Raw genomic sequence first — 88,797 nt, 5'->3', positions numbered from 1 at the left:
GTTCAGTGCTTATGAGATATTACCTAAACAAAAACACGTAGCAAGTAAGTTTTATACCCAACGAATAGAAAGAGAGAATTTGAATTTAAGAAATCGCTTAAAGCGTCTTAACCGTAAGACGTTAGGTTATTCGAAGTCGCCTGAAATGCATGATAAAATCATCGGCACATTCATAGAGCGGGAGTATTACCTATTGTGATGATCTCTATATTGAATACACGACCGAATATTGTCAGGAGTACTTAATCAAACACAGGCAGATACTGCAAATTTAAATTTAAAACTAACAATTATTACGCCACCCCAGTGCACCATCAGTAATGGTGATGAAATAACGGTTTCATTTGGGCAAGTTCAACAGGGGTTAATAGATGGCGTCAGCTATAAACGTACTCCAATTGACTATAGGTTAGCGTGTACTAGTGTTGCAACAAATGCTTTGAAAATGTCACTTTCTTGGAGTGCGGTGACTTTCAATGGGTTATCAGCTATTCAAACCAATCGCACTAATTTAGGAATAGCAATATACCAAGATGCAACTCGATTAAGTAATGGAGACAGCCTAAATTTCAACCTACTTGGCGCTCATCCCGCATTGTATGCCGTACCAGTCAAACCGACAGGCACTATGTTATCAGACGCGGGGGCATTTTCTGGTGCCATGACCATGACCTTAAATTATCAATAGGATGAAAAAATGAGGGCAAAAATCCACAGCTGGTTCTACATGTTTATCACATTCAATATAGTGTCATTTCCAGCATCAGCCGCGTTTACGGTGAATTTTAATGGTACGTTAGTTGTCACACCGCCAGAATGTACAGTTAATGGAGGCTCAACAACCGATGTACAATTTGGCGATGTACATGAAACATTGATTAATAATAGCAGTTATAAACGCACGCCAATTATGTATGCATTAAATTGCACACAGGTATACAACAACGCGCTAAAAATGACCTTAACGTGGAATGCCATCACGTTAAATGGCCAAAATGTAGTGCGCACTAATCGAAGTAATTTAGGAATAGCTATTTATCAAGATAATACTCGCTTGAATAATGGAACATCATTGAACTTCACCTATGGTGGGAGCATGCCCGCATTGTATGCCGTCCCAGTAAAACCAACAGGAACAGTACTCACTGACGGTGGTGAATTTAATGGTGTATTAACGATGGTTGTTGATTACCGCTGAGGAAATCTTTATGAAATTAAATCGGTGCTTAAAGTCAATTTTAACTTTCGTTATTCTGATTAATTCTGGTATGGCATTCGGTATCGGAGCTAATTTATCCGGAAACCTAATAGTAACACCTCCAGAATGTATTTTAAATAATGGACAACAGCAGGCTGTGCATTTTAACGATATTTTATTAACGCGTATCGATGGAATTAACTACCAGCAGACATTGGTATTTAAATTGACATGCACACAGCTGGCGAAGAATGCAATTAAACTTACGATTCAAGGTGATGTAACTAGTTTTAATAGCAATGGAGCGCTCAAAACTAGTCACTCTAAACTGGGTATAGCATTTTATCTAAATGATGTACGCCAAGCAATTAATGAGACTATAAACGTGAATTATACTGCATTACCTACAATTAAAGTGGCCCCCATAAAAAATCTAACTGCGAGCTACAGTAATACGGATGGAGGTGCATTTACTGCGTTAGCAACCCTGAAAGTAGATTATCAATGAGGGACATAATGGGAACATTATTACAAAAAATTTGCTTCTTACGTAACGGGCTAGGAGTAATACTCCTCACTATTGTCTCATGGAACTCACAAGCTAATTGGCTATTTGATGGGACATTGATTATTCCGCCAGTCTGTCAGCTAGGACATGAAGACCCGATCAGAGTTTCTTTTGGGAAGGTGGGAGTGCGAAAAGTTGATGGGCATTTATTTAAGCAAAATATTCCTTATCAACTTAATTGCCAAGGAGATTTAAATCAACCTTGGGATATCACTTTATCTTTTAATGCAACTTTAGCAGGTTCAGGATTTGATAATGCAACATTGCGTACTTCTAGCTTACTGAATGTAAACAAGCTAGGCATCCAAATACAAAAAGATGGTGTACCGCTGGAGTTAAATAAGGCATTTGCTATTGATACAGGGCATTTACCAGTACTATCTGCAGTTCCGATTAAGCGAACTGGCGTTGATTTAGTGGGAGATGATTTTACAGCACAAGGTACATTAGCGATTGCATTTCAATAAATACACCATGGACTAAGAGATGAAAATACAACTAGGCCGCTGGCTTCCTTGGGTAATATTAAGTATATCATTCCCAATATTTGCAGATGACGTACTTTTTGATGGCACGCTGGTAGAGGATGCCTGCGAAGTATACCCAGGGGATGAAAATATTGAACTCGATTTTGGGACTGTAATTGATGAATATCTATATCTCAATACACGTACGCATAGTCAGCCTTTTACTATTCGCTTAATTAATTGTGATTTGGTATTAGGAAAAGAAGTTCAAGTTACCTTTACAGGTAATGAAAGCACAACTTTACCTGGATTATTAGCTTTAAATAATGTAAGTCACGCAAAAGGTATTGCTGTGGGATTAGAATCAGCTAATGGTACGCCAATAAAACTGAACAAAATGAAAGGTCACATTCAAGGATTGCATTCTGGTAATGGTAATAATTTGAATTTTAAAGCATATATTCAAGGTGAGCCTAAAGCACTACAAGAAAAAAATATTATTCTGGGTGATTTCGTAGCTACAACTACTTTTACACTAGAATATGAATAAAATTTTTTTATAAAGATAAATATGGAAAGCAATAATGAATAGACTATTATTTCTGTTTTTTTTATTTTCAGGGCAATGCTTATCGGAAGAACTTACCGAATTGCCTGCAGGCAGTTCATTTATTTACCCTAAACAAATATCAACAAAATGGCTTCATTACACACTTTCAAATTGTATTGGCCCAAGCAATCCACATGCAAACTGTAGAGATAATAATGATATTGTTTTAGATGGTGAAATTGAAATAACGATACGCCTTACCCAGGGTACTTTAAACCAAGCGATTAATAATAGAATTAATGCGACAAATAATTCAACCACTATTTCTCGTCAAGGTAAATTTGACTGGGTAGGAGGTGGATATGGTCTGAGGATTGAATGGACTGAAACAGTACCGGGTTTAATCTGTACACCAAATGATAATGCTAGTTATCAAAAATGTCTAAGTCGATATTTGGGAAATACGTATACTGTGAAACATAACTTTATGACTTCACAAGGTGCAGCTGTGTGGAAACATTTAAGTAAATATCCGCTATGCAATAGAGGCATTCTCTTTCAAAACCAGTTATCTACAACAGGTGTTTCTGATATTTATTCGACAGATTTTGAATCAACATGCACAAAAGGAGGGCCAAATGATATAACTCCTCCAGAATTAGAAGATTCTGCAGTGTGTAGCTTAAATAGTCAAAACTTAAATTTAAATTACTCATCAACAAACTTTAATGTTACTGGCCTCACTCAAAATGTAAATTTAATGATTTCGTGTACCTCGGGTAGTGCAAAAAATTACAAACTTAAGTTGACGGGAAGTAATGTAACAAACGGTCGTCTTAATTTTGGTAATGGAGTTTCTGCCCAAGTATCATTGAATGGTACACAAGTTCAAGCTAATGGAATGGGGATCCAATTAGATAACTTAACGAGTAAATCGATTCCAGTAAGTGCGACTCTAATGGGATCTGCTTCGTCTGCTGGAGTCAGCAATGCAACGGGGGTTTTAATATTGGAGGCTCTATAAATAAAAAGTTTTTGAATTCATGTAACTTTAAAAAATAACAGTTAGTCTTAATCTTTTTTCAATAATAGGTGAGCATAAAACATTAATTAATGTGTAAACACCCCAATCACCTTAGACTAAATGATTTTTATTAATAATCTCATGAGCTATTGTGCTAATAAGATTAGCTTATTAGCATACACTACTGATTCATCAATAGTTTTTTAGTATATCAAAAATTTAAATCAGTATTTGTCTATAAAGGAGCCATCAAAAATGGACTTTTAAATTATTATAATTTCATTAAGATAATTTTAAATCAAGAAACGACAAATATAAATAGCATTAACATGTTAATATGTAAATAGAATGAAATAAACTAGCTCGATAAAGGAATATAAATATGGTCATTAATTCGAAAAAAGAAGTTCAACAGCACGAATTGGATATTCAATTTATGACGAGAACTTTAGCTGTTGCAACTGATGCTGCTAAAAAAGGCAATGAACCTTTTGGGGCAATATTAGTGAAAGCTAACCAAATTGTGATGATAGGAGAAAACCATATTCATACCGAGAGCGACCCCACCTATCATGCAGAAATAGGTCTTATACGAAAGTTTTGTTCAGAGCATAAAATTACAGACTTGTCAGAGTATACTCTTTATACTAGCTGTGAACCTTGCTGCATGTGTTCGGGAGCAATGGTTTGGAGCCAATTAGGACGAATGGTTTATAGCCTTTCACATGATGAATTAGCTGAAATTGCGGGCTTTAATATCATGCTCGGCAGTGATGAAATATTCGCAAAAAGCCCATTTAAGCCCACTGTAGTTAAAGGTATTTTAAAAGAACACGCGACTACGATTTATAAACAATATTTTAAACGAAGCTAATAATATTAGGCCTACTGCTGACTTATAATAATAACCTTAGCTCCTAAATACTGTGCTTTTGTGAGCCCTCATTGTAATGCAGTGAGGGCTTTTTATTCTCTACAAAATGGCGCAATCTCACCTTACTATGCGGATAAATTAAACTGTTGCACAGACTGCTGTAGCTCTTGGGTTTGCTGGCTTAATGAATTAGCTGCCGTAGCAACTTGTTCAACTAAAGACGCATTTTGCTGGGTAACGCTATCCATCTGCGTAATAGCGACACCGACTTGTGCAATCCCTTTACTTTGCTCCTCTGAAGCTACCGTAATTTGCTTCATAATAGCAGTGACCTCGTTAATACCTCGCAGGATACTTTCCATCGTTTTTCCCATCTCATTAACTAGCCCCGTTCCTTTTTCCACACAAGCACCTGAACTAGCAATTAACTTTTCAATCTCCATAGCGGCATCTGCACTGTGACTTGCCAATTTACGAACTTCAGCCGCAACCACCATAAAACCTCGACCATGCACACCAGCACGAGCCGCTTCAATAGATGCATTCAAAGCTAAGATATTTGTTTGAAAACTAATGTCATTCATCATGCTGATGATATCTGAGATTTTTTGTGAACTTTGTGAAATTTCACTCATCGTTGTAACGACAGAGTAAACAATTTCATTGCCTTTATTCGCAACCACAGAAGCTTCGCTAGCTAAATGGTTTGCGTGAAGTGTATTTTCCATATTCAACTGAACTGCGGCGGTGATTTGTTCCATACTCGCAGCGGTTTCTTCTAAGGCAGCCGCTTGTTCTTCAGTACGCGATGAAAGGTCATTATTACCATTAGAAATCTCACTCGCCCCCAGATAAATATTCTCACTTCCTTGCCTGATCGAGCCTACTGATTCATGCAGATCTTTTCTCATTTCTTCAAGGATCGGAAATAATCTCCCCACACAGTTGTTACCAAACGGTAGCACTGGCTGGCTTAAATTCCCTTTTGCAATTTCAATAAAGTGCTGTCTCAACACCCCTAATGGCTTTTGCATCATAGTCGCCATATAGCGATCCGTAAAAATGAGCATCAATATTCCTAGTATTGCCGTAATAATCATGACGATACGCGTAATATCCATCACATTATCAACATGTTGCCGAGTATGACTAATCAATGCATCAGCCGTCTGATTAAACTTTTGAATTGAAGCACCAAAAGCGCGGCTCAAAGCAGGAGTAATGTTGTGAGCATGGGCTAAATATTTATTCGGATCATTGTCCATGCTTAGCATAAGTTGAGGTGTTACCCCATCATCGAATAGCGCCTGCCAACTATAAATTACCTGCTCTGATATTTCAGGGTCCATTGGTCCTGGAGAGATAGACTTCATCTGTTCTAAATATTTTTCCATATTCGACAGAGCCTCTTTTACAGGGGCATAATCTACTGTTTTTCCTTCACTTTTACTTTCCATTACCCGAGTCAGTCGTGTGACAAATCGAAAATATTGATCGTTTCCCTGACTAAGTACTGTCATTTGCTGGACTAATTGTCTATCGATATCATTTCCATCTGCAATACGTGATAGTGACCAACCACTGTAAACATTTGTCCCCCCCAAAATCAGGCATAAAATACTTAATAATACGAAGACCGCAGTACGAATTGAGTAATCGCGAAGTTTCTGCATGGAATTTCTCTTTCGGTGAGATAAAATGACGATATTTAACTTTATCGGCGATAAAGAGAATAATTTTAGGGTTAACTGAAGTAGATAATCACAGAATCAGGCTGATAATAAGTAAAAACACTTATAATTCAAAGGGGTTACTATTTGGTTATGAGAATTATCGAATATCGATATTGGAATTTAATTCCAGAAACTTGATACAAGTCTCAAAATAATACAATCATTGAAAAAACAAACTGATATAAGAAATTATTTATTTTTGCATAAAAAGAGTTAGTGAATAATATTAAAATTACATACAGTTATAAAAAAGGCACAGCAAACCCTCACTGTACCTTTGCAGTTATTCTACAACTTGTATTTTGAAAAATTAACGGTATATCGGTAACAAATTAAACTGCGCTAACAATTGGCAAATAATGCCAACGACTCCAAAGGCGATAACGGCATAGATTAGCCCTTTTCCGCCCCATACTTTGAATCTAGAATCAGGGAAACGCTCTCTTACTTTTAATGCCATAACTGCCGGGCAAATAATCGCCCAGATACATGCGGCCATACCTGCATATGCAATTGCAATGAGAAAACCATTTGGGAATAACATGCAAAGAACAAGTGGTGGCAAGAAGCATAATAAGGCGGATTTCATTCTACCTGATGGGTTATCTTTAAAGTTTAATGAAGCAAGAATATAATCAAACAACCCAATAGCAACACCTAAAAATGAACAAAATACTGCACTTATTGAAAACCATAGTAAGAATGTCGCAATATTCTTACTATTGAGGACCGCATAAAGCGACTCAATAAACGCATCTAAATTACCACCTTTATTAATAATTGTTAAAAATTCTGTTCTTGGTAAATTCCCCATTGTTCCTAATATCCATAAGAAATAAAGAACAAGGGCTAATACACACCCAATCACACAGCTTTTAACCACTTTCCTTTCATTTTCATGATACAATTTATATAAGCTGCATACATTGCCATGATAACCAAAAGAAGTAATTGCATATGGAATAATAATAAAGATAAAGGGCAATAGTGATGTGTTTCCACCTTCAACTGGTGATGTTAATAACAAATCTGTTTTTACAATGAAAAATAACCCTGAGAAAGCCAAAATAAATAAAACTATTTTAATAAATAAAAATAAAGATGTTAACCGGCTTGCTCCTACCCCACTCCACCAAATACTTGCTCCTAATATCAATGTAAATACAATAAATATTAATCTTAAATTAACATTATAGCCATAAATAGCCGCAGCCTCTTTTATGACTGACCCTGCTGCTGATATATAGGCGTAAATTAATATATAAAGAACAAATATTAGTGCTATATTAGCAATATAGCATGCCCACTTTGGTAATAATTCTTTAGAAATAAAAAAATAATTCGTTCCCGCCCCATACTTAGATATACATTCTAAAATATAAATTCCTGAATGAAACATGAAGAAACAAACGATTAATAAAACAACTACAGAGTTAATAAACCAAGCTCCTGCCATAATAGTTGGCAAGCTAAACATCCCTGCCCCTATCATTGCACCGCCTAGCACAAAACCCCCTACCAATATGGAGGGTTCTTTTTTGGCTGCCAAATTATTCATGGTGTTCACCTTAAGAATAAGGATAAGGTTCCCGCATTGCACGGGAACCATAAGAGCGACCTATTATTTGATTGGTTTTAATCTTGCAGTAAAGTGCCTTAATACTGGAGGTTCATATTCAAAATCAAGCCCTTTCAAAGTAGCAAATTTGTCTTTTAACCCAATCAGAGCATCTGCAATGTAATCCATGTGGTCGTTGGTATAAACGCGTCTTGCAATAGTTAACCGCATAAACTCCATATCTGCATGTTTTTGTTTGCCTGTTTCGGGATCGCGCCCTAATAAGAATGAGCCTATTTCAACCGCACGAACACCAGATTCTAAATATAATGCATTAATAACCGCTTGTGCTGGGAACTGGTCGCCAGGAATATGCGGTACTAGTTTCTTACAATCCACAAATACCGCATGACCACCAGTAGGGTATTGAATTGAAATCCCTCCCTCACGTAAACGGTCTCCTAAATATTTAACTTGACCGATACGATAGTGTAAATATTCTTCCCCAGCCCCTTCTTCAAGGCCTTGAACCATGGCAGCCATATCACGACCAGCAAGACCGCCATAAGTAACAAACCCTTCCATTGGTACACAGCGCTGTCTAGCTAACGTAAATATCTTTTCATCATTCTTAATACAAACTAATCCACCAATATTCAATAATGGGTCTTTCTTAGCTGACATAGTTAATGCATCAGCATATTTGTACATATCCAGAATAATTTCTTTAATTGTTGAATTTTTATATTTAGGATCACGTTCTTTTATAAAATACGCATTTTCACAGAAACGCGCTGAATCCATAACAACAAAGATATTATGTTGTTTTGCTATTTCATAGACTTCTTTTAAGTTAGCCATTGATACTGGCTGGCCGCCGGCACTATTACAAGTAATAGTAGATACAATCGCCACAACATTTTCAGCGCCATGTTGTGCAATGTTATCCTTTAATTTTTGAATATCAAAGTTACCTTTCCAGTCATCATAGGTATCTGAGTCATAAGCTTTTTCTGTAACAATATTAACTGCTTTACAGCCATTTAATTCAACATGAGCAGCGGTAGTATCAAAGTGGAAATTAGAAATAAAGACAGGTTTTTTAGCACCACCTTGTTCCTGTTTTACTTTCAATAATACAGGAAATAACATGTTTTCAGCACCACGACCTTGGTGAGCAGGGATCACATAGTCATAATCGAACATCTCTTTAACTTTATCTTTTAAATCATAATAGTTACGAGATCCTGCATAGGCTTCATCACCAGTGATCATTGCTGCCCATTGATGATCACTCATGGCATTAGTACCTGAGTCGGTCAATAAATCAATATACACAGCACTGCTTGGTAGCAAGAATGGATTGTATCCAGCTTCTTTTAACGCAGCTTCACGCTCTTCTCTACTTGGAATACGGATATTTTCTACCATTTTAATACGGAATGGTTCTACAATTCTTTTAGCCATGATAATACCTTTAATTTTTCATTAAATAATAAATACAAAGGATCGTACTTATAAAAAATAAGCTATAACGAAACTTTTAGTTTAGAAAAACAAAAAAGGTTATTTATTTGGGAAAAAGAAGGCTAAAGAAATATCAATATTGAACCATTTCTTCATATAGAAGAAATGCCTTGATATGAGAGACTTGCTTAACGAAAACATACTATGACTCCTATCAAAAAGGAATTAGTACAACCAACAGCATCATATATATAACAGTTAAAAATATAAAGTAATAGAGATTGTCATATAATTATACCTATATCACATAATCATTAGATAATACTAAGACAAATTGACTCAAGTCACACATTTAATTTTATTCGTTATTTTTTATAAGATTGTAAATATTAAAACATAAAAAAAACAAAAAATAATTATTATTCATATCTGTAATTTAATAATTATAAAGAGTAATTTGGCTTTATTTAAATAACGCTTAACAAAAATAAAATGGGTAAAGTATGATTAGAATACTTTACCCATGATTCAAATAATTAACAATTACTGAGCATCTTTCCCATATTTAGGAGATCTAGGCCCATATAATATACCATTAGGCGTACCTGCAGATAATAACCTTGCACTTGTTATACCTGCAATTGTGTAACTTTTATCTGTCATGGTATCAACAATTTGATTAACAACCGCCGAAACTAAAACACCAATAATGCCATTGGAAGAAGAGTTATTTTCAGCACTCGATGCAGATGCCGAACCGCTCCATAATAATGCCCCTGTCCTCGCATCAACAAGTTTTGCATCCGCTGTGACACGTGTATCACTGGAAATAACCTGATAGCTAGTACCGTACTCTGTTATATTAAGATATAACACAGCATCATTACCGAAAATTTCTCGGGTTTTGGCGGGCGGAACAGATTGGATATCCCCTGCATTTATTAAACCATTTTGCTTAAATGTTTCTTCCACTACCGCTACAGGAAAAACATAGTAGCCAGCCTCCGCTAAAGGCAGGGCTGTTTGTGATAATAAACCATGACTAGCCTGTACTTCTGGAGAGCTATTCTGAGGTAATAACACTAAAATGCTTTTTGGCTTACTTTGATTAAACGCAGTATAATCAACTTTTGTTGGCTGTGCACAACCAGTTAATAACCAAGCCATCACCAGCCCGCTGAGTATGAATAAACGCCTCATTTTGCTTTCCCTTTATTTTTCATTAGAAAATCCATATACGCCGCAGATTCTGGATATAATTCTTTTTCAGCGTTGAACTCTTGCATTGCAAGGTCGATGGCTCCGGTTGTGGAATACAATAACCCTAAATGGGCGTGTAACCCCGGAGGGGTAGCAAGACCGTTTGCCTTACTCATTTCAAGGTTTTTTTTCAATGCTTGAATTTGTTCTTGAGGGCCAGTATCTGTTTGCTGGTAATATTGATAAATTGTAGTTTGATAACCATCCCAGTTATATAATGGTTTTGGCTCGTTAGCACAACCATTTAATAAAATGGCTCCAGCAAAAATAAGAAGTAATTTAAATTTCATCATATTCCCTTATTTAGCTGGCTGCCATGCACCACTTTCAATACCAACTACGAGATCATTCACAGCTTCCCTTATTGCTAAATCTAGCACCTTACCGTTTAGCGTAGAGTCATAACTTGCAGTTCCACCAAAACCGACAATTTCCCTATTTGATAATTCATACTCGCCTGCTCCCTGAGCTGAGAATACCACCTCGGAAGTTTGGACATTCACAACATTTAAATTAACTTTTGCATATGCGACTTGTGATTTACCACGGCCTAAAATACCAAATAGCTGTCTATCACCGACTTCTTTTCGACCAAATTCAGTGACATCACCGGTAATAACATATGTTGCGCCTTTTAATTGCTGGGACTGGCCTTTAATTCCAGCTTCTTCTTTTAACTCTTGCATATTAGCCCGGTCTAATACATTAAAGCGCCCAGTTTGCTGAAGATGCGTCATTAAAATTGTTTTTGACTGATTACCTAAGCGGTCAACGCCATCTGAAAAAATGCCATTCATATAACTCGAACGGTTATCAAATTTGCCAATTGATATTGGGCTTTTAGGACCCGAGTAATTAGTATTATAAGTCGCAACTTTCTCTACTGCTAAAGAACGGGAAGATTCCTTTGCACAACCACTTAATAATGCACTAGCAATAAAAATAGATGCGATGCTGATTTTAGATATATTCATTTAGCTGTCTCAATTAAAATTTAATTAGAATTAATTATTGCAGCTTTATTTTGCATCAAATATAAAACAGGGTCTAGTCAATATCACCTATTCAGTGATTTTATCTTTATTTCTATTTCATCCAATTGATAATATTCATAAAGTAACTCAGGTTTATTAGATGAAATCAACTGTTTGATTAAAAAATGGAGGTAACATAAATTATTTAATCAGTAATCTTTAATGATGTAATATTTCATATCATCACTATTATTCTATCCCAATAAAAACATCCAACTGAATTATCTACCATTTATATAGCCAAATGGTAGGTAATAATATAACCAATCACTGTTGTTTATTTTTCACTCAAATAGTAGATTATTATAAACATGCAGCTAACCAAAGTATAAAAAACAATCACATTCTATATATCGTTAGCTTATTTCCTTGTCGTACATCATAGCTCTTTTAATTTAACCCAATATATTACTTTATTGGTAGGTTTTGTATGAATTTGCAATAGATCATGACCAAAAAAGGATAAGAGGAATCTTATCCTTTTTTATTAACTATATTATTAATAATCAATAATATATTACAATAGCATTAATGTACTGATTGATAAGAAACAGATGCACCTTTTTCTATGGTGCTTTCATCTGAATAAATACTGCCTATATCAATAAAAGACTGGTCGCTATCATTATAGACTTTGTTATACAGTGATAATTCCGGACGATGACGCAGCGTTTTTGTCGTTAAATCCATCATTAGATATTGCTGAGAACCCCTAACCCACTCTGAAACAATGACACCTTTATGACCAACTTTTAGCTCATGCATATTATTATAACCATTTTCGGCGATCAGTTCGAAAGTCCCATTGGTATGAAATTGCATTAAAGAAAATAACCGGCGAGAAGGCTCTTGAGCAATAACAAAAATATCACCATTAAGGTTTTGTGCTGCTTCATTGATGCGAACAGGTAACCATTTACTACTAACCACCTGTTTCGTTGGTATATCCATAATAACCTCAAGTGACCCCATCTGATTACCGTAGCTGTACCACATCACCACTTTATCTCGATACGTTGCATAGGAAAAATTTGAATTACCTTCAATTTCCTCAGGAAATAACGACTTGGCTAAATTTCTCACATTCATAAATGTGTTCCCAAGTTATACCTTTATCTTGGCTGATAAAGATATTCTCATTACTCGCAACAATATATGCAGGTAGGCCTTTAGATTGGTAGATTTTCCCCGTGATCAACGCAGAGAATAACTCTCCAGATTTATCTTGCCAAGGTATTAACTCACTGATTGAGAAATCAATTAAATTAATTTTTCGGTAGCCATCTCTTAAAATAATTAAACACTCTTTTCTTTCACAGACTGCATTGTAAAAACTATCATCAGCACGAGTAATAAAACGCACACCTTGGTTATCTGCAAACAAAACTTGATAGCTATACTCACTAAAATTTGTATAGTTGTTATACAACGAATAATAGTAACTTTGGTTATTACTTTTTTGAGCAATAATCAACATGCCATTCTCAGCAGGAAAAGTAGTCGCCCAGTCATAATTTGCGATAACAGGCCCATTTTCATTATGTTTTTCCCACTGCCAATCAACTGTACCATCACGCACAAATACGAATACAATAAAAATAAAACTTAGCGCAAAAGCCAACGTTAATAAGATAAAATGCCTACTGAGAAATGGATTCATGACCGAACCTCCGTGACATAATCAGTTTTGCCTTGCTGTCGACGTAAATGCTTCAATAAATACTGAGCTTGATAATACGCATTACCGCGCTTAGATATTTTAAAATAGACCGCCACACACAAACCGATAAGAAAACTAATTCCCAACACAATTGAAACTGCAAAACTGATATATAACCCACCCGTATCAACAAGATTTATCCAATCCCAGTAGTCCCAGTACCCTCCTTTTTCCATAGTTTCAGCAATAGATAGTCCGAGAGCCATTAATACTAAGAAAATAAGAATCAAACCAGTGAATCCCCATAAGCCGTAATAAAACCCTCGTTCTTGGGGCGCACCTTTACCAATAAGGCTATATGCTAAACCATCTTGATGATTGTAGATGCCAAAGACGACTTGCTCTTTTGAGTTCTCTTGGAGATTTTTATGATAAATCTCAAGCTCATCCCCTTGAGCGATAAACAAACTATGGTTATTAAAGAGTGGCTCATTCGCCGACACTAAGACATCCAGATGTTCTTTATTTATTTGTAAGCTGATTTGATTAAGCTTTTGTTCTGTATCTCCTGCTGCAATGGTGACACTGAGGTTAGCAGTAATATTGGTTTTACCACGCGTAGAAGATAAAGAGGTTTGCTCTATGCCAATATTAGTGGCTTTATGTAATTTGGCAGGCTTAGTTTTCGTTTTTTTTATACCTAAAATATCAATTTGCTGGTCTTGGCCATTAGTTTTATATTGTTCATCAATGACTAAATCCAGTGCCTTCAAAATTAATTTACGCTTCGAACTTAAAATATGTTTTATTTCTGCAAGCACTAACACAAATAATACAATACCAGTAAAAGCTGCGCAGCCTAACACTGCCACAAGTATTATCATTAAAAAATTATCATCAGCTTCAATAAAACAGTAATACACTGCAGGTATTAGTGCCATTAAAAACAATGAAATTAAAAATTGTATTCCAAGCTTACGAGTAAAACCGACCGTTCTATCTGGCTCTAAGCGTCCTTTGGTTTCATGGTATACCCAGTTTACCCAATAACTGCCATCATTCATCTGTTCTGCACAAATAATCAGTACATCACCCTTTTTCAACCTATCCAAAAATATTTGGCTGTTTTTAAAGTCATCTTGATTGAAAAAAAACACTTTATCTGATGCTAACAACCTCACCATACCTATCGGGGTGACATTTTTATAATCACACTGTGTTAAAGTCGTTTGAAAATACTGAACGCCCATAAATGATGCCTATTTGTTATAGTAAATTTAACATTATGATATTAAATAAAGGTATATTGCCCTAGAAAAACTTACACTATAATAAAATAATTCAGACAATGACGAGCATCTGTAAATAACAATTACTCGGGGCCTTCCCCTATAAATAGGCGACTCCTACTAGTAAAGCCAATAATTACTGATAAACTTGCATTCAATACAAAATTGGTGGGTAAAATGTAGCAAGAGCGCCATTTTCTCCCTTCTTCTAACAATAATTTTGAATAAAAGCGATGACATCACAACCTGCATACAAGCAAATTCAGTCTTACATTTTACGCAGTATTGATTTAGGGGTTTTTAAGCCAGAAACTCAAATCCCTACCGAACTTGAACTCTGTGCACAGTTCAATGTAAGCCGTATGACGGTAAATAAAGCTATTTCAGAATTAAGTCAGAAAGGTATCCTAAATCGTATTGCAGGAAAGGGCACTTTTGTTGCAACTCAAAAACATGAGCTTCCTGTTACCAAGGCGTTTGATATTTTTGATGAAATATCTGTAAGTGGTAATAAATATAGTGGTCACCAATTGCAACTGAAAGTCATCCTTGCTTCCGCAGAAATTGCATTACAACTTGGTATTACAGAAGGAAGTGAAGTCGGATATTGTAAAGTGCTCCACTTTGAAAATGATATCCCTTTAATGTTAGAAGAACGCTACGTGAACCATGCTATTGCACCTGAATTTGTAAAACAAAAATACGGCGATACGGAAACACCAAGCGGCTATTTACAACGCCATTTTCCTGTCAGTGAAATGGAACATACCATTGAAGCGGCACTTGCGACAAAATCAATTGCACAATCGTTATCAGTAAAAGAAAATTCCCCTTGTTTACAGCTCAGTCGACGCACTTGGACTGGCAATACATTAATTAGCTACGTCAACATGACCTCTGCAGGCTCTCGTTATAAATTAAAATTACATACCCGTATTGATAATAATCTATAAAAAAATGGGGCAATAATGCCCCAAAACGACTGATAAAAATAGAAAAACATCAAGCACATCTACATCACAAACAATAATTTCCCCCTTACATTCCTTGGTAAATTGGCCCCTCTCCCCCTTGTGGTGCAGTCCAAGTTATATTTTGTAATGGGTCTTTAATATCGCAAGCCTTACAATGTAGGCAGTTTTGCGCATTAATTTGCAGTTTTTCTTGGTTAATTTCCCCCAAGACTTCATATACACCTGCGGGGCAATAACGCGTTTCTGGAGCCGCATATTTAGCTAAATTAATTTGGATTGGCACTGTGATATCCGCCAATTTTAAATGGCAAGGCTGGTCTTCTTCATGATTAGTATTTGATAAAAATACAGATGAAGCCTTATCAAAAGTCAGCACACCATCCGGTTTTGGATATATTATTGGTTGAAATTTACTCGCTTCTTTTATATTTTCATGATCAGCTTGCTTGAGCTTCAGTGTCCAAGGGCTTTTCCCCTTCAACAGTAGCTGTTCAGCCCCAAATAACATTGAGCCAATAACTAACCCTTTTTTCATATATGGCTTAAAATTGCGTGTTTGATAAAGTTCTTGATATAGCCAACTATCCTCAAATAGCTGGCGAAATAATGATTTAAATCGCGAATAATCTACCGTTTCATGATGTAAAGAACCAAACAATGCCTCAGCTGCTAATGACCCACTTTTAACTGCACAATGAGTTCCTTTTATGCGTGCAGCATTTAAAAAGCCTGCATCATCACCAATTAATGCACCACCAGGAAAACTTAGCTCAGGTAATGCAGCAAGGCCTCCTGCTACCATGCTTCTTGCTCCGTAGCTAATCCGTTTACCACCAGACAAAAAACCACTAAAAGTAGGATGCGTTTTTAAACGCTGAAACTCTTCAAAGGGAGATAAATATGGGTTTTCATAATTCAGACCAACAACTAACCCAACAGCCACGAGGTCTTCACCGTAATGGTAAGCAAAACCACCTCCATAAGTGTGATTATCTAATGGCCACCCTACTGAATGGATCACAACCCCTGGCTGATGCTGTTCTTTTGGGATCTGCCAAATTTCTTTGATCCCTAACCCATAAGTTTGCTTACCGCTGTTTGCAGCTAAATCAAAACGTTCAATTAATTGTTTACCTAGTTGCCCCCGACACCCTTCGGCAAAAAAGGTCATTTTAGCAACTAAATTCATCCCAGCTTGGTACATCGCGGTGGGCGAGCCAGCTTTATCTAATCCCATATCCCCTGTCGTCACGCCAATCACGCTTCCTGCGTCATCAAATAGCACCTCAGTAGCCGCAAACCCAGCGAAAACATCTACACCTAACGCCTCTGCTTCAACCGCCAAAGCCGCGCTAATTAGACCTAGACTCCCAATTAAATTGCCATTATTTTTTAAACTACTTGGTAATAAAGATAACGGTAACTGATTGAATTTATTTTCTTTTAGCCATAAAAAACGGTCTTGGGTTACTGCAGTTAAAGGGGCTGTTACCTTTTGCTGCCAATCTGGTAGTAATTCATCTAAAGCGCGAGGGTCAATTACGGCTCCTGATAAAATATGCGCCCCTATTTCTACCCCTTTATCAATTAAACAAACGGAGAGCTCAGCCCCTTTTTCTGCGGCTAGCTGTTTTAAACGAATTGCTGCCGATAACCCTGCAGGCCCACCACCGACAATCAGGACATCGAACTCCATCGATTCCCGCTCGGGAGCCTCGTTTATATTCTCAATGTTGTCGATAGCCATATGCCCTCTCTTACGCCAATGCTTTATCAAATTCAGGTAAGATCTCAAATAGATCGCCAACAATGCCATAATCCGCCACTTGGAAAATAGGCGCGTCAGGATCGCTATTAATGGCGACGATCACTTTACTTTCTTTCATACCTGCAACATGTTGAATTGCGCCAGAAATTCCAACTGCGATATACAAATCGGGCGCCACAATTTTCCCTGTTTGCCCAACCTGATAATCGTTAGGAACATAACCGGCATCGACTGCCGCGCGCGAAGCCCCTACAGCGGCACCCAGTTTGTCAGCAATGGTTTCTAATAAAGCAAAATTCTCACCAGAACTTAAACCGCGACCACCAGAAATCACGACTTTAGCGGAACTCAATTCTGCACGGCTTACTTGCGTTAACGATTGGCTCTTTAATAGTGCTCGCTGGGGGAGTTGTGCAAGGGTAACATTTTCAATTTGAGCGCTATTTTGCGTTTCTTTTGCGCCAGAAAATGCAGAGCTTCGCACGGTGATCACGACTTGTTGACCATTATTCTGCACTGTTGCCAATGCATTCCCCGCATAAATAGGACGAATGAATGTTTGTGAGTCAATGACTTGAGTAATATCTGAAATTTGAGCAACACCTAGTGTTGCGGCGACACGCGGAGCAATATTTTTCCCAAATGTTGTCGCAGGAAACAACAAATGTGTATAGCCTTTAGCAACCGCAACAATCGCACTGGTGATTGGCTCAGCTAATTGCCCTTCAAGCTCATCAGATTGAATTTCTAGAACTTTATTAACACCTTTGATGCTCGCAGCTAATTGAGCAACTGAAGCTGTCTGGCTCCCAGCAACGAATAAGTGTAGTTCACCACCAGCAGCAAGAATTTCATGAGCAGCGGTAATATTATGATAAGTTGATGATTTTATTGTTTGATTATCATGTTCGACAATCACTAACACTGATGTTTGGCTCATATTCATTTCCCTCTGTTAAATCACTTCTTTCGCTTGCAGTTCACTGACTAATGCGATTGCACTACTTAGTAATGTACATTGCCCAACACGCTTTTTCGGCTCACTGACCTTGAGCGTTTTAACTTGCCCCAATGGTGAAAAATTCATATCAGCAATATCAATGATATCTAGAGGTTTTTTCTTTGCTTTCATAATATTAGGTAAAGTTGCATAGCGAGGTTCATTTAACCGTAAGTCTGTTGTCACGACTGCTGGCAATGGCATTTCTAACGTTTCTAACCCCCCATCAATTTCCCGTGTCACTTGCAGTGTTCCACCGTCGATTTTAATTTGTGAAGCAAATGTCGCTTGTGGGTAATCTAATAATGCCGATAACATTTGACCTGTTTGGTTACAGTCATCATCAATTGCCTGTTTACCTAACAAAATCAGGTCAGCTTGTTCTTTATCGACAATTTGTTGTAGTAAGCGAGCAATATCCAACGGCTCTAACGCTAACTCAGCGGGTCGCTGAATTAAAATGGCGCGGTCGGCACCAATTGCCATCGCACTACGCAGCGTTTCTTGGTAACTAATATCCCCCACAGAAACAGCGATCACTTCAGTCGCTTTGCCGGATTCTTTTAAACGTACTGCTTCTTCTACAGCAATTTCATCAAATGGGTTAATTGCCATTTTGACATTAGCCAATTCCACCCCAGAGCCATCAGCTTTAACTCTCACTTTAACGTTATGGTCAATCACTCGCTTCACTGCGACTAAAATTTTCATCGTAACTCCTATCCAATTCTTCAACGATTGGCTTATATAAAGAGGATTCAAAATCGTTTTTAGGTTGAGAGAAGCCCTAGCAGTGAAAAATTCACTACTATTGGCTTGCTCAATTATCTTTTAAATAAATCTGTTAATAATTAAATAAGGGGTATTTCACATTATTTTGTTGTAGGTAATATCAATTTATCAGCAACAGACATTGGCCATTTTTTTATCGCGATATAATAAATAATACTGGTTGCAACTAAACCGACAATCCATGAAATATCAACACCACCCAGTTTTTCAACTAAAGGACCGGTATAGAAACCTGTTGAAATAAAAGGTAATTGGATCAATACCCCAACAACATAGGTCACGATCCCTACTTTATTCCAGCGACCATAACGGCCATCAGGGTTTGCAAGTTCAGGTACATCGTAGCGACCTTTTGTCACCCAATAATAATCCACTAGGTTTATCGCACTCCAAGGAGTGAAAAATGCCAGTAAAAATAATAAGAAAGAAGAGAACAGTTTTAGAAAAGAATGTTGCCCTGCCAACCCTAAAGCTGTCGAAAAACTCACCATCAGAATAATGAAAAATAACCGCTGCCCACGAGAAATTTGGCTTTTACCACGGAAGCCACACCAAATCGCAGCCATCGACATAAAACTACCGTAAGCATTTAGAGCCGTTATTGTGACCTTACCAAAGAAAATACTGATATATAACAACGCCGCAATTAACCCTGTACTACCTAAGCCCACAATATAAGCAACTTCATTACCCGCAAATTTATTCCCCGCAAGGGCCGCCGCAAATACACCTAAAATCATAGAGGCTTGCGTACCAATAACAGTCCCTGCACCTACTGCCATAAATGCTTTAATTGTTGGCGTTTTTGTCGGTAAATAACGCGAGTAGTCCGCAACATAAGGGCCAAATGCAATTTGCCAAGATGCTGATAATGACATGGCTAATAAAAAGTGCGTCCAATCAAAATGACGATTTTCCAGTAATACCGAAACATCATTCATATAAAACAGACGGAAAAATAGATAAAAGAACGTAATCACTCCAATCACGCTCGCTGCTTTTCCGAGAATATGAATAATTCGGTAGCCACAAATGGTGATCCCAATAATCACGGCACCAAATATTAAAATCCCCATCCAGTCACTTACATGCATAAGCTGACCAACCGCTTGCCCCGCTAATACCGTGCCACTGGCAGAGAACCCAACATACATCATGCATACTAATAAAATAGGGATAACGGCACCGTATACCCCAAACTGCACACGGCTAGAAATCATTTGTGGTAACCCCAGCTTTGGCCCTTGCACTGCATGCAAAGCCATTACTGAACCACCTAGCAATTGGCCAATAAATAAGCCGATTAATGACCAGAACACGTCCCCACCAAGTACTACAGCTAATGCACCGGTTACAATTGCTGTTATCTGCAAATTAGAACCGAACCAAAGTGTAAATTGACTCGATAAGGTGCCATGGCGTTCAGACTCAGGAATGTAATCGATGGAACGAGCTTCGATTAGTGGTACATTCTCCTGCCGACTTTTTTGCCCTGTCGCGATGTCGTTTGATACTGTCATGGTAACTCCTCTTTAAGCAAGGCTGGCCTAAAGAATGAACCAATTAATCGTAATGAACCCGCAATAACTACAATCGTAAGGTACAGTTATTAACCATTACGCTGGATGATGTTTTATCTATTATTCACCCACAGTAACTAATTGAAATACATTCTTAAACCTGATTGTTGTTGTGTTTTAATTCCATGATCCTGTTGTCAGGTAGTGCTCCTATGCTGCCTTATGAACGAGTAGCCGCCTGTCCCGCCTGCTCGCTCATTATTTTTAAAATAAATTAAATCGCATCTAAAACCGCACGAGAAATAATGATCTTTTGGATCTCCGAAGTACCTTCAAAAATCCGTAAAATTCGTGCATCACGTACATAACGTTCTAATGGAAGGTCACGAATATAACCATACCCACCATGAAGCTGTAATGCAGCATCAGTCACGAAACCAGCACATTCAGCAGCAAATAATTTTGCTGTGGCTGACTGCAAGCTAAAGCGCTCTCCTGAATCACGTAACTCAGCGGCGCGCCATGTCAGCATACGTGCAGCTTCAAGTTGCGTGTGCATATCGGCGATACGCCATTGTGTCCCTTGGTATGCAGCTAATGGTTTTTTACCAATTTGACGTTCTTTGACCCAACCTAAAGCACTTTCCATCGCTGCCCGAGCAATACCGAGCGAGGTTGCTGCCACTTCGACACGGCCTTTATCTAGTACTTCCATTGCCGTATGGAACCCTTTATTTTCCTCACCTAATAAGGCAGATTCAGGTAGCCAACAATTTAAAGCTAATTCATAAATCGTACTGCCACGTAGCCCCATGGTTTTCTCTGGCTGTGAAAAGGCCACGCCTTCTGTGCCTTTTGGGATCATAAAAGCGCTGATCCCGCGGGCTCCTGCCTCAACATCTGTTTTGGCATACAACACGATAAAATCGGCTTCTTTAGCATTGGTAATATAGTGTTTGTTACCTCGGATACGCCAGCCGCTGTTTTCACGTGTAGCGACTGTTCGCATATCGGCTGGGTTAGAGCCAGCAGCTGGTTCTGTTAAACCGAATGCTCCTAACATTTCACCTGTTGCCGCTTTCGGTAGCCAATATGCTTTTTGTTCTTCCGTTCCCCCCACTAAAATTGAATCTGTTGCTAGGAAATGGGCTGTTAATGCAGATGAGGTAGATGCACAAGCTGCCGCCACAGCCTCAACAACCCTACTCATCGCAATACTACCAATACCAAAACCACCATACTGTTCAGGTAAATTGATCCCCCAGCACCCCATTTCTCCCAACGCTTGTAGACTTTCAGCACAGAACGTTTCGGTTTCATCATAGCGTTGTGCATTAGGTTGCAAAATGTCGTGACATACTTTTTCTACTGCATCAACAATTGCCTGTTCAGTTTCATTAATTTCAAAGCTCATAACATTGTCTCCGCATTTTTAGTTGTTGTTTTCGCTGGCTTATAAATAGCATTTGCCTCACCTAATACAGGGGCTCGTAATGTTGAATGTGGCTTATTACCATTGAAAAAAACGGGCTGAGAAATCAACGGGGTACCACCATCATTTAAATAAGTGAGTACTTGACGTACTTGTGCATGCTCGCTCTGTGTTGCTTGCTGTAAATCATGGATTGGTGAAGCCGGTACCCCTGCGTTTAACAATAAATCACACACTTCTTCAACGGTTTTTTGGCAAGTCCAGCTTTCGATCTCTTTTCTTAAATCCGCTTGGTGTTGCGTTCTGGTGGGGTCATCAAAATAGCGGGGGTCCTGACAAAGCTCAGTTTTCCCCATGCACTCGCAAAAACGTTGAAATAGTTTTTCACTGGCAATCGCTATTACCACTAAACCATCTTTTGCATGGTAAGTATCAAATGGCGTAGAAACAGGATGGCGATTCCCAACTAAACTTGGTGCTTTATTATGAGCAAATAAGTTTGAAAGCCCGGTTAATTGCATACTCAGTAACACATCAACCATAGCAACATCAATGTATTGTGCCGCCTCATTGTGTCGTTCTCGGGCAAATAACGCGCTGCTGATCGCCCATGAAGCAAACATACCAGCACAGACATCTCCGATAGATTCGCCACTACGCGTTGGCCCCGTTTCAGGGAACCCTGTGACACTCATTAAACCTGACATCGCTTGTGCCACAATGTCATACGCAGGGTAACTTGCTAATGGGCTGTTTTGACCAAACCCTGAAATACTGGCATAGATTAATTTAGGGTTATGATTTTTTAAGCTATCAAAATCAATACCGAGCCTTTTAGTTACACCGGGGCGGAAGTTTTCAACAACAACATCGCTTTCTTTAACTAATCGAAAAAGAATAGCGCGGTCTTCATCCGCTTTAAGATCCAGCTCAATGCTACGTTTCCCACGATTAATTAAGCCGTAATAAACGCTTTCACCATCAATAAAAGGCCCTAAATGGCGGCTATCATCACCATGATTAGGCACTTCAATTTTAATGACTTCAGCACCAAGATCAGCCATCATACCGGTGCAATAAGGACCCGCTAATACACGGCTTAAATCGATCACTTTGATCCCTGCCAGTGGCCCTTGTTTTTTCTGAATTGACGCAGCATTCATACTGAATTCCTTATTATTCCAGAATGTTGCCGGCTCAACAGTCGCCGGCAAACAACATTACTTAACCATTGGCAAATTAAGCCCTTGCTGTTTGGCGCAGTTAATTGCAATGTCATAACCTGCATCCGCATGGCGCATAACCCCCGTTGCTGGGTCATTATGTAAGACACGAGCTAAACGCTTATCGGCAGCATCTGTTCCATCACAGACAATGACTACGCCTGAATGCTGAGAAAAGCCCATACCCACACCACCACCATGGTGTAAGCTAACCCATGTAGCGCCTCCCGCAGTATTTAATAATGCATTCAATAGCGGCCAGTCAGAAACGGCATCAGAACCATCTTTCATTGATTCTGTTTCACGGTGCGGGCTTGCCACTGAACCTGAATCTAAATGATCACGCCCAATCACAATAGGTCCTTTTAATTCGCCACTTTTCACCATTTCATTAAAAGCTCGGCCTAACCTTTCTCTATCTTTTAACCCTACCCAACAGATGCGTGCTGGCAGGCCTTGAAAAGCAATGCGCTCACGGGCCATGTCTAGCCAATTATGTAAGTGCTTGTCGTCAGGCAATAACTCTTTGACTTTTTGATCGGTTTTATAAATATCTTCGGGGTCTCCCGATAAAGCGACCCAACGGAATGGACCGATCCCTTCACAAAATAATGGTCGAATATAAGCAGGAACAAACCCAGGGAAATCAAAGGCATTACTGATACCTTCATCCTTAGCCATTTGTCGAATATTGTTACCATAGTCAAAAGCGGCAGAGCCACGTTTTTGCATTGTCAACATGGCATCCACTTGAACCGCCATACTTTTCTTAGCAGCTTTCGTGACCTCAGTTGGAGCGGTTTCTTGTTTTTCTCGCCATTGATTTAATGACCAGCCTTGAGGTAAATAGCCATGAACAGGGTCATGAGCACTCGTTTGGTCAGTCACAGAATCAGGGGTTATATTGCGCTTGACTAACTCACTGTAAATATCTGCGGCGTTACCTAATAGCCCCACAGATACCGGCTTACCTGTCGCTTTTGCTTCTTCAATGTATTGCAATGCTTCATCGAGTGAAGTGGCTTTTTTATCCACATAACGGGTTCTTAAACGGAAGTCGATACGGCTTTCATCACATTCAACCGCAATCATGCTAAAACCAGCCATCGTCGCGGCTAAAGGTTGCGCTCCTCCCATTCCACCGAGCCCTCCCGTTAAAATCCAACGACCCGCAGCATTGCCATCAAAATGTTGTTTTGCAAGTGAAACAAAAGTCTCATAGGTACCTTGAACTATCCCCTGAGAACCAATATAGATCCATGAACCCGCGGTCATCTGCCCATACATCATCAAACCTTTGCGATCTAACTCATTAAAGTGCTCCCAATTCGCCCAATGTGGAACAATATTTGAGTTGGCAATTAGTACACGTGGAGCATCTGGATGAGTAGGAAATACTCCGACAGGTTTACCTGACTGAACTAACAAGGTTTGGTCGTCTTCCAATGTTTTTAATACTTCTAAAATTTTGTCATAACATTCCCAATCACGGGCTGCACGACCGATACCACCATAAACCACTAAGCTTTGAGGGTGCTCAGCAACATCGGGGTCTAAATTATTTTGGATCATCCGGTACGCGGCTTCAGTCAGCCAGCTTTTACAGGCTTTTTCACTGCCTCGTGGAGCGCGGATCACTCGAGTTAAGTCTGTACGGTTTTGCATGGTTGTATCCCCTATCATCCATTTTCAATTAACTTTAAATTAACAATTTTCTACGGTGATAATCTACGAGATACCTTGTTAGCGACAATTCACCTTTATTTTCAGGTCAGTTAACTGATTTAAAATCAATACATTAAATCAATATCAACGTGCTCGAGACTATCTATTCATTGAAATCATTTATCTTGCATTCAAATATATATACATTTAATTCACAAAGTATATACATTTAAATTTGAATTTTTATACGAACAGTGGAAAAAGGGGAGTCAGAAAAGTTATACAACAACAAGTAGCTCTCTGTTTCTATGGAAAAAGTTGTATATACATTTAATTTTATACATAGAAACAAGCAAATAGCTGAAATGGGAGATACTTCACATTCCGTAAAAATAGAAAAATGAACAGATAACACGGCTAGAACTCACTCTAATGAGATAAGCTCTTCACAAAACAGGTCACTTATAAAAGATAAATACCAAATTAATAGTTATCTATTTTTGCAATACATTAAATTTAGGGTGGGATAATCTACCCTAAATTTAAATATATTACTAAGTGACCCTTTATGACTAAAATTACTAAGAATATTGTCTATTCCCCCGAAAATACTCACTGTATAAAAAATAACAGCTCGAATAAAAAATCACTCCCAAGTTCTATTCACAGAATTAAAATAGCGTTAGGATCAATTTTAGAATCATTCAGGTTATCAATAATAAATAAAAGAAAACAGACATTAAATAATAAAAGTAAAATGATTTCCCTTAAGCAATACTTTAAGAATCTTAGTAAATATAAAAAAGAAATTATTCATGATAAAAATTCAACTTCAATTATATTAAAAACTAAAATAGAAAGATTTACTCCAAATAGTGATGATAAAACGACATCTACCGCTCTGGGTCACATTCTTGAATCTGATGGATTTACTTTTGATAGGGAACTATCTGATAAATTCAACAAAGATTTCAATAGAATGAATGTTTATTTACACACCCCATATCGCCAAGAAAACACAGTAAATATTAAAGATGCAAGAGTTCTTACTGCAAAATTCGGTTCAGAAAACGCACAAATAATATCACAAATCACTCATCAAGGCTTTCTTGCCGACCCGCTCACTCGTTTACATAAAATAAACAAAGATGATAATTATATTATAGGAAATAACGCTATAGATACAATCCAAAATGATGAATCAATTGATGATATGAGAACTAGTTTTACGATTAAAGAAACAGAAAATGGCGATTGTATCATTACGGCTAATAAAAAATTTAAATATATAAATGTAACTACTAGTTTTGGTCGTGAATTGCCAAACTTATTAATCTCAGTCGAAAGAAAAACCTATTTAACTAAACGTGACGACGGCACTCTTGAATTAATGAATAATAATAATGGTGTTTTAAAACATATTAATGATAATAAAGATAAGCTTAAAATTACTATTATAAAAAAATAATACAGAAAGCATTGGTATTAAATACTTCGAGCTATTACACTCCCACAGCCCGAAGTATTTAATATATTCTCACTAACCGCCTAAATAAGCATTTCTGACAGCCTCATTGGCTAACAAGGCTTTTCCACTGTCTTCCAGGACAATACGCCCATTTTCCAGTACATACCCGCGATCAGCGAGTTTCAAAGCTTGATTAGCATTTTGCTCAACAAGGAAAATGGTCATTCCTTCTTCCCGTAGCTGTTGAATCGTATCAAAAATTTGCATAATAATAATCGGAGCCAACCCTAGTGACGGCTCATCGAGTAACAACAATTCAGGCTGACTCATTAAAGCACGCCCTATGGCAAGCATTTGTTGTTCCCCACCTGACATCGTCCCCGAGCGTTGGTTTCGACGTTCATAGAGCCTTGGAAATAGCGTATATACTCGTTCAATACGTTCTTGATACTCTTGGCGATTAGCGAAAAATCCCCCCATGGCGAGGTTTTCTTCTACCGTCATACGAGAAAATACACGCCGCCCTTCTGGCACTAATGCAATATCTTCACGCATAATTTTCGATGTAGGTAATTGAGTAATATCCACACCTCGGTAGATAACTTGGCCTTCAGATGCTCGAGGGTCGCCACACAAGGTGCTTAATAAGGTTGTTTTCCCTGCACCATTAGCACCAATTAGGGTCACAATTTCACCCTTTTGAATATTTAAGCTGATCCCATGCAGTGCTTGTATCTTCCCATAGTGAGTAGAAACTTTTTTAAACTCTAACATCAGTAAGCTTCCCCCAAATAGGCCTTAACCACATCTGGATGTTGGCGAATTTCATTTGGTGTACCATTGGCTAATGGCGTACCTTGATTCACAACATAAATACGGTCTGAAATCCCCATCACTAATTTCATATCATGTTCAATTAATAAAATAGAAACATTATGATGGCTGCGTAATTCAGCAATTAATTCATCTAAGTCATTAGTTTCTTTAGGGTTAAGTCCTGCTGCGGGTTCGTCTAACATCAAAATTTCAGGGCGAGTCACCATACAGCGTGCGATCTCTAAACGTCGTTGTTGCCCATACGCTAAATTACCTGCTTGCCGATTAGCAAACGGTAATAGGTCAACTCGCTCCAACCATTTTACCGCATTATCAAGAGCTTCTGACTCTGCACGGCGAAAACCTGGAGTCTTTAAAAGACCAGAAAAAATACCACTTTTCAAATGTTGGTGTTGCGCAACAAGTAGGTTCTCAATGACAGTCATTTCTTTGAACAACCGCACGTGTTGAAAAGTTCGGATAACCCCTAAACGCGCGATAGCTTGCCCTGATAGGCCTTCAAGGTGTTTATCATGGTATAAGATAGTGCCACTAGTCGGCTTATAAAAGCCAGTTAAGCAGTTAAAAATGGTTGTTTTCCCTGCGCCGTTAGGCCCAATTAAGGACACTATTTCACCCTGATTAATCCCTAGTTCGACATCATTAACCGCAAGTAAGCCACCAAAACGCATGGTTAAGCCACTGACCTGTAATAAAGGGGAAGTTAATTGACTCATGCGCCCTCCCCTTCAGGTACTTTTTTAACCTGCATTTGTCGACGTTTCATTGGTAATAAGCCTTGTGGCCGCCAAATCATCATCAATACCATCAATGCCCCCAATAACAACATGCTGTATTGGTTAAGGTCACGCATCATTTCCCTTGATACAACTAAGATAATAGCGGCTAAAATCACCGATGTTTGCGAGCCCATTCCCCCAAGTACAACAATAGCCAGTACAAATGCAGACTCAACAAAGGTAAATGACTCTGGGCTAATAAACCCTTGTCTTGCGGCAAATAATGTCCCCGCAAACCCCGCAAAAGCGGCACTAATAGTAAAAGCGGTTAATTTAATTCGCGTTGGACTCAAGCCTAGTGAGCGACATGCAATTTCATCTTCACGCAACGCTTCCCACGCACGGCCTAACGGCATTCGAAGCAGCCGATTAATGATAAACAGCGTCAATACAACTAGCAGTAGCGCGACAAAATAGAGAAAAATAATCCGATCACCAGGGCTATAATCTAACCCAAAAAAGTTATGGAATGTGTCCCATCCCTCTTTTGCTGTACGGCTAAACTCAAGACCAAACAATGTAGGTTTAGGTAACTGGCTAATCCCATTCGGCCCACCTGTGATCTCAGTATTATTGAGTAATAAAATACGTACAATTTCCCCAAAACCGAGCGTCACAATCGCAAGATAGTCACCTCTTAATCTCAGAACAGGGAAGCCTAGTAAAAAACCGGCTAATGCCGCGGTTAACCCTGCAATCGGTAAACTTTCCCAGAAACCAAAACCATAGTAATGATTTAATAACCCGAAAGTATAAGCGCCGATCGCATAGAAGCCTGCATAACCTAAAACCAGTAAACCAGAAAGGCCAACAACAACGTTTAACCCCAACCCTAACATCACATAAATTAGTGTTAAAGTCGCAATATCAACACTTCCACGTGAAACTAGAAATGGCCAAATAATTGCAGCAATAATGATTATGACCGCTAAGATTTTCTGTTTTGTTGTGGAACCATCAAAATCAGGAATAGACCAAGCTTTCTTAGGAACGCCTTTCCATACTTTACTTAACGTTGGGCGGACAAGCTGGTACACAAAAATGACGACAATCCCTGCAAGAATCCAATTCCAACGAACAGAATCCCCCATTGTGACAACCAGTTTTGTTCCATCAAGTGTAAGTTGCATCCCCATCATAAATAACGCCAGCACAAAAAAAGTGGCTGAGGCTACAATAGCGTTAATCCAATTTTCTTTTCTCATACTTTTTCGACCTCCGGGCGTCCCAGAATGCCGGTAGGCATGATTAATAACACACCGATTAATAAACCAAATGACACGACATCTTTGTATTCAGTGCTCAAATATGCAGAAGTCATCGCTTCAGCCACACCAAGAATTAAACCACCTAGCATGGCGCCAGGAATACTGCCTATTCCACCTAATACTGCTGCCGTAAAGGCTTTCATCCCAGCCATAAAGCCAATATATGGGTTAATAACACCATAAAATTGCCCCAACAAAACACCGGCTACTGCGGCCATTGCGGCGCCAATAACAAAAGTTAACGAAATGACTCGGTCGGTATTAATGCCAAGTAAACTCGCCATTTTTAAGTCTTCAGCACAAGCACGACAGGCTCTTCCCATCTTTGAATAACGAATAAATACGGTTAACGCCAGCATCGCTAGCAGTGTTACCACCCATATTGTTAACTGCATTTTCGTAACTGTTGCTGCAAAACCATCACTTTCACCGAGCACCCATTGCCCTGTAATTAGGCTTGGTAACGCTAAGTCCCGTGAACCTTGTGACAAACTGACATAGTTTTGTAGAAAAATAGACATCCCGATCGCCGAGATCAATGCAATTAAACGTTTAGAATGACGTACAGGCCGATAAGCAACACGCTCAATACTCCAACCATAAGCACTGGAAACAACGATCGCGGCAACAAATGCCGCAGCGACTAAGATCCAGCCAACGTCAATCCCAAGCATCATTAAGCCTGCGATCACAATAAAAGAAACATAGCTGCCTATCATATACACTTCGCCATGGGCAAAGTTAATCATACCAATGATGCCGTACACCATGGTATAACCTATAGCGATGAGTGCGTAGGTGCTGCCAAGAGTCAATCCATTAAGGAATTGCTGAATAAAATAAAGAATTTGATCTGACATAAGACTATCCTTTCGAACTGCTTGTCCTATATAGAGAACAGAAGCCGGAAGAAAGTGACTCTCTTCCGGTTCTTATTCACTACTTTGGAACACGACTCGCGACTATTTTACAGAGGTGGAAGTCCCATCTTTGTGCCATTCAAATACACCAAACTCGAAACCTTTCAAGTCCCCGTTTGGCTGCCAGCTTAGCGTTCCCATTACAGTTTCAACTGGATTTGCTTTCAAATCTTTGACTAAATCTTCAGGCTCAACACTACCTGTACGCTCCATTGCCGTAGTTAAACCTTGGATAGCAGCATAAGTTGTCCACACAAATGGCCCTGTTGGATCTTCTTTTTTCGCTTTAATTGCATCAACAATAGGTTGGTTAGTGGCAACTTGGTCATAGCGCTTTGGTAATGTGACTAGCATCCCTTCCGAAGCATCACCAGCGATATTCGATAATGACGAGTTACCAACACCTTCAGGCCCCATAAAACGGATGTTTAGACCAGATTGCTTCGCTTGGCGTAAAATTTGCCCCATTTCTGGGTAATAACCACCGAAGTATACAAAATCTACGTTTTCTTTTTTCAGCTTCGCCACTAATGCTGAAAAATCTTTGTCACCAGCGGTAACCCCTTCAAACATCACTTCTTTTACACCAGCTTTATTGAGGTTTTCACGAACAGAGCGCGCTAAACCTTCACCATACTGCTGTTTATCGTGTACCACAGCGATACGAGTTGGCTTAACCTCATCTAAAATATATTTAACTGCGGTAGGCCCTTGGTCAGAGTCTAAACCCGTCGTACGCAATACCATTTGGTAACCACGGGTAGTGAGGTCGGCGTTCGTTGCCGCAGGGGTGATCATAATCACGCCTTCATCTTCATAGATATCCGATGCAGGCTGAGTAGAAGAAGAGCACAGATGACCAATAACATGGCGAATACCATCATTGATTACTTTATTGGCAACTGCAACTGCTTGCTTCGGGTCACAAGCGTCATCGTATTCAACTGCAACTAGTGTATTACCATTAATGCCACCTTTTGCATTAATATCTGCAATAGCTTGACGCGCTCCTGTAAATTCCATATCACCATATTGAGCCACTGGCCCTGACATTGCGCCAACAACCGCAATTTTAATTTCCTTTGCCCATCCCGCAGAGCTGAATGCCATCGCGATACAGCCCGCTAATAATGCTTTATTCATATTCTTCATTTTATCGTCCCCGTCTTCATGGTTCTGAGTGTTTGTATTTGATTTGTAGTAGATTATTATGGTTGACAGGTACAATGCCTGATATTTCAAAATACAGCGAATAAGGCTATATATTTCATAACATTAAACAAGATAATTATGCTAAATAGCAAATGGATATGGTAGGTAATTACATTAGATGCAGAATAAAAAACTAATGTGTTTAAGTGGTTTTTATGTAAATACCAGTGTTATATTCTAGTTAAATTTAAATTAATCCGAGCTAAACTCGGAAAATTAAGTCGTACCAAATTTTTCTCTCTAAAACCCAAAAATCAGTTGTAGATCACTCTGGCAGGATCAGTGACTGCAACCCTTACAGGGAAACGGACAAAACATCATGAGACTCACTATTATCCCTTTGGTCATTCCTACTGAACAGCAATACCTAGACTTACATAAAATCTGGCCTGACCAGAGCCAACATGAACTTACTGAAATACTTAAAACTGGGGAACAGTTTTATGCTGCTCGCTTTAATGAAAGGTTACTTGCAGCCGCTAAAGTGAGCGTTGACCATCATCATGCCATTATTCGTGATTTTTGTGTTCGTGAGGCGACTCGTCGCAGAGGTGTTGGCTTATATTTAATGCAAGAAATTTTCCGAGCTCATCCTGATGTAGAACACTGGCAGTTCAATTTCAGTCATGTTTTGCCACAAGAAAAACAACACATGCAATTATTTTTAACCGCCTGCGGGTTTAATGCGACAATACAACCAGACGTATGGGAAAAACAGATAGGCTACCTACATGAAGTTAAATAAAATCCATCATGTTGCGATCATCGCCTCAAATTTTGAAGTCAGTAAAGATTTTTACTGCCGTATTTTAGGTTTAAACTTACTAGCACAATACTACCGTGCTGAAAGCCATTCATGGAAAGCAGACTTAGCTTTTGGGGAACATTATCAAATTGAATTATTCAGTTTTATTGATCCACCAGTAAGGTTGAGCTACCCCGAAGCAGCAGGGCTTCGCCACCTTGCTTTTAGTGTTGATAACTTAGATAAATGGGTCGCTTATTTAGCAAAACAAGGGGTGACTTGTGAAGAAATACGGATTGACCCTTACACTCAAAAAAGATTCACGTTTTTTGCTGACCCTGATGGCCTTCCATTAGAGTTGTATAGCGACTAAGAGTAGGTTGTTTGCCTATTTATAAGGCCAGAAATAAAAACAGAATATAAGATGTGATTATCTGCATTTATACTCCATTTTATTGAAGACAAATGCAGATAATTATTTACCGCAGTTTATTTAACAACAAATTACATCTCGTCGTCATCTTCTTCCATGGCTAAACGCAGTTTTTTCATGGCATTTTTTTCTAACTGACGAACACGCTCAGCTGATACACCGTACTTATCAGCCAGTTCTTGCAACGTCGTTTTGTTGTCATCATCAAGCCAGCGTGCCCGAATAATGTCTTGGCTGCGCTCATCTAAGGAATCTAATGCATCAGATAGCCGATCAGTCGCGTGACTTTCCCAGTTATCATCTTCAATGGAACCTGCAAAATCCGATGATTTATCCTGCAAAAATAAGACTGGCGCAATTGGACCGCCGAAATCACCGCTATCGTCGTCATCTGACATATCAAATGCCATATCCTGTGCGGCCATGCGAGATTCCATTTCGCGGACATCTTTCGTGCTTACTCCAAGTTCTTCAGCAACCATATCCACTTCTTCTTGATTAAACCAACCAAGACGCTTTTTATTTTTTCTTAGATTAAAGAATAGCTTACGCTGAGATTTAGTTGTTGCAACTTTTACGATACGCCAATTGCGTAACACATATTCATGAATTTCTGCTTTGATCCAGTGAACCGCAAAGGAAACTAAGCGAACACCAACCTCAGGATTAAAACGACGCACCGCTTTCATCAAGCCGATATTTCCTTCCTGAATTAAATCCGCTTGCGGCAAACCATACCCCGCATAACTACGAGCAACATGAATAACAAAGCGCAAATGCGACAAAATAAGTTGCTTGGCAGCATCCAGATCACCGTGGTAATGCAGCCGTTCAGCAAGTTCCTTTTCTTCCTCAGCGGTAAGCATCGGGTAAGCATTAGCCGCCCTAACATAGGCTTCAATACTTCCTTGTGGAACAAGAGCTAAGGATTGCATATCTTTGGTCATTCAGATCCTCTATAAACAAAATGGAAAACAGATTGGTTTGATGTCGATAACCGTATTGGTTAATCATGAAGTAAACATAGAGTTTAGCAGTTTAACGGCATTAAATAAATTATATACAGGAATTGTTAACAGTAGGTCAATATAAGACAAAACAATCCAGACTAAGTTCACTTTTAAAATAAAGACCTAATAAAATCAAGGGCTAATAAGCATTCATTACCCATAACCCTCGATAAAAGCCACTAAAAACAATCTATTACTCTGGTGTAAAATGACGTAAATGTTGAAGTGTCGCCAACCATGCTGCAACCCAACCTACCATTGCAGATAATAAGAGGATCAATAATGACTCTTCCCACAATAGCCCTTCAATATTAAATTGAGTCCCAAACACACTTGCGACTTGCGCAACACCAGCCGATAACTGCCAAACCAGTAAGAAGGTCATAATTAAGGAGATTATGGCGCCTAAAGCCCCTAAAAAAAGCCCCCCATTTAAAAATGGCCTCATGATAAAACCATCAGTTGCGCCGATCAACTTCATCACATTGATCGTATCTCGTCGAGCAAAAATATTTAGCCGCACACTGTTACCAATTACAAGGAACAATGACACAATCATTAAAATACCAATCACGGAAGCAATGCTCCCCACCAAATTGGTTAATGATGCTAAACGCGCAAACCAGCTATCATCCATGCGAACTTCTTCAATACCATTCACTTGACTAACCCGGTCTCGAAGTGTGGTCAGTACCGTTGACCCTTCAAAGTCAATTTTTGGCGTTATGATCGCCACCGCAGGCAATGGGTTTTCTTCAAGCATATCAAGTGCGGTACTAAAACCAGACCAGCTACGAAATTCGCTCATTGCTTGGTCCCTTGAAAGGTAATTAACGTTTTCCACACCTTCAAGAGCCTGTAATTGAGTCACCACATTTTGACCACCTTGTTCATCAAGAGATTTATCCAGATAAACTGTGAGTTGTGGTGTTGGATACCACTGTGCTGCTGCTTGTGAGACGTTTTTCCACACAATATAACAAAGGCTTGGTAAAGCGAGTGAAATCGCTATCACCATCACCGTTAAAAAGGTGGCTAAAGGTTGCCTAAGCATATCGGCAAGTGCATTAAGCCACGAATAACGCCATTGCTCACGCCACCCGCCCTTTAGTGCTTTACTTTTCGATTGCATGGTGCGTTCTGGCCTGCCTTTACGGACATTCTTAGCCATGTTGACCTCCAAGCATGCGGCCTTCACTAAGTGTAAGAACACGATAGTTACGACGTTTAATCAATGCAATATCGTGTGTTGCCATTAATACCGTCACGCCAACGCGGTTAAACTCTTCAAATAAACGCATAATACCTTCCGATAGCTCGCCATCAAGGTTACCGGTTGGTTCATCCGCGAGTAACATCGTTGGTTTATTCACCACGGCTCGTGCAATACCCACTCGCTGCTGTTCCCCACCAGATAATTGGATAGGGAAATTTTTCGCTTTATCCAATAACCCAACTTTATCCAATGCAGCAGAAACGCGCCTACGAATATCTTCTGTACTCGCCCCAGAGATAATCAATGGCATCGCTACGTTATCATAAACAGTTCGATCAAATAGCAGGTGGTGATCCTGAAAAATCATGCCGATCTGCCTGCGCAGAAATGGGATCTCCCGATTCTTCAAGCGGCTAATATCGTGACCATTAAACAAAATGTGGCCCGCACTTGGGCGCTCAATGCCACATATTAGTTTAAGTAACGTACTTTTACCTGCGCCTGAGTGGCCTGTTAAAAATGCCATTTCCCCAGGTTGAATATGAAAATCAACCCCTTGGAGAGCTTGGCGGCCACCGCGATAAGCTTTACTAACGTGTTCAAAGCGGATCATCGAAAATTATTCCTCTCGGGCAAATAGAGCCTCGATAAAGTCATCTGCTTTAAATGGACGTAAATCTTCAATACCTTCACCAATACCAATGTAACGAATTGGAATACCAAATTGGTCTGCAATAGAGAAAATTACCCCACCTTTTGCTGTGCCATCGAGCTTAGTCAATGTGATACCAGTCAAACCAACAGCTTCATCAAAAAGTTTGGCCTGACTTACCGCGTTTTGTCCAGTACTCGCATCTAGCGTTAACATAATTTCATGCGGTGCGTTTTCATCCAATTTTTTCATCACGCGAACAATTTTCTTCAGTTCTTCCATTAAGTGTGATTTATTTTGTAAACGCCCTGCAGTATCAGCAATTAAGACATCAGCACCTTTAGCTTGCGCTGATTGAATTGCATCAAAAATAACTGAGGCTGGGTCTGCACCGGTGTGTTGAGCAACCACAGGGATTTTATTACGTTCACCCCACACTTGGAGTTGTTCAACCGCTGCGGCACGGAAAGTATCCCCCGCAGCTAACATGACGCTTTTCCCTTCCGACTGGTATTGACGTGCTAATTTACCAATCGTGGTTGTTTTACCCACTCCATTAACCCCAACCATTAGAATAACATAGGGTTTTTTATCTTCGATCACGAGTGGTTTATCCACTTTCGCTAAAATATCAGACATTTCCTCACGCAATTTGCCATATAAAGCCTCAGCATCTTTCAGGTCTTTACGGCTAGCATGCGCGGTGAGGTTATTAATAATTTTACGAGTGGTATCTACACCAACATCTGCAATTAATAATTGTTCTTCAAGTTCATCAAATAGGTCATCATCAATTTTCTTACCAGAAAATAACCCCAAAAAGCCTGAACCTAAATTTTGACGGGTCTTCAATAACCCTTTCTTTAGCCTAGCAAAGAAACCCTCTTTTTTGGGTTTTTCTTGTTCCGTTGGCGAATTATTTTTTTCTTCTTCTAAACGTAAGCGCTCGGCTTCGGCTTCTTGGCGTTCACGTTCTGCTTGTTCTTCTGCTAACCGTGCCGCTTCGGCTTCTTGACGTTCACGCTCTGCTTGTTCTTCGCTAACCGTGCCGCTTCGGCTTCTTGGCGCTCACGCTCTGCTTGTTCTTCCGCTAACCGTGCCGCTTCGGCTTCTTGACGTTCACGCTCTGCTTGTTCTTCCGCTAACCGTGCTGCTTCGGCTTCTTGACGTTCACGCTCTGCTTGCTCTTCCGCTAACCGTGCTGCTTCGGCTTCTTGGCGTTCACGTTCTGCTTGTTCTTCCGCTGCTTTAATCGTCGCTAAATCAGCTTGACGCTGTTGTTCTAAAGCCTCTTCTGCAGCCTGAATAGCGGCTAATTCTGCTTGGCGCTGGCGCTCCATTTCGACTTCAGCCACACGCATTGCCTCAGCTTCCAAACGCTCACGCTCCGCCTGCTCTGCTATGAGCCGTGCTTCTTCTGCCTTTTGGCGTTCAAGTTCTGCTTGTTCTTGGGCTGCCTGAATCGCCGCTATTTGTGCTTCACGCTCTTTTTCTGCTTGCTCAGTTGCTGTTTCAATTGCAGCTTGCTGTTCCTCATACTGACGCTGAGCTTCATCTTCAGCCGCTTTAATGGCGGCCTGCTCGGCTTGATGTTGTCGTTCTGCTTCTGCGGTTGCGATATCTATTGCAACTTCTTGCTCTTGCTGCTGTTTTTCAGCTTCGTCAGCCGTATTTGTTTGTTGATGGTCTGTTTTCTGAGTATCTTCTTCATTTTTACGACCAAACCCCAACCATGAAAAGAACCCTTTTTTCTTGTCTTTAGCCATTTGCCACTACACTCCTCGCGGTAAAAATATGGCACTCGATAATTAAATCGCGATAAAATTACATCCAGTCTACCATTTCATCGCTCAGCAACACATATCTGAAAGAAAAATCCTGAAAATTTAATCTAAATTTGGGTGTTAAAACTGTGAAAATAAAACGCTATAATTGAAATCCAACCAATAAGGAATAACAACACTGCAACTTATCGTCTGACAGGTATACAATAGTAACAATCAATTTTAAGTACATAAACCAGCTAAGTAGCAATAAATATTATGGCAAAAAAACCACAATCAGCCCCTTTAGGGCAAATTCGAATTATTGGTGGAAAATGGCGAGGCAGAAAACTACCTGTTCGCGATAGTGAAGGCTTACGCCCAACAACAGATAGAATAAAAGAAACCTTATTTAACTGGTTAATGCCTGTTATTCGTGATGCTCGCTGCTTAGATTGCTTTGCAGGAAGCGGGGCTTTAGGCTTTGAGGCTCTTTCTCGCTTTGCCCAGACTGTAACCTTTATTGAGCTTGATAAACAAAACGCACAGCTATTAGCCGAAAATAAAACCCGCTTGCAAGCCGATAATGCCTCTGTTGTCAATAATAATACCCTTAATATACTAAACCAATCAGGGGCCCCTTTTGATGTGGTTTTTATTGACCCACCATTTCGAAAAGGGTTACTTAATGAAACCATTCAATTATTAGAAAAAAACCAATGGTTAGCAGAAGAAAGCTGGGTATACATTGAGTCAGAAGCGGAGTCACCACTTACTGACATTCCAGCGAATTGGCAACTTCACCGCGAAAAAATAGCTGGGCAAGTTGCTTATCGTCTTTTCATCCGAACTTTACTTTAGGGAAAAAAACATGTTTATTAACATTGGACGCCTGCTGATGATTTGTGTTTGGGGCTTTATGGTATTTAACCTTATTCACCCATTCCCTAAGCCACTGAAATACTTTATGGATATTGCAATGGTGTTTATGGTTTTCATGCATGCACTGCAAACTATCTTTCTTAAAGCGACCCTCCCTAAAGGGGAGAAAATCTCAGGTTTAGTTCAACTACGAATTTTCTTTTTTGGGGTTTTTGAAATGCTAGCTATGCAGAAAAAAACCAAAGCCGCGTTGGAAGAAGCAAAGAAAAAACAGTCCGGCCAATAAGGCCCTAGGCTGGCTCAAAACGAACAAACCGCGTACCTTGCATAATAAGTTTACCTTCGCGGCCTAACTCAACGTCTTGGTATTGTTCTTCCGTTACAATAGTTTTGATTATTTCACCACTTGATAGCGTTTTGAAATAAATTTCATAACGAAAAGTTTCTGGAGAGACAACATCTCGCTCTCTAGAACGCATGTTAGGGTAAGGGTAATCTTTTTTATTATCGACTTTAACTAAATAAGTCACAGGCAAAGAGTTATCATTAATTTCATTTTGCTTGCGTTGGTCAAAAAAGCGCTTTGTTGCTAAAACAGCAATGATCGCAAGAACGATAATCAGTAATATTGGCTTATTCATAATGTGAATTTTGTTTAAAAAGTCAGTAACTGTAGTTTATCTTATTTATATAAATAGGACACGTTATCTAAGTAACCTAATCACTGTAGTTTCACTCATTGAACTTATAAGGATATGTGTATGATTAGTTGGCCATTCCTCGCTGTACTCTTTTCCGGTTGGTTGTATGTCGATGCAGCCTATCGAGGACCAGGGTGGCAACGTTGGTTATTTCGCCCTATTACACTGCTACTCTTACTACTCTGGGGGTGGAGTTCTGAGGATTTAAATATTCAAAACTACCTGATTTTAGCAGGCCTATTAGTTTCTCTAGTAGCGGATCTTTCTCGCATGTTATCTAGTGAACGCTTACTAACTTCAGTCGCATTGATGTTCTTGAGTTACCTGATTTATACCATTAGCTTTGGGATGCAATTAAATTTTGGCCTATTCTTACCTTGGCTAGCTGTCCCTCTGATTATTGCAGCCGTTACTCTTGTTTTCATTTGGGGAAAGCTCGAAAATCTACAGGCTATTGTTTTTGCGTCGTTAATCATGTGTATGATTATGGCATGGGTCGCAGGTGACCAGTACTTTGGGCTAGCTCGTAAATATAATTTTTCCATTATGATAGGGGCATCACTACTGTTCTTATCTAACTGTGTTTGGCTAATAGCACATTTCCGTATTCCATTTAAAGCCTCAAAAGCCGTTGTTGCCGCGCTCTATTTTATTGGACAATTCTTCATTGTTCGTGCCATTTATCTGTAACAACAACTCATTCAAGTCTCACGCCAATTGATAAAAAATGCTATTTGAGAATTTTATCAATTGGCACCTCTCTTTTAGTTTGACTCTGGAGTAGACTCCAAAGTGTAAGCTTATCTGCAATGATAGAATATCTTGTTTGATAAGGGGCACTTATGCACACACATACACATAAAGATACCCATGCGCATACGAGCAGTTGCTGCTCAAGCAATAGCAGCTGTTCATCCTCTATTGCGAATAACAGCAAAAAAGTTAGTAATGACTCACATACTCATGAACATAATAATGTGAAGGAATATCCTGACGATGACGAAGAATCTCATCAGCATTCTTCACATCAACACACAAGTCATGGCCACCAACACGGCACCAGCTGTGGGCTTAACACACAAACAATTAACGACGTTGAACCAACTCTAGAAGCGAAACAACGCTTTAGTTGGATCATCCGTGGTATGGATTGCCCAAGTTGTGCAAATAAAATTGAAACCGCAGTAAGACAAATTAATGAAGTTAAACAAGCTAAGGTGTTGTTTGCCACAGAAAAATTAGTTGTTGATGCAAATACTGACATCAGCACGGCAGTACGTTCTACTGTTGAAGCTGCGGGTTATGAATTACTTGAAGTTGGTAATAACAGTGCTGCGTCCCTTGCTCCTCAACAGAGTTTATTAAGTGAAGCTAAACCCGTCATTATCTTAGCCATTTTAATGGCCATTAGTTGGGGGATTGAGTCTTTCAATCCGCAAATTGGTAACATTGCTTTTATTTTAACTACCCTTTTTGGGCTATACCCTATTGCCCGTAAATCGTTACGTTTAATTCGTACAGGCTCCCCCTTTGCTATTGAAACATTAATGACCGTTGCAGCTGTCGGTGCAATATTCATTCAAGCAACTGAAGAAGCCGCGATGGTTATCTTGCTCTTCATGTTAGGTGAAATGCTGGAATCATATTCTGCAGGTAGAGCACGACGAGGTGTTAGCGCATTAATGGCTTTAGTGCCAGAAGATGCGGTCTTAATCAAAGATGGGGAAAAATCCACTATCCCTGTTGCGCAATTACGACCAGGCGACATTATTGAAATAGCCCCAGGTGGTCGTCTACCAACAGATGCTGTTTTGGTTTCGGGTTTTGCTAGCTTCGATGAAAGTGCACTAACAGGGGAGTCCGTTCCGGTTGAACGCAATGTTGGTGAGAAAGTTGCGGCGGGTTGTTTGTCTGTTGATAGAGCTGTTCAAATGGAAGTGGTGTCAGAACAGGGGCAAAATGCTATCGACCGCATTTTACAACTGATCGAGGAAGCAGAAGAACGCCGAGCACCTATAGAACGTTTTATTGACCGCTTTAGTCGTATATACACGCCAATCATTATGTTGATTTCAGCGTTAGTGATTGTCATTCCACCTATTTTCTTTGGTGCATTGTGGGAAACGTGGATATATCGAGGCTTAACATTGCTGTTGATCGGTTGTCCATGTGCTTTAGTCATCTCAACCCCAGCAGCTATAACCTCGGCACTCGCCACTGCAACTCGTCGTGGAGCATTAATTAAAGGTGGTGCAGCACTTGAGCAACTAGGTACTATAACAACAATTGCTTTGGACAAAACAGGTACACTGACAGAAGGTAAGCCTCATGTCACTAACTTAGTGCCAGCAGAAGGCATGACTGAAGGTGAATTAGTGCAAATTACCGCTTCTGTAGAAGTTGGCTCTCACCATCCTCTCGCCAAAGCTGTAGTTAATAAAGCAGAAGAATTATCTTTAACAGTTCTAGAAGCTCAAGAGCGCAAAGCATTAGCAGGGAAAGGGGTTGAAGGTTTCCTTAACAACAAGCATATTCTTGTTAGCGCACCGAATCGCCTTGATATCCCGTTAAATAGTGAGTGGCAAGGTAAAGTTGAAGCCCTAGAGGCCGAAGGGAAAACTGTCGTTGTCACGCTTGAAGATAGCCGTGTCATCGGTTTAACCGCTTTGCAAGATACGCTGCGTAATGATGCAACTGATGCAATGCATATGCTTAAAGCGCTTAATGTGAACGCCGTGATGCTAACCGGTGATAACCCACGCGCTGCTAGTGCAATTGCAAATCAGTTAGGTATGGAATACCGAGCAGGGCTATTGCCAGAAGATAAAGTCACTGCAGTCATGGAGCTTAACCGTAACCATAGTACCATGATGGTCGGCGATGGCATCAATGATGCGCCAGCAATGAAAGCGTCAAGCATTGGGGTGGCTATGGGAAGCGGAACTGATGTGGCTCTTGAAACCGCGGATGCGGCGTTAACCCACAACCGCTTAACCGGATTAGCTGAAATCATTGCGTTATCCCGTGCGACACGAAAAATCATTCGTGAAAACATCGCTATCGCACTTGGGTTAAAAGGTGTTTTCTTAGTAACCAGTTTATTAGGGATCACTGGGCTTTGGGTTGCAGTACTGGCCGACTCAGGTGCAACTGCACTGGTCACTGCAAATGCTGTACGGTTACTTCGAGTAAAATTACCTCAAGTGAAAAAATAGTGTTTCATCAGCTAATCAAAGCGCCCTTAGGGGCGTGTTTGTTTTTTAGAAGAAAAAATAACTCTAACCATTACAATATGTTAATTGCCATCTTGACTAAATATTTAGGACTAACTTCACCCCCATTCCATCCCAAACCCCGCTAGAATATCCCCTGAAAATAAGTCATGGTCATCACATTTTGGAAAGGCTAATTATGGGAAGGTTAATATGGTAAAAAGTCACAGCTCAACACCTCATGACTCTGCATTTAAAGGCTTTATGTCTAAAATTGAGAACGCTCGTGATTTTTTTGATATTCACCTACCAATGCATATTAAACAGTTATGTAATTTTGATACCTTGGCCATCACCAATTCTTCATTTATTGATAAGCAACTTCGCTCTCGGTTATCAGATGTTTTATACACTGTGGAAACACTACAGGGCGAAGGCTATCTTTATATGCTAGTTGAGCATCAATCAACACCTGATAAATTTATGGGATGGAGGATGATGTATTATGCATTTTCAGCAATGAATCAGCACTTACAACAAGGGCATCGTCATTTACCCTTAGTCGTCCCTATCTTGTTCTACCATGGGAAAGTCACTCCCTACCCGTATTCACAGCCATGGACCCATTGCTTTCCTTGGCCTGACATAGCCAATGATTTATATAGCCAACCATTTCCTGTCGTTGATATTACCGTTATTGATGACAATGAACTGGTGAATCACCGCAAGGTTGCCGTGATGGAATTAGCAATGAAGCATAAAGATTTACGAGAAAATGTTGAGAAAGTGACTACACTATTAGCTCAAGCGATGAACAATAATTATCATAACAATGATGACATTATTACAATTTTCAATTACTTATTTCTTACAATGGATTCACCTCATTTTAAAATTGTTGTCAGTCAACTTATCAATCAAATTGAAAATAACCAAGAGGCAATTATGAACATTGCACAACGCTTAAAAAATCAAGGAATGCAAGAAGGAATTGATATTGGTGTAAACCGAGGAATTGACATCGGTACAAATAGAAAACAACATGAAGTTGCCCTTAAAGGCTTAGAACTCGGGGCCAGTATTGAACTAATTAGCCAACTTACTGGGTTAAGCTACCAAGAAATATTGGACTTACAGCATACTTCATAAGTTAAATTTCAGTGATATTCTCAATCCCTGCCTTATGGCAGGAATTGGCATACTTAATATTACAACCCGCCCGCCTTTTTACGCAATAAATAACGGTAAGGTGTCGTTTCAGCTTCAACAGCCAATAATTCATGTTCCATAAAGCGGCAAAAACCTGGGATATCGCGGGTTGTTGCAGGGTCGTCAGCAATAATTAACAATGTTTCACCCTCAGCCATATTACGGACTGTTTTACGCACTAACATAACAGGCTCAGGGCAACGTAAGCCAAGTGTGTCAAGGGTTTTGCTCGCATTTGCAAATAAGTCAGACATAAAAACGCTTCTACTCAAAGTAATCAATGAGCCAATTATATAATAAAATTGCTCGCGATGAGTGAACAGTTTTGCTTTTGTTGCGCAACAAGCGTATGATGCGCAATTCCCGATTTAGGGATGTATTTCATGGGTTCCCTCACCCCATTGCGACTAAAAAGGTACAATATGTTTGATTTTACTGTGCGGCAAAAAGCCACCGCCTTAATCTGGCTATCTTTATTTCATGTACTAATTATCACTTCAAGTAATTACCTAGTGCAGTTGCCAATTAATATTTTGGGCTTCCATACCACTTGGGGTGCATTTACTTTTCCATTTATTTTTCTTGCTACAGACCTAACCGTTCGTATTTATGGCGCACCACTTGCCCGTAGAATTATTACTGCTGTAATGTTACCTGCATTACTGATTTCATACGTTATTTCAGCGTTATTTTTCCAAGGTGAATGGCAAGGTTTTGCATCTTTATTTGAATTTAACTTATTCGTTGCGCGTATTGCTGCAGCAAGCTTTATGGCTTATGTCCTTGGGCAAATATTAGATGTTGGTGTATTCAACCGGTTACGGCAAAATGCACGCTGGTATGTAGCGCCTGCTTGTGCCATGTTTTTTGGTAACCTGATTGATACTATTGCATTCTTCTTTATTGCATTTTTCCGCAGTAGCGACCCATTTATGGCCGCAAATTGGGTTGAAATTGCTTTGGTTGATTATGTCTTTAAACTACTTATTTGTATGCTGTTTTTCTTACCTGCTTATGGGGTTCTGTTAAACCTAATCTTAAAGTACTTCTTTAATAATGCAGATAAAAAGCAATTAATTCGTCAACATTGAAAATAAAAAAGGAGATAGCTAAATGCTATCTCCAAAAGGGTTAAACTGAGCTAAAACAAAGAATAACACCCCTACAATTCAATAAATTCCGTGAATATTCCGTATAATTTTTAATTATTGAATATTCTCAATATTTCAATTCACAGTTAAATCACCAACGAAGCCAACACCACACAAGCCTCATTCCTCTTAATTCTCTAAATAATTCGTGTTGTGGCTAGGCGGCAAATGAGCGAAACCCTAGGGGCATACACAAGTATATGACTAGGGGTCGCGAATGAAGCTAACAACGCCACAGCGCGAAGTATGACGAGAATTTTATAATGCGCGTGCTAAGAGCGAAATAGGATGCTCACACTTTTTGCTTGTCGACATTTCAATCTGCCATTTACATGTTTCACAGTCAGTGATCACCATATCGACACCACTGTCTTCAATTTGGCGGAACAGGCCTGCCCCAATACCTTGAGAAACTTCATAGTTTTCTTTTTTAAAACCATAAGTCCCAGCAATACCGCAACACTGTGAATCCAGTACAATCAACTCAACACCGGGTACTCGTTTAATCAGCTCTAATGTGTAGGAAGTCCAGCCCATTTTTTCCATATGACAAGGTGTATGATAGGCTACTTTTAATGGGGTATGTTTCAACTTAAGTTCACGCCCCTCTTCCAGTAGGCGATAAATATAGCGTGTTGCCAGCTCAATATTGTCACGCATCTTAGAAGTATCAACATCAAGAACATGGGTATATTCATCGCGAATAGTAAACGTACAGGTGGAGGATGTTGCAACGACTGGAATATGCTTTTCAAGGATAGTTTCTTGCAATGATTCCAAATTCACATTAGCTTGGCGTTTCGCTTGTTTCATAAAGCCATTAGCAATCAATGCGACACCGCAGCATTTTTCACGTTTAAGAAGCTGTACCCCAATGTTCATACCATTAAACACTTTAATCAGGTCTTTACCTAATTGAGGATGGTTGTAATTTACATAGCAACCATGAAAAAATGCCACCTGTTCTTCAAATTTTGCTTGCTCCGCAGCCTGTTTGGAATACCAACGACGGAAAGTCCCAAAAGAGTATTTTGGTAACTCGCGACGATGGTCGATTTTCAATGCCTTATCTAATATTTGGCGTACAGGTTTCAGGCCAGTGATCGTATTCACAACAGGTGCAAATGGCGTTGATAACGACCCCATTAAATCAGTATGGCTGAGGATAGCATCCCGGATTTTCGGTTTTTGCTGGCTATAAGTGTTGCGCGCACGTGCAATAATGTCACCAATTTTAACATCTGAAGGGCAAGCAACCTCACAACGCTTACAGTTAGTACAATATTTCAGCGCTTCATCATAAAGCATTGGGTCTTTTAAGCGTAAACGCTCGCCATCTGGACCTGCTTGTTTTGGCCCTGGGTACAATGGATTAACTTTTGCAACAGGGCAATAAGTAGTACACACCGTGCATTTAATACAGCTTTCAAAGCTCGTATCGAGAATACTCATTGTGCCACCTCCGCCTGCATGGCTTCATTTTTACTTATTTCTCCAATAATTTCATTTGCAGCAAATAATGCGCTAATCATTGAAACCCCAGCGCCACATCCTTGGGTTAGTGGATCAAAACCACCTAATACAGCACCAGCAACATAAAGGTTGTTAATGGTTATGCCCCCTTTTTGAGCGCGCAATTTACCATCTGTTTTTACACCAAAGGCCATATATGGCTGAGAGGCAAAAAACTGTTTATTTGTCCATTTGGCACGTTCAGAAATATCACACAAATCTAATTCCATAAGTGGCTCATAAACGCGGTCAAACTCAGCTACCAAGCCATTATTAAAAAAGCTGCCGGTGGCTAAAACAAAGTGTTTTGCCTTTAAAGATATATCGCCGTGATTGCGTGTTTGAATAGATTCAACTCTTCCATTAATACAATTCACTGACGTTACCTTGTCCCCAGGCATAACGATACCGCCTTGACGACGAAATTGACGTAATAAGCATTCATGCAAGCGAATCCCCAACAAGGATGGTGGCAATGTTGGCAATAAATACAGGGGCTTACCTAACCTTCTTTGTAGCTCTAATACTGGTTCCTCACTATCAAGACCTATGCAAGCGGGCAAAAATACGGCTTCCGCATCAACAACTAAAGGCGAAATCTCCTCAATAATTTGCGTCATATTTTCGGTTCTATCTAACCAACGAGCAACATTGACAGCTCGAAATTCGCTTGGGTTTTCTCTTAAACGATCCAATAGTGGCAAGTGCACATAATGAGCGTTTGCTGATAGCCCTTCACGCTGCAATTCATCAGCCACCATCTGTGGTTGAAAATCCAAAAAACCTTCAATCCCCACAACCGCAATTTTGCCTATATCCATTTTTTGATGTAAAGAAGCTGTAGGAACAACCTCAGGGCTTAACCACGTCATACGCTTATGACCCAATGGTGTGATGCGATAATGATTTTCTTCACAAGAGCCTTTTAAACGAATACCAGTTTGTTGCAGGATAGACTCTGCCATTTGCGCTAATACAGCAACTTGCGCCTCCCCTATCAGACTATAAGGGTGTGTTGGCGCTTGTGCTTTCAGTGCGCTTAACATCGATAAGGGTTTTTCAGCGACTTGTCCATCAGGTAAATGGGTTAATAAATCGAGTGAACCGGAGGAAAAATGTAAGGCATTTTGCCCTGCGCTCACAATGGCGCATGACAAACCTGATTGAGTGAGGCGAATACCACAAAGTAACCCAGCAAGGCCTCCCCCCATAACAACAGCATCATATTTCATTATCCGCCTCCTCCTTCTGAGGTGCTTTAGCCAGCGTTGCCTCATTCATACCGCACAAACCGTGATAAACCCAACTGGTAAACTCGCTTTCACGTAATGCATCACCCCACGCAATTGGACGAATGCCTTTCCAACGTTCATTTAAGAAATGACCTAACTGTTGCTCAGTTTCATGGGGCGTTGTGACATTAAAGCGATTTAACAGCCCTGCGGCACGACAGGCGCATAATTCTCCTTGGCAAGTTCCCATTCCCACACGAGTACGGCGTCGTAAATCAAGTAGATTATTTACTGTTAGTGAATTAACAGCATAACGAACTTCGCCAGCAGTCACCGCCTCACATTCACAAACTAAACTTTTATCTAACCTATCAGTGCTTAAAATCGCAGAAGCACGATCTCCATGACGATAAACTGCAGAGCCGCGAATAGGAGCTGGAATTGAAACAACATTGCGTAATGCTTCTTCCGCGCTATGTTGTGAGCCTGGAAGCGCCGCTTCAGCAGTCGTACACTTCTCATTATGACCTAACTTTTCACAAACCTTATCGGTAGCCCATTCAGCCATCAACCGATAAGTCATTAATTTACCGCCAGTAATAGTGATAAACCCTTCCAAGCCATCACGTTTTGCATGGTCTAACAATACGATCCCTCGGCTTACATTACGCCCTGAAGGGTCATCATCACTAGCAACTAATGGGCGAACGCCTGCATAAGCACGCAAAATGCGCGTTTTCGCCAGTGCGGGGGATAACATAGAGCCTTCGCGGATCAAAATATCCACTTCTTCAGGCGTGACATACATGTTATCAATTTGGTCATATTCAATATGAGTTGAGGTGGTGCCGATCAAGGAAATAGTATCACCAGGCACAAGAATATCGGCGTCCGCAGGCTTGCGGCAACGGTTTATTACCATATTGTTTAATCGATGACCTAAAATCAATAAAGCCCCTTTTGCGGGGAACATTTTAATTTTTAGATCGCCATATTCTGCAATTTTTTGCCCCCAAATTCCCCCCGCATTAACAACAATTTCCGCATAAATATCGTATTGTTTTTTTGCTTGATGGTCATAAACGGTAACACCGCGCACAGTATCCCCGTTACGAATGAGGCCAATAACCTCATGATAAGTTAATACCTTAGCGCCATGCTCTCTAGCATCAAGCATATTCGCTGCGGTTAAACGAAATGGGTCAACAGTTCCATCTGGTACACGAACTGCCCCAATAAGCTGAGGGTTAACTGAAGGTTCAAGACGGATGGCTTGAGCAGGGTCAATTGCTGTTGCATCGATTCCGGCTGCTTGGCAGGCTGTAATAAACTTTTGCTGATAGTCTAAACTATCCTCAGGTAACGTAATGAACAAACCATCTGTGCGCTCAATACAATGATGCGCAATGCGTTTCAATATTTTGTTTTCTTCAATACATTCTTTAGCTGATTCACTGTCCGTTACTGCATAACGTGCACCGCTATGTAGTAAACCGTGGTTACGTCCTGTCGCCCCCGTTGCAATATCATGCCGCTCAAGTAAAACCGTTCTTAGACCTCGGCGAGCGCAGTCACGAGCGACTCCTGCACCTGTTGCGCCACCACCAATTATGATGACATCCGTTTCAGTCACAGATGAGCCATTCATGTCGCATTCCTCACATTAATAAACATTTCTATAATCAGTACAAGTATAGATTCTATTTTTATAATCTATTACTAAATATAGACCAGAAATGCGACCAATGTTTGATAAGGAACAAAAACGAAAGTGATTGGTACATTTTTAGCGTTGAAAACAACAAATACGTGATGTAAATCACAAAATAATTAACAATTATGGTTCCATTCTATTCACAAATGTCATTTACTATGCAACCTCATAAACAAAATCAATAATTGTGCGTTGGATTACAGATAAATTGTTTTCTAACGACTACAATTTAGAGCAATTAAGAAAATAAAAACTCTTAAATTACTCGATTATTTTCGTTTTTGTTACTTCACCAATAATAAACACTCAATGATTTTCTTAAAAAGAGAAGGAATGAGTGAATAAATAATTTAGCATGCCATCGGAGGCGTATATGTTAAGCATTTTTAAACCAGCACCTCACATACAGAGGCTGCCAGCTGACAAGATAGACCCTGTCTATCGTAAGCTTCGCTGGCAGATCTTCATGGGTATTTTCTTTGGTTACGCAGCGTATTATCTAGTCCGAAAGAACTTTGCGTTAGCGATGCCATATCTTGTTGAACAGGGTTTTTCAAAAGGTGACCTTGGTTTCGCATTATCCGGTATTTCAATTGCCTACGGCTTTTCTAAATTTATCATGGGGTCATTCTCTGACCGTGCGAACCCGCGCTACTTCTTACCCGCAGGTCTGATCCTAGCCTCTTTAGTCATGTTAGTTATGGGCTTTGTACCATGGGCGACTTCTAGCATCATGGTCATGTTCGTTCTATTGTTCCTTTGTGGTTGGTTCCAAGGTATGGGTTGGCCTCCATGTGGGCGTACAATGGTTCACTGGTGGTCACAAAAAGAACGCGGTGGTATCGTTTCTGTTTGGAACTGTGCCCACAACGTTGGTGGTGGTATCCCGCCATTGCTATTCATGTTAGGTATGGCATGGTTTAACGACTGGAAAGCTGCTCTGTATATGCCTGCATTGGCTGCTATCCTTGTTGCGATTATCGCATTTGCATTAATGCGCGATACACCACAATCTTGTGGTCTTCCACCTATCGAAGAATACAAAAACGACTATCCAACAGACTATAAAGAGTCTGATGAACAAGAGCTAACCGCAAAAGAAATCTTCATGAAGTATGTCTTCCCTAACAAACTGTTATGGATGATTGCGATTGCCAACGTATTTGTTTACTTATTACGTTACGGTGTTTTGGACTGGTCTCCGACTTATCTGCGTGAAGTAAAACACTTCGCTATGGATAAATCTTCATGGGCCTACTTCTTATATGAATACGCAGGTATCCCAGGAACACTTCTGTGTGGTTGGATGTCGGATAAAGTTTTCCGCGGTAACCGTGGTGCAACAGGTGTGTTCTTTATGACCTTAGTAACCATCGCAACTATCGTATTCTGGATGAACCCAGCGGGTAACCCAAATATTGATATGGCCTGTATGTTGGTCATCGGTTTCTTAATTTATGGCCCGGTGATGTTAATTGGTTTACACGCACTTGAACTGGCTCCGAAAAAGGCGGCAGGTACAGCAGCAGGCTTTACTGGCTTGTTCGGTTACCTCGGGGGTTCAGTTGCGGCAAGTGCTATCGTCGGTTACACCGTTGACTTCTTCGGTTGGGACGGTGGCTTCGCTGTCATGATTGGTGGTTCAGCATTAGCGGTTGTTCTACTGTTTATCGTGATGTTAAGCGAAAGCAAACATAAACGTGAATTAGCAAACTCACAATAAGCATTCATCAAATGTTCATTGTTAATCGCTAGACTCGTGGGCTATATCAAAAAATGATGTAGCCCATTTTTTTTATCCAATTAAAGTGCCAAGGAGATATAATCATGAACTTTCCATTAAAAACATTGGTGGCAAGTATGGTTTTAGTGATGTCAGTGTCTGCCGTAGCTCAAGCTTCAGGTAAAGTCGTCATTGCACATCGTGGTGCAAGTGGTTATTTACCCGAACATACTCTACCCGCTAAAGCAATGGCTTACGCACAAGGTGCAGACTTTCTTGAACAAGATTTAGTCATGACAAAGGATAACGAGCTTGTGGTGTTACACGACCACTATCTTGATCGGGTTACAGATGTTGCCGAACGTTTTCCAGATCGTGCTCGCAAAGATGGCCGTTACTATGCGATAGACTTTACGCTGGATGAAATTAAATCTCTTAAATTCACTGAAGGGTTTGATATTGTTGATGGCAAGAAAGTCCAGAGTTACCCGAATCGTTTCCCAATGGGTAAATCAGACTTTCGTGTTCATACATTTCAAGAAGAAATTGAGTTTGTTCAGGGCTTAAACAAATCCACAGGTAAAAATATTGGTATTTACCCAGAAATTAAAGCACCTTGGTTCCATCAACAAGAAGGGAAAGATATCACTAAAAAAACACTAGAGGTGCTAAAAGCATATGGCTATACCAACAAAGACTCTAATGTTTACCTACAATCGTTTGACCCAAATGATCTAAAACGGATTAAAAACACATTGATGCCTGAAATGGGGATGGATCTTAAGTTAATTCAGTTGATCGCTTACACGGACTGGAATGAAACTCAAGAACAAAAACCAGATGGTACTTGGGTTAACTATAATTACGACTGGATGATGAAACCTGGTGCAATGAAAGAAATTGCCACATACGCTGATGGTATTGGCCCTGATTACCATATGCTAATCGATGAAGAGTCTACCCCAACTAATATCAAAGTGAATGATATGGTAAAAGAAGCCCATGAAAACAAAATGGCAGTTCACCCATTCACCATTCGTGTCGACAAGCTACCTAAATATGCAAAAGATGGGCAGCAGCTTTATGACATCATCTATAACCAAGCAAATGTTGATGGTGCCTTTACCGACTTCCCTGATTTAGGCGTTAAATTTCTAGAACAACAAAAATAGCTTTTATTGGTTGTAAAACAATAATGCAGCCATCTGGCTGCATTATTAGAAACGGTTTATTTCGCTGTTACGCAATAGTAACGGGAAACGCGATGACATCGCTAATCTTTTCTGCATTTAATGCCATCATGATTAACCTATCAACCCCAACAGCAACGCCTGAGCAATCAGGTAAGCCGTGCTCAAGCGCTGACAATAAATGCTCATCAATAGGCTGAATAGCTAACCCCATTGCCGCACGCTTACGGTTATCTTGCTCAAAGCGTTGGCGCTGTTCACTGGCATCGGTTAATTCATGGAAGCCATTCGCTAATTCCATCCCTTTGTAATACACCTCAAAACGCTCTGCTACCCGGTGATCTTCTGTGCTAATCACAGCTAACGAAGCTTGAGTCGCCGGAAAATGATAAACCACTGCCGGCCTTTCTTTACCAATATGAGGTTCAACCCCCATGGTAAATAACAACTGCAATAAGGTATCTTTATCTTCTTCGTTATCAGCGATATTGCTTAAATCTAAGCGTGCAGCGACTTCTCGTAACTCACTTTTCTCTGCTGAAAGTGGGTCAATATCCAGATAACGTAAAAATGCTTGCTGATAAGAAAGCAGCTCGGCACTTTCGCATTCTAAAACCTGTTGTAATAAGTCATCAACTTCATTGATTAAACGGTACATATCGAAATGTGGGCGATACCATTCAAGCATGGTAAATTCAGGGTTATGGTGCCTCCCCGCCTCTTCATTTCTAAAGCTTCGACCTAATTGGTAGATAGGCCCACTACCCGCAGCGAGTAAGCGTTTCATATGATATTCAGGGCTTGTCATCAAATATAAATTCAGCCCCTGTGCGGCTCCAGGGCCAACAAAACGCGTTTCAAATGGAACAAGATGAATGTCAGTTACAGTTGCCTGACTCATTGCAGGTGTTTCGACCTCAAGTACACAGCGATCAGTAAAAAAACGCCTGATTTCCGCAATAATTTTTGCGCGCTGTAGCAGGTTAGCGATGGGGGCGGTTGGCTGCCAGTTCGCTATATCACTCATGAAGATGACTCCAAAATAAACTTAGTCGTGCAGTGTACCCACCTCACCTGCAACACTCAATGAATTTACACTGATAAAGCATAATTATCTGGGTAAAAAAACATGATTGCTTACGGGCCGTGTTAGACACTAAAGATGAGTAAAGAGATGCTGATTATCACCTGCTTTACACGATTAGGCAAAGTCTTTACTTTTTAGTAGAAATGGTACCGCTTGTACTAGAATGAACAAAAGAATAAAAAGAACACAAAACATGATTATTTCTTATGTTATGTGACACAACTGTTAATAAAAAAACGAAACGATTCGCTTTCTCAACTTATTTTAGAAATTAAACAATAAAATAAAATTTATCTGCAAAATAAATAGTGAAGCCGCTCGCAAATAAATATTCAATATGAATTAAAATATTCAGCGATAATAACAATATTATTCACTTAAAGTTGATAAAACCCGAGTATTCCACTTGGTTTTATATACTATAATAGTATGTAAATTTAATGATAATTATTTGAAATTCCTTTTTATTCACTGTTAACAAACTAAAAAAACATAAAATGTAAAAACAATTTATAAAAAGAAGATCAAGATCACACTTTATTGCTAATTTTGGCTAAAACCCCCCTCTATATCAAATTTATCTTGGGGACTATTCGTTATAATTCACAGCATGATAAGTCATTATTAGCTATTATATTATTTACTATTAAAAAACAGATATTTTGTCGTTTAGCCCAAAGTTAAATGACAAATGACATAGCTAATTATCAAAAGTATTTAAAAGAATTTATCAATTTACACTTGAACAATGGAGAAGCGCAGTGCAAACCTTCAATGCCGATTTAGCGATTATCGGGGCCGGGGGCGCAGGCTTACGTGCAGCAATTGCTGCCGCTGAAGCAAATCCCAATATCAAGATTGCTCTGGTCTCAAAAGTATACCCAATGCGTAGCCACACAGTGGCCGCAGAGGGGGGATCAGCTGCAGTTACTCAGGCTCATGACTCCTATGACTATCATTTTAATGATACTGTTGCTGGTGGGGACTGGCTGTGTGAGCAAGATGTCGTCGATTATTTCGTCGAACATTGCCCTACAGAAATGACCCAACTAGAACTATGGGGTTGCCCGTGGAGCCGTAAACCAGATGGTTCAGTTAACGTCCGCCGCTTTGGTGGGATGAAAATTGAACGTACATGGTTTGCTGCCGATAAAACCGGCTTCCACATGCTCCATACGTTATTCCAGACATCATTAAAATATCCGCAAATTCAACGTTTTGACGAGCATTTTGTTCTAGATATCATTGTCGATGAAGGTCAAGCTCGTGGCCTTGTTGCACTTAACATGATGGAAGGCACCAAAGTTCAAATCCGTGCGAACTCTATCGTTATGGCAACAGGTGGGGCTGGTCGTGTTTATCGTTACAATACCAACGGTGGTATCGTAACAGGCGATGGTATGGGGATGGCATTTCGCCATGGGGTTCCACTACGAGACATGGAATTCGTGCAATATCACCCAACGGGTCTGCCAGGTTCAGGTATCTTAATGACCGAAGGTTGCCGTGGTGAAGGTGGTATCCTTGTTAATAAAGATGGCTACCGTTACTTGCAAGATTATGGAATGGGGCCAGAAACACCGCTCGGCAAGCCTGAAAATAAATATATGGAACTGGGTCCTCGTGACAAAGTTTCTCAAGCCTTCTGGCACGAATGGCGTGCAGGTCGCACCATTAGCACACACCGTGGTGATGTTGTGTATCTGGATCTTCGCCACCTTGGTGCAGAAAAACTGCATGAACGTTTACCATTTATTTGTGAATTGGCGAAAGCCTACGTGGGTGTTGACCCAGTCACAGACCCTATTCCTGTTCGCCCAACGGCTCACTACACCATGGGTGGTATCGAAACAGATCACAATACTGAAACCCGTATTAAAGGCCTGTTTGCAGTGGGTGAATGTTCGTCTGTCGGCTTACACGGCGCAAACCGTTTAGGCTCTAACTCACTCGCTGAGCTAGTAGTATTTGGTCGCTTAGCCGGTGAACAAGCTGCCCGCCATGCTGCTGAGGCAACGCCAGCCAATGCAAATGCTATCGAAGCCCGTACTCGTGATATCGAAGCTGACCTCAGCAAACTCATGAACCAAAAAGGGAAAGAGAGCTGGTCGAAAATCCGTGATGAAATGGGTATTTCAATGGAAGAAGGCTGCGGTATCTACCGTACTCCTGAATTAATGCAAAAAACGGTTGATAAGATTGCTGAACTGAAAGAACGCTTCAAAAATGTCGAAATTACCGACCATAGCAGCGTCTTTAATACTGACCTACTGTACACCATTGAATTAGGCTTTGGCCTTGATGTGGCGGAATGTATGGCTCACTCTGCAATCAACCGTAAAGAATCACGTGGTGCACACCAACGTTTAGATGAAGGCTGTACTGAGCGTGATGATGTGAATTTCCTTAAACATACTTTGGCATTCTATAACCCTGAGGGCTCCCCTCGTTTAGAATACAGTGATGTGAAAATCACGAAATCTCAGCCAGCTAAACGTGTTTACGGTGCCGAAGCTGAAGCTCAAGATAAGGCGAAGAAGGAGCAAGCTAATGGATGATATGAAACACCTAAAAATGGAGATCATGCGTTACAATCCGGAAACGGATAGTGAACCCCATTTGGTGACGTATGATGTCCCTTACGATGAGCAAACTTCTTTGTTAGATGCGTTAGGCTATATCAAAGATAACCTTGCTCCAGACCTGTCTTATCGTTGGTCTTGTCGTATGGCTATCTGTGGTTCTTGTGGCATGATGGTAGATAAAGTCCCTAAACTGGCTTGTAAAACCTTCCTGCGTGAATACCCACAAGGTATGAAAGTTGAGCCGTTAGGTAACTTCCCAATCGAGCGTGACCTTGTTGTTGATATGACTCACTTTATTGAGCGTTTAGAAGCAATCAAACCCTATATTATTGGGAATGATCGCAAACCATCTGAAGGCCCAAATAAACAAACGCCTGCACAGATGGCTAAATACCATCAGTTCTCAGGTTGTATCAACTGTGGTCTGTGCTATGCAGCTTGCCCACAATTTGGACTGAACCCAGAGTTCATCGGACCAGCCGCGATCACATTGGCAGAGCGCTACAATTTAGATAACCGAGACCATGGTGCGAAAGAGCGCATGACCTTGTTAAATGGTGACAACGGTGTCTGGAGCTGTACGTTTGTAGGCTACTGCTCTGAAGTCTGTCCTAAGCATGTCGACCCTGCAGGCGCTATCCAGCAAGGTAAAGTTGCCAGTGCGCAAGACTTTGTTATCGCCATGCTGAAGCCACGATAAGGAGAATTGAAGTCATGACTACGAAACGTAAACCCTATGTCAGAGAAATGAAGGGCGACTGGTGGCAAAAGCTCGGTTTTTACCGCTTTTACATCATGCGTGAAAGCACCTCCGTTCTTCAGGTCTGGTTCAGTATTTTAGTCCTGTATGGGGTGTTTGCGCTTAAAAGCGGTCCTGAGTCTTGGGCTGGCTTTGTTGGTTTTTTAAGTAACCCAATTATTCTTATTATTAACATCATTACGTTAGCTGCAACGCTGCTACATACCACAACGTGGTTCAACCTTGCACCTAAAGCTGTCAGTATTATTGTTAAAGATAAGAAAATGTCTGATGAGCCTATCGTTAAAGGCTTTTGGGCTGTCACGATTGTCGTCACTGCGGCAATTTTAGCTATCGCATTGTTATTTTAATCGAAGGAGAATCTGATGAATCTAACGCCTAAACGTTCCGATGAGCCGATTTTCTGGGGGTTATTTGGTGCTGGTGGTATGTGGAGTGCTGTAATTGGCCCCGCAATTATCATCCTGTTAGGGATTTTAATTCCACTAGGTGTCGCACCAGAAATGCTTAGCTATGAACGCATTATGGCATTTTGCCAAAGCTTTATCGGCCGCGTTTTCTTATTACTGATGATTATTCTGCCGGTATGGTGTGGTATGCACCGTATTCACCATACACTGCATGATTTTAAAATCCATGTCCCTGCAACTAAATGGGTTTTCTATGGCGGCTCAGCGATCATTAGTGTGATCGCAGTTATCGGTGTTTTCACTCTGTAATTGCGAACCTAACAAAATATACATACCCCATTAGCTATTGAGTAATGGGGTATTTTTTATTTAAATAGTGGTATTTTTAAATCATAGATGAATATATTTATCCATCGCTTATAAACAAGAAAACCTTCTATTTTTACGCCTATACACCCTTTTAGCCACCTTAAACTGCATAATTCCAAAGCTAAAAAACATTCAGAATAACCTGAAGTTAAATCAAAACCTTACTTGCTATGATCAATACTACCTTTTAGAAAAGTCATTAATTATCAAATATCAATGTATTAATCATACCCCTCTAAGAATAAAGGGTAGCATTCACACATTCTTTATTTTTATCAATATTCTTATGTTAGGAGAAATTTAAATGGAATTTAAAACTCTATTTGTTGCACTATTAATTTCGAGTGCATTCGTATTACCCGCACAGGCTGATTCCTTTTCCGTTAAAAAAGAATCTTCCAACCAAATGCCAACCGAAACAGAGTTGTATAATGATTGCATAAAGTCTAATACTTACAGTTATTTACCAACACCTGGTGAACCCCAGTCTTCCGTAAATAAAAAACGTGCAAAAAGAAAAGCAGCCGTAGAAAAAAAATGTAAATGTGTGGCTCCACGCGAATATAAGCTGTTAAAAGATATAGTAGGAAATGACCTCAATTCTTTTACGGCAAAAATGCAAGCCGATGAACAACTCGCGATGGCAACAGCTAAAAAATTGGTAGAACAAAAACGCCAAATTGAAAAACAATGTTCTAAATAAATCCATCACTCGCACAAATCCCCCCTATTGTGCGAGCCTAAAAACACAGACACCTTATCACTGCTTTTCGAAACCATTAATCAATGCTTCTAAACCAAATAAAAAAGCCTCTGTGCCATCATCTTGATCCATAATTTGCAAAGCATCTTTTAATAGTCGAGGTATCGTATCATCTGCTATTTGTTGCCTATCATTAAGTGCTGCGATATGTTCTTGCTGCTCTAACACAGAACCTAACGTAAAATGACCAACCGCGCTTATGGCATATAACCCACATTTTAATGAAAAACCATTGTCCACCATAAACTGCAACTGCATTTCTACGGTGTCATATTGGTCTGAACTCGGGCGAGTCCCTAAATGCACTTTTGCGCCATCACGGTAACTTAATAATGCATCACGAAAGCTCAATGCATTATTACGTAAAAATTGTTGCCACGTTTCCCCAACTGTGGGTAATGAATGACGATGATTACGCTTTAGCATTTCAACAGATAATGCATCCAACAATGTGCGCTTGTTCTTCACATGCCAATATAGTGTAGGCTGCTCTACGCCCAGTTTTTGAGCTAATTTTCGCGTTGTCAGCCCTTCCATTCCCACTTCATTTAGCAACTCTAATGCCACTGTGATGATGGTTTCTTTATCTAATCGCGCCATACTGCCCTCTCTTTTTTTCTATTGACACTCTATCACTGATAGGGATATATTCCAACTCTATCAATGATAGAGAGAAAACGATGAATAAATTTGCGATCACCGCTTTAACGATCACCGCCCTAGATGCTATGGGGATCGGCTTGATCATGCCTGTATTGCCTACATTGTTACGTGAATACGTGTTGGCTGAAAATTTAGCAAATCATTACGGTATCCTGCTGGCACTATATGCCATCATGCAGGTTTTTTTTGCTCCTCTACTTGGCAAATGGTCTGATAAATTCGGGCGCCGACCAATATTACTACTATCCCTTGCAGGCGCTGCTGTGGATTACACTTTGCTTGCATTATCTAGCTCACTTTGGATGCTATACGTTGGGCGATTAATTTCTGGATTTACTGGCGCAACAGGTGCGGTCGCCGCTTCTGTTATTGCTGACAATACTGCTTCACAAGAGCGTACTAAGTGGTTTGGACGCTTAGGGGCGGCTTTTGGTGTCGGGTTAATCTCTGGCCCTGCAATTGGCGGCTTTACAGGGCAATTCTCAACTCATCTTCCTTTTATTATTGCTGCCATTTTAAATGCGCTCTCTTTTTTAGTTATTATGTTGATATTTAAAGATAATAAAATCAAAAATACTGAAAAAAACACCACAGAAACAGCAGAGAATTCGCGACCTTTCCTGCAAGTGATCAAGCCAGTCATACTATTGTTATTTATCTTTTTTATGACTCAAATGATAGGGCAAATTCCAGCAACGACATGGGTGTTATTTACGGAACATCGTTTTCAATGGGGCAGTATGGAGGTCGGCCTATCTTTAGCGGGGTTAGGCATCATGCATGCCTTGTTCCAAGCATTTGTAGCGGGCGCAATCGCCAAGAAATTCAATGAAAAAGTGACGATTATTGTGGGCTTTGTTGTTGATGGAGCAGCATTCATTATTTTGTCATTATTGACAAAGGGTTGGATGATTTACCCTACATTAATCTTACTCGCCGGCGGCAGTATTGCGCTACCAGCCTTACAGGGGTTAATGTCAGCTCAAGTCAATCAAACTAACCAAGGTAAGCTACAAGGCGTTCTAGTCAGCTTAACCAATACGACGGGGGTGATCGGCCCATTATTATTTAGCTTTATTTTTGGTCAAACACTGGCAAGTTGGGATGGCTGGATATGGATGATTGGTGCGATAATGTATGTTTTATTGATTGTATTTATTTTATCTTTTTATAGAAGCACCAAAAAGATAGTTAAAATAGCGAAGCTACCAGCGAGCTAAGTTTTAGCATATCAATATTAAGTGCTATGATACCCCTATCAGATTTGCTTTTAGCACAAGATATTAAGAGACAAACCCTATGACATTACCCCCTAAAAAACCAAGAACAAAACCTGCGGAAGAAAGGCTAGATGACCTAATGAATGCAGCGGAAAAACTGTTTCTTTCTAAAGGGTTTGTGAGTACCACCGTCAGCGAAATTGTTTTATCAGCTGATGTAGCAAAAGGGACCTTTTATCATTATTTTCAATCTAAAAATGATATCATGGAAGCCCTGCGCACACGCTATATGGACTGGTATTTAGGCCATATTCAAACGGCTTTAGATAGCCAAACAAGCGCCTGTGAAAAATTAAAAGCATGGTGCGAAAATAGCGTCAAATACTATGTCGAAAAACAAAATATTCACGACATGTTATTTCATGACGAATACCACGGCCGCAGCAATGATCATGAAACCCGTGCCGTTGAGCAGATTAAAACTATTTTAGCTTTCGGTGAACAAAACAAAGCGTGGCCAGAGTTGCCTAATGAATTGATGTCGACAATGATTTACCATTCGATGCATGCTGCGGTTGATAATTTATCGACTAGCACCGAATACAATCAACATAATTTAGGCCAAATCCTCTACCAGCGCTTTAGCCAACTTCTAAAATAATTTAGCCATCCATGCAGTGATACCTCGCTGCATTTCTCATATTTTTCCTTCTCTTACATTATCTATTTTTATTTAGATATCAAACTATTACTTAACTCCCTTTTTTATAGGCTCATTACACCTCATCATTTAAATGCAAATGATTATTAATTATATTGACCGACGGTCGGTTTACGATCTATGCTAACGAAATTAAAATTTCACATTAACCCATTGGCTTGGATTGTATGAACAACTTTGTCTCCAAAAACAGTACCCTATCAACGGTTAGCATGCTCGTTTGTACGCTACTTTACTCAAACACTGCGTGTATGGCCGCTAAAACCGATGTATTGGTCGTCACTTCCAGTGAAAATAATAATGATTCTCCCAGAGGATATGCCAACAAAACACAATTCACGGCAACTAAAGGTTCTGCATCCTTATTGGAAACTCCACAATTTGTTTCAGTTATCAAACGTGAACAAATGGATACATTACCTTCAGAATCAATCAGCCAAGCCCTACGCTATAGCGCCGGAGTGACTAGTGAGAAGTTTGGTGCGTTTGGTAACGGTATCGATTTTTCAAAAATTCGAGGGTTCGATGCTGACTATTATTTAGATGGGCTACGTGTCATAGGTAACAGCGGAATTTGGGGGCCACAAATCGATTCATGGACCTTAAATAGTATTGAAGCCGTTCATGGGCCTTCATCTGCACTGTATGGTCAAGGGGGAGCAGGTGGAGTCATCAATATGCAATCTCGCCGACCAAGTGCCAACGAATCACATCAAATTCAGTTCCAAAAAGGTAATTTTGATAACGATTCAATAAAATTTGATACAACAGGCGCATTAAATGATAGCGAAACTTTGCTTTATAGAATGGATGGGTTAGCGCTATCCACTGATTCGCAAATCAATTCTTCCAAGCAATCTCGCTATTTGCTCGCGCCATCCCTCACGTGGCAACCCAATGAAAAACTCAGTTTGACTGTCTTAAGCCAATACCAACGCGACCCCCATATTGGCCACTATAATACACTACCCGCTCAAGCGATTGGTTTATTACCGAATCGAAACGGAAAACTGGATTTTACACAAAACTACAGCGACCCTAGACATGAGCAATCTGAGCGAACTCAATGGTCTATCACTTCTTTGATCGACTATCAAATCACGCCATTTATTACTTTTAAACAAAATATACGCTATTCCGATGTTGATACGCATATTAAACGTGACTTCACTCGTGGTTTTTTAGCCGGCGATCAGCGACTCACAGCGGTTTATCAAGACTCGCCAAGCCATTCAAAAACTTGGGTTGCTGATAACCAACTCATTTATCAACTTGATACTGGCCCTATTCGTCATCAACTGCTCTTTGGTTTTGATTACCAAACTGGAAAGCTCGATAAAGACTGGTGGGGATCACAAACTGTGAGCTTTGACCCATGGGTAAAACCTCATCACCCTGAGTTTAGGCCTTATCCGGTATCTCGCACATCAACAACTCAACGCTTTGATCGCTATGGTGTTTATCTACAAGATCAACTCAGTTGGCAACAATGGGATCTGCTACTTAACGGTCGCTATGATTGGTCGTATCTCAATACCGATAATAACCTGACAAACACCACGCAAAAAAATGATACCTCCGCATGGAGCCAACGCGTTGGGCTAACATATTCCTTTGAAAGTGGGTTTTCACCGTGGGTTAGTGTATCTGACAGCTTTGACCCTGTTTTAGGTACCGACGCAGAGGGGAAACCCTTTATTCCAACTGAATCAAAACAAACAGAATTAGGGATAAAATACCAAAACCAATCTGGTGATTTGATGGTAAGCCTTGCCGCCTATGAGCTTGAGCAAAAAAATGTCACCACTCATAACCCACTAAACCCTGATTACTATAATCAAACGGGTAAAATTCGTTCTCGAGGCATCGATTTTGAAAGCCGGTTTGCTATTACTACTTCGCTAAATATGATGCTCAATTATGCCTATACGGATAACAAAATTACACAAAGCCAAGACCTTTCGGTGCTAAATAAGCACCCTGTTCAAGTCCCTAAACACAGCGGTTCTGCATGGGTAGATTACCGCTTTCATTCCCCTTATTTAGAAGGTGCGTTAGTCGGAGTAGGAGTACGTTATTTAGGTGCAACATGGGGTGACAATACCAACACCTTTAAAGTCCCTGCAGTCTGGCTAGGAGATGTTAGCGCTAGGTACCAAATGGATGCGCTTATCCCTGAATTAACAGGAATGGAACTCGGGGTCACCGTAAGTAACATTACCAATAACCCCTATGTTGCTAGCTGCACCAGTTCTACCTATTGCAGCATAGGTACCAATAGAACGTTATTTGCCACGCTCAATTACTATTTTTAATAGGTTAGTTAAACAGTTATGACCGTTTCCAAAAGGGACTTCATCAAAGCAGGGTTGGCGACCATGGCACTTACCTTAGTGTCATCCCCTTCCTTGGCAGAAAAAAAACGCAGCATCACAGATATCCTTGGGCGCTCCGTCGATTTTTCCAAAAAACCTGAACGCATCTATTTGGCTGATCCTTCACTAATTTTTCTTTACGCTGTGCTAAATAAGAAAAATTTTGTCGAAAAATTAGTCGCCATCCCAAGCAACTTCCGTTCCGCTGATTTGCGTAGTTATCAGCAGTATTGTAAGGCTTTCCCAGCTCTGCAAACTCTCCCTCACCTTCCCCCAATTGGCGGAGCTCAAGCCAATTTAGAAATAATTTTAACGCTAAAACCAGAGATGATTTTCACAACGACAGGGACATTTGCAGGGTTACAAGCGAATGGATTACTGGCGATATTACAATGTGCAAATATACCCGTGATTGCCCTCGATATGAGTATTGATCCTATCGGTAATACACCCAAAAGTGTTGCCATTATGGCAGAGGTTTTTCAACAGCAAGATAGCGCCAAACGTATTAATCAATTTATTAAAACGCAGTTGGAAATGGTCGAAAACCGTTTACGAGACGCAAAACCTAACATGCCTAGCGTCCTTCTGGAGCGAGCAGCGGGTTTTACTGACGAGTGTTGTTTCGCTTATGGAAATGGGAATTTTGCCCAATTTCTCACGTTCGCAGGCGGCGTAAATATTTCTGAACAATATATTCATGGGACTTATGGCATTCTTAATCAAGAAACCATTATCCATACCGAAGCGCAAATGGTGATTGTGACAGGAACGGATTGGAGTGGCTATAACCCAAAAGGTGGCTGGGTTGGATTAGGCCCGGGGGCTGATTTAGCCATTGCGAAGCAAAAGCTAAAACAACTAATGGTACGTAATGCATTTAAGACACTAAGTGCCGTGAAACGGCAACAGGTTCATGCCATTTGGCATACCTTTTATGACAGTCCTTTTGGCTTTATCGCAGTGTTAAAGTTCGCCAGTTGGCTCCACCCAACGTTATTCGCTGACCTTGATGCCGATAAGGTTTTTAAATCCTTCACTGAACAATTCTTACCCATCAAATGGGAAGAAGGCTATTGGGTTTCACTTTAATGAAAAAGGCTAATATGACCATGATTTATTCTCCTGATCCATTACGTCAACAAGTTGAAAAACAAAGTAATGGCCAACGCACCATTATTTATAGCCCCAAGGGGCAACCTAATTATGTTTTTATCGTTCCTCGTTTTAACTTAGAAGATATCGATAAACGTCTGGGCAATGGCCCCCACCCTGCATTTATTATCAATAACCATCTTATTGATGCCTTTTTCTATTCTTGCTACGCCGCCAGCTTACATGATGGCGAATTAGTGAGTCAGCCGAATCAAATACCTGCATGTAATTTTGATTTACTACAATTTCAATTATTAGCTAAACAAAGTGGCAAAGGCTGTCATGTCAGTAGCAATGCAGAATGGTGCGCCATTTCAGCATTAACCAATCAACATAATAGCATTGTTCAAGGCAATACCGATTATGGTCGTAATTATTATTCCCATAATGAATTCACTCCGCGAATAGATGGCCTTGCCACGGGTGATTTACATGGAACGCCAACAACCCGAACCAATGCACAGTGGGAAAACTGGCACCACAATAACCAACTAACAGGGATCAGCGATTTAGTCGGTAACCTTTGGGAATGGCAAACTGGTGTTCGGTTACATGCAGGGGAAATCCAAGTGATCCCAAATAATGATGCCGCCATCAACTTAGAGTGTTCATCAACAAATTGGCGTGCTATCAACATGACTACAGGTGAGTATATCCCGATAAACCATTCAACAAGTGCCAAATATGATTCACCTAACTCTAAAACTGATGGTAATGCAGGAACCCCGATCATTTCACAGAATATTTTGAATTTTAACGGCGAGCCAAGTGATTCCAGTTATCCCGCGGGTCTACTCGATAGCCCTTTTCGTTTACTTGATAGAACAAGCCAAGAGCAAATCCCTACTTTACTGAAAGTACTAGGCCTTGCTCCTTATAAAGCGAAACTAACAGATGACCAAATTTATCTACGCAACTACGGTAAGCGTGCCCTAATGCGTGGAGGTGCATGGTATTCACGAACTAGTGCAGGTATTGATTCCCTGTGCCTTAGCCACACTGAACACCATAAAAGTACGACGGTAGGAGCTAGAACAGCTTGGATACTCTAGTCTGTAAATTAATATTGCTAGCCCCCATAGGGGAACTAGCAATATATAACAATAATAAAGCAGGTAAGATGAAAACCACCCACTTGTTTTAAATAGTTAACTCGACACTTTTAAGCCAATTAAACCCGTAATAATCAAAGCTAGGCTTAATAAACGGAACATATTCGCTGATTCACCCAGGAAAATAATCCCAACAATTGCAGTACCAACAGCACCTATACCCGTCCAAATTGCATAGGCAGTTCCTACTGGTAGGTCACGCATGGCGTAAGCTAATAACCCCATACTGGCGATAATCGCAATAATGGTAATAATACTGGGTGTTAGACGCGTGAAACCATGAGTGTATTTTAACCCTACAGCCCATACTACTTCTAATAAGCCTGCAAATAAAAGAACGATCCAAGCCATGATTGCTTGCTCCCGTTAATTACTCGGGGCCGTCCCCATATTTGAATGACGTTTATTCAGGTCGTCCTGAATACGTGTGATGTGTGAATACATTATAAACCTTCGTTAGCGCTGACTCAAGCCACGAAAAATAACAAATAAGCGCAAATCAACCATAAAATTCAACATTTTTATACCATTTTTTATTATTAAGCATCATAACCATCGCACTCAAAATTATACACATGTAAAGTAGATGTTTAATCTGGCAAGTTAATCGAGAAAATAGCATGAGTCTCAGAGACATCTTACTCGCCCTTTGTGTGGTGGTTATTTGGGGTGTTAACTTCGTTATCATTAAACTCGGCGTTACCGCACTTCCGCCGTTATTATTAGGTGCATTACGCTTCATGTTTGTGGCCTTCCCTGCTATTTTTATTTTTAAGCGCCCCAAAATTCCGCTCAAATTATTACTTCTCTATGGACTTACCATCAGCTTCGGTCAATTTGCCTTCTTATTTTGCGCGATTAGAGTGGGTATGCCTGCGGGTATAACCTCTGTCATATTGCAATCCCAAGCTTTCTTTACCCTATTACTTGGCGCAATAATTTTAAAAGAATCATTGCAACCGACTCACTTCATCGGCATGTTTATTGCCATAATAGGGTTAACCATATTAGCCAATGGGGCAACCGCTGGTGGATTAGATGATATACCGCTACTTGGGCTAGCCTTTACACTGATCGCGGGGCTTTCTTGGGCTTGCGGTAACATTACTAATAGGATCATTATGCAACATAAAGGGGCTGAAAAATGCAGTGCCTTGTCCTTAGTAAGTTGGAGCGCGCTAATCCCTATTATTCCATTCTTAATAAGTTCTTGGGTTTTAGAAGGGGAAGATGCCATCGTAGACGGACTTACTGGTTTTAATTGGTCCATATTTGGCGTTATTTTATATCTTGCTTATTTATCTACTTTTGTTGGCTATGGGCTATGGGGGATCTTACTTGGCCGCTATGAAGCGTGGCGAGTTGCGCCATTCTCTTTGCTCGTTCCTGTATTTGGTTTAAGCAGTAGTGCTTTATTCCTTGATGAACATATTAATGGCATACAAATCGCCGGGCTTATTTTAATTATGTTTGGCTTAATTATAACGCTTTTTGGTAAAAAAATTATTCTCAGCCTAAGGCATGCTTAAAGTAGCCGATTTAATTACCGAGAGTTTTATCTTTCGGTAATTAAATCCCCCCTCATAAAGCATTTTATTTCTGACTATTATTTAGTTCAAAAATCCACACTAAATAAAACTTATGGTTTAATTAAAAAAAATAGCAAGCCTTTAGCTTAAAATCCGATAAAATCCAGTCGCTAATGATAAATTAGTGAAGCTCACTGCAATTATAGAATTGTTCTCACAATTTCCAATAGGTGTCTCGTTTTAGCTACTTTTCCTTTAACTTAAATTAGCTATATCTTCCTTGTTCTACTTAAATAAATAGTAATTAAGTAACATTTAAATAGATAACAAAGCGCTGTTAACTGAATAAATGGGGATGGCTATGGGTAAACAATTAATTTGGATTGTACTCGCTTTACTTGGTGCATTTTCACTAGGTTATATTGCCTTAAATCGTGGTGAACAGATCAATGCTCTGTGGATTGTTGTTGCTGCAGTATGTATTTATCTCATTGCATACCGCTACTACGGGCTATTTATTGCGAAAAAAGTATTACAAGTCGATTCAACACGTATGACGCCTGCAATTCGTCATAATGATGGGCTTGACTACGTACCAACAGATAAAAAAGTATTATTTGGTCACCATTTTGCCGCTATTGCTGGAGCAGGCCCTCTTGTTGGTCCGGTTCTTGCTGCCCAAATGGGGTACTTACCGGGTATGCTCTGGTTGTTAGCAGGAGTAGTACTGGCAGGGGCTGTACAAGACTTTATGGTGTTATTTGTTTCGACGCGACGAGATGGGCGCTCTCTTGGAGAGTTAGTTAAGGAAGAAATGGGTAATACAGCAGGTGTGCTGGCATTAATTGCATGCTTTATGATCATGGTGATTATCTTAGCGGTACTGGCCATGATTGTCGTTAAAGCGCTAACCCATAGCCCATGGGGAACTTACACTGTTGCTTTCACTATCCCATTAGCCATTTTCATGGGGATTTATACTCGTTATATCCGTCCTGGTCGTATTGGCGAAGTATCGATTATTGGGTTAATTTTCCTTGTCTTTGCCATTATTTCTGGAGGATGGGTTGCTGAAAGTGAAACGTGGGCACCTTATTTTGATTATACTGGTGTCCAATTAACGTGGATGTTAGTGGGGTATGGCTTTGTTGCTGCGGTACTTCCTGTTTGGTTACTCCTTGCTCCACGAGACTACCTTTCTACCTTCTTAAAAATCGGTACTATTATTGGCCTTGCTATTGGTATTTTGATTTTAAATCCTAATCTACAAATGCCATCACTAACGAAATATATTGATGGTACAGGCCCCGTTTGGGCAGGGGATTTGTTCCCATTCTTATTTATCACTATTGCCTGTGGTGCTGTTTCTGGCTTCCATGCGCTGATTTCTTCAGGCACAACGCCGAAAATGTTAGCAAATGAAAACCAAGCCTGCTTTATCGGTTACGGCGGTATGTTAATGGAATCATTTGTTGCCATCATGGCGCTAGTCGCAGCTTGTGTGATTGACCCAGGTGTGTATTTTGCCATGAATAGTCCAATGGCAATGTTAGCCCCCGCCGGTACACAAGATGTTGTTGCCTCTGCGGCTCAAGTTGTAAGTAGTTGGGGTTTCCAAATTACGCCTGAGCAGTTAAATACAATAGCTCATGAAGTCGGTGAGAGCAGTATTATCTCACGGGCAGGAGGAGCACCGACGCTTGCTGTCGGAATGGCCTATATTTTACACGGTGCACTTGGTGGGTTGATGAATGTCGCCTTCTGGTACCACTTTGCTATTTTATTTGAGGCGTTATTTATTTTAACTGCAGTTGATGCAGGAACACGTGCCGCACGTTTTATGCTGCAAGACTTGCTTGGGGTGGTGTCACCGTCACTAAAACGAACGGACTCACTGCCTGCAAACTTAATAGCAACCGCACTATGCGTACTGGCATGGGGATATTTCCTGCATCAAGGTGTTGTCGACCCTCTGGGCGGGATTAACACACTATGGCCACTATTCGGTATCGCAAACCAAATGCTAGCAGGTATGGCATTAATGCTCTGTGCTGTGGTACTGTTCAAAATGAAGCGTCAACGATACGCATGGGTTGCATTGATACCAACAGCTTGGTTATTGATTTGTACTATGACAGCTGGTTGGGAAAAAACCTTTAGTGAAGATGCCCGTGTTGGCTTCTTAGCTGTTGCAAATAAATTCCAAGCAATGATTGATAGTGGAAATATTCCAGTTCAGTACACCGAATCTCAACTCACGCAGTTGATTTTCAATAACCGTTTAGACGCTGGCTTAACTATTTTCTTTATGATTGTTGTGGTATTACTAGCTCTTTTCTCCATCCGCACTGCGTTGAAGGCCTTAAAATCTGACCAACCAACTGCGAATGAAGTACCCTACGAGCCAATGCCAGCCAACTATGAAGAAATCGTGGCAAATACACGACATCATTAATACACCGGAGATTGAGAGTTGAGCAGTTTTGTTTTAAATATTTAGTTTTTAAGTATTTATCAAGATTCACTCTCTTTCTCCAAAATAATTGAAGCTACAACACAAAATATGACGAGGATTTATGTTTGGAGAACTGGGAAAAGCAGCCCGCTACCTCGGCCAAGCGGCAAAAATGATGGTTGGCGTCCCTGACTATGACAACTATGTTGCTCACATGCAAAAAACGCATCCTGATCAAACGCCAATGACCTATGAAGAGTTTTTCAAAGAACGTCAAGACGCACGCTATGGTGGTAAAGGTGGGTTTAAGTGCTGTTAGCGACTTAAAATAGACAAAAAAGCCGAGGTCAGTTCACATCGACCACGGCTTTTTATTTTTAGCGATTCCGTATAGGATACGCTATTATTTTACGCGTGAAACGTATTCGCCTGAGCGAGTATCGACACGGATAACTTCACCGATCTGAACAAACAGCGGAACCTTAACAACTGCGCCAGTGCTCAGTGTCGCTGGTTTACCACCTGTACCAGCAGTATCACCTTTCAAGCCTGGGTCAGTATCGGTAATTTCTAACTCAACAAAGTTAGGCGGAGTTACCGCGATAGGACGACCGTCCCACAAAGTTAAAATACACTCTGCTTGGTCAACTAACCATTTGGCGTTATCGCCAACGGTTTTTTCGTCTGCTGCTAATTGTTCGAAAGTTTCGTTGTTCATGAAATGCCAGAACTCACCATCGGTATATAGGTAAGTTAAGTTCATATCCATGACATCAGCACCTTCAACGGAGTCAGTAGACTTAAATGTTTTTTCCAACAGCTTGTTAGAAATCAGTTTACGGATACGCACACGTGCAAATGCTTGACCTTTACCTGGTTTTACGAATTCACTTTCTAAAACGACACAAGGCTCGCCATCTAACATGATTTTAAGACCTGAGCGGAATTCATTGGTACTATAAGTAGCCATGGTGATCCTCTAATTTATAAACTAAAAATGGCATAGCCAAAAAATGGTCGATATTGTAACTCAAAATACCTCATCCAGAGAAGTCTGGATACAACAACTTGCTGAAGCAATCACTAATCCAGATGAATTGCTGCAAATGCTTAACTTAGAAAACCACCTTTTTTCGAAAGAAGGCAATGAAGCGCGTAAATTATTTCCTTTGCGTGTGCCAATGCCGTTTATCTCACGGATGAAAAAAGGCGATCCACTAGACCCTCTGTTATTGCAAGTATTAACGGCAAAAGCAGAGTTTGATATACATCCAGGTTTTTCTACAGACCCGCTAGAAGAGCAAGATAACGCAATTCCCAGTTTGCTGCATAAATACCACAACCGCGCATTACTGCTGGTAAAAGGTGGTTGCGCAGTCAACTGTCGCTACTGTTTTCGCCGGCATTTTCCTTATGAAGATAACAAAGGAAATAAAAATAACTGGTTGATGGCTGTGGATTATATAAAAAACCACACCGAACTCAATGAAATCATCTTCTCAGGTGGTGACCCACTAATGGCAAAAGACCATGAACTCGACTGGTTAATTAGCCAACTAGAGGCAATCCCACATATAAAACGCCTTAGAATTCATACTCGTTTACCCGTTGTTATTCCAGAACGTATTACCGACACACTATGCAACAGACTTGCGCGTGCGCGGCTTCAAGTGATTATGGTTACACATATTAACCATGCAAATGAAATTGATAAACCATTAACTGCCGCCATGTTTAAACTAAAGTCATCAGGTGTTACCTTACTGAATCAAAGCGTATTATTACGCCAAGTTAATGACAATGTAAGCGCATTAGCTAATTTAAGTAATGCCTTATTTGACGCAGGGATTTTACCTTATTACTTACATGTATTGGATAAAGTCCAAGGAGCAGCACACTTTTTAGTCAGTGATTTAGAAGCTCGACAATTAATACAGCAGTTATTAAGTCAGGTATCCGGATACCTCGTACCAAAATTGGCACGGGAAATTGGCGGAGAGCCAAGCAAAACATTGCTTGACCTAAATTTAAGGCAGATTTAAAAAGCAAAACGCCCAAATTACTGTAATTTGGGCGCTATGAAATCATATTAGGGACATTTATATACTTGGCCAACCATTTTGCTATCTAGCGGAATAAAGCTAGATAATACTGTTTCGCTTGGACTTGTTGCGCCAAAAATAACATTACCACCCATTGCAGCAGCTTTATTTCGCAAGTCATTCGCTGCACTGCGCATTGAGCTGGATTCATTATTCACACCGCTCAACCAGTTGCTTTGTGTCCCTGCAACCTGCCCCAGAAGCTGGCAATCACTTCCTGGTTGATTCTCAACAAAACGAACTTGTGAGCCTGCCGCAGTCAAATTAGTTGTTGTAGAACAACCCGCTAAAAGCAGTAATGCAGCAGCACCAATCAAGACTTTAATTCGCATGTTTTCCCTCATTTTTCATTGTGTTTTTTTTGCAACTGGTTTGAAAATCGTTTTAGTCCCAATACCATATTGATAGCAATATATCATGAAATATCTAGGAGGTGATTAACATACTGCGTCAAAATTACCGTGTAAATACCACAGTTCACCAGCCAAATAGAGTCTATCACAAAACAATCAAGACAACCGCCCTGTTGTTTATTTCTTCAAACCATTTTGCCTTACGCTAAATATAACCTTTTGATGGACCTTTACGCAAAAATAAATGGCATTTAACATTAATTTATATCCACCTAATGGCTGCTCCCATTTTGAGTTAATAACTGTAGCGTCATTTAAGAAGCAATAAAAAACCGGCACCGCTAGTTAAACTAACGGTGCCGGTCTTATATCGGCTAGTAACAACCAACTAAGCTAGCTGTTACCTAAGCTTGATGTCTTTTACATCATGCCGCCCATTCCACCCATGCCGCCCATACCAGCAGCACCTAAGTCAGGTGCATCTGATTTTGGCAGTTCAGTGATCATCGCTTCTGTCGTGATCATTAAACCTGCGATAGATGCTGCAAATTGCAGAGCAGAACGCGTTACTTTAGTTGGGTCTAAGATACCCATATCGATCATATCGCCGTATGCATCAGTCGCTGCGTTATAACCTTCGTTGCCTTGACCTGATTTAACTTTATTCACAACAACAGAGGCTTCTTCGCCTGCGTTAGTCACGATTTGGCGCATAGGTGATTCCATTGCGCGCAGAGCAACACGGATACCCACGGTTTGATCTTCGTTGTCGCCTTTTAAACCTTCCAGTTTAGCAGCAACACGAACCAGTGCAGTACCACCACCAGCTACAACACCTTCTTCAACAGCTGCGCGAGTTGCATGCAGAGCATCGTCAACGCGAGCACGTTTTTCTTTCATTTCAACTTCAGTTGCTGCACCAACTTTAATAACAGCAACACCGCCTGCTAATTTAGCAACACGCTCTTGTAATTTTTCACGGTCATAATCAGAAGAAGACTCTTCGATTTGCTGACGAATTTGAGCAACACGGCCTGAAATCGTCGCTTCATCACCAACACCATCAATAATGGTTGTAGTATCTTTGTTGATAACAATGCGTTTTGCTTGACCTAAGTCTTCTAACGTTGCTTTTTCTAGCTCCATACCGATCTCTTCAGAGATAACAGTACCGTTAGTCAGAACAGCGATATCCTGTAGCATTGCTTTACGACGATCACCAAAGCCAGGAGCTTTAACAGCCGCAACTTTAACAATACCACGCATCGTATTGACAACTAGTGTTGCCAGCGCTTCGCCTTCAACATCTTCTGCAATAATTAACAGTGGTTTGCTAGCTTTAGCTACGCCTTCTAATACCGGCAGTAATTCACGGATGTTAGAAACTTTTTTATCAACTAATAAAATAAATGGGTTTTCTAACTCAACAGCACCTGTTTCTGGTTTGTTGATGAAATAAGGGGACAGGTAACCGCGGTCAAACTGCATACCTTCAACCACATCCAATTCATCTTCTAGGCCTGTACCTTCTTCAACAGTGATAACGCCTTCTTTACCGACTTTATCCATTGCTTCTGCGATCAGTTTACCCACGGTTTCGTCGGAGTTTGCAGAAATAGTACCAACCTGTGCGATTGATTTAGAGTCTGAACATGGAACAGAAAGTGTTTTCAGCTCTTCAACTGCAGCAATAACGGCTTTATCGATACCACGTTTAAGATCCATTGGGTTCATACCCGCTGCAACGGCTTTTAAACCTTCAGTGATGATAGCTTGAGCCAAAACTGTTGCTGTAGTTGTACCGTCACCCGCAGCATCGTTAGCTTTAGAGGCAACTTCTTTCACCATCTGTGCACCCATGTTTTCGAATTTATCTTCTAATTCGATTTCACGTGCTACAGAAACACCATCTTTGGTGATAACTGGTGAGCCGAAAGATTTATCTAAAACTACATTACGGCCTTTAGGACCTAAAGTTACTTTTACTGCATCTGCCAGAACATTCACACCACGAAGCATTTTCGTACGTGCATCACTACCAAATTTAACGTCTTTAGCTGCCATTATCTCTTTCCTTCAAATTCTTTTCGTTAGTTGAGAAGTTTTAAGTGAAAATTACGCTTCAACAATTGCCAGAATGTCACTTTCAGACATGATCAGGACTTCTTCATTGTCGATTTTTTCAGCTTTCACACCATAACCGTCGTTAAAAATCACGATATCACCAACTTTCACATCCAGTGCTTTGATTTCACCATTTTCTAGGATGCGACCGTTGCCTACAGCAAGTACTTCACCACGAGTTGATTTAGCTGCAGCAGTACCAGTCAGAACGATCCCGCCAGCAGATTTTGATTCAACTTCTTTACGTTTAACGATAACACGGTCATGCAATGGACGAATTTTCATTAATAGTTCTCCTATAAATAAAGTCCACACTAGGTAAAAGGACGATACCAGTATGTCTCAAATAAACTAGTACCATGTTTGAGCAGATTGGGGCGAAACAGAGGGACTTCAAGGGGGGAGATAAAAAATTTTTCATTTTTATCTCCCTACAAAAAGAATGGATTTACGACTTGGGGCGGTCCTCTTTATCAGATGAGTCCGTTTTATCTGAGTTATCAATTGTAAAAGAAGGGTCATCTTGTTTACGTTGGAATTCCCCCTCAAAAGTGTCTCCATTTTGGTATTTCCCGCCCCCCGTTTGGCCAAAACCATTCCCCGGTTGATAAAAACGGATGTGAGGAATTAAACGCATTACAATGAGTTTTTGAATTGGCGGAAGTAACAACAATAAACCAATGAAGTCAGTAAAAAAGCCTGGAACGATAAGTAAAAAGCCAGCTAAAACCAACGCAACACTTTTGATCATTTCTGCTGCGGGACTTTCACCTGACACTAATTTTTGTTGGATTTGCAGTACATTTTTCATGCCTTGGTTCTTGACGAGTGAAACACCTAGACAAGAAGTTAGAACAACTAAAATCAAAGTCATTAATACGCCAACTTCGGACGCAACTCGCACAAAAATGACAGATTCAATGTAAACGAGAATACCTATCAGAATGAGTGGTAACCAGCGCACAAGTTCTCCTTTATTTCAATAAGCTATCAACTATTTTACGCCCCTTGGAAAACCTTTGTGAACTGTATCTAAGAGACAACTATCAATATTCGCTTTTTTCTTTAGTATAGCCATAATAATTGGGGCAGATATAACGCTTTTCAACTCACAGATTTTTCTCATTAATGATACTTATCTGTGATGAATGTCACACAACGTAAAATCTGTTGCATAAATCAAACTATATAGTGATCTAGGTTCAAGGCAGTACATGATTAAAAGCTTATCATCTACCCATAAATCAGTAGATCATAATGCTGACAACGTAGTAGTTGGTGTTAATCGCTTGTGAAGTTTTATTTCACAATATTAATCACCTGTGAATTTTGCTTTACGATATATTACTTTTTTTGCAAGCGCATAAACGGACAGTAAACTGTAATCTAATTAAGAAGGTTCTCATGTCAAACAATACTCGTATCGAAGAAGACCTGTTAGGTAAAAAAGAAGTTCCAGCTGATGCCTATTATGGTGTTCATACTCTGCGTGCGATTGAAAACTTTTATATCAGCGACCGCACTATTAACGATGTCCCAGAATTTATTCGAGGCATGGTTATGGTCAAAAAAGCGGCAGCTTTAGCCAATAAAGAACTGAAAACTATCCCACGTAATATCGCGGATACTATCATTAAAGCCTGTGATGTTGTATTAAATGAAGGCAAATGTATGGATCAGTTCCCTGTTGACGTATTCCAAGGTGGTGCGGGCACATCACTCAATATGAATACCAACGAAGTTCTGGCAAATATCGGTTTAGAGCTGATGGGCCATAAAAAAGGGGAATATGATTATTTAAACCCGAATGATCACCTTAATAAAAGCCAGTCAACTAACGATGCTTACCCTACAGGGTTCCGTATCGCAGTATATAACTCTGTACTGAAATTAATTGATTCTGTTGAATACCTGAAAAAAGGCTTTGAAGCTAAAGCTGAAGAATATAAAGACATTCTGAAAATGGGCCGTACCCAATTGCAGGATGCTGTTCCAATGACCGTCGGTCAAGAGTTCCATGCTTTCGCGACTCTTTTAAAAGAAGAAGAGAAAAATCTAAAACGTAGCATCGAATTACTGCTCGAAGTTAACTTAGGTGCAACTGCTATCGGTACTGGTCTGAATACCGCACCGGGCTATTCAGAAATAGCCGTTAAAAAATTAGCAGAGGTCACAGGCTTAGCTTGTGTACCAGCAGAAGACTTAATCGAAGCAACTTCAGACTGTGGTGCTTATATCACTGTACATGCAGGCCTAAAACGTCTGGCGATGAAACTGTCTAAGATTTGTAACGACTTACGTCTACTGTCTTCTGGGCCTCGTGCAGGTCTTAAAGAAATCAACTTACCTGAGTTACAAGCTGGTTCTTCTATCATGCCAGCAAAAGTTAACCCTGTTATCCCTGAAGTTGTTAACCAAGCTTGTTTCAAAGTCATCGGTAATGATATTTGCGTGACTATGGCTGCAGAAGCAGGTCAATTACAATTAAACGTAATGGAACCTGCAATCGGTCAAGCTATGTTCGAATCGATTTCCCTGATGAACAACGCCTGTCGTAATCTGCAAGAAAAATGCATTAGCGGCATTACAGTGAACAAAGAGATCTGTGAAGCGTTTGTATTTAACTCCATCGGTATCGTCACTTACCTGAACCCATTCATTGGTCACCATAATGGTGATATCGTCGGTAAGATTTGCGCAGAAACAGGTAAGAGCGTACGTGAAGTTGTTCTTGAACGTGGTTTACTAACAGAAGCTGAGCTGGATGATATTTTCTCTGTTGAGAACTTAAAACACCCTGCTTATAAAGCAAAACGTTTTGATGACTAAAAATTTATGTTTATCATAAATAATACTTAAAAATAAAGGCACGCCTCTCACCAGAAAGCGTGCCTTTTTTGATTCATACACACACAAAAAATTAACATAACAGTTTCATAATTTTAATTTTCATTTTGTCGAGGAGTAAACACTATGTTAGCCGTAGAATTTATTATTGTTCTGCTGGCCATCTTTTTGGGGGCCCGTTTAGGTGGGATAGGTATCGGCTTTGCCGGTGGCCTTGGGGTACTGGTACTCGCTGCAATTGGCGTGAAACCGGGTACGATTCCATTTGACGTTATCTCAATCATCATGGCTGTTATCGCCGCTATCTCAGCAATGCAAATTGCAGGGGGTTTAGATTACTTAGTTGCCCAAACAGAAAAATTACTGCGCCGCAACCCAAAATACATCACCATACTTGCCCCAATCGTCACCTATTTTCTGACCCTTTTTGCAGGAACTGGTAATATTTCTTTAGCGACATTACCTGTTATTGCAGAAGTCGCAAAAGAGCAAGGTGTTAAACCCTGTCGTCCACTTTCAACCGCGGTTGTTGCGGCACAGATTGGTATCACTGCATCACCAATTTCAGCCGCAGTGGTTTACATGGCATCAGTCATGGAAAACCCAGCAATGGTTGGCGCAGGAAATACTGTAAGTTACATCACGCTGCTGAGTATTTTATTACCGGCCACCTTCCTCGCTATCATTTTAATGTCATTCATCATTTCTTGGACATTTAATTCCAAGTTGTCTGATGACCCTATTTATCAAAAACGTTTAGCAGAAGGATTAGTCGAATTACGTGGAAGCCAAGTAAAAGAAATCAAAGCGGGTGCTAAATCTTCCGTCTTGTTATTCTTGTTTGGTGTTATCGGCGTTGTTTGTTATGCCATCATCAATAGCCCTAGCCTTGGTATTGTTGAAACACCATTAATGAACACCACTAACGCAATTTTAATTATCATGCTAACAGTGGCAACATTAATTACTGTACTATGCCGTGTAAACACCGATGCAATCTTGAATTCAAGTACCTTTAAAGCAGGTATGAGTGCATGTATTTGTATCTTAGGTGTGGCGTGGTTAGGTGATACTTTCGTACAGCACAACATTGACTGGATCAAAGCAACTGCAGGTGACTTAATCCACGAACATTCATGGATGTTAGCGGTAATTTTCTTCTTCTGCTCTGCACTACTTTATTCACAAGCTGCAACAGCAAAAGCACTGATGCCAATGGCATTAGCCTTGAATGTAAGCCCATTAACCGCTATTGCGTCATTCTCTGCGGTATCTGGTTTATTCATTCTACCAACTTACCCAACTCTGGTTGCTGCGGTACAAATGGATGACACAGGGACAACACGCATTGGCCGTTTCGTCTTTAACCACCCATTCTTCATCCCAGGCACTATTGGTGTTGCATTAGCCGTTTCATTCGGCTTCCTGTTTGGTGGTATGATCCTGTAGTTTTACTAATCATAATTAAATACACTTAAAACCCGTTGCGATTTGCGCGGGTTTTTTATATCTATACACAACAGTATGTTATTCTCTCTTATCAAAATAAAGTTACATACGTGACTATAAAAATAATAGGTCTCTTATAGGTTATCTATTATTTTTATTTAATATGTATAAAAATAATACCAATATACATATTTAAAGTGCATTACCCTCTTATTTTAGTCGTTAAAATAAAAACTAATTATAATAATTTTACTGGCGTTACATTTATATTAATACTCTCAATATAAGTGTAACAAACAATGACTGATTACATAAAATGATAAATAAAAAAGACATTTTTACGCTAATTTAGCTATAAAATTAAATGCTAAAAATAAAGAGAAAATAACAACAAATTGAAAATTAACCCCAAACAAATTAAAAATCACAAAACTAAACACCAACAAATCCATATCCCGCACTCATATATCGTGTATTGAATATAGAAATAACCTATTGAATCATTAAAACCAATTCGCCATAAATATTGGTAATAACTAATTAATCCTAGTTAAATAGACCGCGGAATTTATTACGATTACCTTTTATTAACCATCATCGTAATAGACGATAACAAAGAATATTTTTGATAATTAAATAGTGTACTATTTGTATCTATTTATTTGGAGGAGGAATGTTAAACGCTCAACGAAATGAAAATACTAATGTGACTATTTATATTGGAACATATTTAAAGCACCGCAGAAAAGCGGTTGGCTTAACGGGGGCGCAGTTAGCTTCCCGCTTAAATATTAGTCAACAGCAAGTTTCTCGTTATGAAAGAGGCAAAAATTCCATTACTATTCAAGGTCTTTTGGATATTTTACAAGCTCTTGAACTAAGAAAACACGATATAGATGATTTTATGAAAAATATTTTTCAGTTCTATTATATCGATGCTGCACTAGAAGCTAAGTTGATTAACTAATGTTTTAATATAAATTAAAAACAATCAGTCAATATCAGGGGGGTTCTCCCCCTCCTGTTGCCCACTTTTTCAGTTTATTTGCTCTCTTCTAATCGACTAAATCATTCCCCCTCATAAGCCCTAGCCATAACATGTGGGCGACTCACATTCTTAAGGCTGTATTATCTATTTTTCTCAATTGGTTGGGGGTAAAACAAACAGCTATAATTCAGAATTGAACATTGTTATGATGGGAGAAAATCAGACTTTACTGTGATGGAGTTAACAATGCCTATCCAACGTGACACTATTCTAAGTCATGCTTTAAACCAACTTGAAATCCAGGGTTTATCTGCATCCACAGAAAATTTACTGCATGAAATTGAATCTGATTTCTCTACTATACGCCAATTTTGGCCCGACGATGAAGCGCTTGTTTATGATTGCCTACGCTATCATGGTCAGCAAATTGAAGTGTGGCAGCGCCAAACACTCCTAGATGAATCATTAAATCCTCAGCAGAAGCTTATGGCCCGTTACCAGCAGTTATCCGAGAAAGTCCGTGAAGGGCGTTTCCCTGGCTGCTTGTTCATCTCTGCTTGTAATTATTACCCTGAATCAGAGCACCCTATTCACCAACTTAGCCGTCTGCAAAAAGAGAATTCCTTTAAATTTACCAAAGATTTGTTAGATGAGCTTGATATAGAGGACTCTGAGCTGGTTGCCAACCAAATGGAATTAGTACTAGAGGGTTGCTTGAACCGCTTGTTAGTTCAGCGAGATATTCAAGATGTTGAAATTGCTCAGCACTTATCCGAAGACATTTTAGCCATTGCTTTATGTCGTAAAAAAGGCGCCTTAAGTTAAAAAACCAACAACCGTTTATTAAACACACATCTTTTGCTGAAAAAGAAAACACTCAGTCGAAAAATATGTTTTTTTTATAAAAACTCATTGACGTAAACGGCCTAATACGGTTTAATGCGCCCCGTTGCCCGGATAGCTCAGTCGGTAGAGCAGGGGATTGAAAATCCCCGTGTCCTTGGTTCGATTCCGAGTCCGGGCACCACCTTATTATCAACAGACGTCAACCGACGTCTGTTTTTGTTTGTAAAGCCCGCTAAAATCAACACTCTCCTAAAGTTTCAACTCAACTGAATTCTACTCGATTCTATCCACATCAACCCCATTGTGTGGGTACAATTGCGGGTATACACTAGTTCGATAGAATTTTGTACCCACTTTATCTCTCAGGAAGCTCACTATGGCACTGACTGACGCTAAAATTCGGGCGGCTAAACCCGATGTGAAATCCTATAAATTAACCGATGGTGCAGGATTGCACTTATTGGTGCACACTAATGGTTCTAAGTACTGGCGATTACGCTATCGCCACTTAGGTAAAGAGAAAACCTTAGCATTGGGTTTATACCCTGATGTCTCTTTATCAGAGGCGCGTTTAAAACGTGATGAAGCCAGAAAATTGATTGCTGTCGGTGTTGACCCGTGCGAACAAAAACGTGTGGCTAAAGCAGCTTCTGATGCTAATCTCTCTTTTGAAACCATCGCAAGACAATGGCATGCCAGCAATAAAAAATGGTCTGAATCACACAGTGAAAAGGTTTTAAAGAGTTTGGAGTCGCATGTCTTTCCTTATATTGGATTACGCGATATCACTACCCTCAAAACCCCTGACCTGCTTATTCCTATCCGTGCAGCAGAAAGTAAAGAGATTTATGAGATAGCTGCGCGTTTACAGCAACGTATCGCTGCTGTCATGCGTTATGCGGTGCAATCCGGTATTATTGGTTATAACCCTGCCATTGATACCGCAGGGGCTGTAACGACTGTACAACGCCAACATCGTCCAGCTCTTAACCTTGACCGTCTACCTGAACTCATTGCCCGTATCGATGCTTATAAAGGGCAACCCGTCACTCGCCTAGCTGTGATGTTAAATTTATTAGTGTTTATTCGGTCAAGCGAACTTCGCTATGCGCGTTGGTCTGAAATTGACTTCGATAAAGCCTTATGGACTATTCCTGCTCAGCGAAAGCCTATACCCGGCGTTAAATTCTCACACAGAGGCGCTAAAATGCGCACTCCGCATTTAGTTCCCCTTAGCCACCAAGCCATCACTATACTGAAAGAAATTTGGGCATGGACGGGTGAACATGAATTGATCCTAACGGGCGCTCATAATCCCTTTAAACCCATGAGTGAAAATACCGTCAATAAAGCCTTACGTGTGATGGGCTATGATACGAAGACTGAAATTTGTGGACACGGTTTTAGAACGATGGCGTGTAGTTCATTAGTCGAATCAGGTTTATGGTCGAAGGATGCAGTAGAAAGGCAAATGAGCCACCAAGAACGTAACTCAGTGAGGGCTGCTTATATTCATAAGGCAGAACATATAGACCAACGCCGATTAATGGTGCAGTGGTGGGCGGATTATTTGGATGCTAATCGTGAACAAACTATTTCGCCATTCGACTTTGCAAAGTTGAATAATCCAATGAATCACTAAAACTTTAGCCATGTCATATAGGCGATCCATTTTCAATACGAGGAGTCGAATACTACGGTGGTATGCCGACTATATCGATTCATTGCGAAATGGTGGCAATATTGTTCATGGGAATTTTCATCGTCAAAACGCATGATAACTAACCACGATTTATCGTAATACATCTCATTCAATAAAGAAGCTTTATCACTGAAAGCCTCTGTCCTCACGGACAGGGGCTTTTTTGCTTTTTAATCAAAATAAAAGGAAATTATCATGGAAAATTACATTCGTTGCCCGGCCTGCGATTCAACTCGCATTCGTGAACGTCATATCGGGAAAAAGACAGGAGCTGTTGCTGGTGGCGTATCAGGCGCACTAGCTGGAGCGTCTATCGGCTCTGCTGTTCCTGTTGTAGGGACGATTGCTGGTGCTGCGGTAGGCGCTCTATTTGGACGTTTAGTCGCTGGAGCTACTGCTGGGGCTGTGAGTGGTTCAGCTTTAGATGGCGTGGTATTTGATCGTTATGAATGTATCGAGTGTGAATACACGTTTGATTGATAGCCATAAGTTAACGGAAACCCCTGATGGGGTTTCATCTCTTAGGAGTCTGTGAGTCTGAACTGACCCTAGTTTATTGGACAGGGGCTTTTTTCGTTTTAACCCGCGCAAATTGAGATCATGATAGAAAGCATAACATGTTATCGGGATTGTAAGGCAACTCATTATCCTGCTCTAAACCGTCATTAATCATTTTTAAAGCGAGTTGCCTGTTTTTCAGCTGATTGGCTTTTTATATCAATATCATCTTCTAAAGGGAAATAGATCTCTTTATCAAAATATCGCCATTAATTAAATCACAATACATCAATAATAGGACACGAATATGCGTATAACAGCGACAGCTTCCCCATGCCTAAAATCGGGAATGATTTCTGTTTTTATTACGAACTTAGGAAAATATAACGAAGGTGAACTAGTTGGTGAGTGGCTTGAGCTTCCAGCAACCTCAAAAGAGATCGAACACTGTTTAATGCGGATTGGCATTGATGGTATTCACTATGAAGAGTATTTTTTGACCGACTATGAATCTTCAATTGATGGCCTTTCTTCTTACATTTCAGAATACAGCCTTTTAGATGAGTTGAACGAGTTAGCCACGCAATTAGCCATGTTATCGCCTGATGAAATTGACCTTTATCAGGCTGCTATTGAAATCGCTTCTTCAGCGAGTTCAATCCATGATTTAATTCATTTAGCGGATAATTTAGATTCTTTCCAGCAATTAGAGGGGGTCAATAATGAATATGATTTAGGTTATTACTGGATAGAAGAAAGTGGTTGTTATGATTTAGCACAACTTGGGCACTTATCCCACTACTTTGATTATGAACGCTATGGACGTGATGTTTGTTTTGAACAAGGGGGTATTTTTCACAATGGAGGATATGTTTATCGTACGGGTGGGTAGATAGGGCAACCCGGTGATGGTAAAGCCGCTTCCCGACCTTGAGGGAAGAATAAATGATGCGGAGGGATACCGATAACATAAATGAGTTAGAACAGTCTCCAATCAAACTTTACTTTAAGCCATCTTTATGGATATACGTAAAGATGGCTATTATGGCATTATTTTTTTATTTAATTCAAGCTATTAAATAGATAATTATCTTACTATGAGGGAACAAAGACAAACCAAGATGAACTTAAGCGCTTATTCATGGCTATTCCAATGCGTCATCGGGTACATCAACAGCATCACCTAAGAGATCATCGGCTTGGGCGAAAATAAACAGTTTTAAAAACTGTTCAATACGCATATTTAGCTTAAACGGAGGGAGTGCCACGCCACCTTGTTTATCAAAATCAGCTTTGGCTTTTATTTTATCTACCGAATCTTTTAAGGCATCGAAGCGACCAAAGTTGTTCAGGTTTTTCTCGCTTACGTTATCAGACATTAATTCAATAAGCAGTCCTTTATCGGGTTATGATAACAAAACTGAAATTTGCGGGAAAATACAATAGAAAAACCCGCAATAACCTAAAAAACACTATAAAATTTGAAACAAATAGAAAATTGAGTTTTTAAATATTTTGTAATGAAGTAAGAATGGCTAACTGTCTTATCGCCTGAGCTATCACACTATCAGCGCTCTTAAATCAAGGAGTGCTATCCTTTTTTAAAATTTGTTATATTTGCCTTTTTATTCTAATAACAGGCACTACCTTTCTTTTCTACAAAATAAAATTAAATCTTATTTAGGACAGCACCTAATTATATATTCCATAGAAGAAAAATACCGATTTAAAGAACGATGACAATGATGTTTTAAAACCGAGTAAAGTCGGTTTTAAAACATTAACCTAAAAATCACCAAACTAACTAATCAGAAATAAGTTTATATAAATCATATGCTTTTACTTTTTTTGCTTCAATAGTTTTCATAATGTAGCCTTTAATTTCATTAATTTTAGAAACAGAAGCACCTTTACCATTAAATGCTTTAAAATCAATAACAAGCTCAGCGACTTCTGATTTCTTCGTTGAATATTCTGGGAATTCATATGAAACCTTACACTCTGCATCATAGTCAATGTCTTGCATTGTGTAGCTTGCCACGAGCTTTGATATTTTCAGATTTGGATGAAGGCTTCTATTTCTGAAGAATATAGACTCACCTAAAGTACCTTTTAGCTTTAACTCTTCAATATTACTCTCCAACCACTTTAGATCATCAGGAAAATTAGTTGCTCCATCCGGATAAAAATCAACATCTATAATTTTTTGAAAATAAAACTCATTTTGGATATGAGATTTGGCAATACTCTCAAGAAATAATATTCTTTTAGAATTATCAAAATGATTAAACTGAATTTTCAATATTTCAGAGTCTTGCTTAATATGCCCTTGAGCTTTCAAATGAGAATTCAATTTTCTGAGTATTTTATCTGCAACTAGTTTTGTTTCTTGAGAAGTATGATTGAGGGAAATATTCACCTCAACATCATCTTTTTTTTCACTATTTTTTTCTAATTCTATTCTACCAGAAAAATACTGTTCTGCTTCATACCAACCATTCATTAGATCTATACGTTTTATGGTGAAATCTAAAGCTATAGAATCGTCATTATCTTTTACATAAAAATCAGAAATACTTGTTACTTCATAATTACAAAAAGGATCATCAATCAAATCAGATAAGTTGAAATTATCACCTATAGAATCAATTAAAGACTCTTCTGAGTCCCACTTAAGAGTCCTCATGTTAATTTTTGAGCTATGCTCTTTAGTTTTAATTCTATCCTGAAGAAAATAGTACTCCGATGGGCTTACTAAAGTTTTAATCAATAATGGAACGGTATTATTTTTTTCGTCACTAGAGCAAAAGACTCCCCTTCCTCGTAATACAGACTTTACTTCACTTTTACTTATCTTTGATTGAGACAAGAGACTTTTTAAATTATCACCACTAGGTAGAATCATAGAATCCATTATCTTACCCTCGAAAATCGGTATTGTAGGAATCAATTTCTATATTTATATCTCTCTCAAGAGACAAACGTAATCTGTCCAAGTCTTCCTTAGCATCCAGTTTGTTATAATTACTAAATACGAATAAAAGATTTTTAGATATATCGGCTACTAAATCCCGTGTGCATGATAGTAAATGCGCAATGCTATCAGCAGAAAATGGCTCAGATGAAACCAAACAAATGATAGGTTGTTCTTGATTTCCTCTGTCAATGACAAAAGGGATGATTGGAGAAGAAATATATTCAACCGGAAATATTTTCCCAAAATATCTCTTACCAGTTATCGTCAGGTTTAGAGATGTTGGAGGATAGAAAAAATTAACTTTATCATCACCATACTTATTCTTTATATAAGTAATGCTCTCATATAAAAAAGATGCTCTTTTATTATCCACAACATGTATAGTTCTATATTTAAGATCACTACTAATTTGTGAGTTCTTAATCGAACTAATAATATCTTGTTTATCCGGATTAGTGTCATTATTAATATAAAAAAGAACCCCTGTATCAACTCTTTTACAACCATTATACCGACCAACAGAAACCACCTGCTGGTTGATTTCTTTTTTTAGTGGGGATTTTGCGTAACACTCAATAGCCGTAGCAATATCTTCGAAATGGCTTTTAAAAGTTGATGCCACTCTAGAATAAGGATTTGATGAATACTTTGATGATACTATTACATTCTCTATAGTTTTTGATTCTAACGGTGAATTATAAACAAATAGGGCATCAATACCATGTGTATTTTTTCCATGTTTACGAGTATGGCAGTCAACATGCTTGTTTGTCGCGTGGTTCTCCCATCCAAATATATTAAGAAAATGCGAGACTATATCCTCACCATAATCCCCTACTAGTTTAGAAAACTCCCCCATGAAATCGTCCTCTTATGTTAAATAAAAAAGTTAAAGCCCATTGACGCGTAGACCAAATTTTCAATGTGTTGAGCATGGTTATAAGTTCCTCTAATACAAATTTTATCTACATGGGCTAATCCATTATGACTCATATCCTTTCTTATGCAAAATAGTAGAAAGTGTATGACGAAACCCATGCACTGTAACGAGGCCTGCATATCCAATACGCTTTATGACTTAATTGAGGCTAATTGCGTATTCTGGCGAAGATGAACGGTTATTCCGGAGGAACATGAACGCGTTATTTCCTAACGCGCCCTAACTTCTTTTTATTACACCAACCGTTCACTTTCAGTCAACCTGTGCCAGTCGCTTTCTCATTGACTCTCCTTTCATTTCCAGCCGGTGGGCGTTATGCATCAGCCGATCCAGGATGGCATCAGCCAGCGTGTTATCACCCACACAGCCGTACCACTCATCCGTTGGCAGCTGGCTTATCATTACCGTGGCATTTTTACCGTAACGATCGTCCATCAGCTCCAGAAGATCGTTGCGTTGTGCCGGGAGTAACGGCTCCAGCCCCCAGTCATCCAGGATAAGCAACTGGGTTTTCGACAGCTGCGCAAGCTGCTTCCTGTAGCTGCCATCCGCCCGGCTGTGCGTCAGTTCAACCAGCAACCGGCTCAGCCGCCAGTACTGCACGCTGTAGCCCTGCTGGCAGGCATTGTTGCCCAGCGCACACCCCACGTAGGTTTTACCGCAGCCACAGGGGCCGGTTATCAGCAGGTTCTGTCCCCTGAGTACCCACTCGTTCTGGCTTAACTGAGCTATCCGCGAACGCTCCAGGTTCCTCGGTGGCTGGTAGTCTATATCGTGGACAGAAGCCTCCAGCCTCAGCCGGGCCTTCTGCAACAGACGTTTCTGTTTGCGCTGGTCCCTTTCGAGGGATTCATGCGTGACCAGCAGGGCCAGCCTTTCCCGGAAGGAGAGGTCTTCGTAAGTGCCGGGTTGCTCCATCTGTGAGGATGTCAATGGCAGTTTAATTTTGCCCCCTTTAAGGCTCCAGTTGGCAATTTACAATTGACCCCATTGACTACACTTCAGACACGATTGGCGCAATGCCTATTTTACGCTTATCCTTTAAACGATAACTTTCACCGCTAATTTGAATCACATGACAGTGATGCAATAATCTATCTAACATCGCAGCTGTCAATGTTGTATCATGGGCAAATGCGCTTGCCCATTGACTGAAGGGCAAATTACTAGTTAATAACGTACTTCCTTTTTCGTACCGCTTGGCTATTACGTTGAAAAAGAGATTCGCTTCTTCTCGCCCAAAAGGTAAATAACCAATTTCATCAATAATTAGGAGCTTGGGACTTATCACAACCCGTTGTAAGTAGGATTTTAATTTACCTTGATTATGTGCGGTTCCCAGTTGTAACATTAAATCTGCTGCGGTAATAAATCGCGTTTTTATATTCGACATAATCGCTTTATAGCCGAGAGCTATCGCTAAATGGGTTTTTCCAACACCGCTCGGACCCAGCATAACAACGTTCTCATGACGTTCAATAAAACTGAGACCCGATAATTCAATTAGTTGGGATTTAGGAACACCGCTCGCAAAGTTAAAGTCATATTCCTCAAGCGTTTTGATGTTAGGTAACCCTGCAAACTGCAAGAGTGTCGCCTTAGTACGCTGCATCTTAGCATTGATTTCCTCAATCAGAAGTTTTTCAATAAAGTCAGCATACGACCCTTCTTGTTCAAGGTGTTTTTCAGCAATCCTAGGCCAGCTTTCAGGTAATGCGTAGAGTCCTAGTTGGCGACAAGCATCAGCAATACGTTCAGATTGTAAATTCATAATGTTCCCTGCAACAGTTGATCATAGACGCTAAGCGGATGCTGTAGGCTTTCAAATGGCATCGGTGTCATCTTTATCTTCTGATAGCTATCAATATTGCCAAACTTTATCGGCAATGGCAGTAAGGCATTCTGCTCTGTGATTAAGCGTTGGTTCGGTATTTCACCTGTCGTACCGTGGACTCTTGCATTGGCAACTTGAGTTAACCAGTAACCGACATAACCATTTGCAGTTTGGACATCCAGTTGTAACTCTGACATCCTTAATGTTGCTTGTAATGGCACAACAAAGCTTGATTTTAGGTAACGGTTAAAACGTTCAACTTTCCCCTTTGTTTTGGCTCGATAAGGGCGACAAACGGTCAGGTTAAAACCATAATCCTGAGCAAGAGATAAAAGCTTAGGATTCCAACGATGCTCTCCTACTCGGTAAGCATCACGCTCAAGGATGATCGCCTTTGCGTTATCAAAAAGAATCTCATGAGGAACACCGCCAAAAAACTCGAAGCTACGGACTAATCCATCAACCCATGCATCGGTTCGTTCATTGTCATAAAAATGAACATAACTGGCTCGAGAGTAACCTAGCGTTGCAACAAACGCCTTTAATGCCTGTTTACCTCGCCGAATAATGGTAAAATCAACTTGCAACTGCTTTCCTGGCTTTGTTTCAAATCGTACAAGAGGTTCTGGCAATGCTTTAGGTTTTAAAGTCGCTAGATATCCACTTAATATTCGACGTTTTCCTTGATATCCCAAAGCAAGAATTTCTTCATAAAGAACGGATGCCGGTATCCAATCAGGATGAGCCGCATCAATCCGAGACTGAATATAGTCTTTAAATGGCTCTAGTTTGCTTGGACGATGAGTTTTACGCTGATAAACAGGTTTAGTATCAGTACGTTGCAAATACTTTTTAATCGTATTACGCGCTAGACCTGTTTCACGAGCAATCCTTTTGATCGACTTCCCCTGTTGTTTGAGAACTTTTATTGTCACAACCTTCTCCTGAGTTAACATTGAAAAGCGGCCTCACAAGTAAAACCGCTATATTACGTCAGGGGTCAAAATTCAATTGCCAATATGGGGTCATTTTTACACTGCCAGTAACA

84 protein-coding genes, 1 tRNA gene and 2 pseudogenes are annotated in these 88,797 nt (G+C 40.0%); 42 read left to right on the top strand and 45 right to left on the bottom strand.

Annotated elements, in window-relative coordinates:
- From ACIPUA_RS12360 to ACIPUA_RS12325, 8 genes are all read left to right on the top strand, one after another.
- On the top strand, nt 1–199 hold a 199-nt coding region (locus tag ACIPUA_RS12360; protein WP_449059717.1), incomplete at its 5' end, for an IS1 family transposase.
- Between the two features lie 30 nt (nt 200–229).
- On the top strand, nt 230–688 hold the full coding sequence (locus tag ACIPUA_RS12355) for a fimbrial protein (protein ID WP_449059716.1): 459 nt from the start codon (nt 230–232) through the stop codon (nt 686–688).
- 9 nt (nt 689–697) lie between these two features.
- On the top strand, nt 698–1,198 hold the full coding sequence (locus tag ACIPUA_RS12350; RefSeq protein ID WP_048606141.1) for a fimbrial protein: 501 nt from the start codon (nt 698–700) through the stop codon (nt 1,196–1,198).
- Between the two features lie 10 nt (nt 1,199–1,208).
- Complete coding sequence (locus ACIPUA_RS12345; RefSeq protein ID WP_042846282.1) at nt 1,209–1,706, top strand: fimbrial protein; 498 nt, start codon at nt 1,209–1,211, stop codon at nt 1,704–1,706.
- A gap of 8 nt (nt 1,707–1,714) precedes the next feature.
- Nucleotides 1,715–2,233, top strand: coding sequence for a fimbrial protein (locus ACIPUA_RS12340; protein ID WP_042846284.1), 519 nt, complete (start codon nt 1,715–1,717; stop codon nt 2,231–2,233).
- 19 nt (nt 2,234–2,252) lie between these two features.
- On the top strand, nt 2,253–2,783 hold the full coding sequence (locus ACIPUA_RS12335; protein ID WP_449059715.1) for a fimbrial protein: 531 nt from the start codon (nt 2,253–2,255) through the stop codon (nt 2,781–2,783).
- Between the two features lie 34 nt (nt 2,784–2,817).
- Nucleotides 2,818–3,807: a hypothetical protein gene (locus tag ACIPUA_RS12330; protein ID WP_181468764.1), complete on the top strand. Its 990-nt coding sequence runs from the start codon at nt 2,818–2,820 to the stop codon at nt 3,805–3,807.
- Between the two features lie 382 nt (nt 3,808–4,189).
- On the top strand, nt 4,190–4,681 hold the full coding sequence (locus ACIPUA_RS12325) for a nucleoside deaminase (protein WP_048606135.1): 492 nt from the start codon (nt 4,190–4,192) through the stop codon (nt 4,679–4,681).
- 125 nt (nt 4,682–4,806) lie between these two features.
- Here ACIPUA_RS12325 and ACIPUA_RS12320 read toward each other — a convergent pair whose 3' ends face one another.
- From ACIPUA_RS12320 to ACIPUA_RS12280, 9 genes are all read right to left on the bottom strand, one after another.
- Nucleotides 4,807–6,354, bottom strand: coding sequence for a methyl-accepting chemotaxis protein (locus ACIPUA_RS12320; RefSeq protein WP_129466444.1), 1,548 nt, complete (start codon nt 6,352–6,354; stop codon nt 4,807–4,809).
- Between the two features lie 370 nt (nt 6,355–6,724).
- The gene (locus ACIPUA_RS12315) at nt 6,725–7,972 is read right to left on the bottom strand and encodes an aromatic amino acid transporter (protein WP_042846290.1); all 1,248 of its coding nucleotides are present in this window, start codon (nt 7,970–7,972) and stop codon (nt 6,725–6,727) included.
- 63 nt (nt 7,973–8,035) lie between these two features.
- The gene (locus ACIPUA_RS12310) at nt 8,036–9,439 is read right to left on the bottom strand and encodes a tryptophanase (RefSeq protein ID WP_042846291.1); all 1,404 of its coding nucleotides are present in this window, start codon (nt 9,437–9,439) and stop codon (nt 8,036–8,038) included.
- Nucleotides 9,440–9,982: 543 nt separating this feature from the next.
- A complete protein-coding gene (locus ACIPUA_RS12305) occupies nt 9,983–10,639 on the bottom strand; it encodes a DUF799 domain-containing protein (protein WP_042846292.1) in 657 nt (218 codons plus the stop codon).
- Entirely contained in the window at nt 10,636–10,989 is a 354-nt protein-coding gene (locus tag ACIPUA_RS12300) for a DUF4810 domain-containing protein (protein WP_173424815.1), read from the bottom strand. The genes ACIPUA_RS12305 and ACIPUA_RS12300 overlap by 4 nt, the downstream gene beginning before the upstream one ends.
- Nucleotides 10,990–10,998: 9 nt before the next feature.
- Nucleotides 10,999–11,673, bottom strand: coding sequence for a CsgG/HfaB family protein (locus tag ACIPUA_RS12295; RefSeq protein ID WP_042846294.1), 675 nt, complete (start codon nt 11,671–11,673; stop codon nt 10,999–11,001).
- Nucleotides 11,674–12,261: 588 nt separating this feature from the next.
- A complete protein-coding gene (locus ACIPUA_RS12290; RefSeq protein ID WP_449059714.1) occupies nt 12,262–12,822 on the bottom strand; it encodes a hypothetical protein in 561 nt (186 codons plus the stop codon).
- Complete coding sequence (locus ACIPUA_RS12285) at nt 12,785–13,393, bottom strand: hypothetical protein (protein WP_449059713.1); 609 nt, start codon at nt 13,391–13,393, stop codon at nt 12,785–12,787. Before ACIPUA_RS12285 ends, ACIPUA_RS12290 begins: the two co-directional genes overlap by 38 nt.
- Entirely contained in the window at nt 13,390–14,643 is a 1,254-nt protein-coding gene (locus tag ACIPUA_RS12280; protein WP_449059712.1) for a hypothetical protein, read from the bottom strand. The genes ACIPUA_RS12285 and ACIPUA_RS12280 overlap by 4 nt, the downstream gene beginning before the upstream one ends.
- Nucleotides 14,644–14,915: 272 nt before the next feature.
- On the opposite strand from ACIPUA_RS12280, the gene ACIPUA_RS12275 reads away from it, so the two are divergent.
- A complete protein-coding gene (locus tag ACIPUA_RS12275) occupies nt 14,916–15,635 on the top strand; it encodes a UTRA domain-containing protein (RefSeq protein ID WP_042846298.1) in 720 nt (239 codons plus the stop codon).
- Between the two features lie 85 nt (nt 15,636–15,720).
- Here the strand turns inward: ACIPUA_RS12275 and ACIPUA_RS12270 are convergent, their stop codons facing one another.
- The 7 genes from ACIPUA_RS12270 to hutU form a co-directional block, all read right to left on the bottom strand.
- Nucleotides 15,721–17,403 (bottom strand): electron transfer flavoprotein-ubiquinone oxidoreductase, encoded by a 1,683-nt coding sequence (locus tag ACIPUA_RS12270; protein ID WP_048606125.1) that lies wholly within the window; start codon nt 17,401–17,403, stop codon nt 15,721–15,723.
- A gap of 10 nt (nt 17,404–17,413) precedes the next feature.
- A complete protein-coding gene (locus ACIPUA_RS12265; RefSeq protein WP_048606123.1) occupies nt 17,414–18,364 on the bottom strand; it encodes an electron transfer flavoprotein subunit alpha/FixB family protein in 951 nt (316 codons plus the stop codon).
- Between the two features lie 15 nt (nt 18,365–18,379).
- On the bottom strand, nt 18,380–19,135 hold the full coding sequence (locus ACIPUA_RS12260; protein ID WP_048606121.1) for an electron transfer flavoprotein subunit beta/FixA family protein: 756 nt from the start codon (nt 19,133–19,135) through the stop codon (nt 18,380–18,382).
- A gap of 161 nt (nt 19,136–19,296) precedes the next feature.
- Nucleotides 19,297–20,736 (bottom strand): purine-cytosine permease family protein, encoded by a 1,440-nt coding sequence (locus ACIPUA_RS12255; protein WP_042846304.1) that lies wholly within the window; start codon nt 20,734–20,736, stop codon nt 19,297–19,299.
- A gap of 274 nt (nt 20,737–21,010) precedes the next feature.
- Nucleotides 21,011–22,150 (bottom strand): acyl-CoA dehydrogenase family protein, encoded by a 1,140-nt coding sequence (locus ACIPUA_RS12250; RefSeq protein ID WP_042846305.1) that lies wholly within the window; start codon nt 22,148–22,150, stop codon nt 21,011–21,013.
- Nucleotides 22,147–23,331 carry a CaiB/BaiF CoA transferase family protein gene (locus ACIPUA_RS12245; RefSeq protein WP_042846307.1) on the bottom strand — a complete coding sequence of 395 codons (1,185 nt, stop codon included), beginning with the start codon at nt 23,329–23,331 and terminating at the stop codon, nt 22,147–22,149. Before ACIPUA_RS12245 ends, ACIPUA_RS12250 begins: the two co-directional genes overlap by 4 nt.
- Nucleotides 23,332–23,388: 57 nt before the next feature.
- Complete coding sequence (hutU, locus tag ACIPUA_RS12240; RefSeq protein ID WP_042846308.1) at nt 23,389–25,056, bottom strand: urocanate hydratase; 1,668 nt, start codon at nt 25,054–25,056, stop codon at nt 23,389–23,391.
- Nucleotides 25,057–25,624: 568 nt separating this feature from the next.
- Between hutU and ACIPUA_RS12235 the strand changes: the two genes are divergently transcribed.
- The gene (locus tag ACIPUA_RS12235) at nt 25,625–26,524 is read left to right on the top strand and encodes a hypothetical protein (RefSeq protein WP_131680127.1); all 900 of its coding nucleotides are present in this window, start codon (nt 25,625–25,627) and stop codon (nt 26,522–26,524) included.
- A gap of 72 nt (nt 26,525–26,596) precedes the next feature.
- Here the strand turns inward: ACIPUA_RS12235 and livF are convergent, their stop codons facing one another.
- The 5 genes from livF to ACIPUA_RS12210 all read right to left on the bottom strand — a co-directional run bounded on the left by livF (nt 26,597) and on the right by ACIPUA_RS12210 (nt 31,480).
- Nucleotides 26,597–27,298, bottom strand: a complete 702-nt coding sequence (livF, locus tag ACIPUA_RS12230) for a high-affinity branched-chain amino acid ABC transporter ATP-binding protein LivF (protein ID WP_042846311.1) — start codon at nt 27,296–27,298, stop codon at nt 26,597–26,599.
- The gene (livG, locus tag ACIPUA_RS12225) at nt 27,298–28,077 is read right to left on the bottom strand and encodes a high-affinity branched-chain amino acid ABC transporter ATP-binding protein LivG (protein ID WP_449059711.1); all 780 of its coding nucleotides are present in this window, start codon (nt 28,075–28,077) and stop codon (nt 27,298–27,300) included. The genes livF and livG overlap by 1 nt, the downstream gene beginning before the upstream one ends.
- On the bottom strand, nt 28,074–29,345 hold the full coding sequence (locus ACIPUA_RS12220) for a high-affinity branched-chain amino acid ABC transporter permease LivM (protein ID WP_042846314.1): 1,272 nt from the start codon (nt 29,343–29,345) through the stop codon (nt 28,074–28,076). Before ACIPUA_RS12220 ends, livG begins: the two co-directional genes overlap by 4 nt.
- A complete protein-coding gene (gene livH / locus ACIPUA_RS12215) occupies nt 29,342–30,268 on the bottom strand; it encodes a high-affinity branched-chain amino acid ABC transporter permease LivH (protein ID WP_042846319.1) in 927 nt (308 codons plus the stop codon). Before livH ends, ACIPUA_RS12220 begins: the two co-directional genes overlap by 4 nt.
- A gap of 102 nt (nt 30,269–30,370) precedes the next feature.
- Nucleotides 30,371–31,480, bottom strand: a complete 1,110-nt coding sequence (locus ACIPUA_RS12210; protein ID WP_042846321.1) for a branched-chain amino acid ABC transporter substrate-binding protein — start codon at nt 31,478–31,480, stop codon at nt 30,371–30,373.
- A gap of 379 nt (nt 31,481–31,859) precedes the next feature.
- On the opposite strand from ACIPUA_RS12210, the gene panM reads away from it, so the two are divergent.
- Together panM and gloA2 are read left to right on the top strand one after the other, a co-directional pair.
- On the top strand, nt 31,860–32,285 hold the full coding sequence (panM, locus tag ACIPUA_RS12205) for an aspartate 1-decarboxylase autocleavage activator PanM (RefSeq protein ID WP_042846322.1): 426 nt from the start codon (nt 31,860–31,862) through the stop codon (nt 32,283–32,285).
- Nucleotides 32,272–32,658, top strand: coding sequence for an SMU1112c/YaeR family gloxylase I-like metalloprotein (gloA2, locus tag ACIPUA_RS12200; RefSeq protein WP_042846325.1), 387 nt, complete (start codon nt 32,272–32,274; stop codon nt 32,656–32,658). Before panM ends, gloA2 begins: the two co-directional genes overlap by 14 nt.
- Nucleotides 32,659–32,789: 131 nt before the next feature.
- Here the strand turns inward: gloA2 and rpoH are convergent, their stop codons facing one another.
- The 4 genes and pseudogenes from rpoH to ftsY form a co-directional block, all read right to left on the bottom strand.
- On the bottom strand, nt 32,790–33,665 hold the full coding sequence (gene rpoH / locus ACIPUA_RS12195) for an RNA polymerase sigma factor RpoH (RefSeq protein ID WP_042846326.1): 876 nt from the start codon (nt 33,663–33,665) through the stop codon (nt 32,790–32,792).
- 256 nt (nt 33,666–33,921) lie between these two features.
- The gene (gene ftsX, locus ACIPUA_RS12190) at nt 33,922–34,899 is read right to left on the bottom strand and encodes a permease-like cell division protein FtsX (protein ID WP_042846328.1); all 978 of its coding nucleotides are present in this window, start codon (nt 34,897–34,899) and stop codon (nt 33,922–33,924) included.
- On the bottom strand, nt 34,892–35,557 hold the full coding sequence (gene ftsE / locus ACIPUA_RS12185; RefSeq protein ID WP_048606110.1) for a cell division ATP-binding protein FtsE: 666 nt from the start codon (nt 35,555–35,557) through the stop codon (nt 34,892–34,894). The genes ftsX and ftsE overlap by 8 nt, the downstream gene beginning before the upstream one ends.
- A 6-nt stretch (nt 35,558–35,563) precedes the next feature.
- Nucleotides 35,564–37,362 (bottom strand): annotated as a pseudogene (gene ftsY, locus ACIPUA_RS12180) (signal recognition particle-docking protein FtsY).
- 276 nt (nt 37,363–37,638) lie between these two features.
- On the opposite strand from ftsY, the gene rsmD reads away from it, so the two are divergent.
- Both rsmD and ACIPUA_RS12170 read left to right on the top strand, forming a co-directional pair.
- Complete coding sequence (gene rsmD, locus ACIPUA_RS12175) at nt 37,639–38,220, top strand: 16S rRNA (guanine(966)-N(2))-methyltransferase (RefSeq protein WP_048606105.1); 582 nt, start codon at nt 37,639–37,641, stop codon at nt 38,218–38,220.
- A gap of 10 nt (nt 38,221–38,230) precedes the next feature.
- Nucleotides 38,231–38,527 (top strand): DUF1145 family protein, encoded by a 297-nt coding sequence (locus tag ACIPUA_RS12170; RefSeq protein ID WP_042846336.1) that lies wholly within the window; start codon nt 38,231–38,233, stop codon nt 38,525–38,527.
- A gap of 4 nt (nt 38,528–38,531) precedes the next feature.
- Here ACIPUA_RS12170 and ACIPUA_RS12165 read toward each other — a convergent pair whose 3' ends face one another.
- Nucleotides 38,532–38,882, bottom strand: coding sequence for a DUF2500 family protein (locus ACIPUA_RS12165; protein WP_042846338.1), 351 nt, complete (start codon nt 38,880–38,882; stop codon nt 38,532–38,534).
- Between the two features lie 120 nt (nt 38,883–39,002).
- Here ACIPUA_RS12165 and ACIPUA_RS12160 point away from each other — a divergent pair, with 120 nt between their 5' ends.
- From ACIPUA_RS12160 to ACIPUA_RS12150, 3 genes are all read left to right on the top strand, one after another.
- Nucleotides 39,003–39,632, top strand: a complete 630-nt coding sequence (locus ACIPUA_RS12160; protein WP_449059710.1) for a lysoplasmalogenase — start codon at nt 39,003–39,005, stop codon at nt 39,630–39,632.
- Between the two features lie 152 nt (nt 39,633–39,784).
- Nucleotides 39,785–42,157, top strand: a complete 2,373-nt coding sequence (locus tag ACIPUA_RS12155; protein WP_281110756.1) for a zinc/cadmium/mercury/lead-transporting ATPase — start codon at nt 39,785–39,787, stop codon at nt 42,155–42,157.
- Between the two features lie 210 nt (nt 42,158–42,367).
- The gene (locus ACIPUA_RS12150) at nt 42,368–43,303 is read left to right on the top strand and encodes an Rpn family recombination-promoting nuclease/putative transposase (protein WP_166686607.1); all 936 of its coding nucleotides are present in this window, start codon (nt 42,368–42,370) and stop codon (nt 43,301–43,303) included.
- Nucleotides 43,304–43,362: 59 nt separating this feature from the next.
- Here the strand turns inward: ACIPUA_RS12150 and tusA are convergent, their stop codons facing one another.
- On the bottom strand, nt 43,363–43,617 hold the full coding sequence (tusA, locus tag ACIPUA_RS12145) for a sulfurtransferase TusA (protein WP_042846344.1): 255 nt from the start codon (nt 43,615–43,617) through the stop codon (nt 43,363–43,365).
- Nucleotides 43,618–43,785: 168 nt separating this feature from the next.
- On the opposite strand from tusA, the gene ACIPUA_RS12140 reads away from it, so the two are divergent.
- The gene (locus tag ACIPUA_RS12140; protein ID WP_048606101.1) at nt 43,786–44,454 is read left to right on the top strand and encodes a 7-cyano-7-deazaguanine/7-aminomethyl-7-deazaguanine transporter; all 669 of its coding nucleotides are present in this window, start codon (nt 43,786–43,788) and stop codon (nt 44,452–44,454) included.
- A gap of 318 nt (nt 44,455–44,772) precedes the next feature.
- On the opposite strand, the gene glpC is transcribed toward ACIPUA_RS12140, so the two are convergent.
- The 3 genes from glpC to glpA are packed head-to-tail and all read right to left on the bottom strand — an operon-like array spanning nt 44,773 to nt 48,906.
- Nucleotides 44,773–45,966, bottom strand: coding sequence for an anaerobic glycerol-3-phosphate dehydrogenase subunit GlpC (gene glpC, locus ACIPUA_RS12135; protein ID WP_048606099.1), 1,194 nt, complete (start codon nt 45,964–45,966; stop codon nt 44,773–44,775).
- The gene (glpB, locus tag ACIPUA_RS12130) at nt 45,963–47,258 is read right to left on the bottom strand and encodes a glycerol-3-phosphate dehydrogenase subunit GlpB (RefSeq protein WP_071548627.1); all 1,296 of its coding nucleotides are present in this window, start codon (nt 47,256–47,258) and stop codon (nt 45,963–45,965) included. The genes glpC and glpB overlap by 4 nt, the downstream gene beginning before the upstream one ends.
- The gene (gene glpA, locus ACIPUA_RS12125) at nt 47,248–48,906 is read right to left on the bottom strand and encodes an anaerobic glycerol-3-phosphate dehydrogenase subunit A (RefSeq protein ID WP_042846352.1); all 1,659 of its coding nucleotides are present in this window, start codon (nt 48,904–48,906) and stop codon (nt 47,248–47,250) included. Before glpA ends, glpB begins: the two co-directional genes overlap by 11 nt.
- Nucleotides 48,907–49,345: 439 nt before the next feature.
- Between glpA and glpT the strand changes: the two genes are divergently transcribed.
- Nucleotides 49,346–50,695: a glycerol-3-phosphate transporter gene (glpT, locus tag ACIPUA_RS12120; RefSeq protein ID WP_042846353.1), complete on the top strand. Its 1,350-nt coding sequence runs from the start codon at nt 49,346–49,348 to the stop codon at nt 50,693–50,695.
- 104 nt (nt 50,696–50,799) lie between these two features.
- A complete protein-coding gene (gene glpQ, locus ACIPUA_RS12115; RefSeq protein ID WP_042846355.1) occupies nt 50,800–51,867 on the top strand; it encodes a glycerophosphodiester phosphodiesterase in 1,068 nt (355 codons plus the stop codon).
- A 67-nt stretch (nt 51,868–51,934) separates the two neighbouring features.
- Here the strand turns inward: glpQ and epmA are convergent, their stop codons facing one another.
- Entirely contained in the window at nt 51,935–52,912 is a 978-nt protein-coding gene (epmA, locus tag ACIPUA_RS12110; RefSeq protein WP_042846358.1) for an elongation factor P--(R)-beta-lysine ligase, read from the bottom strand.
- Between the two features lie 821 nt (nt 52,913–53,733).
- Here epmA and frdA point away from each other — a divergent pair.
- The 5 genes from frdA (at nt 53,734) to ACIPUA_RS12085 (ending at nt 57,799) form a co-directional block, all read left to right on the top strand.
- On the top strand, nt 53,734–55,530 hold the full coding sequence (frdA, locus tag ACIPUA_RS12105; RefSeq protein ID WP_042846359.1) for a fumarate reductase (quinol) flavoprotein subunit: 1,797 nt from the start codon (nt 53,734–53,736) through the stop codon (nt 55,528–55,530).
- Complete coding sequence (locus ACIPUA_RS12100) at nt 55,523–56,257, top strand: succinate dehydrogenase/fumarate reductase iron-sulfur subunit (RefSeq protein WP_004258616.1); 735 nt, start codon at nt 55,523–55,525, stop codon at nt 56,255–56,257. Before frdA ends, ACIPUA_RS12100 begins: the two co-directional genes overlap by 8 nt.
- Nucleotides 56,258–56,271: 14 nt before the next feature.
- Complete coding sequence (frdC, locus tag ACIPUA_RS12095) at nt 56,272–56,667, top strand: fumarate reductase subunit FrdC (protein ID WP_042846360.1); 396 nt, start codon at nt 56,272–56,274, stop codon at nt 56,665–56,667.
- 15 nt (nt 56,668–56,682) lie between these two features.
- Entirely contained in the window at nt 56,683–57,036 is a 354-nt protein-coding gene (gene frdD / locus ACIPUA_RS12090; protein WP_042846361.1) for a fumarate reductase subunit FrdD, read from the top strand.
- A gap of 364 nt (nt 57,037–57,400) precedes the next feature.
- Nucleotides 57,401–57,799, top strand: coding sequence for a hypothetical protein (locus ACIPUA_RS12085; RefSeq protein WP_042846363.1), 399 nt, complete (start codon nt 57,401–57,403; stop codon nt 57,797–57,799).
- Between the two features lie 57 nt (nt 57,800–57,856).
- Here ACIPUA_RS12085 and tetR read toward each other — a convergent pair whose 3' ends face one another.
- Nucleotides 57,857–58,459: a tetracycline resistance transcriptional repressor TetR gene (gene tetR, locus ACIPUA_RS12080; protein ID WP_449059709.1), complete on the bottom strand. Its 603-nt coding sequence runs from the start codon at nt 58,457–58,459 to the stop codon at nt 57,857–57,859.
- An 80-nt stretch (nt 58,460–58,539) separates the two neighbouring features.
- On the opposite strand from tetR, the gene tet(59) reads away from it, so the two are divergent.
- From tet(59) to ACIPUA_RS12055, 5 genes are all read left to right on the top strand, one after another.
- Nucleotides 58,540–59,742: a tetracycline efflux MFS transporter Tet(59) gene (gene tet(59) / locus ACIPUA_RS12075; protein WP_449059708.1), complete on the top strand. Its 1,203-nt coding sequence runs from the start codon at nt 58,540–58,542 to the stop codon at nt 59,740–59,742.
- A 79-nt stretch (nt 59,743–59,821) separates the two neighbouring features.
- Nucleotides 59,822–60,403: a TetR/AcrR family transcriptional regulator gene (locus tag ACIPUA_RS12070; RefSeq protein ID WP_048606093.1), complete on the top strand. Its 582-nt coding sequence runs from the start codon at nt 59,822–59,824 to the stop codon at nt 60,401–60,403.
- Between the two features lie 227 nt (nt 60,404–60,630).
- On the top strand, nt 60,631–62,778 hold the full coding sequence (locus ACIPUA_RS12065) for a TonB-dependent siderophore receptor (protein WP_181468772.1): 2,148 nt from the start codon (nt 60,631–60,633) through the stop codon (nt 62,776–62,778).
- An 18-nt stretch (nt 62,779–62,796) separates the two neighbouring features.
- Entirely contained in the window at nt 62,797–63,930 is a 1,134-nt protein-coding gene (locus ACIPUA_RS12060; RefSeq protein ID WP_449059707.1) for an ABC transporter substrate-binding protein, read from the top strand.
- The gene (locus ACIPUA_RS12055; RefSeq protein ID WP_449059706.1) at nt 63,930–65,045 is read left to right on the top strand and encodes a hypothetical protein; all 1,116 of its coding nucleotides are present in this window, start codon (nt 63,930–63,932) and stop codon (nt 65,043–65,045) included. The genes ACIPUA_RS12060 and ACIPUA_RS12055 overlap by 1 nt, the downstream gene beginning before the upstream one ends.
- 96 nt (nt 65,046–65,141) lie before the next feature.
- Here ACIPUA_RS12055 and sugE read toward each other — a convergent pair whose 3' ends face one another.
- Nucleotides 65,142–65,456 (bottom strand): quaternary ammonium compound efflux SMR transporter SugE, encoded by a 315-nt coding sequence (sugE, locus tag ACIPUA_RS12050; RefSeq protein ID WP_004258648.1) that lies wholly within the window; start codon nt 65,454–65,456, stop codon nt 65,142–65,144.
- A gap of 269 nt (nt 65,457–65,725) precedes the next feature.
- Between sugE and ACIPUA_RS12045 the strand changes: the two genes are divergently transcribed.
- From ACIPUA_RS12045 to ACIPUA_RS12035, 3 genes are all read left to right on the top strand, one after another.
- The gene (locus ACIPUA_RS12045) at nt 65,726–66,634 is read left to right on the top strand and encodes an EamA family transporter (protein ID WP_042846373.1); all 909 of its coding nucleotides are present in this window, start codon (nt 65,726–65,728) and stop codon (nt 66,632–66,634) included.
- 361 nt (nt 66,635–66,995) lie between these two features.
- On the top strand, nt 66,996–69,089 hold the full coding sequence (cstA, locus tag ACIPUA_RS12040; protein ID WP_094301223.1) for a pyruvate/proton symporter CstA: 2,094 nt from the start codon (nt 66,996–66,998) through the stop codon (nt 69,087–69,089).
- 121 nt (nt 69,090–69,210) lie between these two features.
- The gene (locus ACIPUA_RS12035) at nt 69,211–69,408 is read left to right on the top strand and encodes a YbdD/YjiX family protein (RefSeq protein ID WP_004258665.1); all 198 of its coding nucleotides are present in this window, start codon (nt 69,211–69,213) and stop codon (nt 69,406–69,408) included.
- An 84-nt stretch (nt 69,409–69,492) separates the two neighbouring features.
- On the opposite strand, the gene efp is transcribed toward ACIPUA_RS12035, so the two are convergent.
- The gene (gene efp / locus ACIPUA_RS12030) at nt 69,493–70,059 is read right to left on the bottom strand and encodes an elongation factor P (RefSeq protein ID WP_042846375.1); all 567 of its coding nucleotides are present in this window, start codon (nt 70,057–70,059) and stop codon (nt 69,493–69,495) included.
- Between the two features lie 43 nt (nt 70,060–70,102).
- Here efp and epmB point away from each other — a divergent pair, with 43 nt between their 5' ends.
- On the top strand, nt 70,103–71,131 hold the full coding sequence (gene epmB / locus ACIPUA_RS12025; RefSeq protein WP_449059705.1) for an EF-P beta-lysylation protein EpmB: 1,029 nt from the start codon (nt 70,103–70,105) through the stop codon (nt 71,129–71,131).
- 47 nt (nt 71,132–71,178) lie between these two features.
- Here the strand turns inward: epmB and ACIPUA_RS12020 are convergent, their stop codons facing one another.
- From ACIPUA_RS12020 to ACIPUA_RS12005, 4 genes are all read right to left on the bottom strand, one after another.
- Nucleotides 71,179–71,523, bottom strand: a complete 345-nt coding sequence (locus ACIPUA_RS12020; RefSeq protein WP_042846381.1) for a DUF4156 domain-containing protein — start codon at nt 71,521–71,523, stop codon at nt 71,179–71,181.
- A 441-nt stretch (nt 71,524–71,964) separates the two neighbouring features.
- Nucleotides 71,965–73,608, bottom strand: coding sequence for a chaperonin GroEL (groL, locus tag ACIPUA_RS12015; RefSeq protein WP_042846383.1), 1,644 nt, complete (start codon nt 73,606–73,608; stop codon nt 71,965–71,967).
- Between the two features lie 51 nt (nt 73,609–73,659).
- Entirely contained in the window at nt 73,660–73,953 is a 294-nt protein-coding gene (locus tag ACIPUA_RS12010) for a co-chaperone GroES (RefSeq protein ID WP_042846384.1), read from the bottom strand.
- A gap of 163 nt (nt 73,954–74,116) precedes the next feature.
- Nucleotides 74,117–74,632: an FxsA family protein gene (locus ACIPUA_RS12005; RefSeq protein ID WP_042846385.1), complete on the bottom strand. Its 516-nt coding sequence runs from the start codon at nt 74,630–74,632 to the stop codon at nt 74,117–74,119.
- Nucleotides 74,633–75,072: 440 nt separating this feature from the next.
- Between ACIPUA_RS12005 and aspA the strand changes: the two genes are divergently transcribed.
- The 8 genes from aspA (at nt 75,073) to ACIPUA_RS11965 (ending at nt 82,890) form a co-directional block, all read left to right on the top strand.
- A complete protein-coding gene (aspA, locus tag ACIPUA_RS12000) occupies nt 75,073–76,497 on the top strand; it encodes an aspartate ammonia-lyase (RefSeq protein ID WP_042846386.1) in 1,425 nt (474 codons plus the stop codon).
- Nucleotides 76,498–76,641: 144 nt separating this feature from the next.
- Nucleotides 76,642–77,964: an anaerobic C4-dicarboxylate transporter gene (locus ACIPUA_RS11995; RefSeq protein ID WP_048606083.1), complete on the top strand. Its 1,323-nt coding sequence runs from the start codon at nt 76,642–76,644 to the stop codon at nt 77,962–77,964.
- Between the two features lie 673 nt (nt 77,965–78,637).
- A complete protein-coding gene (locus tag ACIPUA_RS11990) occupies nt 78,638–78,931 on the top strand; it encodes a helix-turn-helix domain-containing protein (protein WP_042846388.1) in 294 nt (97 codons plus the stop codon).
- Nucleotides 78,932–79,204: 273 nt separating this feature from the next.
- On the top strand, nt 79,205–79,777 hold the full coding sequence (gene dicD / locus ACIPUA_RS11985) for a division control transcriptional repressor DicD (RefSeq protein WP_409076827.1): 573 nt from the start codon (nt 79,205–79,207) through the stop codon (nt 79,775–79,777).
- 126 nt (nt 79,778–79,903) lie between these two features.
- Nucleotides 79,904–79,979, top strand: a tRNA-Phe gene (locus ACIPUA_RS11980).
- Between the two features lie 195 nt (nt 79,980–80,174).
- Nucleotides 80,175–81,440: a tyrosine-type recombinase/integrase gene (locus ACIPUA_RS11975; protein WP_449059704.1), complete on the top strand. Its 1,266-nt coding sequence runs from the start codon at nt 80,175–80,177 to the stop codon at nt 81,438–81,440.
- Between the two features lie 255 nt (nt 81,441–81,695).
- Nucleotides 81,696–81,980: a hypothetical protein gene (locus tag ACIPUA_RS11970; protein WP_008913927.1), complete on the top strand. Its 285-nt coding sequence runs from the start codon at nt 81,696–81,698 to the stop codon at nt 81,978–81,980.
- 325 nt (nt 81,981–82,305) lie between these two features.
- Nucleotides 82,306–82,890: an antirestriction protein ArdA gene (locus tag ACIPUA_RS11965; RefSeq protein ID WP_449059703.1), complete on the top strand. Its 585-nt coding sequence runs from the start codon at nt 82,306–82,308 to the stop codon at nt 82,888–82,890.
- A 253-nt stretch (nt 82,891–83,143) separates the two neighbouring features.
- Here the strand turns inward: ACIPUA_RS11965 and ACIPUA_RS11960 are convergent, their stop codons facing one another.
- From ACIPUA_RS11960 to istA, 7 genes and pseudogenes are all read right to left on the bottom strand, one after another.
- Nucleotides 83,144–83,377 carry a hypothetical protein gene (locus ACIPUA_RS11960; protein ID WP_449059702.1) on the bottom strand — a complete coding sequence of 78 codons (234 nt, stop codon included), beginning with the start codon at nt 83,375–83,377 and terminating at the stop codon, nt 83,144–83,146.
- Between the two features lie 425 nt (nt 83,378–83,802).
- On the bottom strand, nt 83,803–84,912 hold the full coding sequence (gene gapS4b, locus ACIPUA_RS11955) for a GapS4b family protein (RefSeq protein WP_449059701.1): 1,110 nt from the start codon (nt 84,910–84,912) through the stop codon (nt 83,803–83,805).
- Between the two features lie 4 nt (nt 84,913–84,916).
- Entirely contained in the window at nt 84,917–85,834 is a 918-nt protein-coding gene (gapS4a, locus tag ACIPUA_RS11950) for a GapS4a family protein (protein ID WP_449059700.1), read from the bottom strand.
- Between the two features lie 17 nt (nt 85,835–85,851).
- Nucleotides 85,852–86,053 (bottom strand): annotated as a pseudogene (locus ACIPUA_RS11945) (integrase); the annotation flags it as partial.
- A 114-nt stretch (nt 86,054–86,167) separates the two neighbouring features.
- On the bottom strand, nt 86,168–86,890 hold the full coding sequence (gene istB / locus ACIPUA_RS11940; RefSeq protein ID WP_449059718.1) for an IS21-like element helper ATPase IstB: 723 nt from the start codon (nt 86,888–86,890) through the stop codon (nt 86,168–86,170).
- Nucleotides 86,891–86,909: 19 nt separating this feature from the next.
- Entirely contained in the window at nt 86,910–87,686 is a 777-nt protein-coding gene (istB, locus tag ACIPUA_RS11935) for an IS21-like element helper ATPase IstB (protein WP_040133147.1), read from the bottom strand.
- Nucleotides 87,683–88,705 carry an IS21 family transposase gene (gene istA, locus ACIPUA_RS11930; RefSeq protein WP_316928257.1) on the bottom strand — a complete coding sequence of 341 codons (1,023 nt, stop codon included), beginning with the start codon at nt 88,703–88,705 and terminating at the stop codon, nt 87,683–87,685. The genes istB (ACIPUA_RS11935) and istA overlap by 4 nt, the downstream gene beginning before the upstream one ends.
- Between the last annotated feature and the right edge of the window lie 92 nt (nt 88,706–88,797).

Source organism: Providencia sp. AGC89 (assembly GCF_053543535.1).
The sequence above is the reverse complement of the archived record's forward strand: the minus strand, read 5'-3'. Positions and strand labels throughout refer to the sequence as shown.

What these genes read in the sequence shown, in the direction of transcription:
- aspA (WP_042846386.1), top strand. Translation starts at nt 75,073, where the DNA reads ATGTCAAACAATACTCGTATCGAAGAAGACCTGTTAGGTAAAAAAGAA.
- ACIPUA_RS12325 (WP_048606135.1), top strand. Translation starts at nt 4,190, where the DNA reads ATGGTCATTAATTCGAAAAAAGAAGTTCAACAGCACGAATTGGATATT.
- gapS4a (WP_449059700.1), bottom strand. Translation starts at nt 85,834, where the DNA reads ATGGGGGAGTTTTCTAAACTAGTAGGGGATTATGGTGAGGATATAGTC.
- tetR (WP_449059709.1), bottom strand. Translation starts at nt 58,459, where the DNA reads ATGGCGCGATTAGATAAAGAAACCATCATCACAGTGGCATTAGAGTTG.
- istB (WP_040133147.1), bottom strand. Translation starts at nt 87,686, where the DNA reads ATGAATTTACAATCTGAACGTATTGCTGATGCTTGTCGCCAACTAGGA.
- ACIPUA_RS12160 (WP_449059710.1), top strand. Translation starts at nt 39,003, where the DNA reads ATGATTAGTTGGCCATTCCTCGCTGTACTCTTTTCCGGTTGGTTGTAT.
- ACIPUA_RS11960 (WP_449059702.1), bottom strand. Translation starts at nt 83,377, where the DNA reads ATGTCTGATAACGTAAGCGAGAAAAACCTGAACAACTTTGGTCGCTTC.
- frdD (WP_042846361.1), top strand. Translation starts at nt 56,683, where the DNA reads ATGAATCTAACGCCTAAACGTTCCGATGAGCCGATTTTCTGGGGGTTA.
- ACIPUA_RS12065 (WP_181468772.1), top strand. Translation starts at nt 60,631, where the DNA reads ATGAACAACTTTGTCTCCAAAAACAGTACCCTATCAACGGTTAGCATG.
- ACIPUA_RS12085 (WP_042846363.1), top strand. Translation starts at nt 57,401, where the DNA reads ATGGAATTTAAAACTCTATTTGTTGCACTATTAATTTCGAGTGCATTC.
- glpB (WP_071548627.1), bottom strand. Translation starts at nt 47,258, where the DNA reads ATGAAATATGATGCTGTTGTTATGGGGGGAGGCCTTGCTGGGTTACTT.
- ACIPUA_RS11975 (WP_449059704.1), top strand. Translation starts at nt 80,175, where the DNA reads ATGGCACTGACTGACGCTAAAATTCGGGCGGCTAAACCCGATGTGAAA.
- ACIPUA_RS12035 (WP_004258665.1), top strand. Translation starts at nt 69,211, where the DNA reads ATGTTTGGAGAACTGGGAAAAGCAGCCCGCTACCTCGGCCAAGCGGCA.
- ACIPUA_RS12235 (WP_131680127.1), top strand. Translation starts at nt 25,625, where the DNA reads ATGACTAAAATTACTAAGAATATTGTCTATTCCCCCGAAAATACTCAC.
- ACIPUA_RS11995 (WP_048606083.1), top strand. Translation starts at nt 76,642, where the DNA reads ATGTTAGCCGTAGAATTTATTATTGTTCTGCTGGCCATCTTTTTGGGG.
- ACIPUA_RS12155 (WP_281110756.1), top strand. Translation starts at nt 39,785, where the DNA reads ATGCACACACATACACATAAAGATACCCATGCGCATACGAGCAGTTGC.
- ACIPUA_RS12270 (WP_048606125.1), bottom strand. Translation starts at nt 17,403, where the DNA reads ATGGCTATCGACAACATTGAGAATATAAACGAGGCTCCCGAGCGGGAA.
- ACIPUA_RS12010 (WP_042846384.1), bottom strand. Translation starts at nt 73,953, where the DNA reads ATGAAAATTCGTCCATTGCATGACCGTGTTATCGTTAAACGTAAAGAA.
- ACIPUA_RS12100 (WP_004258616.1), top strand. Translation starts at nt 55,523, where the DNA reads ATGGATGATATGAAACACCTAAAAATGGAGATCATGCGTTACAATCCG.
- ACIPUA_RS12020 (WP_042846381.1), bottom strand. Translation starts at nt 71,523, where the DNA reads ATGCGAATTAAAGTCTTGATTGGTGCTGCTGCATTACTGCTTTTAGCG.
- gapS4b (WP_449059701.1), bottom strand. Translation starts at nt 84,912, where the DNA reads ATGGATTCTATGATTCTACCTAGTGGTGATAATTTAAAAAGTCTCTTG.
- ACIPUA_RS12170 (WP_042846336.1), top strand. Translation starts at nt 38,231, where the DNA reads ATGTTTATTAACATTGGACGCCTGCTGATGATTTGTGTTTGGGGCTTT.
- epmB (WP_449059705.1), top strand. Translation starts at nt 70,103, where the DNA reads ATGGTCGATATTGTAACTCAAAATACCTCATCCAGAGAAGTCTGGATA.
- groL (WP_042846383.1), bottom strand. Translation starts at nt 73,608, where the DNA reads ATGGCAGCTAAAGACGTTAAATTTGGTAGTGATGCACGTACGAAAATG.
- ACIPUA_RS12320 (WP_129466444.1), bottom strand. Translation starts at nt 6,354, where the DNA reads ATGCAGAAACTTCGCGATTACTCAATTCGTACTGCGGTCTTCGTATTA.
- ACIPUA_RS11965 (WP_449059703.1), top strand. Translation starts at nt 82,306, where the DNA reads ATGCGTATAACAGCGACAGCTTCCCCATGCCTAAAATCGGGAATGATT.
- ACIPUA_RS12140 (WP_048606101.1), top strand. Translation starts at nt 43,786, where the DNA reads ATGTTTGATTTTACTGTGCGGCAAAAAGCCACCGCCTTAATCTGGCTA.
- ACIPUA_RS12310 (WP_042846291.1), bottom strand. Translation starts at nt 9,439, where the DNA reads ATGGCTAAAAGAATTGTAGAACCATTCCGTATTAAAATGGTAGAAAAT.
- ACIPUA_RS12250 (WP_042846305.1), bottom strand. Translation starts at nt 22,150, where the DNA reads ATGAGCTTTGAAATTAATGAAACTGAACAGGCAATTGTTGATGCAGTA.
- ACIPUA_RS12300 (WP_173424815.1), bottom strand. Translation starts at nt 10,989, where the DNA reads ATGAAATTTAAATTACTTCTTATTTTTGCTGGAGCCATTTTATTAAAT.
- gloA2 (WP_042846325.1), top strand. Translation starts at nt 32,272, where the DNA reads ATGAAGTTAAATAAAATCCATCATGTTGCGATCATCGCCTCAAATTTT.
- ACIPUA_RS12330 (WP_181468764.1), top strand. Translation starts at nt 2,818, where the DNA reads ATGAATAGACTATTATTTCTGTTTTTTTTATTTTCAGGGCAATGCTTA.
- ACIPUA_RS12070 (WP_048606093.1), top strand. Translation starts at nt 59,822, where the DNA reads ATGACATTACCCCCTAAAAAACCAAGAACAAAACCTGCGGAAGAAAGG.
- hutU (WP_042846308.1), bottom strand. Translation starts at nt 25,056, where the DNA reads ATGCAAAACCGTACAGACTTAACTCGAGTGATCCGCGCTCCACGAGGC.
- ACIPUA_RS12055 (WP_449059706.1), top strand. Translation starts at nt 63,930, where the DNA reads ATGAAAAAGGCTAATATGACCATGATTTATTCTCCTGATCCATTACGT.
- ACIPUA_RS12340 (WP_042846284.1), top strand. Translation starts at nt 1,715, where the DNA reads ATGGGAACATTATTACAAAAAATTTGCTTCTTACGTAACGGGCTAGGA.
- ACIPUA_RS12315 (WP_042846290.1), bottom strand. Translation starts at nt 7,972, where the DNA reads ATGAATAATTTGGCAGCCAAAAAAGAACCCTCCATATTGGTAGGGGGT.
- ftsE (WP_048606110.1), bottom strand. Translation starts at nt 35,557, where the DNA reads ATGATCCGCTTTGAACACGTTAGTAAAGCTTATCGCGGTGGCCGCCAA.
- ACIPUA_RS12245 (WP_042846307.1), bottom strand. Translation starts at nt 23,331, where the DNA reads ATGAATGCTGCGTCAATTCAGAAAAAACAAGGGCCACTGGCAGGGATC.
- ACIPUA_RS11990 (WP_042846388.1), top strand. Translation starts at nt 78,638, where the DNA reads ATGTTAAACGCTCAACGAAATGAAAATACTAATGTGACTATTTATATT.
- ACIPUA_RS11970 (WP_008913927.1), top strand. Translation starts at nt 81,696, where the DNA reads ATGGAAAATTACATTCGTTGCCCGGCCTGCGATTCAACTCGCATTCGT.
- epmA (WP_042846358.1), bottom strand. Translation starts at nt 52,912, where the DNA reads ATGAGTGATATAGCGAACTGGCAGCCAACCGCCCCCATCGCTAACCTG.
- ACIPUA_RS12345 (WP_042846282.1), top strand. Translation starts at nt 1,209, where the DNA reads ATGAAATTAAATCGGTGCTTAAAGTCAATTTTAACTTTCGTTATTCTG.
- ACIPUA_RS12295 (WP_042846294.1), bottom strand. Translation starts at nt 11,673, where the DNA reads ATGAATATATCTAAAATCAGCATCGCATCTATTTTTATTGCTAGTGCA.
- livF (WP_042846311.1), bottom strand. Translation starts at nt 27,298, where the DNA reads ATGTTAGAGTTTAAAAAAGTTTCTACTCACTATGGGAAGATACAAGCA.
- glpT (WP_042846353.1), top strand. Translation starts at nt 49,346, where the DNA reads ATGTTAAGCATTTTTAAACCAGCACCTCACATACAGAGGCTGCCAGCT.
- glpA (WP_042846352.1), bottom strand. Translation starts at nt 48,906, where the DNA reads ATGAATGGCTCATCTGTGACTGAAACGGATGTCATCATAATTGGTGGT.
- panM (WP_042846322.1), top strand. Translation starts at nt 31,860, where the DNA reads ATGAGACTCACTATTATCCCTTTGGTCATTCCTACTGAACAGCAATAC.
- ACIPUA_RS12255 (WP_042846304.1), bottom strand. Translation starts at nt 20,736, where the DNA reads ATGACAGTATCAAACGACATCGCGACAGGGCAAAAAAGTCGGCAGGAG.
- cstA (WP_094301223.1), top strand. Translation starts at nt 66,996, where the DNA reads ATGGGTAAACAATTAATTTGGATTGTACTCGCTTTACTTGGTGCATTT.
- ACIPUA_RS12045 (WP_042846373.1), top strand. Translation starts at nt 65,726, where the DNA reads ATGAGTCTCAGAGACATCTTACTCGCCCTTTGTGTGGTGGTTATTTGG.
- istA (WP_316928257.1), bottom strand. Translation starts at nt 88,705, where the DNA reads ATGTTAACTCAGGAGAAGGTTGTGACAATAAAAGTTCTCAAACAACAG.
- ACIPUA_RS12265 (WP_048606123.1), bottom strand. Translation starts at nt 18,364, where the DNA reads ATGAGCCAAACATCAGTGTTAGTGATTGTCGAACATGATAATCAAACA.
- frdC (WP_042846360.1), top strand. Translation starts at nt 56,272, where the DNA reads ATGACTACGAAACGTAAACCCTATGTCAGAGAAATGAAGGGCGACTGG.
- glpC (WP_048606099.1), bottom strand. Translation starts at nt 45,966, where the DNA reads ATGAGTATTCTCGATACGAGCTTTGAAAGCTGTATTAAATGCACGGTG.
- livH (WP_042846319.1), bottom strand. Translation starts at nt 30,268, where the DNA reads ATGTCAGATCAAATTCTTTATTTTATTCAGCAATTCCTTAATGGATTG.
- ACIPUA_RS12210 (WP_042846321.1), bottom strand. Translation starts at nt 31,480, where the DNA reads ATGAAGAATATGAATAAAGCATTATTAGCGGGCTGTATCGCGATGGCA.
- ftsX (WP_042846328.1), bottom strand. Translation starts at nt 34,899, where the DNA reads ATGGCTAAGAATGTCCGTAAAGGCAGGCCAGAACGCACCATGCAATCG.
- ACIPUA_RS12335 (WP_449059715.1), top strand. Translation starts at nt 2,253, where the DNA reads ATGAAAATACAACTAGGCCGCTGGCTTCCTTGGGTAATATTAAGTATA.
- ACIPUA_RS12285 (WP_449059713.1), bottom strand. Translation starts at nt 13,393, where the DNA reads ATGAATCCATTTCTCAGTAGGCATTTTATCTTATTAACGTTGGCTTTT.
- ACIPUA_RS12275 (WP_042846298.1), top strand. Translation starts at nt 14,916, where the DNA reads ATGACATCACAACCTGCATACAAGCAAATTCAGTCTTACATTTTACGC.
- rsmD (WP_048606105.1), top strand. Translation starts at nt 37,639, where the DNA reads ATGGCAAAAAAACCACAATCAGCCCCTTTAGGGCAAATTCGAATTATT.
- glpQ (WP_042846355.1), top strand. Translation starts at nt 50,800, where the DNA reads ATGAACTTTCCATTAAAAACATTGGTGGCAAGTATGGTTTTAGTGATG.
- ACIPUA_RS12220 (WP_042846314.1), bottom strand. Translation starts at nt 29,345, where the DNA reads ATGAGAAAAGAAAATTGGATTAACGCTATTGTAGCCTCAGCCACTTTT.
- ACIPUA_RS12260 (WP_048606121.1), bottom strand. Translation starts at nt 19,135, where the DNA reads ATGAAAATTTTAGTCGCAGTGAAGCGAGTGATTGACCATAACGTTAAA.
- ACIPUA_RS12350 (WP_048606141.1), top strand. Translation starts at nt 698, where the DNA reads ATGAGGGCAAAAATCCACAGCTGGTTCTACATGTTTATCACATTCAAT.
- rpoH (WP_042846326.1), bottom strand. Translation starts at nt 33,665, where the DNA reads ATGACCAAAGATATGCAATCCTTAGCTCTTGTTCCACAAGGAAGTATT.
- sugE (WP_004258648.1), bottom strand. Translation starts at nt 65,456, where the DNA reads ATGGCTTGGATCGTTCTTTTATTTGCAGGCTTATTAGAAGTAGTATGG.
- ACIPUA_RS12060 (WP_449059707.1), top strand. Translation starts at nt 62,797, where the DNA reads ATGACCGTTTCCAAAAGGGACTTCATCAAAGCAGGGTTGGCGACCATG.
- ACIPUA_RS12165 (WP_042846338.1), bottom strand. Translation starts at nt 38,882, where the DNA reads ATGAATAAGCCAATATTACTGATTATCGTTCTTGCGATCATTGCTGTT.
- tusA (WP_042846344.1), bottom strand. Translation starts at nt 43,617, where the DNA reads ATGTCTGACTTATTTGCAAATGCGAGCAAAACCCTTGACACACTTGGC.
- ACIPUA_RS12290 (WP_449059714.1), bottom strand. Translation starts at nt 12,822, where the DNA reads ATGAATGTGAGAAATTTAGCCAAGTCGTTATTTCCTGAGGAAATTGAA.
- ACIPUA_RS12280 (WP_449059712.1), bottom strand. Translation starts at nt 14,643, where the DNA reads ATGGGCGTTCAGTATTTTCAAACGACTTTAACACAGTGTGATTATAAA.
- livG (WP_449059711.1), bottom strand. Translation starts at nt 28,077, where the DNA reads ATGAGTCAATTAACTTCCCCTTTATTACAGGTCAGTGGCTTAACCATG.
- ACIPUA_RS12150 (WP_166686607.1), top strand. Translation starts at nt 42,368, where the DNA reads ATGGTAAAAAGTCACAGCTCAACACCTCATGACTCTGCATTTAAAGGC.
- efp (WP_042846375.1), bottom strand. Translation starts at nt 70,059, where the DNA reads ATGGCTACTTATAGTACCAATGAATTCCGCTCAGGTCTTAAAATCATG.
- ACIPUA_RS12305 (WP_042846292.1), bottom strand. Translation starts at nt 10,639, where the DNA reads ATGAGGCGTTTATTCATACTCAGCGGGCTGGTGATGGCTTGGTTATTA.